This window comes from Microvirga terrae (assembly GCF_013307435.2).
GTDB classification, from domain to species: Bacteria; Pseudomonadota; Alphaproteobacteria; order Rhizobiales; family Beijerinckiaceae; genus Microvirga; species Microvirga terrae.
On sequence record NZ_CP102846.1, the window covers coordinates 340,372 to 455,714 of the forward strand.

Sequence of the window (115,343 nt, forward strand, 5' to 3'; positions counted from 1 at the left end):
GTCATTGATCGATCTGCCGCTGATGAGCGATCCCGCTTGCCAAGCCACCATGGAGGTGCTCGGGATGCTCGTAAGTCCAGCATCATTCACGGACGCGAATCTGTTTGCGCTCGTGGTCGGCCGCGCAACCAATCTCAGTTTGGAGCACGGCCACAGCGAGTTCTCGATTTTTGCGTATGGGACCTTTCCAACGATTCTTGGGCCGCGGTTTGGCAAGTTTCGAGAGGGTCTCCAGCTCGGTCAGCTTGCGTATGACTTGGTGGAGCAGCGGGGGCTCACCCGCTTCAAGGTCCGCGCCTACACGATCTATGGTTCACTTGTCACGCCCTGGACACAGCCTCTTCGGGAGACCATTGACGTTCAGCGGCGCGCCTTTGAGACAGCCCTAGAGATGGGTGACCCCGTGTACGCCTCATATACCCAAGACCATGGGCTGACAGTTCTACTCGCCAGCGGCGCGCCTCTGACCCAAGTACAGAAAGAGGCGGAGGATGCTGTAAGGTTCTCGCAACAAGTCGGTTTTAGCTACCTCGCCGACATACCCACTGGGCAACTGGTACGGGCGCTGCGTGGCCTGACACCGAGCCTAGGTTCCTTCAACGACACCGGTTTCGATGAGCGGGCGTTCGAGCGCGACCTGGAGGAACATCCGGTGCGCTCACGCCGGGCGTACCGTTACTGGATTTGCAAGCTCCAGGCCTGTTACCTGGCCGGGGAGATCGCCACCGCCCTGCAGGCTGCAGACAGAGCTTGGCCGTCAATCCCAGAGATGCATCGTCATTCCATAGAGACCGCTGACTATCATCTGTATGGCGCACTCACGCTGGTGGCACACTGCACCGCCCTGCCAGTTAACGCCCGATCTGAGCCGATGAACGCGCTTTTGGATCATCACCGCCAGCTGGCGTTTTGGGCGCAGGAGTGCCCGCAGAACTTTGCCGACCGAGCAGCACTTGCGGCGGCCGAGATTGCCCAGCTGGAAGGCCGAATGCTTGATGCCATGAACCTTTACGAGCAGGCCATCAGGTCAGCCCAGGCAAATGGCTTTGTGCAGAACGAGGCCCTTGCCTGTGAGCTTGCAGCGCGCTTCTACGCCAGCCACGGCTTCGAGAAGATCGCACAAACCTATCTTCGCGACGCCCGCGCGTGCTATCTGCACTGGGGTGCGGAGGGCAAGGTGCGGCACCTTGAGGCGATGTACCCGCACCTGAGAGCAGAAGAGCCTGCTCCTGCAACCACGATCGCCGCGCCTGTCGAACACCTGGATCTGTCCACCGTGATCAAGGTGTCGCAGGCAGTCTCGGGCGAGATCGTGCTCGACAAGCTGCTCGAGACGCTCGTGCGCACCGCCCTCGAGCAGGCCGGCGCCGAACGCGGCGTGCTGATCCTGACGCACGGGGCCGAGCAGCACGTGGCCGCCGAGGCCATAACCCGCGGCGACCAGGTCAGCGTGTGCCTGCGCGACGAGCCCGTGTCCCCCGACCGGCTGCCGGGGGCAGTGCTGCACTATGCCCTGCGCACCCGCGAGAGCGTCGTTCTCGACGATGCGGCGCAGTCCTCGTTCGCCGCCGATGCCTACATCCGCCAGCACCAGGTCCGCTCCGTGCTCTGCCTGCCGCTGCTCAACCAGGCCAAGGTCATCGGCCTGCTGTATCTCGAGAACAACCTGACCCCCCGGGTGTTCGCCCCGGCCCGCATTCCCGTGCTCAAGCTGCTCGCCTCCCAGGCAGCGGTCTCGCTCGAGAATACTCGCCTGTACAAGGACCTGGCGGAGCGCGAGGCCCGGATCCGGCGCCTGGTGGACGCCGACGTGATCGGGATCGTGATCTGGGACCTGGACGGGCGTCTGCTCGATGCCAACGATGCCTTCCTGCGCATGGTCCAGTACACCCGCGAGGATGTGGCCGCGGGCATGCGCTGGTTCGACATGACGCCGCCGGAATGGCAGGAGGCGCATGTGCTTGAGGAGGCGGAGGAACTGAAGACGACCGGCATGATGAAAGCGCGCGAGAAGGAGTTCTTCCGCCGGGACGGCAGCCGGGTGCCGGTGCTGATCGGGGCGGCCTGCTTCGATGAGCCGCCAGACCAGGGGGTGGCCTACATTCTCGATCTGAGCGAGCGCAAGCGGGCGGAAGCGGAAGCCCGCGAGAGCGAGCGGCGCTACCGTGAGGTGCAGCTGGAGCTGGCGCATGCCAACCGGGTCACCACCATGGGCCAGCTGACCGGCTCGATTGCCCACGAGGTCAACCAGCCGATCGCCGCCACGGTGATCAGCGCGCAGGCGGCGCTGCGCTGGCTGGGGCGTCAGCCGCCGGATCTGGACGAGGTGCGCCAGCTGCTGGCCCAGATTGTGAGCAACGGGGCGCGCGCTGGCGAGGTCATTCACCGGATCCGGGCTCTGATCAAGAAGGCGCCGGCCCAGCAGGATGTGCTGGCGATCAACGGCCCGATCCGGGAGGTGATCGAGCTGACCCGCACCGAGGCGATGAAGAGCCGCGTCTCAGTCACGGCCGAGCTGGCCGAGAACCTGCCGCTCATCTGCGGCGACCGGGTGCAGCTGCAGCAGGTGATGCTCAACCTGATCGTGAACGCGATCGAGGCGCTGAGCGGGATGCACGAGGGGGCGCGGGAGGTGGTGATCCGGACGGAGCAGGATGAGGCGGGTGATGTGCTTGTCAGCGTACGGGATACCGGCCCGGGGCTGGACGCGCAGGGGATCGAGCAGGTGTTCGAGGCGTTTTACACGACCAAGGCCAGCGGCATGGGCATGGGGCTGTCGATCTGCCGCTCGATCATCGAGGCGCATGGCGGGCGCCTGTGGGCGAGCCCGAACGAGCCTCGCGGCGCCAGGCTCCAGTTCACCCTGCCGCCATGGCAGGAGGATGTTGCCGCTGAGAATATCCAGTCACCTCACAGTCCGTGACGGGGAGAGTTCAGGCAGCAAGACAAATCCGCTCTCGGTAAATTGGTGGCGTGTTGCATCATGAGGTCGAGCAATCGATATGGAATAGAAGCAACCCATCCAATGATGCCAGTATCAATTATGGTCGCTGTCCTCGACTAAAAGTTCAACGCCATTCCTTCAAATCCGCGATAAAGTACTAGCTTTTGAACCTAAGCCTGCGAGAACTGACAGTCTGCCAGATATAACAGGAGCAGCTATCGTGCCCAGGGACTATCTCCATGTGAGCGATTAATCGCAAACAGGAGAAGTGACATGCGACATGTTCTTACTATTGGGCTGAGCGCCCTATTGATCGGCAACGCTGCTGCTATAGCCGAGCCCTCGAGACCCTTCAATCCGCCTCCGAATGCAGGCAATGTAGAAGTAAGCAACCACTCCAAAGGATATGGTGGACAAGGGCCGGCCGAGTATTTCTTGGAGCATCCTGATGAATTGTCGCATGATCGACCCGGACCTTACACTGACGGATCGCGCCGACGCCTCCCTCCCGTGCCAAATGCCAGTGGATCTCAGGTGACTAATCCGGATACGTATAGATAGACAGCGCAAGCACCTCTTTGGTGCGGCCGGAGCAGGCTCAACTTGCCCTTGCCCCAGTCGCAATTTAGAGGGTGGGACGCCAACCCCAGAAACGACTGGCTCATCGGATCGCGAGACATATTGCAAAGTGGTCCTCGCGATAATCTCCTGCTTGAGATCACGGTTGAAGATGCGTTGCGATCGTCGTCCCGGCGGATCAACGCCGCATCACATAGTGTCATTTCACAGCACCGTTGACCTCCAACCCGACACAGGTGGCCTGTGATGGTGCCTCCAGAGCGAAACTCTCCGTTGTGGACGTGATGTTCGGATTAATTGGCCATACATCTCATCATGCTGGATAGCCTTGACAATGCCAAAAGCAGCAGGGTTCTGGCGTGCGAAGGACGATCCCTATCCATGATGACTTGAGCAACGAACAACGGGGTCCGTAAAGTACGATAACAGATCAAGGCACCTATGGCTTGCGACGCCGCCGCGGCTCATTCAACTCTGTTGGCGCTTTTCCGGGTTCGGACATGAAGCAGGGAAACGTGATTCCGAACCGAATGTTTCGAGCGCCATGCAAAAACCTGTAGCGAGTACTCGGGTCCCGATAGAAAGAGATCATCAATGGCGGCATAGCAAGATCTATGACCACACGTCACCAACTGCGTCGGGTACCCTGTCCCAATGTCTGATGTGGCTGGTCGTGAAGTTTGAGACGATCAACTTCGGATTGTATCTCGTTGTTGTGCAAGGTTTGCTGGTTCTCCTCCTGAGTTTGGTGCAACTCGCGTTGAATGGCACGATTCGTTTGCTGAACCCTTTGCTCCGCAGGCGACTGTAAGGGGAGCACCTCAGTTTGGGCTAGCGCCGGAAGCGCTCCTGAGCTCAATGCGAAGAGCAGAGTAAGAACGGATAGCTTCATGTCGATCTCCAGAGAGTGGGCTCTCGATGATCCGGTCGCAGGTCATAGAAGGACTGTAAAAAGGAACTCCGCGGACGTCTTGATCACTGCCTCAAACTCGCCAGCCGATGCATCTCAGTCACCCGGCAACACCCGCACTGTCTATCTCTAAGCGTTTTGCGAAGCTCCAAGAGCGTATGCTGCAGAAAGATCCTGTCGCACATTGCATATACCGCCAGACGACCCGCGTCGGCTCGACTGATCAAGATCGTGCGGACTTCGACGAACCAGCCGAGTATGGAATAGGCATGGTCCCGGAAGGACCAGCACTCGACGGATAGTTCAGATCGCTGTTCACAGAACGTAGTCGGTCAGGCCGATATCGTAGATCAATCAGAGGGCGGAGCTCCACTGCCGCCAAGTCAAGTACTGTAGCATCCCGCCAGCGCTGTTTGCGGGGGCGAGTCAGTGCGACCAGACCTAACAGGGATTGCACCTCATCCTCAACTTGGAGAACCAGCCGACCGGAAATCGACTTTCGAAAATTGAAGCGACCTGTCAAAGTCATCGTCTATTCCTGACTTGCATTTACGATTACCTTCTGCCGGACATACGATCGACCCATGTAGAATGTCTGGGTTCTGCCGCATTTGTAATAATGCCCGCAGGGAAGTGCCACAGATCACCTACCCCGACGTCGTCGATGAAACTTTGTCCCGCGGCGTCAATGGCGGTAATGCGGGCACTGCCATATAGCATGTAGGCCCACTCGGCGGCCTTGTGCCAATGTAGCTCACGTAAGCTCCCAGCGTTCATCCTTTAGAAGGTTGCGCGGACCGGGATCTATTCCGCCATTATCAAGTCACTGAGTCTCAAGCGTGGAGAGTGCCATGGTCGCTCCCGATGCGTGCGCACTTATTAGGAGCCCTCCCACGCTGCTTGCAGCTAAGACCTTCGGGCGTGAGATGCGCTTCATGATAAACTCCGTTAAGATTATGGCTGCACTCCACAATGCTCCTGGCTGTATCCTAGGCCAATTGTTCGCCTGTTTAATTCGATTGCACATTCGTATGAGGTATAGGGACACTTCGACGTCGTGCGCCGAGTCGTCGCCTAACATGAACGCGGTCTCCCGTGGATGCACTAGGTGACGTTTAACGTGAGAATACTATCAGGTTGGCGAAGGATCAGGTTCGTGACAGTGTCGCTGATAGTAGTACGATGCCCGATCTGCTCCAAGGCCTCTTCCCCGCCGCGGCCGTCAAGTGATCTCTTAGACAGACGGTGGGGCTCTACCTGCCAATGGCTGTCGGGCATTTTACGAAGGAGGCACGCAACGGAGGCTCGAATGACCCATGTGACGAAGCTTGTAAGCGCATTCACATTTTCAGAAACAGTTCAGAGACTGCGTTCCACACTGGAGGGCAATGGCTTCACAATCTTCGCAGCGATTGACCAGCGCGAAGCAGCCAAATCTGTCGGTCTTGACATGCCTCCGACAACGCTGATCATCTATGGCAATCCGAGAGGCGGCACACCCCTGATGCTCGCCGCACCCGACTTCTCGATCGAGTTGCCGCTAAAAGTTCTTGTTCGAGAGGACACTGACGGCCGAGTTTTCGTGGTTTACAATCCGGCGCGCGCACTTGAAGGCAAGCATGGATTGCCAGCCGGCCTCGCCGGAAGGCTTGCCGGTGCCGAGCCCATCATCGCAGTCGCGACTGGGGCGGAGCCAAGCTAGTCTGGTCGATCTGCCAAGCCTCGGCCAGTGGACCTGGGCGTATCCTGCATCAAGACGAACAGCGCACTGCTACGGGGTGTCGGGGTGGCAGAGAACGCTGTTGTCTGGAGGAAAGTGGCCGACAGACTAATTCCACGACTGGATCCTTGCTGTGCCGCGTCGCGCCGCTGGCATCATTGTTTCAGACCACCCTAATTGTAGATCTTCTCAGGCATAGCTAGTAGAAAGAGCAATGATGTCTGTGAATTCATTGCGATCGCTCGCCCTTCTTCTTCACTCATATCACTTTCTCGGCAATGAGACGTCTCAAACTTGGGTCGATGACAATAATCACATAGAGTGGCTGCTTGGACGGTCGTGGTGAGATGTTCTTCGATGATGCTCGGGACCAAATGATTGCCCCTGAAGCAGATCCACCCGGTCTCACGACCGATAGGCAAGCAGAAAGCTAGTGGGCGTCTTCAGTGGAGTGGCGCTATGGGGCGCGGGTGCCTCCGCGTAGCATGACGAGCGTCAAATAATAAATACGCAAGTCAACACCCTGCGGAGGATAGCGGAGATAAACGCTGGAAGCCGAAGCTCTACGTCCGGAGCAGGCTCACTGTGACCGTCTGAAGCGCGCCTGAACGGCCACTTCACCATTGCCACTTACAGGATTGATCTGCGAACTCGCAGCCAATGCCAGTAACCGGATAGGGGCCGATGTTATCAGCCCTCACTGGTGCGGTAAAGGCGGCTCGCTCAAGACCGTGCCGCAATTCTATCGCCTATTCCTAAGGTTATTCGCACTCCGAGCCCACCGGCCGCCCCTTCGTGCCTTGCAAGAAAGCAAACTGAGGCAATTCTATTCTGGCGCTTCCCGCACAAGAAGAACGCTGATCACCAAGAACTGACATGCCTGAATGCACGAGTGCCGCTGGAGCGAATAGGATATGGCTCGGCAAGTAATTTCCAAAGCTTGGGCTCACATGGTGAGAAGCCTTGTATAGCCCCTATTGACAATCTGGGATACAGATCGTCTTCGCTCCATAATACGAAACGAGTGTGAGGTCACCCCTTCTTCGTTCCAGCCAACACCAATCGCCAAGCTTGGCTCGAAAGATGCGAGAGTCCGCGTGAGCTCGATCAGCACCCTATTATCAGCACCCTATTCAGGAGATCGGGAAGCGCGGGGGCGGTGCACCAGCCAACCCCAGCTTCGCGTCGACCGAGTATCTGCCTGAACCTGTGACATACAGCAGAAGAAAGCCGCCGATGATGCTAATGTTTTTGTAGAAGTTTATCATGTTTGCATAGCGGTCGACCCCATCCATGCTCCAATAGGAATGACCGATGAATGCGGTGACAAGGGTATAGAGTGCGAGCACCACCGCGAACGGTTGGCCTGCCCCATGTGGGTGATCCGTATGTGATGTTAATTCAGCGTCGGTCTGGGCGCCAGCTTGGAAGCCGAGACCAAGACCTCAGGTGCAGGTGGCCGGTAGCCCAGGGATGAGTGCGGGCGCACCGTGTTGTAATGCCGGCGCCAACTCTCGATGATCACCTTTGCCTCTTCCAGAGTGTAGAAGATCTCTCCTTTCAGCAACTCGTCCCGCAGCTTCGAGTTGAAGCTCTCGCAATAGCCGTTCTCCCAGGGACTGCCCGGCTCGATGTAAGCCGTCCTGGCGCCCACAGCCGCGATCCACTCGCGCACCGCTTTGGCCACGAACTCGCTGCCGTTGTCGGAACGAATATGGCCTGGAATACCACGCAGGATGAACAGGTCCGAGAGCACGTCGATCACATCGACGGCTTTCAGCTTCCGGTTCACCCGGATCGCAAGGCACTCGCGCGTGAACTCGTCGATGACGTTGAGCATGCGGAACTTGCGCCCGTCATGGGTGCGATCTTCGACGAAGTCATACGACCAGACATGGTTGGGGTACTCCGGCCGCAGCCGGATGCAGGATCCGTCGTTGAGCCAGAGCCGGCCTCTCTTGGGTTGCTTTTGTGGCACTTTGAGCCCCTCCCGCCGCCAAATCCGCTCGACCCGCTTCTTGTTCACGAGCCAGCCAGCGTCTCGCAGCAGGGCTGTGATGCGCCGGTAGCCATAGCGGCCGTACTGAGTGGCCAGAGCGATGATGTCGGCCGTCAAAGCCGCTTCATCCACCGGCTGTTGGGGGACCTTGCGCTGGGTAGAGCGATGCTGGCCCAGAACCCGACAGGCCAACCGTTCCGAGACACCATATTTGGCGATCACATGCTCTACACAGGCGCGACGGCGGGCGGGGCCTACCAGTTTCCCGACGCAGCTTCCTTGAGGATGAGCTTCTCCAGGGTGAGATCCGAGACCGCCCGGCGCAGCCGGGCGTTCTCCAGCTCGAGCTCCTTCATCCGTTTGACTTGATCGGATTTGAGTCCGCCGTACTCATTGCGCCACCGGTAGTACGTGACCTCCGTCACACCGATCTGGCGGATGGCCTCGGCCATCGTCCGGCCTTGTGCCGTCAGCACGTCTACCTGTCGTAACTTGGAAACGATTTCTTCGGCCGTGTGCCTCTTCTTGCCCATCTTCAGTCCTCCTTCGGCTCAAAAGCCATACTTCAGGGAGGATCACTTTTCAGGGGGCAGACCACGGTCGCGTCCAGACCCCGAGAATAACCGCGATGGACACTAGGAACTCGACGATTATCGCCACGAGAGTAGCAATCATTGGCAAGGGAACGCCGCTCTGCGTCACGTAAGCAACGGTTCCTGTGTAGTCTGTAAGCTTACCCCAGCCGAATGTTAGAAACAGGAGGGCAAGCAGGATACGAGCGATCAGTATGCCCCCGTCTCTGATCCTTCCAGCGCCGAAGTCGTTCATGAGCCGGCTCCATATTTATTGACGACTTGCAATTTTTGCAAGGCGGGAGAGCGCGACGTGACGGCAGCAAACAGTCAGTGCACCCACGATCCCCGTGTTCCAAGCAAGGATATGTGTTCCTGTAAACATGAGTGCGACGCAGGCCAAGTCTGCGCCAAGCGTAACGTCTGCGCCGAACGCCAAATTCTTCAACTCCAACCCCTTCCTCGATCCTTTGCTTCTCACTTTCGTCTCCTTTCTGACCTTTGTTTCTGTCACCTCTCCATTGGACTGAATCCACCGAGTTAAGGAGAATGCTCCAGTCTGGCGCCTCAACCAATTCTACGCAGGTATCTGTCGGCTTATGCTAAGGTTTGGGGGCTGGGCACGATGAATGAGGGAGCTTTGTCAGCGGCGCGATATGCTACTGGCAGCCTCGCGTTAATCTTCTCACTCGTTTTCTGCCGCATAAGCACCACTGACACCCCAGTCATCCGCTCGTTTTGGCAGGCCAATCGAGCTCCCCAACAAGGAGGGCAGCCTTTCGCAATGGCCGTTGCTAAACTCGAGTTGATATCTCATACCGAGCCTCGCGGATCACCATTGAGGCGCCCGTTCCCGCAAGGCGATCGACATGATGGTCTATGGCTGAACCGTGAGCTAGGTCCATACTGCGCAGCAGAGATCGAGAACTCCATTGTAGAACGTGAACACCCATTTCAAGATCCAGTTCTCTCTGATGAACTGCCAGCTGTTCTCGACAGGGTTAACTCAGGTGATTTTGTAGGCAGCGGCAACAGGGTGATGTTGGCCAGCACCGTCAGCTTCCGCGAGACGTGCCATCCAGCCTATTTGAGCAGCACCGCATACGTATCCAACGTGAGATTCACTTTGGGAGTATGACTGTTGACAATGCGGCCATGGCCGTACTGGTCGCGCGAGTGACAGAGCTCGCATCACGGTCCTGGGTGCATTGTACCTGTGGATCATCCGTCGATACTTTGATGTAATTGCCGTCGTTCATCGTGGTCGCATACACTCTTCAGTGCAGGATAGTGCTCGATTCGCTTTCCTGAGGCCCTTCTCGGGCGCGTTTCCTCCCTGAACTTGGGCTGCCGGCAGTAGCAGCCCATTTCTTTTGGCCTCGACTGTTGTGGCGGTCAGTAACTCTGCCGACGCGTGTGGCAGTTTACGATCGTGGATGCCTCAGTCAGGCTATCCTGCTGGCCTTATTGGATCACGCCATCCAGGAAACGCGGGCCGCTGTCCGGGCGGCACGATTGGCCGCCGCGCCGGTTCGCTCGCATGGTCTGACAAATGACAGAAGCGCGAAAAGCCGTGACTGATCACCTGAGTGGCGCCGACTTGAATACTGATTATCGGCTAACGGGCATGCTTCCATGTCGACCGCCAACGGCTCTGGTAAGAAGATTGTTCTTCTCGACAAGGATCGGGCATTCTCGAAAGACCACACGAAGCTTCGGTAGCATACTGCCGAAGTGGTAATCGCATAGCATCAATCCGCACACGAGAGGCCGCTCCTAGCGACCTCCCCTCGGGTCGTAAGCGAAGAAGCCGTGAAACCGATATTCTCTCAACTCAGGAGCGACGGATAGGTTCTTGAGTGCACCCTCAGTACGTCGGGAGCATCGTCATGGTATATCGGGCTAGTGCCCTCGCTCTTGGGGCCATGCAGCCATACGAATCGCCCAGCAAGGAACTTGTTCGGGTTTACTACGAGTAAGTCTTCAAAGCAGCTTAGGAGGCAGATGTGATCCCTCCCACCCATAACCGCTTGACACGTCGCGGTTTCTGTCTCTGCTGTACCGGCGCCACGATATTCGCCGCCACCGGTGGATGGCTGACGCCGAGAGAGGCTTATGCTCAGGCAAAAGGTATCGTAGGTGTGATCCGCGCCGCTGCTGAAAGAGATCCCATCAAGTTGCATCATCTGCGGGGCAATGTCAGTGTCCTTGAGGGATCTGGCGGCAACGTTGCTGTTCTCCCCGGATCTGACGGTAAGGTTCTGATTGATGCGGGCATCTCGGCATCACGATCTCGCATAGTCGAGGCCATGAGCACGCTCGGTCCAGAACCTATACGGCATTTGATCAACACTCACTGGCATTTCGACCACACTGACGGCAATGAGTGGCTGAAAATGGAAGGTGCAAATATTCTAGCTCATGAGAATACGATCAAGCACCTCAGGTCGGCACAACGAGTCGAAGACTGGGATTTCAACTTCCCACCATCACCACCGGCGGCACTTCCCACCGAGTCCATGTCTGCTGAGAAGTCGCTTCGGTTGAACAATTCGACACTGCTTCTGAAGCATCAACGTGATGCACATACGGACGGCGACATTACAGTCGCATTTGCCGAAGCCGACATCTTCCATACAGGCGACATATACTGGAACGGCATTTATCCGTTCATCGATTACTCGACCGGCGGAAGCATCGACGGAACGATCCGAGCCGTCGATGCTATCCTTGAAACCATAAGCGCTGAGACGATTGTCGTTCCTGGGCATGGGCAGCCCGTGAGCAACAAAACAGAACTAAAAGACTATCGAGAGATGCTGGCCTCGATCCGCAGCAATGTAGCCGAACTAAAGAAGCAGGGTAGATCACTGGATGAAGCGATTGCTGCAAGACCAACCGCCACGTTCGATGCTAAGTGGGGACAGTTCGTTATCGATCCTGCCTTCTTCGCAAAGCTCGTTTACGAAGGTGTCTGAATGTAAGGATCTGGCCTCACACCGCATTATGAAGTTCTCTCACCATCGTTCCTCCAGTCGTCCAGAGCGAGACGCATTTTATGTTAGATGCTAAAGGTGGGGCGACCTTATGGTATTGTATTCACACGTGCCAGAACATCACCTGATATGTCGGCGTAGGTCCTATCGTCTCAACATCGCGCGCTCTTGAATTAATCGGTACAGATCGAACGCCTGAAAAGCCGATACAGATCGCAATATCGTCGCGAGGCATGTTCGTATGCTTCTTGTATGACATCAGCTCATCTACTGATACAAATAAGGATACCATTATGGCTAGCATGAAGGGTGTTAAACCATTCAACCGTTCCCGAGCCTGTCCCTGCTCTGATCTTTCCAAATTTGACACCAAGGCCGGAGCATTTGTTTATTTGCCCCCCGCCCGTTGCAACCTCTTGGATCCAACAGTTGAATACTCAGAGCATCGACGCAGAGCGCAGCCCTCATGCCAGAACTCAGCGAGGCTGTAGATTACCGATAAAGGTAGATCTACGAATGACGCACCATCCCCGTCCCGAGCCTCGCACACCAGTGGGATTGCTCTGGCGATGAATCATCTTCACGAGGGTTCAGACAAAGTCCGACCTGCTCATAGGGCTATTTGATACGTCTATGGCCCAGTCATGACGCTTATATGCTGCCTGCGGGCCTTTGCTGCTCCCATTGCTAGGATGCTTCCCGCACCACCGATGTCGAGCGCAAGAACCAGAACTGTTAAGACAGCCATCACTCGTCTCGACCCCCAGTAACTCCAATCACCCATTCTGCGTCTCCTGTGACCTGCTATGCAGGATTGCGATGCGGTGCATGCGATCGTCAAACATGGCTAGTAGGGAATCGTAGGTGGAGCCCTCAAGGTGCGTGGAAAAACGTAGTGCGCCTGGCTATGTCTCGAGGGTTCGCTCGCCATGTGGACATCAGCCACCACGGCGATGCCATTGTTGTCGCCCATAGAAGCGAGGTATTAGCAGCCGCTACGATCAGAGCCGGGAGATCGGCTAAGGGGCTTTACACCCACTTTGCCCATCCTAGGAACAACGATACCGAAATAGTCATCTTTGTCCTCAGCTTAGTGGTGCAGAACACAACTTAGGCCAACGTTTTCAGACCAGCCAAGGCCTCTCTTTCCCATGTACACCGGTGGGCTCTCAGACAACACAGCTCATGTGGTCAATCAGCTAGAGCCATTTCCGCTTACTCCGGTTCATATCCAGCGGCCCTGAAGTAGTTAGCGCATTCCTCGGGCGAGAACTCGTCTAACAGTTCACCGATGGTCTGCCAGAGCGCGTCCTTGGTGCGGGCAGCCGCCTTGCGCAGCAGTGCCTTAAGCTTGGCGAAGGCATTTTCAATTGGGTTGAAGTCAGGGGAATACGGCGGCAGGCGCCTCAACGTCGCCCCTGTTGCCGCGACAAGCTCCCGCACCGTCGCGCTCTTGTGCGGCGGCAGGTTGTCCAGGATCACCACGTCGCCCGGCCGGAGGGTCGGCACCAGGATCTGCTCGACATAAGCCGCAAACCACGGGCCGGTCATCGGCCCATCCAGCACCATCGGCGCGGTAAACCCGCTCAAGCGTAGACCGGCCACAAAGGTGGTGGTCTTCCAATGTCCGTGCGGCAGTCCGACCCGCAAGCGTTGGCCTCGCGCGCAGCGTCCATACAGGCGTGCCATCTTGGTCGAGGCGCTGGTCTCGTCGATGAACACCAATCGTTCCGGGTCGAGATCCAACTGCCCGTCAAACCAAGCCTCGCGCGCGGCTCTGACATCGGGCCGGTCGCGCTCGCAGGCGTGGGCGGTTTTTTTTGACGGTGATCGCCCGCGCGTGGAAGAAGCGCCAGAGCGTGCCGATGCCAGCCGAGACGCCGCGCTCCTGCTTCAGCCTCGCCTGCATCTCGTGAAGAATGATATGCGAGGAGGCTTCAATCAGCTCCAGCAGAAAAGCCGCATGCGCGTCGAGCTTGGAGTGCCTGGGTTGACCCTGCCGGCGGGCAGCCACCTCGCCGGATCGAGCGCGGCGCACCCACAGAACGGCGGTTGAGATGCCGACCCCATAGCGGGCGGCGGCCTGCCGCACTGAGGCGCCACCCAGGGCTGTCTTGATCACCCGGTCCCGCAGATCCTGACTGTAAGCGCGTGCCATGCCGTGCCTCCATGTCTGGACGCCAGCAGGCCACATCAGATCTCAAAGCGGAATCCCTCCGACTCGGAATAGTCGGAAAAGGCTCTAGTCTCACAAGGCTCCATATTACGAGGCCCCACAGAATACCTGAGCATCCAATTAGCGCATCATACCTCTCGATCAGTTCAGATAGACTGAAACCAGTTGAATTGAAGCGATCATCTTCAGGAGATTCATTTTTATGGCAAACCAAGGAATTCCGGCCTCTCTTAGCTTTGAGATGCAGGTTATCCTCGTTGCCGAGCATCTGGCGACTGGCAATACTCACAGTGCGACCTCGTCATAGATGCGGTCCATATCAGTCAAGATGATCTCTTGCGGAGATGTCACGATAAGGTTTTGGAAGTGGCATGTGGCCCAAGAGTTTGCGCACGATCAAGACCGTCAGATACAAGCATCACTCCTCCCCGCCTCAGATCATCATCTGTGTGGTCTGGTTGTCTTTCCGCTTCCTCTGAGCTATCCGCTGGCTGCGGAGAGGCTGCTCAATCCGGCGTGCTCCTCTCCTATGGCAGATGCGGAAGTTGGCCCCGATTGATGCTCGCTGCCTCACTTGAAGCTTGGATACGCGTTTGGCAGATGCACGTTCGGATCTGATTAGAAACGGCAGATTCGGGAGACGTCCGGAGGATAGGGGTTGCGATCATCCCAGTAATTGACATGAATGAAGGAGTGCCGAAAGCAGCCTGCTTATCGAGAGCAATCGGAACCCGATTTTGGCATTCCCCGCGCCGCCGAGCAGATAGACGCCGATGCCCTTGAGCGGCGGCTCGGTTCCTGAATTAAAGGAGCTATTTATGAATCTCTGAAACAAAATGGATGCGGTGGATCCCTAGAAAGTCCACCTTGACGGATGTAGCGCTTGAAGCATCCGGAACGCCGAAACCATTAATACGTTGCGATCATGCGGATGCCGGCCACTGCTTCATCCCGGAGAGCTCTGACGGGATTGGTCTTCGGATCTGGTACATGACCTCCCGGATGGAAGATGTACTGGAAGTCGGGCTGAAGGAACCATCCGTTCGCCAGTTGAAGTTGATACGTCATTTCCAGGACGGCCTCGTAGTCCCTGATCACGGTAGGCGCTCGGGAAAAGAAAGCCGTGTCGCGGTCGAAGCCGCGAGCCCTGGACGAGATTGATCCATATCCGAATGCGATGCCGAACACATCGTCCTTCCGGGTTGGCACGAGGCCCTTGAAGCTCAAGCCTGCATCTGCGTAGAAATTGATTAGGCTCCTGTCCGCTGGGCTGAACGACAGCCTCGTGAACATGCCGACTTCCGGGCCCGAGTATTCACCGCTGGACCCCCCGCTCCGGTCACGCCACAGGGTCTGGTCGAGTACGCCGTAAACACCTTGATTGCCGCGATGGCGGGCAGGTTGGCCCAAGCTTTCGGGATCCGCCAGGGGAAAACCACCGGCGTCGAACCGGAGATCATTGAATTGGGCTGTATGATACCAGGTGCCAACCTTCAAGGTTCCCGGAAGGCTTCGTGCCCCATTATCTGAATTGTAGGTGTATTGCGCTTCGCCGATGTAAAGTGGCGGGTCATCTAGCCTAAAGTTCGTCCCTCTGCGGTTGAGGCGCTGGGGATCCGCATCACCGGGCCCAGCCGGATCGCCATTGAATACTGCAAGGAGCAGCGTCAGTGGGGTGTCCGGAGATTTGACCTTGATTCGCGCTCCCGGAGCGGAAAGCGGATAGGCTGGCCCTCCACTGGGCAGGGCGGCTGCGGTGATGGCAGGCCATCCGAACGTGGCATTCACGAACAGCCCTGCGTAGCTGCTTGTCAGGAATTCCGAGTCGACGGCCATCTGCCCGATGCGGATTGATGCCCATGTCCCGATTTCCTGTTCGAGCCAGACCTCCTGCAGCCGTGTCGAGGGAAGGGCCTCAATGCCACTGACGGTCAGGAGATTGCTGAGATAGTAGCGAGACAGTCCCCGCCCGTGGATCTGGAGGAAGTTTGCGTGGATCGTCGCCCCGGGCCACCCTACGAGGGTATGCAAGTCGGCATGCACGATGCCTTCCAGCTTTCCTTCATAGATCGGGCCAGTCCGGACGCCGCCCTTCAGGTTTGCCAGAGCCTCGGCGGTGTAATTGACGCAGAGTTGGAGCCCAGTGGTGTCCAGGTCCTTGGGAAAGCCTTGTATCGTCCAGGTGCTTGCCAGTGTCTCGGATGCGCTACATGGCTCCGGAGGTCTAAGGGGCCGTGCGTTGTCCTGAGCAGCCGCACCACATGCGACCAGCGAAGTCGTTACTCCATAAGCAAGCAGCGCTGATACAGACCTGAAGCTCCAGACGTCGCCGCGCGCGGTGCTATACATGGAACGTCACCCCACCAAGGAAACTCACAATTGGAGAATGGCCGCGTCAACCGACATCGTCAAATTAACGGGCTGAGGGCAAAGCGCACGATCGGGTCGCCGGGTCACAGGGGTTCACTTTAATGCTTGCCAGCTCGGCCCGCATCGGAAAAGCTTGGGCACCAGGTCTGACTATGATCCGGCAGCGGTGATGTTGGCATGGCGGCGGAAGAGGTTTGTAACCTGATCGTGAGCTGAGAGAAAGCGCAGGGCCTGCCCGGCTGACTTGCACCGCGTCATGATGCGCTCACGTCGGCAGAGTGGCTTGTGACCGCCCTCAGACTAGAATGTCTCGCACGAGCCGTGCCGTGGCCAGTCACGCCGCCCAACGTCGATAACACGTCGCCAGTCTGCGAGCGAAGAAGCCTGGAACGATGCATCCTTCGGCATACCGGAATTCGGCACCAGAACTTCACGGCGGCCAAGTCACTCGGCTGAAGGAGCGATCATTGCCTTGATGTCTCGTTCGTCTTAGACATCCGCCTCAATGGCGAAAGTCTCGCCACCGCGTGACGGGATGTTTGACGTGATCCTTCCCGCAGCCTCAAGTCCGGTATGATCGTTGATTGCAATCTCGGCTCCCGCTGCCGCGAGCGCCAGCCCAACCTCGGCATCGATGCCAGAAGAGACGCCCAATACCAGAACGGATTGACCTTTCAAAAGCACGAGCCTCCTGTATAACTCTCAAGCATGCCACTCAGCAGCCTGTGACACGGCCTCCGGCTTCATTTCGAGATCAGCGGCACCATTACCGGACCACCAGGATCGGGCTGCCGTCGAAAGACAGTCGAGATAGAGATAGATCACCGGCGCGGTGAAAACGTGAGCGCTTGGCTGACAATCAGGCAACCCGCCATGGCGTAGCCCAAGGGCGGCGGATTTCGGCTCCCGTTCCATGATCTAGCATGAGCGGCATACCGCCGAGCAGGGCCGCCATGGCGGCTATCATAATCGGCGGGACGCTGAGGAGGGCGGCCTTGCGTATGGCCTCCTGGGTTGAGATCCCCTCCTCCCGATCCACCGTGATGGTAGGGTCCACCCCGGCCCTCGGGCAAGGCTGCTCCTCGAGCAACGACTTTGTCGGAAGATACGAATGAAGATGCGGCAGCGATACTGAGCAGTGCATGGCGACGGTTAAGCTGTCCCATGGCTTGCTCCCGTCCAAGAGGCCAGCCCATCCCCATAATTATGCACCCGATCCGGTTCTGGGGCCGCGAAATTTCAAGAACGGAAGGGAAAATCCTATTGCTAGATGAGGGTTCGCCCTATGCTAGTAGCCAAGACTGCTGGGGGATAACCATACGGGATCAAGCTGAGCCATTTAGCTTGGCCCTGTGAGGGTTCGCTTCGCCGCACGACAGCGGATCCTCAGCCCCCTTTGGCTCCGTCGAAACCCCGACATCCGCAGGTCGGCAGGCAAGACGAGCAGAGACCGCGCACGCTTGAACCGGCCTTACCCTGATCCACATGGCTCCCATCAAGTGGAGACCAAAACATGCTTGCAATGGTAATCACACGGTTCGGCGATCCAGACGTGTTCGAGCTTCAGGACATCGAAAGGCCAGCGCCTGGTCCAGGCGAAGTTCTCGTGCGGGTGGTCGTTTCCGGTACTAATCCAGTGGATGCAAAGATCCGTCAGGCGGGAACCTGGGCACAGATCCCGCTTCCTGCCGTGCTCGGCTATGACGTGTCTGGGGTCATCGAGGGGCTCGGACCGGGTGTGGCCGAGTTCCAAGTGGGTGATGAGGTGTTCTACACACCTGAGATCTTCGGCAATCGACACGGGAGCTATGCGGAATACACAATCGCCCCAGGAAGCATCGTTGCGCCCAAGCCGGCGAATCTCAGCCATGTCGAGGCGGCCGGTATTCCCCTGGCTGGTGGCACGGCCTGGGAGGCGATCGTCCGTCGCCTGAATGTCCGTCCGGGTGAGACGGTGCTGATCCACGGGGGTGCCGGCGGTGTTGGCTCCTTTGCCATCCAGTTTGCCAAAGCCGCGGGTGCGCGGGTCATCGCAACGGCCAGCGAGGTCAACCACTCAGCCGTGCAGGAGCTGGGAGCGGACATGGCGGTGGATTACCGTGATGCCGACGTGGCTGAACGGATCCTAGGAGCCACGGGCGGAGACGGGGTCGATGCGTCGTTCGATACGGCAGGCGGCAATGTCTCTCTCAGCACGCTGGTGACGCGGCCCTTTGGCCGGATCGCCGCCATTCTCCCACCCGATGGTGACCTGAGCGCGCTCTATACCAGAAACCAGACCTTGTTCGGAACCTTCCTGACCCGGGAAAGCGCGCGGCTGCGTGAAATGACTCCGGTCTTCGAGCGCGGTCAGGCCAAGGTCGTGATCGATACCGTGCTCCCGCTCGCGGAGGTCGGCAAGGCTCACGCACGGCTCGACTCCGGCCATGGCCGGGGCAAGATCATCCTTCAGGTGGAGCAATAATCGAGGCTGGTTCGGCGGTTCGTCTCAGAAGACGAGCCATTGATGACTGAGGTGAGACAGCCCGATCCAGAGCGTACCACACCTGGCTCTGCGGACTCCACAAACCGGCCGGGCTGATAAGGCCCGCACTTCGCTAGATTGCTGCGTGGCGCGGTCAATTGCGTCCGCGACAGCGTCCTGACGGTGCCTTAGAGCTCGGAACGTGGGCGCGATCCTGTAGTCGGCGTCCATCTGTGCGCCGTACTCATCATCCCTGAACCGATCGCCGGCACCGCCGTAGCGGGGATTGCTGGCCTGCAGTGTGGCGAAAGGTCCCGACTCGGGCTTGCCATCGTGCTCACGCCAAGCGTCGCTTGTCAGCATCACGTAAAGTGCCTCGGCGTCATGGGCCGACCTGAGGCATTCGGCCACTTCGAGGTCCCGCAAGCGCCGAACCACACAGGCCAACGCGCGCAAATGCATTGAGTCATCACCGTCTGGGCTCAGGAGAAGAAACGCTAGATCCGAAGGCAGACCATCGGCCGCGCCAAAGTTCTGGGCTGGCCATAGGCGGGCGAAAATGCCCAGAGGCCTCTCGAGGCCGGAAAGGGGAGCGTGCGGGACCTCGACCCCTCGCACGAAGCCGAACGTTGAGCGCTCCCCACGAGCGACAACCGTCTGCAGAACCGCAAGGGGCGAAGGAAGCCTTCTCGGCCGCAATATCGACCATCTGCGCGATCGCGTGCTTGAGATCACAGGATCGTAAGCTTGGAATAATGCATTCCGGCGTGATCAGACACGCCATCGTGCTAGATGCCATCGTCAATGCCGACCATATTAGCTCAGGCCGCCTCATATCTTCGGGAGAACAGGATTCAGATGCTATGACCCGGACGGCTCCTGGAATTCGTCAGGGGCTTTAATGCCCATTGGAAGGATGCCTACCGGGTAGAGAAGTCGCTGCAAGATGGTTCGCGCGTTCATGACATGATACTGATGCGGAGTTGGACGGTAAGTTCAAACTGGTGCCGGCAGCTATCCTTAAGAGGCTCTGAAGAGACGGTTCAAGGTTGCGATCGGCTGCCTTCTTGAATTACACCAAGCCCACAGCGAAGCTGGTTTTGCAAAGGCGAGTGCCTGAACCGGGATTAAATCAAACGCTGACAGCGTAAACATCAGGTCATGCTTTCACGGCAGTGGTCCTTCAAGCTCCAAGGCAGAGGGGAGGCTGCGTTCAACGTAGCGTATGACAAGGTTTGGTGCGGACACTCCTGCACCCAGTCAGTTACGGACCTGAGGAGACAAAGAGCATGGCCAGCTTTGATGATCGCGGAGATGCTTTCGAAAGAAAGTTCGCTCACGATGAGGAACTTCGCTTCAAAGTGGTTGCTCGCCGCAACAAGCTCTTTGGGCTTTGGGCCGCTCAGCAACTTGGCAAGATCGGTTCGGACGCCGAAGCCTATGCGCAGACTGTCATCCTGGCCGATTTCCAGGAAGCCGGGGACGCCGACGTCATCCGCAAGGTGCGCCAGGATTTCGAGGCTGTGGGCAAGACCGCGAGCGATACTGAACTGGCTGGCATGCTAGCAGGCTTCATGAATGAAGCCGTTGAAAGGATGAAGGCAGGGCAGTGACACGTCTTGTCCAGTACTGGTGCGCCGCGGCGGCATCCTCATAAGCTTTAGAACTGGACCTATCATACCTCCGAGAAGAGCGAGAGCGACGATCGAGCACGAGGGGTCGATGGAAATTTCTGCCCTGCCTCCTGACGTCAGCTTTGACCCCATTCCTTAGACGGCCGAGGCGAGAGACCTCGCATTTGAGGTCAAGCGGGCGGCCACCGACCCTCCCATTATGGTGCGGTGGAGAGGGGATGAGGCGTTCCAACGGATCTTCCACCAGCAGCGGTTCCGAGACACACCACTCTCCCCTGTTATGGTCATGGGTCAGGCGGTTGGCACCGTCGCCTTCACGGCTCTTGCCGATCATGTGCGCCTCGATGAGTTCTACCTGCTCCCCGTTCATCAGGGACAGGTTTTAGGAGCGAGGATCCTGAACCAATGTCTTGCCATCACCGACGCTCGCGGAAAGCCGACCCGGCTTCGGTATCTCAATTGGAATCCGGTGGGATCGCTGTACCGATGCCATGAGTTCGCCGTGATCGACGAGGCCGAAACCCACTTCATCCGTGAGCGGCAACCTAGCGGAGCCTCACCCGCTTCATGAGGACAAAATTTCGGTAGGGCCTTATACCTCAAGCGTCTTGAACTCGATCCGAATGCCCCGAAAGCCGTGCGGCGCGTTAGCCGCGACCTCAACGGCGTGCAGTCGCTGCGGTGGCAGGGGTAGCGTCCGCGGCAGTACGGGACTGGCAGGAACTCCGCCCGACGGACGGATCTCGTTGTCGTTTGCGTCGAAGTTCCGGTAGTTCGAAAGGGCCAGCACGATCATGAGACTGAGCCACCGATGGGGATGCAGTTTCCCGCGCTCACCCGACTCGATAATGACTACCCGCACAGCGCCGTCTTCGAAGAGGAGGCGATGGTTGGCCGGGCGGCGACCAACGTATCCACGTGGGACGGCCATTCTGCATCGTCGGGCTCAGGCATGTGGCTCCCCATGAAGAGGCACACCCATGATCTCATCAGGACGGTGCGAAACGTATGTCACCCCAGAGCCAAGGTCGGCTCAGTGTTAGCCAAGGTCCTTGAGCTCAGTGGAAACGGGCTCAGGGCATAGAGGATCCCCTCTCAACGGTTGTTGTCCCAAAATGATGGGGTGTTGTCTTGATAGGCAGGATACGCCGGGTTGCTAGCCTAACTCTTGAGAGCCATAAATGGCACTAGAGCAGCATTGTCACGCCAGTTCAGGCGGACGATAGGCATGGATCTGAAGTCCGTAGAAACATGGTAGCACCAGAGCAAGTCGATCAGGCAGTGGTTGCCGGGCAAGCCGTCTACACGCCGCGGACACTCGATCTTTACGATCTGGTGGTGCTCGGTCTTTCCAACGCACTGATCTGGAAGTGCCCGACCGGCCGGCTTCTCGAGCAATATAACCGGCACGTCGCCGCGCGACACCTGGACGTCGGGGTTGGCACCGGCTGGTTTCTGGACCACTGCCGCTTCCCGAACCGGCAGCCGCAGATCACGCTACTTGATCTCAACCAAGCCTGCCTGGCGCGGGCGGCAGCCCGGATCAGCCGCTACCAGCCCAAGGTCGTACAGGCCAATGTGCTCGAACCGATTGGAGCCGCGATGGACCCCTTCGCTTCCATCGGCCTCAATTACGTCCTCCATTGCCTGCCCGGCCCCCTGGTGCAGAAAGCTGTAGTTTTCGACCACCTAAAGCCATTCCTGGCTCCCGGTGGCGTCGTGTTTGGATCCACACTTCTGTCGGAAGGTGTGGAGCGCTCGCGTTCAGCTCAGGTGTTGATGCGCTTCTATAACAAGAGGGGTATTTTCTCGAACCAGAGCGATGGACTTGAGGATCTCCGTCGCGAACTCGCTGTCCGGTTTGACGATGTGAGGGTTCGGGTGATCGGGTGCGCCGCCCTTTTTGTCGCTCGGTGATGGAACGTCGCCAGCCACAGACCCGTGGCTCATCCAACCCTGAAAGACGGTCAGATGCCCAACTCCACGAGCAAAAATCTTGTTGCCCATTTCGTCAATCCGCTCGATGCCGAAACCCTCGACGTGATGGGGCCGCAAATCCAGCTCCTTGTTGAACCGGGAGCCGACCATGCCCCTTCTGTCATGCGAGGCACGATCCCCCCGGGAACCGTCGTCCCGCTGCATAGCCATGATGATCCCGAGACATTCATTGGACTCTCCGGAGAAGCTGAGGGCCTCATCCACTCCGCCGATGAATTCCGGTGGGTCCGGATCCAGGCCGGGGACATTTTCCACGTGCCAGGTGGTGCAAAGCACGCTTTTCGCAACCGGAATGATACGCCCTATGTCGCGCTTGTGGTGAGTACGTCACGAATGGCTGAGTTTTTCCGCGTGGTTGGCACGCCTCTAACGCTAGGTGAACGGGCTGCTGCCATCTCAGAGGTGCAGGTTCAGGAATTCTTTGAGGCTGCGGCACGGTTTGGCTACTGGACTGGTGGCCAGGGGGACAATGCTGCAATAGGCTTGGATCTTCGTCAGAAATAAAGCTTCGCATAGACCCCAAAGAACTAACGGTCTACGTCACTTGCTCTTAAGCAAAGTCGACAGCCACTGCGAACAATGGGCGCCGCTCCATAGTGTTCCAGGAGAAGCTTACTATGCGCGACTATGACGAATCTACAATCACTCGGGCAGTTGTCGACAGCTTTCGGATAACGCCCGATCCGCGCCTAAGGCAGATCATGATAAGCTTGACTGAGCACCTGCACGATTTCGTGCGCGACGTTGAGCTGACGTTCGCCGAGTGGCAGTACGCCATCGAATTCCTAACGCGCACCGGGCAGACCTGCACAGCAACCCGTCAAGAATTCATCCTCTTGTCCGACACGCTGGGGGTGTCGATGCTGGTTGATGCGATCAATCATGGTGCGCCTGAGGAGGTGACTGAGACTACCGTGCTCGGCCCGTTTTATGTTCAGAATCCCCCTGAGCTGCCCCACGGGGCGGACGTCTCACACGGACAGTCGGGCGAACCCCTCTACGTAGAAGGCACCGTACGGTCGGCCGATGGCCAGATGCTGGATGGCGCTGTTATCGATATCTGGCACTCGGATCCCGACGGGTTCTATGACGTGCAGCGTAGCGACCTCGAGGAGCCGACGTTCCGTGCACGGTTCCGTACGGATGTACAAGGCCAATTCCACTTCTGGTCAATTATGCCAAAGTTCTATCCAATCCCAGATGACGGGCCAGTGGGAGAGATGCTCAAGGCGACTGAACGGCACCCCTATCGCCCAGCACACGTGCATTTCATGATCGGTGCTCCTGGACACGAAACCTTGATCACCCATGTCTATGCCGCCGATAGCCCATACCTCGACAGCGACGCGGTCTTTGGGGTCAAGCGTTCCCTCGTTGCAGCTATTATCCACGAGGCGCCTGGGATCGCCCCGGATGGTCGGGTGATGGACAAACCCTGGCGGAGACTTTCCTATGACTTCAGCCTCAAGCCAGCCGAGCAGGTTCCCCTGCCCTTTAGAGCTCGCTCCGATCCTGCTGAATGACCAAATGTAGGGATCTGCAGGAGTTCGCCAGCGAGATGCCATGTTCACCGAGCGGGTAAAGATTGATTCAAAAGTGACCAATTGGAGACGGCACTCTACGCTTTGGAAGGATCTGCCCACAATGTCAGGCGTTAACTGGCCTATGCGCAAGTCTGTGCTCAGCATTCCAACCTGATGCCACTGTCATTGACGTTCCAACTGTACGTCTCAAGTCTCCTGCTCGTTCCTCTGCAATACTGCCGCAACGCACGCCGGGAAGCGCTCCATTTTTGCGCCGCGTAAGAGGCAATGCAGCACGGCACTTGGCGTCAGAACCAGCGGAGCTTGAACAGTAGACCCGTGAGTTGCCAAAAGCCGAATGAAGAGCGGACGGACTATGTGGCACTTGAACTTGGCCACATGCGAGAAGACTTGTTCTCAATCTATAACTAGCATGTCAGCTGAAACGCTGTCCGGTCCAAAAGCAGAACTTTCCGGAAAATAACCCTGAACAGCGAGAGTTGGATGACCCGCGAACTGAGACGGACCGACGAGATAGATAAGAGAGTTCTAAGGATCCTGCAGAACAATTGCGCATTGTCGGTAGCGGAAGTGGCCGACGCAGCAGGAATTTCACCTACTGCCTGCTGGCGCCGTATTCAGAGGCTGGAACGCGATGGCGTCATTCTTCGTCGGGTCGCTGTTCTCGATCGCAAAAAGCTGAACGTGGGCGTGACAGTGTTTGTCGCCATAAAGACTCGCGAGCATAGCGCGAGTTGGACAGATCAGTTTCGCAAAGCTCTGAAAGACATCCCAGAGATCGTCGATGTTTATCGTATGAGTGGTGATGTCGACTATCTCATTAAAGCATATGTGCCGGATATCGAAACTTATGACGCTTTGTACAACAAAGTGATAGCTCGGGTGGAACTTTCCGATGTCACATCGATGTTCGCGATGGAGGAAATGAAAGCCACGACCCAGGTGCCGCTGAATTATGCGTAGTTCACTCGCGTGGTTGCATCCATCTATGCGATGCCATTTCAGTCCCATGCGCCAAGGCTGGGTACGAGACGCGCTGAACGCTCACCTGTAATATGGCGCAACCATCTTGTCGGTAGATCGGTGAGTTCCGCGGCTCGCTAAGCAGTGCTTCAAAGCGGTCTACCTCAAGCTCGCGAATGATGCCGTCCTGAAAATCCAATGCGCGTGCAAAATTATTGCATGTCGTGGGGTAATCTGACGCATAATCGGAAACAAATTCCCCCAGAAAGATGTAGCCTATTCACGTGCTTCAAAGCCCTGGAATGAGCCATCTATGATGAACACTTTCGCAAGTCACGATATGCCTTCATTATTTGAGCAGTTAAGTAAGGTCGGTCAAACTTCCTCAGAAGCGTATTTGGAGAATGCCCATGGTGTATTGCAGCGGATCGTTTCAATGCCTGACCTGATTGACGGGATTTCTATAGAGCCGAAGACAGGCGCCTATACCAGAACGCTCTTATTTGGAGACAGGCATATAAGCGTTTGGGCTATGCGCTGGGGACCGGGAAGCAGAACGGCGATCCATGACCATCACTGCTCCTGCTGTTTCGGGATGGTTTCGGGAACCCTTGTCGAACGACGCTACTCTGCCATTGACGAGCGACGCGCTACTTTGTCACAAGAATTGGTTCGGCCCTCAGGGTTTGTGGCGTGCTTTCTACCCTCAGGGCCAAACGTTCATCAAATGAGCAATGATTATTCAGATGAGGCGATCTCGTTACACATTTATGGCTTTGATCATCGGATGCATGCGTCTTCTGTCCATCGTGAATACGAGGCCGTCGAACTTAGCGTTTAACAAGAACTTCCTGGCCACGACTATTCACAACTCTATCCCCCGACCTGCGCTCGCCCATCCTGCATGCTCCCGCACTACGAAGGAGTGTCGAAGCAGGTGAGCGATTGTGTAAGCGCGTCCCTTCAATGCACCCGACGCAAGTTGTTATCAAAAGATCCTTTCTCGTGCGGAGGTTCACATCTGGCGTCCGAGACCCTACAAAGGTGGTGTACGCCGTCCACAAAACAATCCAGCGACACTACGGCCGCGAACATTCAGGCACCTTGTTATTCTGGAGAGGCCATGATTGATCCTGCAAGTCTGATTAAAACCCTGCAACTGCAGCCCCATCCAGAAGGCGGGTGGTATCGAGAGACGTGGCGAGCAGAGGCCCGCGAAGGGACGCGGGGATCGGCCTCCGCTATCTACTTTCTCCTGGAGAAGGGGCAATCGTCGCACTGGCATCGAGTCGACGCGCAGGAGATGTGGCTTTGGCATGCGGGTCATGCCATTTCCCTCAGTACGGCGCCTGCAGATACCGGGCCAGTCTCCAGTATCAGGCTTGGTCCCGGTTTGCTCGACGGGCAAATGCTACAGTACCTTATTCAGGCAGGTGACTGGCAGGCAGCGCAAGCAGATACTGGGTGGGCGCTCATGACCTGCGTTGTGTCCCCCGCCTTCACGTTTGAAGGCTTCTCACTTGCTCCCGAAGGGTGGGCGCCTGCATCGAACAATCACTGCCAGATCCTCAGTACGGGCTCACTATAGCCGATCGTACTCAAATGCTTAAGGCAACATTGGTTGAGGAGCTTCCGTGAGCAGGACATGCAATGCTGTCCTGGACAGGTCCGTGCTTTTCGTCATGGCGACAGTTCAGGAATACGGTCCAGCGTTGCGGAGACGCATTGCGCCCTTGATCACAGGGGTCGGCCCTGTTGAGGCTGCTATCGGGATGACGCAGGAGCTCGCTGCGCTCGACGCACGATCCAACCTGCCGCGGCTTGTGGTTTCACTCGGCTCTGCAGGCTCGGCCAAACTTGGGCATACGGTCCTGTACCAGGCTCACAGCGTCTCGTACCGTGATCTCGACGCCTCTCCACTTGGATTTGAGAAGGGGTGCACACCATTCCTTGACCACCCAGCCGTTATCCCAATCCCGACGCGTCTTCCAGGCATCGAAGAGGCGAGCCTGTCAACCGGAGGCAATGTAGTATCAGGAGCGGTCTACGACCTCATCGACGCGGACATGGTCGACATGGAGACGTTCGCGTTGCTGTGTGAGTCAATGCTACGGCGTTCCACTCCTTGCCATTCGCGGTATCTCTGATGGGCGGAGCGATGTTACGTAACTCTCTGATTAGTCAGAGTACTTAGGCATCATCGATGAAAAGCTGGCGGCTGCCATCGACGAAGTCTTTCGAACATTGGACGACGGCAGCATGCAAATCTAGTCTTGTCACGGACGTCAGGGGTGACAGAGCCGCACTCGCAACTCTCCAATAAGTGCCGATCGCCTAGGCTCCTACTCCGAGGCCGGACGGTTCCTAAGATCGGAACGAGTTATGACTCAACATGCACGAATTTGTTCAGCAGATCGCGCTGGGCATACCAGGTTCTGATCGTCTCTCGCATTTCGTTCAGCGTTTCTTTGGCAGCCCTTGAGTCTTGCGCCTCCCAAGTCAGTTCCTGAATATGGCTGATTTGGTTTGCGATGCGCTGCTTGAGGACTTCTATATCAGCATTGAGCCTGGATAGTTCGTCGCTGGTTTCAAATCGAATGTCGTCCGGCCCGAGAGCGGAATCAAAAACGCCTTCATTGAACCTAAACATCCCTCCGCCATAACGCTTAAACAATTTATTGCCAAGGGTCTGCGGCCCAACTCGGCGACCAGATTGCGATCTGCTCCGAAAAGAGTCTCGTGCGGCAGGCGCTTTCCAATTTTCATACCCATATACATTTCTTCCGCCTCGATCTTACGTGCAATTTCCCGCCGGATGACCAAAGCACAGAAATTAATCTATGCGACGGCCCCCCGAGTTTCGTGGAAATGCGAGTCGCCACTCGGGGTGGCATAGATGCGTAGACACTTCATTGCGGGTGATTCCTTCTGGATCGCGCTTCAAGGAACAATACCGTTCCGTAGAGAGTCTTTTCGGAACACCTCGTCCTCACGGGTCGAGCGTAGGTCCGGCAGGCTGCCGCTCCATGATGAAGTGATTCTCAGTCCCGTCGATCACCTAGAAACCGTGACGTCGGTAAAGCGTACCTACCAGGCTCCACTTAAGGTGCTATAGGCGTATCGGCATTCCATGTGCCTCTGCGCTCCCAAGACAGTGATTACTGATCCGGCTTGGGTGAACTTGAACTACGCGGCATAGCGGAATGACGGATGCCCAAAGTAGCTGCGGATTCGGCCGGGCAACTTGGCGAGCCGACGCATGTGGCTGATGACGGCGCGCTTGAGGGCGGGCTTGCTGCGGGCGGGTGGTTTCCGCGTCACGGCGTGCTTCAGGTCAGCGTTCAGGCCCTCGTCCGGGTTCAGCTCCGGGCTATAGGAGGGCAAGTGGAAGACCCCGATCTGCTCTTGGTGCTCGGTCAACCAGTCCTGCACCGCCCGGGCCCGATGGACCGGCAGGTTGTCCCAGATCAGAAACACCTTGCCGCGGGCCTCCTGAATGAGCCGCCCGAGAAAGCGGATCAGGGTCGGGGCCTTGAGCGCGCCCTCGAGCACCATCCAGCGCAGCTCGCCCTTGTTGGTCACAGCCGAGATCAGGCCCAGCCCCGCGCGCTTGTGGCTGGGGCGCACGACCGGTGTCCGGCCGCGTGGAGCGAAGCAGCGGCCACGCACATCATCGGAGCGCAAGCCGGTCTCACCCCCCAGAAGATCGTGCCCTTCTCTCCTCTGGCTTGCGCCACAATGGCCGGATAGTCCTGCCGCAGCAAGCGCCGTACGGCTTTTGGCGACTGCTCATAGGCGCGGCGGAGTGGCTTCTGGGCCGTGAAGTCCCAGCGTGCCAGGTAGGTGCTCATCGTACGCACCGCCAGCCGGACCCCGCAGTGCTGCTCGATGAGCGCCCGCACCGCTGCCCGGCTCCATAGGGCGAACGGAAGACCGAGTTCGTCAGGCGTGTGCCGGCGGATCAGCGCGCGGACTTGCGCTTCCTGCTCGGCCTGGAGAAACCGCCCTGTGCCAGGGGCCGGGCCGCGCGGTCCGCTGGCCAAGCCGGCCTGACCCTTCTCGGCAAAGCGGCGGCAAATGTCGAAGACGCCGGTGCGGGTCAGACCCACCTGCGCGGCAATGGCCTCATAGGTCAGCCCGCTCTGGCGCAGGCCGATCACTTGCCGCCGGCGCTCTTCTTGCGCGGCTGCGGGCAGCTTGCGCATGTCTATATGCTTCATCCCGCCGACTTGGGCCGAGGAACGCGGATTTCAAGAGCACCCAAGCCGGATCAATAAGGATCCACGCTCCTACCCCCGGCCTTGGTGGTGCAGGTGGCAAAGAAGTCGTTGATCCCCTTGCGTGGGTCCGCCCGCTTGGTGAAGTGCCGGCTGGCATCGAGCCAGCGGAAGGGATTGTCCACCAGGGTCTCATTGTAGCACGCGTAGTATGTGCCGGGGTTGATCGTCTGGACCTTGATGCCGGACGGTGGGAGTTCCTGCCTTGCGTGAAGATCATTAGTCGCTGACTTGGCGAAAGCCCATGAAGTCTATGACTGCACTTGCTAGTTCAGACATACTGTCAGTTGTCACAGGCTGCTATCCCAAGAGGAAAGTCTTACCGTAAACCCATAGGAGTGGCGTCGGGCCGCTGGGCGAAAGGGCGAACCTGTTCAGTACTGGCATCGACGTTTGGATTGCTGCCATTGTCCAGCCTTTTGGGTGATAGCACCAGATGAAGCACCGTGGCACAGCCCGTTTCTTACCTGATGTGCAGACTAGCATCGGAGGGGCGGGTAAATGTTCTTGGAGGCAAGAATATCGCCGTATTCTCTAGATCTATCCCGCGGCGGATAGTGGCGAGGGGTGCTCATCCAGATGAAGCTCGTTGCTGAGACTAAAGGGAGCGTCTATGAAGATTGTGGTCGCCGTGCTGAGTTGTACTGTCGTGACTGTGCTCGTAGCTATAGCTTTCATTTACTCAGGTCTGTACGACGTTGCAGCAATCAGCCCTGACAATCGCATAGTAGCATGGGCGCTCCATCAGACGTTTTCAAGCTCAGTAACCCGCCGTATGAGCGGAGTGCAGGTCCCGCCAAACCTTGAGACCGCCGAGGCCATTCAGTCAGGAGCTCGCTTCTATAGCGAGAACTGTGTGATCTGCCATGGCGCGCCCGGACAACAGATCACGGCGATAGCGTCCGGCATGAACCCAGCGCCGCCCGATATCCTCGCGGCACGGCGCCGCAACGACCCTGCAGGTGTGTTCTGGATCGTCAAGAACGGGGTAAAGATGACCGGGATGCCTGCATTCGGTAAGACTCAGTCTGATACTCAGATTTGGGAAATTGCAGCTTTCCTTCGCAAGGCACGGGGGATCACAGCCGACGAATACCAGAACCTCACAGGCACCCGATGCCTATCCGTGGCACCCCCGTCGCCCAGGGTTGGACCGAGTGGTTCCGGCGTCTTTCAACCTCCGTCCACTCAATCGGCCAAGTTTGTGAATTGTGAGGGACGACGAGGGCCTTGAAGGCGTCGTCTGGACAAAGCCAGCCCTCACAGTGCAAACGTTGAATGGTGGGGACCATTGAGGAGTTGTCGACCGCGTAGGAGTGGCAACATGACGACAGTAACCTCAGAACTCTCGAGACAGTACATCGACAGCCAAAAGTTCGTCGCGCCGGTGTGCACCAGATCGAAATACACAATTTCCGAGGTCGTTTGGATTCCATGGAATGCAAGGCACCTGTCACTTCAGGCGATAGATTGTGTCCTGGATAATAGCTGCGATCTGGGTTGCTTCCGGAAAGCAACGGTGAGCATATGGCCGGAGACGCTTGATCTAACCCTTGCAGATTCGCCGTCTGGCCTTGTTCAAGAAGCCGTCGAGTATTGCGGGACATTATCATTGGGGCCTGAAGACCAGCAAGCCGACCCATCTGCGCTTCTCTTTTGCAAGACTTGTCGTGTGGAGGATCGATCAGCCAGATTGCTCGCCGCTTCGTCGTCCCGACCTGCAATAGTCGAGGTGATGTGTCATGTCACTCGATAATGGAAAGCGCACGGTTATTGCGCAGTCCAACTCCAGTCAAACTCCAGTAGAGCTGTCGTCACGCCGCACGGGGATGTCGTTCCAGCGCACACGCATCAGTGCCGACCGTACCTTGATGTCGGTAATCCGTACCTCACTGTCGCTGATTAGCTTCGGCTTCACGTTCTACCAAGTCTTCGGGAAGCTGCGGGAATCGGGAACAACTACTCATGCCGCCTCCGGCAACTTCGGCATCGCCCTAGTGCTGCTCGGCATCGCGATGATCATCCTGGGCATCCTCTATCACATCCAGTTCATGATGGGTTTGCGCCACGAGCGCCAAGCTATGAAGAACACTGGCCTCGTACATGGCGAGAGCCTGTTTCCAGTCTCGCTCACGCTGCTCACAGCTTTGGTCCTTCTCGCCATCGGCGTGGTGGCGATCGTGAGCATGGTGTTTCAGGTTGGGCCGTTCAGTTGAAAGGACGAGCCGGTGCGGCTCCTGGCGCATGCGCGGCTGGCGCTTGGTGCGCCAGTGCTCCCGGGCTTGGCTTACCTCGGGGCGTCCTTGTTCGCTGGCCTGCACCGGTTTTTTCCAGGACGGCAAAGCTAGCTGGCCGGCCTGCTGTTCGAGAGCCGCCAAGTAGGTGGCGGGATCGTGCCGAGAGCGGGTGCGCAGAGCTCGCGCGATGGCGCTTCTCCAAACGCTGACGCAAGCTCGTCCAGTGCTCCCGGTTCGCGGCGCCCAGATCTCGCGCTGTGGGAGCCTGCACGCGAGTCGCGGTGGCAGCGAGCAGCCGGACCGAACCGCGCAGAACCGCACCGGGCACCGCGGCCTTGCGGCCTGTCGCACGCCGCTCGTGATGGCGCTGGGAGCCGAACAGCTGTTCGAGACCGTTGTTGGTGCGCGGCAGGTCCGGCATCCATAAGTGTGGAACAAGCCAGGCCGATAGCTGCGCGTCACCTTCTGGAAATGATCGAAGGCCCCGGCCAGCGTCCCGGCCTTGGCCCGATGCCGCTGCATCGCACCCACCACCCCATTCACCCGCCGCCGCACCATCGCGGCGCTCTCCTCGTGCGGGTTGCCAAGCCAATGCGCCACGGCGTGCACGAACCGGTAGGCGTATTCCACATCTGGCCATAGCGAGGCGGTGCGCTCCAGCGCGCTAACGATCATCTGGTGCAGCCGCGTGAGCGCCGGTGCGAGCCCCCTTTTGCGGCACCCGATCCAGGCTGCCGGCCACCGTCTCGAGCCGTTGCTTCAGTTTGAGACCCGAGGCGGCGAGCGGCGCCCGCCCGTTATCGGTGATCGCGCTGCGCACGGCCGCGCAACAGCCTTGCACGATGGCGGCTTCGGGATCATCCCGCTCCTCCACGGCCCGTTCGATCCCGCGGATGCCGCGCACCTGCTTCTTGAGCTCCTTCTTGGAATGCCGGTCGGCCTCAAAGATCGGATGCGCCGCCTCGCGCAGGAAGTGGAACTGACACAGCTGATGCGGCACGCCCGGCAGTACCTGGGCGACCGCCTGGCGAAGGGAGGTCTGACCGTCGCTGATCACGCCCACGGCCGGCACGCCCACCGCGTCCACGGCCTCGCGCAGCAGCCCCGCCAGATCCTGGGCCCGGCCGGAGAGCAGGCTGCGGGCCAGCACGATGATGCCGGACAGACACTCGCGGATCACCCACAGCACCTCATGGCCGACATCCGGCTGCACGCCGTCCAGGGCCAGAATGACCCGCCCCTGCTGGGCCAGGAGCCTCTGCAAGGGGCGCCGCTCCATCAGCCGGGTGGCGAGCAGCTCATCATAGCGGTCGAGCAGGTTGGTGACGCTGCGCTCGGCAATGGCGACGCCGCGGGCGGTGAGCCCCGCATGGATCTCGGGCACGCTGCGATGCTCGCGGTGGCGCAAGGCCCCGACGAGGGCGATGATGTCCAGGCCGAACTCGTGCTGGGGCAAGGCCAGCGCACCCTGGGCCTCGCGCCGGTACGGCTTGTGGAAGCGGGGGCAGCCAATGATCTCGCACCAGCGGATCTTGAGACGCAGTCGGATCGAGCCGGTCAGCGTCACAAGGGTGCGGTGGTTCTCGTAACGGATGCGCATTGGGGCTGGGCAGAGCCGACAGGCAGGCCGCAGCACCCGCTTGCGCTCCGGCGGCTGGCGCCCTGAGAGTCTGGTCATCCCGCACCTCCCGTCAGGTACAGAAGACCCCCACCAAACTCTACCAGACAGTCAGGTTTGCCGTCCTAGTCTTTTTGAAGCTGTAGCCCTGGCGGATGAACCACTAGGAGATCGAAGCGGGCGTGACCTTGGTGCCCAAGGCCAGCAGTTCTGCCGCCAGTTGGGCATGGTGATGTCGCCCTTGTCAGCCACACGCTGGAGCAGGAACTCGCGATGCGGGTCGAGCTTGGAGGAGCGCCAGCCGCCCTCCGGCTTGGGCGCCAGGCTGCCGGTGGCCCGGTACGTCGCCATGAGCCGAACCACGAAGGCGACGGACACCTCAAATGCCAGGCTGCCCAATGACAGGAATGCCCGGCCCTGACAAAGCGCGCCACCCGGCGGCGCAGGTCCAGTGATCAGGACTTGGTCATTGCTCATCGCCTTCAAAGAGGAGAGAGACAAGTGAATCACGAAGCCGCCACGCCGGATCGACTACGATTCAGTCAGAACCGACGTAGCTTTAGATCTTTTCCGGCAAGGAGATGTCATTATGACCAAGAAGGTCATTCTCGTCACCGGTGTGTCGAGTGACTTCGACCGGCTGACTGCAGAAGCACTCGCATGTTCAGGCCACACAGTGTACGCTTCGATGCGCGACACTGAAGAACGAAATGCCCCACAGGTGTAAGCGACCGCTCGCTTCACTAATTTCGCCTCCCGGCCGGAGCGTTCGCGGCCGACGCTTAGCCACAGTATAGGGCCGCGCTTTTTGGACCTATGATCCAGCACGGCATTTCTCGGCGCAGCGACGGTCAGGTGGTGTTCGCCTGATCCCCTGTCCGGCTTCGCCAAAGTCGGACTGCAATCGTGCCAGAACGGCCGCGAATCGATGCCTCAAATTTGCCGCTCAACAGGCCGGACTCGAGGGCTGAGCAACCTGCTCTGGCCGCACGGAGAAGATCCTCGCTCAAAGCAACCTCTGCACGATGGGTAGCTGCGACTTCCATCAGGCGGCTCGCCACATTGACCGTGTCACCTATCGCTGTAATGTGTTGATGATGATCAGTTCCCAAGCGAGACGCAATGATCGTGCCGTAATGAGCTCCAATCTTGAAGCCGAGGCGCGATCGAATAGGTGCCGGCAATGAGCTGAGCCAAGTCTGTGTACGCGAGCTGAGGCCGACGCAAGTCACTATCGCATGACAGGCATCGTCGGAGCTTGGTTCCGGAATCCCGAAGATGACCATTGCGCCGTCGCCCATGAAGTTACCGACTACCCCGTGACGTTGAGCAGCCTCATCACCAACAAGCGTGTGAAAGCCTCTGATGATCTCCCGCGTCTGATCTGGACCGATTATTTCGCTTAATCCTGTAAAGCCTGATAAGTCAATGAAGATCAGGGCAGCCCCTTGTCGAACGGGCTGGGCAAGAAAAGTCGGATCACGCCTCAGTTTCTCAACCAGACTTGGGGACTGAAAGTTTCGTAACGTGCTGCTCTCCTCGGCAAGCTCCTCCGCCCGCTTGCGATCGAGCCAGAGCCGCGTTCCACCGAACAGGATTACTGGTGGTGTGGCGGCGGCCAGTGGCAGCGCTGCACTGAGCCAGATACCGTATGCAAAGGTCACTGCCGTCAGTCCGACCCAAAGCAGGGCGGCACCTGTGATGGCGACAAAGCCCCAGATGCTGCGATGCCATGACAAGAGAAGCACCAGAAGCACAGGCAAAGCAACTGCCACACCACCATCGACGAGCCGCACGCGCCAATCGCGGATCAGTTCGTCTCCTTCAATCAAATGTGCGATCGCGGTTGCCATGACTTCGACTCCGGGCAGCACGGAATCGAATGGTGTTGGGAAAAAGTCTCCGCCTCCAGTGACCGTCGCGCCGATGACGACCACCTTGTTGCGAATGGCAGTTGCGTTAAGTCTCCCCTTGATAATCTCACTCGCACTAAATGTGCGGATAGAGCCCCGCGGCCCATAGAAGCGAAGAGGTAGCGAGTACCCCAGATCGGCACTGATGGTCTGAGGACCGACATCAATTTGGCTCCGGCCGATGATAGGATCGTGGCGTGCCACAATAGCAGCTGCCCGGAGAGGGAATGATGGAACAAGCCGGTCACCGGACCGAATCAAGAGAGGAACGTGACGTGGGACGCCCGATGGATCCGTGGAGAGGTTGACAGCACCTATAGCCGCAGCCTCTCTGAGAGATTTGATAGGTAGCAATATACTGCGCGCGGATGGTACCCTATCAAGTTCACTGCCGGAGCTTCCAAGTAAGGTTTGAGCCGAGCCATCGAAAGTGGCTGCCGCGGCAAGGACGCTTGGTATTTTGCTGACCGCTGTTGCCAAGGCTTGATCCGCCTTCGCTTGTCCAGGGTCGAGGAAGAGAAGATCGAGCGCGACCATCTTCGCCCCCATCCTGCCTACGGCGTCAATCAGCCGAGCAACCTTAATGCGTGAGAGCGGGTAGGAGCCGGCTGTCTGCACCGTCTCATCATCAATGGCGATGATCGCAATCGAGTCCGGAGCCGGCCGTGGGCCTTGCAGTAGAAAGCGTAGGTCCGTGAGTGGTGCTTCAATACGATCAAGAAGGCCGATGCCGCCGCGCCAATGAGACCAGGCGAGGCTAGCACCCCAGAGACCTGCAAGCAGGACGGCAATCACAGTTATACGAGGCCGACTGCGACGCTTCACTGCAGTTGCCGCCCGAAGCGGGCGAGCAGAGCGTTCGCCCGCGCAGTAGGCCACCGCCGAACCGTCAGCGGCGCCGTTCCAGGTTCGACATCGACGCCTTCCCCCGGCATCAGGGTCACACCCCTTTGGGTGTTCGATCTGTGGACACCAACACGACCGCGCAGCACGAAGACCGATGTCTTACTCCCTACAACCTCGACAGCCCACTGGGTACCGCGCACGGCAGCGATCGCTTGCGGAGTCCGGACCTGGAAGTGGCGTGCGCTGGAGCGGGGCTCTACGTTAACCAGGACCGCACGGGTCTGAAGATTCACTACATCCGGCTCCCCATCTCGGTCGCTGTCCTCAAGCGTGTAATCGGCACCATTCTCAGCCTCAAGGCTAAGGCCGTTCCGACAGAGAAGCACCTGCCTGGATGGGGCGCTGGCAGGATGTAAGATACATCCTGCTCCCTGGGCCAAAGCTGCGTCTGCCGTGAAAAGTCCGGCGAGCGCCGCCACGAGGATCGGAACAACTAACCTGACATGGCGGCAATCCTGCCAATCAGACCATCGGCAAATCATGACCAGTGCTCCCTACCCTTTGCAGGCAATTGCATCATAGCGGTCCACGATGACAAGCTATATGGGTCTGTGGGAAAGGACGTATAGCCGTCGCCAGCGCGGATTGATCCGAGACATGTTTGTGGCGACCGTCGGAAGCAAGCCCATCGAGAGCACTCATGCCGAGCAGTTTGACCGAAACCGATTTCCATCGTCTGTCCCTGAAAAAGAGGCAAAGACTATCCGCCTGCTCAGGAGGAGTGATGTGCGTGCGAGCACACGAGAAAATCCGAGGAGGAGAGTAGGGCTTCGCGAGGGACGTGCGACCAGAATCCGCGCTTAGAATGGCGCGGATTCCCAACTATTTGACCTGCCAGCCGGGCGTTACCAAGCAGGCAGGCCGCGTTGTGGCGCCTGGCAGGATTTGTCACACATTGGCGTGTTGTTGTCCTGATCCGGCGGTCCGTAAACATTGCTAGTGCAAGCCGCAATGACCATAAAGAGCACCAAGGACGCGACCGCGTTCCGCTCCTCGGTCGGAGTGTGCCTGCTGATGGGCCTCAGGATGGCCGTACCAGATAAGCTCACTCAGGTGACTGGTGCTGGACAACCTGTCCACACGTCACGGATGCCTGACCTCCGCAATCCTGTGGTGCCCGGTCTGTCCAACCCACTGCTGTGGAAGTGTCTGACACGCCGTCTCCTGGCCCGCTGCAATCAATACCTCTCCTCGCCTCATCTCGAATTCGGCGTCAGGGTCGGCTGTTTCCTCCACGACTGCAGATCACCAGAATATCGAAAGTTCCTCAGACCGCGACGCCCATGAAAGATGCACCGCTCCCAAAGCGCTAACATGGAGGCATCAACGCTCGGGTTTCGTGACAGCAGGATCAGCTTCACCAAGTTCACCAAGATGCCGCGAGAGGCGATGACTGCCACCGCCATTGCGGAAGGGAAAGCCCTTGTTACCAGAACCGGCTCGGGACCCGCACGTTAGCTCGGCATCTCCGTTGCGCGTTTGTGTGGCGGGACTCGGCGCCACTGAGTGCCGGCCGTGAGATGCGCTCGCGTACGTCCGAGCATCGCATCGCCGCGAATGAGGTTTCAAATCGAGCCAGCCGCGGCATGATCGTACCCGGTGGCCGAGGAGCAAACGACAAGAGGTCCATGAGCATCGCATTCATCCATTCCAGGGGGGCGGAGCCGCCGATCAGGATCCCGGCAATCGGGCTCGATCTCTACGTCCGCATGCCCGGCTCGGCGAGCGGTGACGCCTTCACCATCATCGAGACGACCAATGCGCCCGGAGCTGGCCCGCCGCGGCATCGGCATCGCGAAGCGGAGATCTTCCGCGTCCTCGAAGGGCGCTACCTCTACGAGGTCGAGGGCCGCCGCTTCTATGCCGAGGAAGGCGATGTGGTGAGCATCCCGGGCGGCGCCGAGCATGGCTTTGTCAACGTGACCGATAAGCCCGCCCGCCAATACATCCTGATCACGCCGGCCCTGGATGCTGCTGCCTTCTTCACCGAGCTTGCCGGCGTCATGAAGGAGGGTGTGCCGGACCGCTTGGTCCTCAACGCCTTCGGCGCCCGGTGGCAGGTGGAGTTCCTCGGACCGCCGGTGAGCCGCACCGAAACCCCGACGGGCTGAGGCGCAGCACGCCATCGGCAACAGAACCTGCACTGACCAGAACGGCTCCTGGCCGAGCAACCGAGACCGCAATGACAGATGCAATGCACCATCTGCCTGAAGGATCCCTGCCTATCCATGGCCAGAAGCCACACCGGATGCCCCATTGGTGCTGGGTGGTCGTGAGCGGGATCAGTATCCCGGCGCATTTTGGGAACAGCAACGGATCCTCTCTGGCGAGGGCAAAGCAATGCGCATTCTAGTGGCTGAAGATGACCCGCTTGTTCTCCTGAGTGCCGCAGAGCATCTGCGCGACGAAGGCTTTGAGGTCATAGAAGCGCCCACTGGTGAGCAGGCACTGGCATTGTTCCCCCGCAACCTTCCCATTCATGTGCTCCTCACAGACATCAGGATGCCTGGAAGAGTCGATGGATGGGAATTGGCGAGGCGCATTCGGGACCAAGATCCAGATGTGGCCGTGATCTACGTGACCGGCTACTCGGATCTTCCGGCCTCGCCGGTGAGTGGGAGTTTGTTCTTCAACAAGCCCTATCGGATGGAGCGAATTGTAGAGGCTATCCACGCTCTGCATGAACATCCCAAGATAAGTGCGGGATCACCGAGAGGCGCGGATTAGCCTGCGGGAGCGTGACAGTCGCTGCCCGGAGGCGAGAGACTGCCGATGCGCTGTTTCGTCCATCTTGTGAATGGCGCCGAGATTATCCCCAATGACCCGGGGCTCGAAGCGTCGGACGTAGTCACGTCCGAGGAAATGGCCCTGCAGGCTATCGAGGATATCCGGAACGAGGGGCTTGAACTCGGCGGATCGTGGCGCGGGTGGCGGCTCGATATCGTGGATGCCTCCGGTCATATTCTCCTGTCGACTGTGAGATTCATCACAGCCGGCCAATGAACTTTGGGTAAACGGAAAAATTACAGTCCCCGCACAGACGGAGATATGACCTACTCCCGCGAAACCACCGCCATCTCAGGGCTTGTCAGGGTATGTATGGTCGCCTGTCTCAGGGACATTGTGCGTTCGGGCTGTAGTGCCTGATGATATCCTGAGAAATGCAATGAGCGTGCTTTTGCATTCCAACAAGACCCTGGACAATCTTCTGCTTCAGAGGTTCTGCGGTCTCTGAAGCAATGACACAATGTGCAATATCAGTGAGCTCGCAAACGAGGTCATTGAGCCGTTGGGTCGCTGCAAGCACATAGGTGTCATCGTGCGTGACCCGCAATACGCGATGCGCTGACAATTGTACCAGGTTCGACATTCACCGCTCCAGGATCTTGGCATCAGCCAAAAGGATGCTCGCCGGAGTATAGGAAATAACTCCAGTGGCTTGCTCAAGGCTGTTGTTCTACCTGTCCTGAGTGTCACGGTCCCGAACTTGCCGACCAAGCCCGTCAGCACCTGGTCTGCGGCACAGCACCAGATTTCTAAAGCGATAGTGTCCGTTTACCCCTCAGTAGAATTGCCTTCGCAGCGCCATGAAGGAATATCTGGGCATACAGGGGGTAGCTCAACGCCAGAGCGCCGGGAGGCCGTTCCCAGAGATGCAGCGTCCAAATCCTGCCTCCCTGCCCACAGACCTCAACCCTCACTTCACCTGAACTGCACCAGGGTTCCGCGTCCTTTCGCAAGGAGGAGCTTGCGTGGTGGCGCCCGAGAGCATTGAGATGCTGCTCCAATTCCCGCTCCAGCTGTCTCTCCGCCTCGGCCTCGCCTCTTCTCTCTGGAATGGCTCCCTGGAACCGTCTGGCGACGCAGGTGGGCGTCCGATTGGCCACAGGTCCCAGAAGTTATCGGCAAGGTCGTTGTTTACGATGGCCTCAAGCAAGGAGGACTGGGCGCTTCAGGCACGTCCAAACGTTCCGCATAGGTGGGTCGTCGGAGGCGATCGTTACTGCCAGGCCTAGATCATGGTACTTGAGGCGTATCCGCACCAATCCAATCCCATGGCGGCAGGGTGAACTGGAGCCTGGCGCCCTGAGGCTCGTTTGGGCTCGCCCACAGGCGCCCGCCATGCGCCTCGATGATCGAGCGGCAGATCGACAGCCCCATGCCCATGCATGTCCCGCCGTAAGGATCGGGCACGGCTAGACGCTCTGTCTTTGGCTGTCACAGCTCCGGCCTGGATCTTGGTTGTGCAAAACGCTAGCTGGCCGTTCGCTGAATTAACTTTGTGTCTCGCAAGTTCCCGGAGACCGGAGGCTCGTCAGAGTCCGACGAAAAATGAACAAGTATTTTGTCGTGACTGGATCCGGGTGCGCTTTGATACAATTAAGGTCAGCCCAGAAGAACACAGGGCTGTGTCACACGTCCGCTCTACCCAGTTCTATGGTCGATCATGTCAGGTGACGATCCAACTTGGATTATCAGTGCCGTAAACTTGAGGCGGCTCCGTGAAGGAGTTTGCGAGGATGACTTCGGCGGGCGCTTACCGTGTCGATCACTTGCCCTGAACGGTTCATCATCTGCCACGCTGTTGCTATATGGGCTTGGGTATATCATCTAGATCTTTGAGAGCCCAGCGCTGCTGAATGTCCCGCGTCTACCTCGACTGAAAGCTTAGTAATGACCCATCATAGGGTTCCGAAAGGAGTACCTCGTTGGAGCTAAGGCAGTGAATTCCTAAATAGGATAACCTGCCTCTTAAACATAGGGAGACTTGCATGACACAAGAGCAAGTCGAGCGCGTAGCGCGAGCGTTCTACGAGGTCGAGTTTTCTGCCTCCTGGGATGACGCCGGAGAAGCAATCCAAGATCATTTCAGAGGCCTTGCTCGTACCGCAATCGCCACTCTCAACCGTCAGATCTGCTGGTATCATCGTTCAGTCATGCGACCAGCCGCATGATAGGCTGCCGAACCTTAATCCACCCTTTGAGGGCTGCCCTCTGTTCCCAGGTTCAACTTAAAAATAGGATCAGAGAGTATTTGTTGGACCATGCTAGACATGCCTCACCGCGACCGGGGCAGTGATGGTTTCCAGACACGATGAAAGGGATATGGAGTTGGATTATAAGCGGCATCAGTTGGCAGACCGTCTGGCTCGGGAAACCCGAGTTGGCTTGCCCACTCTGGCTGCCATTCTCATCCTCATCATTGTCGGCACAGCGATAGTCGCTTGTCTCTTAGTCGATACGGCCGGCAGTCCCTGACAGTCCTCAGCAGGCAAAGCCGTCAGCACCCGGTCTGACGGCAAGCACGCAAACGAGAGTGTGTGATGCCAATCCGCAACAATCCCACAAGCCAATTGTTGGATTGGTAGAAGATGCTCGCTCGACAGCTTGGCCCTGCTAGAGACTAATCCATACAGGAGGACAATCGGTGAGGATCCATTAAGCTGCCATCATCGTGGTGCCCAGTTGCTCCCCAAGAGTGACTGAAGCCGAGACATGCCGTTGCGCTGATCCCGCGCAGGAAGAGGAGAAGCCTATCATGTCGAGACTGGTAGTCGTATTTGCGTTGACACTGGCCGCAACCACCGCCACTGCTCAAGATGCTTCGTCCAGACAATCGCAGGCTCCGGCTGCTACGAGCACGAATGGAACACAGGCGTTCCTATTCGATGGACGGATGAAAGGTGATGGCGTCCAGCAGCGAGAGCAGGTGGAGAAGCGTCACCCCAACGCTGGTGCCATCGTGCCATCGAAAGAGAGCCAGCCTGAGCGTAAATGATGAGCCTGAGTATCATCAAAGCCGGGGTGATCTCGTCGGCGCGAAATGACGCCAGTGCGCCCCACAAGTTCCCGTTCGGCGAATTATCCACGAGTATAGTGGCCGATACCTTGTCATCAGTTTAGCATCTGAATGTATCCGTTCTCAGCAAATCTGGCCCACAGTAGGATGGTTTGATTTGTCGCGCGTTAATGCGTCTGAGACGTTCGACTTTTTTCGTGACCAAGATGCGCAGGGATGACAGCAAGATGCCGACCGCAGATGATGGGCAGGTCGTGCGCCTGCAGGTTGCTAATGCAAGGCCGGACGACTCTGGTCGAGGTATGGCTCGCCTAAGCCGCAAGACGCTCGGTGAACTCGGGGTGTCCGAAGGCCACGCCATTGAGATCGTCGGGAAGCGCCATACGACGGCCATCGCCGTGGCGCCTTATCCGGAGGACGAGGGCCTCAACATCGTCCGACTCGACGGTCTGCAGCGGGTGAATGCCGGTGTGGGCAGCGGGGATCACGTGGAAGTGAAGCGCGCCGAGGTCCGTCCTGCAGCGCGCGTCGTGCTCGCCCCGGCCCAGAAGGGGCTGCGCCTGCAGGGCTCGGGCGATGCCTTGAAGCGCACTTTCTACCAGCGTCCGCTGACCGCCGGGGATGTGATCTCCACGTCGGTCTATTCGCAGCGTTCGGCAGACCCGCGCATGCCCGAGGAGATGCGCGGGCTTCTCAACATTCCGGCGTACGGCCTGCAGGAGATCCGCCTCGTCGTGGTGTCGACCCAGCCACGCGGTATCGTGCATGTGACGGCCGAGACCGAGATCGAGCTGCGCCCGCAATTCGAGGAGCCGCGCGAGGCCCGCCGGGCCGACGTGACCTATGACGATATCGGCGGTCTCGGCAGCACGGTCGATCAGGTGCGTGAGATGGTGGAGCTGCCTCTCCGCCATCCCGAACTCTTCCAGCGGCTCGGGATCGATCCGCCGAAAGGCGTCCTGCTCTACGGCCCTCCCGGCACCGGCAAGACCCGGCTGGCCCGAGCGGTTGCCAACGAGACGGAGGCACAGTTCTTCCACATCGCAGGGCCCGAGATCATGGGACGCCACTACGGCGAATCCGAACAGCGTCTGCGGCAGGTATTCCAGGAGGCGCAGCAGAATGCGCCGGCGATCATCTTCATCGACGAGATCGACAGTATCGCGCCCAAGCGCGAGGAGGTGACGGGTGAGGTCGAGCGGCGCATCGTGGCCCAGCTGCTCACCCTGATGGACGGCCTCGAGCCCCGCCAGAACATCGTGGTGATCGGCGCAACGAATCGGCGCGAAGCCATCGACGAGGCCCTCCGCCGGCCCGGCCGCTTCGACCGAGAGATCGTCATCGGCGTTCCGGACGAGCCGGGCCGACGGGAGATCCTCGGGATCCACACGCGCGGCATGCCCCTGGCCCCTGACGTCAATCTCGACGAGGTCGCCCGCACCACCTACGGCTTCGTCGGCGCCGATCTCGCGGCCCTCTCCCGCGAGGCGGCCATGGATTCCCTGCGACGCATCCTGCCCGGCATCAATCTCCGGGACGGCATCCCGTCAAATGTGCTGGAGAGCCTGCAGGTGACCCGGCAGGATTTCATGAACGCCATGAAGCGGGTCCAGCCCTCCGCCCTGCGCGAGATCATGATCCAGGTGCCCAACGTGACGTGGGACGACATCGGCGGTGTCGAGGAGGCCCGTACCCGTCTGCGGGAGGGCGTGGAACTGCCGCTCAAGAGCCCGGAATCCTTCCGGCGCCTGGGCATCCGCCCGGCCAAGGGATTCCTGCTGTTCGGGCCTCCCGGCACCGGCAAGACGCTCCTGGCGAAAGCGGTCGCCCGCGAGGCCCAGGCGAATTTCGTGGCGACGAAATCGTCCGATCTCCTGTCGAAATGGTACGGCGAATCCGAGCAGCAGGTCTCCCGCTTGTTCGCCCGCGCCCGGCAGGTCGCCCCGACGGTGATCTTCATCGACGAGATCGATTCCCTCGCCCCGGTGCGCGGCGGCGGCCTCGGCGAACCTGCGGTCACGGAGCGGGTGGTGAACACGATCCTGGCCGAGATGGACGGCCTGGAGGAACTGCAGGGCGTCGTCGTCATGGCGGCCACGAACAGGCCGAACCTGATCGACCCTGCCCTGCTCCGGCCGGGACGCTTCGACGAGCTGATCTACGTGCCGGTTCCCGACGCTCAGGGCCGCCGGCACATCCTCGGGATCCACACCAAGGACATGCCCCTCGGCCCCGATGTGGACCTCGACATCATCGCCGAGCGGACCGCCCGGTTCACCGGCGCCGATCTCGAGGATCTCACCCGCCGGGCCGGTCTCCTCGCCCTCAGGGAATCGCTTCAGGCCGAGCACGTGACCATGGCGCAGTTCGAGCAGGCTCTGCGCGAAACCCGCCCCTCCGTCACGCCCGAGATGGAGCGGGAATATGAGGACATGATGCGGACCCTCAAGCAGGCAAGTCCCCAGCGTCAGCCCATCGGCTTCCTATCCTAGCAAAAGTGCGCCGGAAGCCCTCTTCGCTTCAGGAACAGGGTCGAAAGGCGATGCAGCGGATGCCGCATTATCTCTTGAACATTGGTCGTTGTCACCAGATTTTGGGATCAATGCCTGAAACATAACGACGCCCGCTCCCGGTCCAGGATACCTTCCCCTACAATTCTTTCCGTCTGCCCAGACCATGGCGAACTGCTTAGCATTTGCCTGACAGATGGTGAGGCTAGCGATAGCCCGCAGATTGAGAAGCAGCCCGATCTTAGTCCGGACATCACGATCCTGATGGTATCTGTCCACACCACTCGTCAGCGCCGGACACCCCTCTTAACAATTTGACGGCGACCCGTGACGCCATCCAACTCCGGCAACCCTGCGTGGAACGATGGAAGCGGAACACCATAGCCATGGCACGCACGCTTCGTTCCCCTTCGAATTGCTGATGAAAGGGAGCTCTACTGGGGATCAGCGAGCCCTGTTAATCGTGCGTAGCTGCCAACGATGTCAGCGATTTCTTCAGATGTGATCACGTCCTCCAGGCGGTCGAAACCTTTCGGTGCTCTCTGGGCTACCAGATTCAGCACGCGCTCGGGCCCGCCTCTCCGATTGTTGAGCACAACCTCGGAAGTCTTTTGCAGCCTCTCGGCCTCATAGGCGTTGAATGCCGCCTCAGGTGCTAGTTCGGACAAGAGCCTCGCCAGGCATCTCGCATCGAGAATAGCCTGGGCTGAGCCATTCGAGCCGGTGGGATACATGGGATGTGCCGCATCGCCCAGCAGTGTCACACGCCCTTGAGACCACCAGGGAAGCGGATCGCGATCGCACTCCGGGTACTCAAAAAACTTAGGTGTGGCCCGGATCAGCGCCTCAACATCGAGGAAAGGTAGCTGAAGACGCTTTGCGAACGGGAGCACCTCCTCAAGGTTGCCGAGGCGAGACCAGCTTTCACGTGTGGGCGGCGGTGACGCCGCACTTGCGACTTTCCCATTCATCACCCAATTGGTTAGCCGCGTTCCAGCGGATCTGCCCTCAGCGATCGGATAGACAGTCAGCTTGGCCATCGAGTCAGCAGCAATCACCATGACATTGCCACCCTCGAAAATAGGCCAATCCACTGCTCCACGCCACAGCTGATTGCCTTGCCAGCGAATCCCCCCGTCTCTGGGATGTAGCAGGGCTCGTACCACTGAGTGGATGCCGTCAGCGCCTACCAGTACATCGCCACGCTCCTCTGCTTCGGCTCCGTCGGCCAGCGTGAAGCGCGCTGTAACGCCCTCGCTGTCTTGGGCGAAGCCCTGCAGACGGTAACCGTTGCGCAACCCGCCTGCCGGCAACCGCGCCTGCGCCGCTCGCCAGAGAATGCCGTGGAATCTACCACGATGGATTGAGAGTTGGGGTGTGTCGTACCCGCCCCAGAGGCCGCGAAGGCCACTCCAGATCTGTTTCCCAAGGTGGTTCACATATCGCAGTTCGCGCGTACGGATTGCGGCGTCGTCGAGCTCGCCTAAAAGGCCGAGCGACTTAAGCGTACGGGCGCTGTGCGGGAGAATATTGATGCCGACGCCGAGTTCTCGGACTTCCGTGGCAGCCTCGAAGACAGTGCAAGGAACGCCCAGCTGATGCAATGACAATGCCAGTACCAGTCCGCCAATTCCTCCTCCCGCAATAAGAACACGGCGGCTGAGAGCGTCATCTTGGCCCTGGCAATGCGGACTGCTGGTGGAAGACAACTTATGGTTCTTGTCCATCGTTATCGTCTTTCATTACAGGGTTTGCTAAGCCATCGTGTCGCGGTAGAGTCCAATATTCGCATACCAAAGGCATGTCCTTGCTTGAGGTCAGGTTTATCCTCGTGGCGCAAAGCATTGAGATCAGCTACGAGATTATCCGTAAGTGGAGTCTGCGCTGCGCGCTGACCTATACCTGTAGTCTTAAGCGGCGGCAGCCGCAGCCCGGATACGGATGACCTCAAGCACATCACTTCGTCTTTGCTGCATAGAGCGTCTTCACCTTAAAGGAGATACTGCGGCGAGAACCTTGTGTACAGTTTCGCTGAGCGACGGATCCGGTCGAATGTGCGCTGGATCGGGTCAAGGTCTTCGCCGGGTCGTCATGGTTGTGTTGCTCTGGAGCGGTACTCGGCCGGCGTCACGCCGAGCCGCTGCTGGAAGCCGAGCCGCATCCGGGTGGCAGTGCCGAAGTTGCAGTCATGCGCCACCGCCTTGAGCGGGCGGTCACTGCCCTCAAGCTGCATCCGGGCGGCATCGATCCGGGCGCGCTCGACGAATTCGTGGGGCGTAACTCCAGTTTCCTGCACATAGTGACGGGCCAGGATGCAGGCGCTCATCCCGACAACAGCCGCCAGGGACGCAAGCGAGTGACGGCTGCCATGTGCGTCATCACATAATCCTGGATCCGCGCGATCGGCGACTATTGGCTCACGGGCACATGAAACCAATTAGTCCCACCCAAGGTTTCACTGCTGTTATCGGCGGATGCATGCACCCCCGACACTGAACAGCCCCGGACTGACAGGCGAACTCTGAACCAGATCAGCGTCATGATCCTGAAGGTCATGGCCGTGCTCACGGCATGGGGGTATCTCTGCTCCTCAGCACGTTCTTGGCCTGGGCGATCACCTATTTCTTCATTGATAGCTCCGAACCCGAGAACCCCGGCACCGATCTGGGCGCCGGTCTCGCCTTTGTGGTCCTTGCCTTCATTCTTGCTTTCAGCTCAGACTGGGCGGGATCCTGACCGCCAGCCGCGCTTTCGGCCGAAAAAGCATCCGTTAAAGGCGTCTATAGCAAATTACGCCCATGCTCTTTGAGAGTGGTGCATACCCCATGTGCTACGCACCTGCGCCGTTTGACATCACCACCCGAGGTTCATAGTTGAACCATGGTCATGTTCATCGATGGCGTTGGAACTGCCTCCCATGTTTTGGTTGCGGTGATCGCATTCGCGGCATCGTTGCTCGGAGGTATTACAGTGACCCTCAGGACGTTTCGCCAAACCCAGCAGACCGCTTGACAACCAATTATTATAAGCTTCAACTATCGTAATAACGATAAGACATCCGGCGGGGCCGTTCGCAATTCGTGCATGCAACCATGTCTGTCTGGGGTCCGGATCCCGGCGCCTTGGGACGGTATGAGGGCAGCATGGAGTCTGGAGGATCCTTCATGCCCTTCCCAACCAAGATCCGCTGCCATGAGGTATCGCCTCAACCCAATCGCCGCGCCGTACTGGCGGGCATTGCCGGCCTGATCGCACTTATCCCCGTCACCTCCGCGTCCGCCCAGGGCGAGGTGCCTTTGGCCGATCTTGTTGGACCTGAGGGACAGGCTTCAGATCTGGCCCGCTCCATGATGGGTCGCACTGTTCGGGTCCGCGGATATCTCGCGCCGAGCCTCGACGGGCGCGAATTCGCTCCATCCGAGTCGTCGCCTGGTGTCTGCCAGCTCTGCGGCGTGATCCACGACCCCGGGGCGACGATCAAAATCAACTCTGCCGCCAGCGAAAGTGCTCCCCCAATCCTTGAACCTGTCCTCGTCGAGGGACAGCTCGCGGTGACCGGCCCAGCCTCTACGGTCGCCTTGTTGGACGCGACGACGCGCATCCTTTGAGTCTGCCGCCTCTTTCATGACACAGGAAACATCCGTGATGACTACTACCCGTGCGCGCAAGCTATTGGGTGCCTGCGTCCTCCTCACCAGCTCGCTCGCAACCGCGACAGCCTGGTCCCAACCGGCCGATCTCATCCTTCACAACGGCAAGATCACGACGGTCGACCGAAACTTCGCGACGACGGAGGCTCTTGCCATCCGCGGCGACCGCTTCATCGCTGTGGGCGACAATGCCACCGTTCTTAAGGAGGCCGGACCAGGTACTCAGATCATCGACTTGGGCGGTCGCGCGGTTGTCCCCGGCCTCATCGACACCCACCTTCACATGTCGATGGCAGCCCTTAATGCGCCCGCCGTGAAGCTGTTGGATGCCCGCTCGGTCGATGACGTGAAGAAGCTGATCGCTGAGCGTGTTGCTCAGACACCTCCGGGGCAGTGGGTGATCGCATCATCGGGGTGGCATGAGAGTCTTCTCAAGGAAGGACGCCTTCCAACCCGGCAGGAGCTTGATGAGGTCTCGCCCAACAACCCGGTGTTCATCCCACGCGGGGGACATGTTGTCACCGTCAACAGCAAGGCTCTCGACCTTGCCGGAATCAAAAAGGAAACGCCCGATCCCAAAGGTGGAGTGATCGTGCGGGATCCGGCCACGGGCGAGGCGACTGGCGTCCTGCTTGAGACAGCAGCCTACTTCGCCCGTCGCGTGCTTCCGCCACCTCCTGCACCTGCCGAGCATGCCCGTCTGCTCAGCGAAGCCATGCGCGACCTCAACAGCTACGGCCTTGTTTCCGTCGTGGAGCCGGGCGTCGATGAGCGCACTATCCAAGTCTACGCCCAGCTACGCGATACCGGCGCGATGACGATCCGCACCGATCTTCTCTACCGCGCACTGACTAAGGAGCAGGTCCAGAAGGGCTTGGCACAAGCTTCGCTCCGCGCCGACGACATGCTCCGGTTCGCCGGGATCAAGTATCCGCTCGATGGCGGTGTGGAAGGCGCTCGTCTTTATCAACCCTACCAGATCGTGCCGGGAGAGCAGCCGGATCCGAACTACCGCGGCGTTCTTCTCCTGCCTCCAGGAGGAGAGGACGAGTATGTCGAAGGGCTCAAGCTGGCTGCGGCAGCGAAGGTGCAGGTTCAGACCCATGCCGTCGGCGACGAGACGATCGACGTCATCGTGCGATCCTACGAGCGCGTCAACGCGGAGACCCCGATCAAGGATCTGCGTTGGACCATCATGCATCTGTTCCTTCCGTCCGAAGCCGCGCTCAAGAAGATGCGCGAGATCGGCATCATGGCCACCGCGCAGGATCATGCCGTTCTGCTGGGACACAACCAGCGACGCTGGTGGGGGGACAAGCGAGCAGGCTATGCCATCCCGATCCGGGCCATGCTCGATGCAGGAGTGCATGTCGGCGGCGGCACCGACGGCCCGGTTGTTCCGGTGGACCCGTTCCTGTCGATGTGGTGGATGACGACCCGTAGCACACTCAACGGCTACCAACTTGGCCCAGAGCAGGCGATCACACCGCGTGAGGCGCTCCAACTTTACACGATCAACAACGCTATCACGATGGGTGTCGAGAAGGATCGGGGCTCCATCGAAGTCGGTAAGCTTGCCGATCTCGCTGTCCTGTCCCAGGACATCCTCAGCGTGCCGCCGCAGGCGATCCGGGACACCAAGGCCCTGATGACCATTGTGGGTGGAGACATCGTCTATAGGTCGGGGATCTAGGACCGGACGAGTTTTAGCCCCCGTAGCGCCTCTTCTTCATCCTCACCTGCGCTGATCGAGACAGCGCGGAGATACCCCAGCACTCGCGCCACGATCGAAAGGGCCAGCAGCAGACAGGCGCCACCAGTGGGCGGATCGATCATGGTCCGAAGCAGGATCATGGATTCATGTATGGCCGCAGCTACGAGGATCCCGACGGTCACATCTTCGAGGTGATGTGGATGGATGTAGAGGCAGCCACGCAGGCCATGGGCGAGTCGACCGCTACATGATCTTCTAAGTTCAACGGCAAAGGCACGCAGGTCAGTGTGACCTCAACCAATCAAGGAGACAACAATGCGTGTGATGGTTCTGGTGAAGGCGACGAAGGACAGCGAAGCGGGGATCATGCCCCCGACCGAACTCCTAGAAGCCATGGGCAAGTACAATGAGGAACTCGTCAAAGCCGGCATTCTGCTGTCCGGCGAGGGGCTGAAGCCGTCCTCGCAGGGCAAGCGGGTGGCCTTCGAGGGGCCGAGCCGCACCGTGATGGACGGCCCCTTTGCGGAAACCCGCGAACTGGTCGCTGGTTTCTGGCTGTGGCAGGTCAAGGACATGGCCGAGGCGCTCGAATGGGTGAAGCGCTGCCCCAACCCGATGCCCGGCTCGAGCGAGATCGAGATCCGCCCGGTTTTCGAGATGGCCGACTTCGCCGCAGCCTTTGCACCGGAATCCTGACGGTGCCCAGGAGATCAGGCTCAGAGCAACGGCGGCATCGGAACTGATCATCTGCCCCAAGCACGTCCGCCAGATCTATGGAACCGGTGCAGGGAGTGTCAGCTCCCTGCGCTTTTTTAGCTATACAGCGAGATCGACTCAGGATAACTTTCTTGTTATCTCGCATTTAAGCCTAAGCTTAGCGTCGTGAGCGGGATCAGTATCCCGGCGCATTTTGGGAACAGCAACGGATCCTCTCTGGCGAGGGCAAAGCAATGCGCATTCTAGTGGCTGAAGATGACCCGCTTGTTCTCCTGAGTGCCGCAGAGCATCTGCGCGACGAAGGCTTTGAGGTCATAGAAGCGCCCACTGGTGAGCAGGCACTGGCATTGTTCCCCCGCAACCTTCCCATTCATGTGCTCCTCACAGACATCAGGATGCCTGGAAGAGTCGATGGATGGGAATTGGCGAGGCGCATTCGGGACCAAGATCCAGATGTGGCCGTGATCTACGTGACCGGCTACTCGGATCTTCCGGCCTCGCCGGTGAGTGGGAGTTTGTTCTTCAACAAGCCCTATCGGATGGAGCGAATTGTAGAGGCTATCCACGCTCTGCATGAACATCCCAAGATAAGTGCGGGATCACCGAGACACCGACGTTGACCCAGCAACGTCGCCCTGAAATGACTCGTTCCGAGTTCTCCACAGGACTCTCTGGTGCGGTTAACGCCCTCCTGAAGCCACCCTCCATTGTGGCGCATTTTGGACTCGTAGTTGTTTTGTAGGGAGCAACCGAATGTCGGATGACAAAGCCAATCGTGGTGGTGCGGACCGGGGCCGGGTCGCTGGCGCAGAAGGGTATGGTCTGCCCCCTGAAAAGTGATCCTCCCTGAAGTATGGCTTTTGAGCCGAAGGAGGACTGAAGATGGGCAAGAAGAGGCACACGGCCGAAGAAATCGTTTCCAAGTTACGACAGGTAGACGTGCTGACGGCACAAGGCCGGACGATGGCCGAGGCCATCCGCCAGATCGGTGTGACGGAGGTCACGTACTACCGGTGGCGCAATGAGTACGGCGGACTCAAATCCGATCAAGTCAAACGGATGAAGGAGCTCGAGCTGGAGAACGCCCGGCTGCGCCGGGCGGTCTCGGATCTCACCCTGGAGAAGCTCATCCTCAAGGAAGCTGCGTCGGGAAACTGGTAGGCCCCGCCCGCCGTCGCGCCTGTGTAGAGCATGTGATCGCCAAATATGGTGTCTCGGAACGGTTGGCCTGTCGGGTTCTGGGCCAGCATCGCTCTACCCAGCGCAAGGTCCCCCAACAGCCGGTGGATGAAGCGGCTTTGACGGCCGACATCATCGCTCTGGCCACTCAGTACGGCCGCTATGGCTACCGGCGCATCACAGCCCTGCTGCGAGACGCTGGCTGGCTCGTGAACAAGAAGCGGGTCGAGCGGATTTGGCGGCGGGAGGGGCTCAAAGTGCCACAAAAGCAACCCAAGAGAGGCCGGCTCTGGCTCAACGACGGATCCTGCATCCGGCTGCGGCCGGAGTACCCCAACCATGTCTGGTCGTATGACTTCGTCGAAGATCGCACCCATGACGGGCGCAAGTTCCGCATGCTCAACGTCATCGACGAGTTCACGCGCGAGTGCCTTGCGATCCGGGTGAACCGGAAGCTGAAAGCCGTCGATGTGATCGACGTGCTCTCGGACCTGTTCATCCTGCGTGGTATTCCAGGCCATATTCGTTCCGACAACGGCAGCGAGTTCGTGGCCAAAGCGGTGCGCGAGTGGATCGCGGCTGTGGGCGCCAGGACGGCTTACATCGAGCCGGGCAGTCCCTGGGAGAACGGCTATTGCGAGAGCTTCAACTCGAAGCTGCGGGACGAGTTGCTGAAAGGAGAGATCTTCTACACTCTGGAAGAGGCAAAGGTGATCATCGAGAGTTGGCGCCGGCATTACAACACGGTGCGCCCGCACTCATCCCTGGGCTACCGGCCACCTGCACCTGAGGTCTTGGTCTCGGCTTCCAAGCTGGCGCCCAGACCGACGCTGAATTAACATCACATACGGATCACCCACATGGGGCAGGCCAACCACCAACGTGCTCAACAAAGTGCCGAAATCCGTGCAGCCCGGCATGAAGGTGGCGCTGCGGGAGATTTATCTCGCGCCGACCCGAGCCCAAGCCGAGATCGCCATCGACCTGTTCGCCGAAGCCTATCAGGCGCGCTATCCAAAAGCCGTGGAGTGCGTGCGCAAGGACCAGCGGGCGCTGCTGGCCTTCTACGACTGGCCGGCTGAGCACTGGATCCATTTGCGGACGACAAATCCCATCGAAAGTGTGTTCGCGACGGTGCGGCACCGGACCGTGCGCACCAAGGGCGCGCTGTCGCCGACAACGGCGCGACTGATGGTGTTCAAGCTCATCATGGCAGCTTCGAAAAGCTGGCGGAGGTTGATGGGTGAAAACCAGTTGCCGAAGGTGATCGCCGGTGTCAGGTTTAAGGACGGCAGCGAGGTCATTCCGGTGCCGACAAACAGCGCCGCCTGATCGGCCCCGTCACCTAAATTCCGTCATAGCTCACATCTGCACACCCGTCGGCGTCACCCGATAGGGCGCGGGTCGACAGTCGCCCTCGTGGCAGCAACTGTGCCCTAACCTGTCCCTGAGAGGCGAGTAGATGTCGTGAGCCTCAGTGGGCGGCGCGGAACCAAGCAGGGCCATCGCCGTGAAGAGATCAAGCCTGAGAGACATCAGCCGCTCTCCCGAATGATAGGCTGGCGGCGCTCATCGGAGCGTCGGGAAACGCTACTCCGGGCATTGTACTCCCGAACGAGGATCCTGTCGCTCAAGGCCCGGAGGAAGCGGGTTGGCGAATGGTGCCTTTGGAGAAGCGCCGCTTGCGGCGGGATAGCCCACGGACGCCGGCCATCCCCTGCGACCGCTATGTCCTGGTCACCTGGCTGTCGGCTGGTGTCTCCGCCGCTCGCCAGCCAAGCAGTTCGTCGATGCGTCAGCTTGGGCAGGCTGGAGCAGCGAGCGAGGCTGCCACTGGTCCGTGATCTCCCGGATGATCTTGGCCGTGATAGCCTTGATGAAGTGCGCCTTCTCCCGCACCGGAATCAGAAAAGCCTCCGGTCCTCCGATGACGCAGTCGCGGAAGTAGAGGTCGAGGTTGTCGATATCCCAGATGCCGTCGGGCCGCTTCAGCATGATCGGCAGGCCGTTGATGGTGATGCCCTGGGTCAAGACACCATCGCGTGCAGGGGTCACGGTTCGGCCCGTGTTGTTGGCTCCATCGCCCGAGATGTCGATCACCTGCCGATCCGCCTGCACGCCGCTCTGACGAAGCTGCCGGACACCGAAGTCGATGCCCCCCGAAATCGAGGTGTAGCCCATGCGGTGGACCGGACTCCGCGAAAGCCGTTCGGCAAAGGCCACGCCATCGGCGGGCTGCTCGATGATGGTCCAGGGGACGACGATCTGCTGATCGAACGCCCCGGACCACTCGAGGTAAACCACAGCGATGCGCCCCAGCATGCCCTGACGGATCGCCCGATGAACCTCGGGGGACTGGAGTGCCTCGGCAAAGCCGTGTCGCTGGAGGTCTGGCTCATCCGGCTCCATGGAAAAGGAGACATCGACCGCCAGCACCAGCGCGAGATCGACCCGGGTTTCGGCCGGAGCCGCGCCGTTCGCGAGCAGCATCCCGCCTGCCAGCATCAGGGTGGGTCATGAGGCGCGGTCCGCTCAGCATCCCAAGCTCCCGTTCCGCCGGCGCTTCGCCCACGGTGGTTTCGTACCGATTGAACTTGAGCAGCGGGCTGACGGGACAATCCCGGCTGTCGTGTCGATGCCCGAAATGAGTACTGTCCCGCTGAGTTGCTGCGCATGGCCCCAGGGATGATTCGCCGGCACGCGGCTGGAGAAATCAGTCCGAATAGCCGCAGGCACCCTGAAACAGGCCGAGAACCTGGAGCAGGAACGCCTCCTCCCGCAGGCCCCGGGTGCGGAGATAGAGGGCCTGGAGGCCATAAGCGTCCGCCTCCAGCGCCCCTGGGCATGAGGCGCGCTCGTGCGCCCGGCTCGCGAACTGCTGCGCATGCACCAGTTCGTGCACGAGATAGCTGCGCGCGAGCGGGGTGTCGGGATCGAGATCGTCGGCGAGCAGGATCTCCCGCGTGGTCGGAACGTAGACGGCAGCCACAGCCTCGCTGTGAGACTCACCGAGGGTCATCGGGAACACGAGCCCGTCCAGACGCTCCTTCGGCGCCAGGCGAACGCAAATCTCGGGGGCTTGGATGCCCGTCTCCCCGATGACGAAGGCTCGTGCCTCGGCGATCCATTCGCTCTCAAGGCATTCGTCGGATCCGGCCGAACGGGCCAGAGCAGGGCCAATGGCGGCCAACGCCAACGCGAGGCCACAAGCGACCAGAGCGATCATACGGGCGAGACGAAGGGCGTCCCAAAGGCTGCCGATCGTGTCGTCGTGGCCTTGGAGCGAGCAAGCTTTCCTCATGGATCGATCCTCCCGCGTGCGGTGCTTGCGGGAGTTGAGCCGACGGAGCGTTAGACAGGCGTGAGGCGAGGCCTCCGGGCGTTTCGCGGATCCTGACGCGGTGCTAGACTGGTCCTGCTGCGACAGCGTCCGAGGCCTCCATGACGGAACTCGAGATCGCACTGCTCGGCGGGCTTCGCCTGCGGCATCCCGACCGCGGACCCATCAAACTCGCGGGCGAGAAGGGGCCCCAGCTCCTCGCGCGCTTGGCATTTCACCCCGGCACGAAGCATCGGCGCGACACCCTCCAGGCGTTGCTGTGGCCGGACTCCGACCCGCCGCATGCCCAGGGCAACCTGCGCTTCGTCCTGCACCAGCTCAGAACGATCCTTGGCGGAAACGAAGGGCCGCTCCATAGCGACAGCCGCTCGCTCTGGCTTGACCCGGATCGCGTGGCCGTCGATGTCGTGCGCTTCGAGGCGCTCGCGGCGGAAGGGACACTCGAAGCCCTCACCGCAGCCTGCGATCTGTACTGCGGCGATCTCCTGTCGGATGCGGGCGATCTCAGCTCCGAATACGAGGATTGGCTACTGCCCGAACGGGAGCGCCTGCGCGAGGTGGCGCGCTCGGCCTTCTGGAATCTGTTCTCGCTCCGGCTGTGGCGCGGCGAGGTGACGGAGGCCAAGGCCTGCGCCCAGCGTTATCTCGTGATCGACCCCTACTGCGAGCGCACGCATGCAGCACTGATGCGGCTGCATCTGACTCAGGGCGAACGTGCGCTCGCGGCCGGGCGCTATGGCCAACTTCGCGTCCGCCTTGAGCGTGACCTCCAGATCCGGCCGGGAGCCGAGGTCGAGCAACTCGCCCGGGCCGTGAGCCAGACCAGTGGGCGCTCTGCCCCGGAGCCGTTCAATGCCGCCTGGGTTCTGGGCCGCAGCGACCTGCCCGCGGACGGCAAGCCCCTCGTGGCCGTGTTGCCCTTCCGGGACCTATCCGAGGACCAGGCGCTGGTCAGCCTGCCGGCGGCCCTGACCGAGGACGTGATCGCCGATCTGGCGCGCTTCCGCCGGCTCGGTGTCCTGGCCCGGCACACGTCCTTCGCACTCGGTCGCGACCCTAATCCCGAGGCCCGGTTGCGCCAGCTCGGCGCCCGCTACACGATCGAGGGTAGTGTTCGGCGCACTGGCAACCGCTTGAGCGTGACCGTCCAGCTCGTCGACAACGCCTCGCAGCGTCAACTCTGGGCGGAGCGCTACCAGGGCGACTGGGAGGAGCTGCCACAGTTCCAAGAGACTGCGGCCAAAGCTATCGTCGCGAGCATCCCAGTTCACGTCGAACAGGCAGAGCTGGAGCGGATCCGTCACCGCGAGATCCATTCGCTGAGCGCCTACGAGCACTGCTTGCGTGGCCGGGAGTACCAACGCTCGACCTTGCATGCGGCTCAAATCCAAGCGCTCCAGTTCTTCAGCCGTGCGCTCGAGCAGGACCCGAATTCTGCCATGGCGCATGCCGGGCTGGCTTGCGCGATCATGCACGCCGGGGGCATCAGTCCCTTGCAGGAGGAGGAGCGACGGGAGAGAGCGATCATCCACGCACAGCAAGCGATCGCCCTCGACCCTCTCGATCCTCAGGGCCACTGGATGATGGGACTGCTCCTGCAGTACAGGCGCGACTTCGCAGGTGCCCACGTGCACCTCGACCGCGCTGTCACCCTCAGTCCGGGTGACGTCGAGACCCTGGGCTATACGGGCCTGGAGTATGCCTATGCGGGAGAAGCCGAGCGCGGCATCATGCAGGCAGAGCAGTCGATCCGGTTCAACCCATACTTCCCGGCGGTCTCAGTTGAACAGATGGGCAAATCCTGCTTCGTCGGCCGCCGCTATGAGGATGCGCTGTTCTGGATGCGGCAGTCGCCGGATCGGATTACCACGAACCGGGGCTGGCTGGCCGCTGCGGCAGCCTATGCTGGACGCACGGACGAAGCAGCCATGCATGCTAATCGGATGCGGGAAGCGCTGCGTCAGCGCCTGGGCGAGGAGGAGCTGCGGGCGGTGGGCGGCGCGATCGGGTGGCTTCGCTTGCCGGCCCGGTTTCAGCATGCGGCTGACCTGGAGCACTACGAGCGCGGTTTGGAGCTGGCAGGGCTTGGATAGCCGGGCCGACGTGCCGCCGTCGGAAGTTCCCAGCGCGGCCGACCAGTGAGCGGAGGGAGGCAAGATCATGAGGAGGATTTCGATATCGGCGGCCCTCGCGATCACCATGGCGGTGCTCGCCGCCACGGGAGCCTCGGCCCAGGCGACGCTGGCCAGCGTGAAGCAGAAGGGCGTCCTGACCTGCGGCTCGAACCGGGGCGCCCCCGGCTTCGGCGCGCCGGATGCGCAGGGCAACTGGTCCGGTCTCGACGTCGATCTCTGCCGCGCCCTCGCGGCCGCCATCTTCGACGACCCGACCAAGGTGCAGTTCGTCCCGCTCTCGGCCCAGGACCGCTTCACGGCCCTCAAGTCCGGACAGGTCGACGTGCTTGCCCGCAACTCGACAGCGACCATGGCGCGTGACACCCAGGTCGGCGTCGAGTTTCCGGCCATCAACTACTTCGACGGCCAGGGCTTTATGGTCCGCAAGACTTTCGGACTTGCCTCAGCCAAGGAGTTGAACGGCAAGTCGGTCTGCACTGACCAGGGCACCACGACCGAGCTCAACCTCGCTGACTACTTTCGCGCCAATGGCCTGACGTATCAGCCGGTGAGCTTCGTGAATGCGACGGAGGCGAAGGCGGCTTATGAGGCCGGCCGCTGCGATGCGATGACAACCGATATCTCTGGCCTCTATGCCGCGCGGCTGACCCTCTCGAACCCGGACGATCACGTGATCCTGCCGGAGGTCATCTCGAAGGAGCCGCTCGGGCCGGCCGTGCGCCAGGGTGACAACCAGTGGGCCGACATCGTGCGCTGGACCTTCAATGCCATGCTCGATGCCGAGGAGCTCGGCGTGACCAAGGCCAATATCGAGCAGATGAAGACCTCGGCCAATCCAGAGATCAAGCGCCTGCTCGGCACCGAGGGCAAGTTCGGCGAGGCCATCGGCCTGACCAACGACTGGGCCGTGCGCATCATCAGGCACGTGGGCAACTACGGCGAGAGCTTCGAGCGCAACGTCGGCGAGGGTTCGCCGCTCAAGATCAAGCGCGGCCAGAACGCGCTCTGGACCAAGGGCGGCCTCCAGTACGGCCTGCCTGTTCGGTAGGAATTGATCCGGATTCAGACCGGAGATCGTCAGGATGTATTCGACGGATGAATGAGCGGAGGTGGCGGCCATGCCATTGCTGCGATGAACCAGCCCCGATCCTTTCTCGGTCCCGTGCTCCTGGCGGCGGGGGTGCTTGCCGCATCAGGATCGGGCGCATGCGCCGAACTCGCCGTTGATCTCTCGCTGGTGCTGGCCGTCGATGTGTCGGCCTCCATGGAGCCGGTGGAACAGGAGTTGCAGCGGGCCGGCTTCATCGAGGCCTTCCGCTCCCCTGCCCTGTATGATGCCGTCCGCCGCGGTGTACTGGGCCGTATTGCCGTCACATACATCGAATGGGCCGGAGAGACAGAGCAGTCCGTCGTCATTCCCTGGACCGTCATCAAACAGCCAACAGACGCGATCATATTCGCGGATCTCCTGTCCCAGGCGCCACTGCATAGTGGAGGCTTCACCTCGCTTTCCGGAGTAATTGAGTTCGGCATGCGGCTGCTGGAGGACAGTCACATGGAAGCTACCCGGCAGGCGATCGACATCTCGGGTGACGGACCGAACAACAAGGGGCGTCCGGTGACGTGGGCGCGGGACGACGCTTTGGCACGGGGGATCGTCATCAACGGTCTGCCGATCATGATCCATCGGCCGTCCGTCTTCCCCGAGATGGAGAACCTCGACGGCTACTTCCGCGAGTGTGTGATCGGCGGACCCGGATCCTTTATGATCCCGGTGCAGGATCCGGCCCAGTTCATGGAGGCGATCCGGGCCAAGCTCATCCGGGAAATCGCCGGGCGGCCAGAATTGCAATCACTGACCATTCCTGCTCAGGCCAGAGATGAAACGCTATGCCTTGCTGGAGAGATCCGGCTGAAACAGCAGCTGCGGCATTGAGCCGGACATCTGGCTCCGTCCAGGGTAGCCGGAACGGCTCAAGAGGTGGGATCGACCGTGTTGGTTGTGCTTGCGGAGGAAAGCATGAGGCCACCTGGGGTGGCGGTCCGCAGGTTTCGATCTGCAGGGGGCAAGCACCCGTCCCAACCAAGCTCTGTTTATTGTGAAGCACCTTCCATCAGGTCGTCGGGCAGATCCGCCCACACATGGTCATGCTCCCCTGGATCTCATCGACCCTCTCGCATCAGCGCTTATTCAGGGGGACCACCTTGGGTTCAGCTGTGTTGGCACCCTTGGCTGGCTTGATCCTGCTGAGGAGTGTGGGCGAGACATTCCACGTCTGCCCGGTGTCGGTGATCACTGTCACGGTCTTTTTGTTGTAGCGTGTCAGCATGCCCTCAAGTGGCCCTTGGCCCGGCGGCTGGAAGGTGACCCGGTCGCCAATCCTGAACTCCAGCATCTCCACATGGGATGTGTCGCAAACATTTTGTTTCAGAGTTTCAGCTATAGCCTCCTCGGCTTCAGGGAAGAGGGTGGCATGTTCAAGGGCAGGCATTTTGATCGCTCGGTGATCCTGCTCTGTGTGCGGTGGTATCTCGCCTACAATCTCAGCCTCCGCAATTTGGAAGAGATGATGGCCGAGCGGGGCATCTCGGTCGACCATGCCACGGTGCATCGCTGGGTCGTTCGTTACTCTCCCGAGCTGCTGCAGCGGTTCAATCGACACAAACGGCCCGTCAGCGGGAAATGGCACATTGATGAAACTTACATCAAGGTCCGTGGGCGCTGGACGTACCTGTACCGTGCCATCGATAGCCATGGCGACATGGTCGAGTTCTGGTTCAGCGAACGGCGCAATCTGGCGGCGGCCAAGCGGTTCCTGCGCAAGGCTCTGAAGCGGCATGGCCGTCCGGAGCGGATCGTCATCGACGGCAGCCAGACCAACCGAGAGGCCATTCTGAGCTGCGACACGGAAAGCCGGCTCCAGGATCGGTCAAGACGCCAGTTGAAGCCGATCCGGATCCGGCAGAGTCAATATCTCAACAACCGCATTGAACAGGATCATCGCGCTATCAAACGGCGGGTTCGGCCGATGCTCGGGTTCAAGTCGATGGCGTCCGCTCGGACGATCTTGAGCGGCATCGAGATGGTTCACATGATGCGGAAAGGACAGGCGAAGTACGCCTGCAATCCACAGCCCTCACTCGCGGAGCAATTCGATCTGCTCGCCGCGTGAGCTCTCCACAAGCACCTGATCCTTTCTCGTCTCTGATCCGGATTTGCGACAGAACCATCCGTCCTGGTCGACAGCCCGCCAGAGTCAGTGTTTCTTACCCGCGATGCTGATCACAACCTCATCGAGATGCCAGACATAATGAGGACTCCGCTGCTTGCGACAGAGGCGCCGGGCATACTCTGGACCGAATTTCCTGCCCCACCGACGGATCGTTTCGTAGGACACGATGATGCCGCGCTCGAGCAGCATCTCCTCCACGAGCCGCAGGCTCAGGGGAAACCGGAAATACAGCCAGACCGCATGGGCGATGATCTCGCACGGAAACTGGTGGCGCTTGTAGCTGATGGGATTGGTCATGCTGCGGCTCTTAAGCCACAAGCCGCTCACCAAACGTTACCGTGACATCACCGGCGCGCCATACTCCGCCCACTTCGCGACCCAGTACTGCTGCTTGGGAATGCGGTGGCGGCAAGCGGCACGGATCTTGAACGGCACGGTCGAATACGAGATCTGGAAGGCGCCATTCTTCTATGTGTTCCAGTCTCGGAAGACAAATCGCCTACCCGTGCAACAATGCAACTAGGGTTCCCCTCTACCTTCTGGGTGCCGATTCTAATTTGCGACAGATCCGCCAAGCTTGCATCCGCAGCACTATTGAATTAATATTTGCTTTTACTTCTACCATTGGGGAAATCCCGATGCGTATATGGTCAATTGCTGCAGCAGCAATAATTGGGTTGATGAGCTTGCCGGCTGCCGGCCAGGATCGCATCACTTATAGCGAGGGCTCGCGCCCACGAGTTCTCATTAACTGGCGATCGTTCGAAGCGAACGGATTCCCGGCAGCATGGAAAGATCCTTTCACCAATGTAGTGATCAACGCCTATACGCGCCTCAATCATGTTCTCGGCGTTGACGTTCGTCCGCAGTTCTTCGGCTATACTGATAACGTTGACGCAGGATCGGGCGAGATCGTTATCTCGGCCAACGAAAAGCATGTCTGCGCAGACAATCGCTTGGCATCGACATTCGGCTCTTTTCCGGACCGGCTAATTATCATCGTCCACGCCAAGAATGCCTGCGATCTCACCCCGTGGAACTTCACGCCATTCTGGCCCAACTCAGGGGAAATAAGCCTGCATGCCGTGATGATGCACGAATTACAGCATACAATCGGCCTTGATCACAGTAGCAGCACCAAGAATATCATGGGAGGCTATACTTGGACATCGCATTATGGCCCATGGTCCGGTGACGTTTCGGATATTCGTGCCATCTATCGCCTGCGCACAGATGATCGTTTGCGCCAACTCGCGACTTATAACAGCGGAGCGAGTTGGTCGACGCTGGGCAACGACATTACGGGCTTCGGCAGTACCTTCGCTCGCACGACCAACAAAATTGCGGCTGCGGGTAACAGCAGCACAGGCGACTATGTCATCGGCTGGACCACGCCTAGCAATAATCTCACCTGGATCCGTGGCGACGGCGTCACTTTTGATCCCGCGAATTGGTTTCTCTATAGCGTGCATCCGCGACCGCGCTATGGCACTGCTATGGAGTCGGATCACCATGATACATGGATGTGGGCTGTAGTCGACGGTCGCAACGATGACAACCGCGTGCGCATCATACGGTCACGCGACAACGCAGCAAGCTGGGCCTATACCAACTTCCCCACGGCTACAACCGCCGCAACCCCCGGCATCGCTACCGCTGTCGTTGGAGGAAGGCGTGCGTGGATAGTACTCTGGGTAAACTACGACGAATCCAGTCAGAACGATACCGGCTACATCTACGCCAGCGTCTCGTTTGATAATGGTGACTCGTGGTCGACTCCCCACCGTGTCGATGACTTCTACCGTGTGCATGATGGTGTCGCAATCGAGGCCAATGATGCAGGCCAGTGCTGGTATAGTTTCGTTTGGGCTGGTGAGAAGGGCATTTGGGAATATGGACAGAACAAGCTGCGCACGCGCACATGCACAATCTCGCCCGCTGGCATCGTGAGTGCCGGCACTGTGTGCATCCAAGGACAACACAGCCGGGTCACACCGGATTTGGCCTGGCACGCTGATACCCGCATATTTGTTCAGGGATTCCGCGAGCAGGATTTTGCCACTTCCCTCGACTCTATGCAGATTACTGCGGGAGGTTGTCCCGCCGGCTTCCTGCATATCACCGGAAGTACTAGTCATGTTGGTCCTGGCATGGCTGTAAACTCTGGCTGGTCGACGCCAACCGGTACGGAAATTGTGACGTGGTTTGCTCGGGAGTAGTGCGCTGGAGGGAAAGCCTATGACATTTAGCGCTTATTTCGACCGCATTGTACTAGTGCTCCCCTTCGCGCTTTTTGGATCATTATTTCCTGACCTACAGGCGCAGGCTCATTACCCGGCTCCGTCAGAGCCTCCTAGCTTTGACGTCCTACTAAGAGCCGAGCCGATCATCGTACTTGCCAGGGTCGGCAACCTGGTGGGCACGAGCAAGAAGGCATTCGAAGCAATCCCGGGGGACATCGACCACGCACCAGCCTACAGTGAAGAATACCACCACTATCGACTGCATACAGAAAGACTGCTCAAGGGTGTGCTGCCTGACACGTTTGACGTGCGCGTGCTCAGTGGTAGCCGGAACCATGTCTTGATTGATCGTGCACAGGGACAAGAAATGCTGCTGGTACTCGCGCCGGATTCAGGCCTTGACCTGCAAGGTCGGCCGCGGGACACGTTTCTGATTTCGCATGGCACGGCCTATATTGTCCGTAATGGGCGGTTCCAGGTTACCGGCGCTCGTGGGTCGGAGACATGGTCAGTCGACCGCACAGCTGATTTTGTCGGCCAAATTGAGCGCGAGCGCAATCAGCAACGCGCGGAAGCTCCAGAACCCCGGGATGCCGCAGTGGCAGTGTTCTCTGGAGAAGATCAGCTTGGCCGTCCTGAACCACCCCCTCCGGAAGCTCCAAAGTTGCGGAAAGGCGAACCTTTACCAGCAGATATACTGGCGAAGGCAGCCCCCAAAGCAATAGAGAGCGCTGGGGGTGAGGTAAGGTCGGATCGAATACCTCCTACGCGAATTCATATGCGTGAAATACAATTGGACAGATCCTTGGAGTTTCGGCCACGGCGGGTGCCCAGTGGCAACATCGAGAGCAATGCCTGTCTGAGAGGAAGTTACTCTCACAGCTACGAGACAAGCGGTATCGCGGGTCGTGAAGTATGGCTGTGCTGCATCCCGGTGGATGAAGTTCTCAGGGACACTTTTCAATGCTCAGGCGGCACTCTTCCACGGCCCTTTGGCAGCCCCGACTACATAAAAATCCGCTACTGCAGCCTATTACATCCAACCGAATCGGAACCCACATACGTCCCGATTTGTATTCCCGCACCGCTGCAGGCGCCTGAGTTGGATACGAAGCGCTAAGAAGGGGAACATAAGCGTGTTGTCGTATGTAGACGCTCCCTGCTTGTAAGGGTTTTGTTGAACGTATCTGCAAAATGGTCGGGTGCGGTCATATGTACGGCCTGCTGATGCGGTTCATGCGACCGCGGCCCCTGATGGAAGTCCGCCAATCAGGTCTCAATCACATTATCGAGCTCGAGGCTCTGACAACGTCGCGGGTTTTCCTGATTTCGGCTCGACGGGTTTGCACTACGTCATTCATCACCCTTCCCAAACTGAGAACCTCAACCAGCGATGGCGCTCAGACGCCAGCTGGTGCCGGAGATCCGCCTTTTGCATAGATGAGCGATTTGGTAACCGCAGCTGGGTAGCGTAAGGCCTATTCGGCTTCTGACCAGAGATTTCGACTGTGCCCTTCAAAGCTGATGCCACTCGCCGTCACCACATTCCGAAGCAGCACCGGGTGACGAACTGGGCAGAGTACGATGCAGCCGTGCGCCAGCGGGGCAGTCTCAGGGTCCGGTTCACCGAGGAAGCCATTGCCGCCTGGCGGGCTGAGCCCCGCACCTCACGCAGTGCACAGCCGCATTACTCAGCCCTGGCGATCAGGACAGCCCTGACGCTCCGGGCGGCGTTCCGGCTGGCGCTGCGTCAGACCGATGGCTTGATTGGCGTGATCCTGAGGCTCCTCGGTCTTGAACTGGCCGTGTGGGATCATTGCACCCTCAGCCGTCGCGCCGAGACCCTCGAGGTGGCAAAACCAATCCCACGCACTGGGCCGGTGCATCTGTTGGTCGACCGCACTGGGCTGCAGCTGTGTGGAGCTGGCGAGTGGCTGGTCGAGAAACATGGTACCCGCAGACGACGATCCTGGCGCAAGCTGCACATCGGTGTCGATGCTAAGACCGGGCAGATCCTCGCCTCACTCATTGGCGATGGTGCCTACGATCAGGTCGGCGTCTACGATACTGTTGCCAAGCGCCATCCGGATGCCGACGTGATCGTCTCACCCCAATCAATGGCAGTGCTGAGTGATGCGGCAGAGAGTACTCCCACCCAGCGCGATCGGCATCTCCATAGTATCGCTGAGCATGGGCGCAGGGGCTGGCAGAAGCGGTCCGGGTACACGCAAAGAGCCTTGGTGGAGAGCGCCACAAGCCGCATCAAGCGAGTGATTGGCACGAGCTTACGCTCGCGGACGGAACCCCGGCGCGCTATCGAGATTGCCGTCGAAATTCATGCTTTGAACCGCATGCTCGAGGGTGGACACCCGAAGTCTGCCCGCATCGCTTGATTGCAGGTCATGGGTGCATTCAATCTGTGCAACAAGGTCATGATAGACACCTTCGGCTCTGATTACGTAGCATCGCGGCTGGTATGAGTGAGTTCATGGACTAAGGGTACGTGTGGTGTTATGCTTGGATGCTTGTAAGCGCCTATACTTGGCCCCTGAGCGTTCTGTTGCTTAAAACGCTGAGTTTCAGACTTAACCATAGGGGGAAAACGTGTTCACGCTTCTGAAGTCATCAAAACTTATCGATCTAGCTGTCATCCAGGCTCCCGCGTTCTTGATCTCAATTCTGATCGCTGAGCTCTTCTACAAATTTCATAGTTTCCTGCTTGAATGCCTCGCCTTCCTAGTGACGTGGTTTGTCTTGGATTGGGTTGCACAGCAAACGCGATCCCTTTGGACGAGAAACGAGTCCGCACCTCGTTGACGATCAGTTCAGCATGAAGGATTTCTACTTCATAATGACGCTGCGAGCCAGCGCTCTGCAAAACACTAGAGCAACGGGCCCCGCATCAGATAATGATTCGTGACGGGAATCGCTTCTGGAACAAAGAGATAGCGTTGGTGCGCTGGCTCTGTCAGAACCGCGACTGCTCTAGCTAGCAGCAATTGCGGACCTCGCCCGTGCAGCACACTCGATGGAGGGGTCACATGGTTAAGAAGCAGCAGCCTGTAGGGCGGGCAGCGAAATCAAGAAAAGGCCGAGAGTTGCGCGATCGGGACGAGGCAGTCCGTCCGATACGAATAGAGCCAGGAGTCGTGGGCCGCACTCGATGGTTCACTGAGCGTACCGGATACAAAGCAGACTCTAGTTCATTGCGCCGGCTTCGCGCCGGCTTGGATGTTGTCGAAAGAATGAATGAACGCGGAGTGGTCGAACCCCATTTGCGCGACCGCGCCCTCGAGTTCCTCGCCAAGGCCCGGTTACCGGCGGACCAGATCAATGCGCCGCTGCTAGTCACGGGCAACGGAAAGCCACGCGAGTTGCGAATCCGCAGAGCTGAAAAGATTGAGGGTCTCAGTGCACTTACCCCACCCATCGAGATCCCTGAGACGAAAGATAAGTCAGCATTCATTGTGATCCCTGTACCGGCGGAAGTGGCAGAGTATCTTGACCTCAGTGAGGTGATTGGAGCCGACGTTCAAATCCGCCGGGCGCCAAGATTGCTGGGGCCTTTCGAGTTTCTACCGAACGAAGGGATCTTAGTTGGTCAGGTTCCGGGCGAACGTGCGCTTATTCAAGCGTTTGCATTCCCTAAGCACCCGTGGCTCCGGCTAGCTTATGACCTCCTATGCTCGCACTGGAAGTATGTTTTGTTGGACTCAACGGCTCGAAGCAACATGACGAGCTCAGAGGAAGTCAGGATCGGCACAGTCGACCGCATATGTCAGCTGATCCTGTGTGCACCTGATTTTGCCACCATCCAGGATCCACAGATCTTCAGCCGTGCGGGATTGTCCTTTCCACCAGGGTACGGTGGTGACATCTCGAGCCTAGAGGGAGGCTTAGGTCTGCCACCTGGAATCGAGCCAGGTGATCCTCGAAGCATATGCAACCGATGCCTGAACAGGTTTCTTGGAGAGATCGACGTTGTGGACGGCATACCTATCATGCCGCCCCTCATCAAGTGGTGCTGGATCCATCGCCGTCGGTGTTCACTTTGGAGATCGATTGGGCCTACTCCAGCAGCTGGATTCAGCGGGATTGGTCGGGTCACACAGTTGGCCGTACACCCGACGAAGGGCAACATCTTGATCGCCGGTGCGGCTGGGGGTGGAGTGTGGCGGTCCGACAACTCGGGGATAACGTGGCGACCTCTTATGGAGTTACAGCCGACGCTCACTATCGGCGCGGTTGCGTTCGCACCATCGAACCCTAACATCATCTATGCGGCATCCGGTGAGGACGCTGACGGCTGGAATCCAGCATGGGGAGGCATCGGCCTTTATCGCTCAACCGATGGCGGCACCCATTGGAGCATCGCGACCAAGGTTTCAAGCACTCGGTTCTCTGCTATTGTCGTCCATCCAACCGATCCAGACATACTTTACCTCGCTGGCGATCAGGGCTTGCACCGCTCAGACGATGGTGGTCTCAGTTGGATTGCCAATCCGGGCCAAGACTCTCTCTTCGACGCAACCGTAACAGATATCGTGATTGCCCATGACGATCCGGACCGGCTATACGTAGGGGTTCATCTCGACGGCGTCTATGAAACGGTCACGGGCGGGATACAGGTTGGAATGTCGCCCGCGTTCACTCGCCTCGATGCCGCCGGCCAATTGCCTTCAGGTGGAGGTGCAGGGTGGATAAAGCTTTCAATCGGTCGCAGCGGAGCGAATGGATCTAACTGTATTTTAGCGAAACTGGGCCCCAATGGCAGCCGCATTTTCCGAACACAAGACGGCGGAGCAACTTGGCCTGAGCTTGCGGCCAATGTTGCGTCCGTATCCTTCGACGAGTGGTGTTCGGTGGTCGCCGTTGATCCCACAGACGAGAACGTGATCTACGCGGGAAACAATATCGGTCTCCAACGAACGACAAACGGAGGAGCAGCCTCTGCAGATTGGGCTTCCGCGTCCGCGGGTGTTCACGCCGACCAGCAAGATCTAGCGTTCGATCCAAACAGTGCAGCCGTGCTCTATCTTGCGAATGACGGAGGAGTGTACCGATCAATTGATCGAGGAGCCACTTGGGAATTCAGATCAGGAGCTCTCGCGATCACGCAAATGTATGACATAGACATTGCGGAGCGGGACCGAGATATTGCCGCAGGTGGAGCCCAGGATAATGGCGTCTATTATCGCAACGCCGCTGGTGTCTGGCGGCACATTCCCTGGGGCGATGGAACTCAGGTCGCAATTGACCAGACCGATCCAAAAATCTTCTATTTCTCTTCGCAGAACGGACTTCCTACTAACATTCGAAAGTCCACCGATGGAGGAGTCACTCATCAGCAGATCGGACAGAACGGGCTCTCCGGAGGATCGCCGTGGATAACCATCATCAAGCTGGATCCAACGGACCCAATTGTAAATCCGTCGACAAGCCGGACGCTTTTTGTCTGCGGAGCCACGGAGCTCTTCCGTTCGACCGACGGCGGTCAAAATTGGCAGCGCGTCAACGACGGGAGTGGAAACCCTTTCAGCGCTTTCGGTACAATCACTGCACTCGAGTTTGCGCCGAGTGATCCAACTATTCTTTATCTAGGCACCGAAAACGGCGCACTGTATCGGGGCGTAAACGGTGGCAGTACGGCTGCCGACTGGTCGCGGATTGATCTCGCAGGGACGTCCGCGGATATGTTGTTCCCCAATGCGCAGATTCAATCACTCGCAGTGAACCCGCACGAACCGGATGATGTCTGGGCTGTCTTCGGTGGATCTGGCGTAAATTTTACTAATCGGCCCAACATGATTCTGAACCCTCTCGGTATTAGTCATCTTTTCCGCTCTATAGATGCCGGAACGACATGGCTCGATGCGAGCGGACAGATCGCTCCAACCATCCTTCCAGATGTACCGACTAGCGCAGTTGCCGTTTCGGACTTTGACTCCGAGGTGGCCTACGCGGGCAATGACGTCGGGGTTTTTCGAACAGTGGACGGTGGCCAGACCTGGACGGCTTTCCAGGATGGACTACCACGAAGCCCAGTTACAGAACTCAGATTGAACCGTCGCTTTGATCGGCTTGTCGCTGCCACAATGGGAAGGGGGGCGTACGTGCGCGACATCTGAGCGGGACCGCTTTATGCAACCCACGTGGCCGGGAACTGTTGCATTTGAGCGCGCCATGATCCGCCTCAAGGATGTTATTCAAATATTTCGAGGTGCGGTGTACCACATCGTTCGGCAGAAGTCCTTCGTTCTGCAGGCGCAGGAGGGCCTTGGGATACGACGCCAGTTTGTCGGTCGGGATCGAGGACGGCGGATAGGTGCTCATCGCCTTGATGGGCTTACGCAGGAGCCGATAAGCGGCGTTGGTATTCCGACGATCGGACAGCATGAAAGCGATCAACCGACCGTGCTTGTCGACCGCGCGAAGCAGGTACCTCCAGCGTCCGCCAACCCGCACATAGGTCTCGTCCACTCTCTAGGAGCCTGAACGATGTCCCTGGTAGAGACGCACCCGCTTCTCAATTTCCGGGGCATAGCGTTGGACCCATCGAAAGATCGTGCTTGGATTGACGCTGATACCGCGCTCGGACATCATCTCAGCCAGATCACGGTAGCTGATGCCGTATTTGCAGTACCAGCGCACGCACAGCAGGATGATCTCAGCTGGAAAGCGACGGCGCTTGAACAGAGACACGGGAGCGGATCCTTGATGAACCGCTCCTCCCTATAAGGCCGAGTTTAATGCAACGGTGCCCTGGCTTAAGCTCCTACCACCGCGGGAGCATTGCCCGCCCTCATGCAAGTCTATTCCTGCCCTCTTGCGGCCGAGCGGAGCGTGCCTGCGCCTCAGTCAAGGCAAATCGTCGGGACTGGTGTTAGCGGTGAGGCACGGAGGATGCGGACTTGGCCCAGGTCACGGGACAGTGGGTCACCGAAAGGCGAACCTTCCTCCGGGAGCAGCTCGACCGCGATCACGCTGAGCGGCGCGTCATGAGGGAGTGCCAGCATCTCCAGCCAAGTTCCGATATCATCATGATCCCAGAAGCCGAACCCATGTGGCTCGCTGCCTGAGCGGCCTCGACGCTGATCATCTGTGATCCGCATGGGACATCGACCGAGTAGTACGTTCCGCCAAACCTTTCCATCTGCCTGTCGGACCTGGACATACAGCAAGCCCCACAACTCCGTGTTGGGCGGGTCAGCGCGCATGATCTGACCATCGGAAACCGGGGTCGCGTATGGTGCGCTGATCCGTATCCCGGTCACGAAACGGGAGACGCTACAGGTTAGGACTGGCGCGGGATGTTGCACGCCAGTGACCCTCAGGGGTGGGCCGAAACGAGCCTGCGCGGTCGACCAGCCATCGTAATGGCCGATCCTGATCTCGTAGACAAAAAAGCCGAAGAGCTCCGGCGAGGCGTCGTTGAGGCCATCGGGCAGTGGCACAAGGTAGTGTCGCTTCAGCCCGGCGGAGTCCGTGGCGGTCAGGAGCTGCATTGCGTCGAGCCCCGAAGCGTCGGCCGGTTGACCAGGGATGATGACCCGCGTGAGCTCGGGATCAATGGCAAGGGGCGGCTCCAGAGGTCCAGGCGGCTCTGCCGGTACCGCCGCGATCAGCATCGGATCTGGCGCGTATGCCAGCACCCGCGCGAAGAGCGCATCCCCCGGTGCGAGCACCGGTTCCGCGAACTCCAGCCATAAGCGCCTTAGTCTCGGCTCGGTGGAGGCGTACGACTCATCGTGCAGATAAGGAGAGAGAGCCAGCCCGGCCGAGACGAGTCGTGGCGTCTGCGTTGGTGGGGCGGCAATCGGGAGACGCAGGACGATCTCGAACGGATCGTCGTCAGATACCGATGCTGCCTTAAACCGTGGTATAATCCGGTAACTGGCTTTTATCTCCGCCGGAGGCCGCCCTGGAAGGGGCTTGGGGTCTATGCCGTCCAGGAACAAAAGATCGGTTGACGCCCGATCCATCTGCCCCGGCCGGATGGCGTGCCCGCTCAGAGTACGTCGAAGATCTATCGTGCCGACGACCTCTTCCGGACCGCTGTCGAGGCTGCGGCGTACTTCGAAACTGCTGTCCTGCAGGGCGTCCCAGGTCCAGTCGCGATCGAGCCGCAGCGGAATCGCCACGATCCATTGGCCGGTGAGCTCCGCCAGACTGGCGAAGGCTACTGAGGCGTGCTCTGGTGAAAGGACATGGCGCAGGGCAGCCGAACAGCCGATCGCCAACCGGCGCCCAGCAGGGCCGAGAAACCTGTTATCGCGAAGATCAAGCCGCAGCTGCCGGGCGAAGCGTTGGGCGAGACTTTCCGGCGCCTCGGTCTGCCGGCCCGCTGCCGCCTGGATGCGCGCCAAGTAGGTGCCCTCGGCTGGATCGGGCCGCAGGAGCAGTGCCTGCACTAGACGTTCCGGCGATTCGGTGAGGAGCCCGGTCTCATCCGCCGAGTCTCGGCGCACATGGAAGGTCACTGAGCCACCCAAGCGCGCTGCTTGATTGCCGAAGTATTCGAGCTTGGCATCGTTCCGGCTCAAGAGCGCCCAGTCCTGAACCTCGGCCAACAGCGGATCCGGCAGCATGGGTGCCGCAAAGGCGGGATCTCGCCGGCAGAGGGGGGTGGTGGTGATGAAGACGTCGCGCGCCGTAGGAATCAGCAGATCACCATCATCTTCCGGCAAAGGGAACAGGCTGATGTCCGCGGCATCCTCGAACCTGACCCGCAGCTGTAGAGATTCGTCGAGATCGTCCGGGAACGACCGCATGGTCGAGTACAGGCGCCACCGCGCTCCACCACCAGGTTCGTTTTCAGGGTCGAACTCCAAGCTGCTGACGGCCACGTCAATCCGGAGCATAGCGACATCGGGATCCGGCACCGTCGCCTGCCGTTCCTGGCCTGCCGCGGTGGCGTCCTGCAGGAGCAGCGCTTCAGCATTGGGGAGCTCTGTGTAGAGCGCCGACGGATACCCGATCCTGGGCCGCGGGATCTCGAATTCCAGCAGGTTATCAGCTAACTCTGCGGGCGGAGCAAAGTGTACGCGGTTAGGCGGGACGTAGCGTCGGAAACGGCATAGGCCTGTGACAGTCCGCGGCGATCTTGGAGTCTCGGCGTCCGGAGAGGGGCCGCCGCCCGTCAAGTCCGCGAGGCGGACGCGGAAATCATAGTTGCCACCGTACTTGAGAGGCGTGAGGCCGAGCCCCTTAGGAGCCAGCATGGTCGGGCTTGAGGGTAGGCCTGCGAGTTGGTGGGCGAGTTCATGCCGACCGATGAGGGAGAAGCCGTTCCACTGGGCGAAGTACGGCGGCAGCCAGTACTCGCCCTCGCGCTGGCCCTGAAGTTGGCTCGGCGCCAGTTCGACTGTCATCTCATCATCGAAATGGCCGATGTCGGTGTCACCGACCTTGAGGTCGCCTTCAAACCGGACGAGGGATGTCCAAGGGCCTGGACCTTTAGCGTCGCGCACGTCAACCCGGAAGCCTCGGATGCCAAGGGGGGTATCCCGCGCTGTCAGCGGGTTGTTGCGGGGATCGTCTGTGAGTTGGCGGTTAAGCCAGATCACAATCTGCTCATCGTCCCAACCGAGCCTGACGCCGCTGTCCCGATCAAGCTTAATGCCATCGTCGCCCTGACCCGCCCGGTTAAGCATATCCGTGCGGGGGGCCTGATAGGTATGCACGATCCGGGCGAAGCCATCGTCGTATAGCTCCGACTCCAGCAGCATCTCGTCGTATTCGCCACCACCGGGGGCCGAGCGCACCGGAAAGAGCAGCGCCGCGAAGACGGCGCGAGCTGCCGCGTCGCGAAGTGGCGGGATGCGGGCTGCATAGGAGCGAACGAGGTCAGGAGTTCCCGCAAGCGCCGTCGCATAGTCGCTGTCGTGTGCCAGAGAAATATAGAGCCATCCGCCCTGATCGAAGAACCCTTGAGCCGGATCAAGCGATGACCGGTACATGAACCCGAGCTTCTCAGCCAACAGCGGCTGGCGGATAGCCTGGGCCAGAATCGGCTCCCAAGTGGGTGGCTGGGGGGGCTGTGGCGGCTTCAGCTTTGGTGGTGCTCCATTCACCAGGGCGCAGACGTAGCTGTCATCCGTAACTGCGAACTCGGTCCTAGCCCGCCGGAACCCAGTCGCCTCCATATAGCTTGGCATTAGCAGCTTTTTAATGCAGGTCTTCGCCGTCACGGGTGCGTAGGGCTTTGCGTTGCCACTTATGGAGAAGCGGGTCGCAAGCGTTTGGAATAGCTCCTTCTTGTCCGCTGGGTCTGCCACTACTAGCGCCGGCTCCGCCGTCACGTCGGCTGGTGTTGGCAACCTGTCGAGACTCGGAATAAGCTTAGCGACGAACTTAATCTGTGCATCGGCGAAGGCAGGCTCACCCGGGATAAGTGGCTGCAGCGGATGGCCAAAAGCGCCAACCAGCACGTTGAGGAACAACCGACCGCCGTCCCAATGCTGCGGGAAGGGCAGGACCACAAGGCGTGTGTCGGCGATTGCCATCAGAAGCCCCTTGCCATAGGGAGAACCGTCGTCGCAATGAAGAAGGCTGCTGCGAGCTTTTCGTCGACCTCGAACTCGACCTCAAAGGTCTTGTTGAAGATCCAGCCGTAGGTGACGTCAAAGGCCAAGGTCGTAGACCCTTTGAGGCCGAAGTCATCGTTGTGTCGCTCCGCGATCAGCAGCATCTCGAAGCTAAGCTTCACGGCGGCGAGGCCTTCCAGCAGCTCGCCCTCGACCTCGCGCTCCTCCGAGACGCCAAGTCCAATCTTGTTCACGCCAATGGAAAAGCGGCTGACGATGCTCAACGATCGCGAGCCGGCGATCTTGATAAACAAGGGGAGCTCGGCTTCGATGGTCCCAATGGCGCTCCAATAGATGCTGACCTCAGTCTCTCCCTCGCTCTTGCCAGCGATCTGAATCTTCGAGCCTCCCCCGAGAAACACCGGGAACGGTGGCAAGATCCTCTGCTGCACTTTGGAGGCCAGCTCCAAGTAGAAATGCCATGTACCGCTGTCGCTGAGGGCGCCATCATAGGCCGCGCCGGGCTTATCCGCTTCCTTTCCAAAGCCGGTTTTCAATTCCACCTCGACCATCAGACCCGGGCCCGCCTTGATCGCAGCGTCCACGAGCTCGTCAACAATCTTGCCAAGCGGAAAGCTGAAATCGGCCCCGCTCTTGAACGCGAATGTGTTGTTGGTGAGGGACACTCCGAACGGGAATGGCAGGCCAAAGGTAGTCAGCAGGTCGATAACGAATTGGACCGGCGACAGAACACCACCGAACTCCATCTGCGGCTCGGCGAGCTGCGGGGCCTCGTTGGAGCTGCTGACAATGGTGCCCACCACCTGCATCAATTCGGGCAAGAGGTCGAAATCTCCAAGGATGCCGACCGGTCCCACGCGGCAGGACCAGTCGGGCTTCAGGTCCGAGTCGATCTTGTATTCCACCACTGCGCCTGGCCTGAACCGCGACCTCACCTGGAGAGCGCTCGCCTTTGAGAGAGTGCGTTCGGGCAGACTGATCGGGAACTGTCCTGGGCTGAGCCCAGGCTGAGGCGGAATCTCGAGGCGGACCTTGCGCCGTCCCGTCAGCCGCAGCATCGTGTTGGCTGGCATAGTATGGCAGAGATCGCTGCGCGGGAAATAAGCCACCCCGCCAGCGAGAGAGTACATATCCGCGAAAAGGAAGGTAGAGCCACCGTACACTGTGGTGTCGTTTGGCAGCACATGCGGCCGCGGCACTAACATACGTTGGGCGCCGGTCGACTGGAGCAAATAGTACTCGGTCTCCGGATTCGCCGGCTGATGAAGGTCCGAGGGCTCTGAGAACCGGTAGGGGCCCCCAATCCTATCCCGGATGAGCGGGACAGCTCTCCCAGGAGCCAAGTGGTGAGGCTCATTCTCCCCGGCTCCACGATAGGCGACGCTCCACTGGCCGACGTTCGGCAGTTCCACCGCACCTCGGGCCACGGCTACGAAATGGGGATTGTTCGCGGCGCTCACCGTGCGATCGACCTCGACCCGAGTCAGGCGCATATGCAGACCGGATCGCCCAACGTCGAGCTCACAATCGATCGGGCCGCCAACGGGTCCAACAGCCCTGATCAGATCTGCGATCTGCTCCTGGCTCAGCGGCCCATCGTCCGGTCTGATCTGAACATAGCCGATCACGTCCCGCATGGTGACGAGCCCGTCTCTATCTGCGCCGAGGGTGGCGTTCTCAATCAAGGCCTCGGCGTCAAACAGCACTTGCGTCAGCAGGACGCGGATTGGTTCGGCGGCATTGTTCGGATTTGGATAGCTCCGCTCATGGGTGACGCTGGTGTCGCGGATACGGCGCACATGGACGAGCTTCAGCACGACGCCAGGATGCACGATCACACCGGGGCCCATGTCGTACTTGCCGTCGCTTGCCGCCTGCCAACCGCTGTCACGCCGGAACACGCCGGCGCTTCCTGTGCGCTGCATCGTGATGGTGCGCACGACGGTGACGCCCCATGGGTACATGAGCGATTTCGCTTGCACGACCTCGTGCAGCGTGCGACCGAGGATGGCATCAAACCGCGCTTGGGCGATGCCGGGAACTGGGACCTCTGGGTAGCGCCAGTCGCTGAAGAGGCTGGCCCCGTATCCCGACAGGTCGATCCGCACCACTGGTACCCGCGGCGCAGTGGCGTTCGGACCGAAATCGCCGTTGAAGATCATCTTCACCGGGGCAAGTACGCTGGTCAGGGCGCCTGGGTTAAAGTTATGGCGCTCATGGCCGTTGTCGAGCTGCAGCGCTGCTCCCGGCAGGGAGGGGGGTGGGCCACCTGGGAGGTCGAGGGGCGCCCGCAGGCTAACTTGGAGCCCCCCGGTGAGACCTGCCGCCTGGAAGTCCGGCCGGACCTCTGTGAAGTCTGGTGCCTGCAGCCCAACAAGCTCGTGCGGGATCCGACGCCAGCCGAGCTCGGAGAGGGCGATGATACCGAAAGGCAAGGTGAAGCGGGCGCTCAGCGTCAGCTGGTCGGTTTCCCGCTGCATATCCTTGAGGAACACTGAGAGGGCAGGTTGCGGCGCGACCGGCACGAGACTTGCCGTCGGCACGGCAAGGCGTGTCGGCCCCCCGTCCGTGTCAGAGAAGAGACTCGGAGGAAATACTTCGTTGATCTCAGAATTAGGCAGGTTGTAAACGGGCTCCCAATGGAACGCGGGCAGCGTGAACACCGTAAGGTTCCAGGCCGCAGTGACAAGATCGACGCCACTGAGCCCCAGGACTGGGCCTTCTGCTCCCTCCCGCCGGTGCATCGCCAGGCCGAAGCCAACGCCGAATTGGTCGGCGTGACTGGACATATCGAGGAGAACGAAGCGTTCCACGGGCCGGCCAACAGCTCTCGCAAATTTCTCCTCAAGAGCACTAAGGTCTCGTCGATCGCGTTCAGAAACTTGGCCATGGGTGCTGCCGATCCCATGTTCCTGTGGCTGCTGGGCTGGGACAATCGGCACCTCACGGTCGCTCCAATCCTTATCGCGGCTGCGCAGATTGAAGTTGAGCCAAGGCTCGACAGCCGGCTGCCAACTAACGGTGGGCACGACGATCAACCCAGCACGGCCCTGGTCGAGCTCTCGATGACGTCGGGGCAGCGTCAGGTTCGAGGCGTAGGGATCAGGCAACGTCGGCAGCAGCACAAGGAGGGGGAAGGCCAGCGAGAGGCTGCCGGACTCGATGGCGCCCGCGGCCGAGAGGACACCACTCACGCGTAAGAAAGCTGCTGACGCCACACGCAACAGGGTGTTGCTCAAAGCGAAGGATGCCTCTGGCTGTGGCTGTGGCTGCCCGGTGACAGGGTCCACCGGCTGGCCTGCCTGCGCGGTGAGCCCGAACGCAAGACCCAGTGCATCCAGGGACAGGGTCACTGCCCCGTCCTCCGACATGAAGGGCACCCGCCCACCGTCAGCCAAGACTGGACGGTCAAGATTTGCTGCGCAGCGAAGGCCGCTAAGCCGAACCACTTCGCCACCCATCTCTTCGGCGCTAGCGTAATAGCTGACTTCGATCGCCTTCCGGGCGGTGAGCTCGATCAGCGATCGCCGCAGGCTTGGCTTTTCCGGCCATAGGAGCAACGCCTCCTGCGCTGCGCTACGCGCCCCTTGCGCAGCAAGTGTGATTCGCCCAGACTCGATAGCTAGCTGGCTCGGCCCTAGCCTGATCTCTCCCGCCTCTGCAAAAGGCCACTCTGCCTGGAGACCCTCCCCGAGAGCCATGACCATCGCCCCAGCGCCGTCAACGGAACCAAGATTTGCGGGATCACCACCGGTCGGAATCGCCAGGACGGGAGCCCATCCGCCGTCCTCGATCCGGGTTTGGCCCGAGAGGGGGAACAGATCCGAATAGACCACCGAAACGTCAAACCGGTGCGGGTTGCTCTCGAAAGGAAAGAGCAGGCGGCCGAGGCCCGGCAGGAACCGTGGCGCTGCGCCCGGCATCGCGCGAAAAGACACGGCCTCACCGTATGCCTCTGCTGTGGCATCGGTTGCGGCCATCAGCGAGCCCCCGCCCCCGACCACAAGCGCAAGCCGGATTTCGCTTGGAAGATCAGCTCTGGCGCCTCGGGCATCGCCGCCTTCGGACACGGATACTGGATTAACAGGTGAATCGATGTTGAGTTCGAGCGTGATCGCCGTACCAGGCGCAATTCGCGCCACAGCGCCCGAAACCAGAGGCAGCGCGCTCAGATGCAAGTTCCCTCCTCGCACCCGGACTCCGAAGAACGACCCTGGTGGGCAGGCCGGATCAAACGCCGCCGCATCTAACCAGACAGACCCCTGCTGGAGGTTGATGACCAGAGCGGCGGGCACGGGGAGTTCGTGGGGAATGAGGCCGATTATCTGCCCGGTAAGGGCATTGACTAAGGAGACCTGCCGGCGCCGGTAACGGATGTCGATCCAGAACCGGCGCCCGTCCTCCGACAGGAAGGGGCCGATCGCCTTTTCCGGCAGCCACCCCGCAGCCCAGCCCGGAACGGAATCGGATACATGATCGATCCGGACCGGTAGCTCACGGCGAACAACCCGCAGCCCCGGCTCGCCGCCTGCAGCGAGAGTGTCCTCAGCAATGCGGCGGATTTCTTCCAAGACATCTTCAGGAAGGCTTTCGGTCCCCGGCGACGACGGATCCACTCCACTGTCGAGAAAGCTCGCCTCAGTCTGCCCGCCGACTAGCGCCGCAGCGAGCGCGCGCCGCGCCTCGACAAGATGCCCAGCATCGGTCCTCGGGCCGGGATTCAGGGCGCCAGTGGCGCGGGACAACAGAGAGACCAGTTCACCCGCGTCCATCGGAGCACCTTTCGGTACAGCTTCCGTCCAATCTTTATACCAGAGGCCATCAGGAGCTGAAAGCTCATAGCCCCAGCTGAATAGGCATTTCGCAATGCTGTGCCTACTGCTCCATTAGAAGGCGTCACTTTTCGAACAGGTCTGACCGACGGTAAGCGGCCTCAACTCTGTTCTCCAGCACGTGTGCAAGGGCTGCCTCAGCCACTTCACGAGGCGCACTTATCTGCTCGGCGGCCCAATCCCGGAAGGCGCTGCGGAAGCCGTGGACTGTTGCATTAATCTTCATGCGCCGGAGCACCATTTCCAGAGCCATAGTCGAGAGAGGTCGATCCACTTTCGTCCCTGGAAAGACGAGCGAACCCGCTCTACTCCGACCCAGTTCATCAAGCCAGTTCATCAAGGATGATCTTTGCGCGTGCTGGCAGAGGCACCCGATGCTCCCGTCCGGCCTTCATTCGAGCGGGTGGAACAGTCCAGATCCCACGCTCCAGCTCAAGTTCGTCCCAACGGGCATCCACCGCCTCCCCGCTCCTTGCGGCTGTCAAGATTGTGAACTCAAGGCACAAGGCACTGATGGAGCCAGTCCTGCGGAGCCTCTGGACCAGTGCCGGCACCTGATCGTAAGGGGGGGCCTTGTGGTGACCGCGGGTGAGCTTCTGACGGGCTGAAAGCAGGTGATCCAGGTGCCCCTCCACCGAGCTGGGTTCTCACCCCAACGGTGTCCTCTCGCTTTGGCAGCATCCAGCATCTTCTCGATCCGGCCCCATAAGCGTGAGGCAGTTTCAGGCACTTTAGACCAGAATGGCTTCAGGACGCTGAGGACGTGGTCGGTCGTGACCTGATCGACGGGCACCCCTCGCATCGGGTCGCAGTAAGTTTGGAGCGTCGTGCGCCACTGGTCCCGGTGCTTCGGGTTACGCCAGCCACTCTCAAGCGATGCAATAACCTCATCAGCCATTTCCCCCGAACGTTGGAACTCGTCGATCGAAGTTCCTTTTTGCGAGTGGACTACGGCCGCAGCGGATTTATGGGATGAGCTACACGCTCGTGGGAGGCGGGCCCGTCTTGGTTCCCGAAGACCTACTGTCCAGAGTTAAATCAAGATTTGAACCAGCTTCACGATTGAACCTGTATTCCGCAGGTCGCCTCCTGTACGGCTTGGGTTTTGATGTCCTTCCCACAGAGGAGCGATCCTCATGAGGTCCTATGTTCTCCTTTCGGCAATCGGCTCAACGTCAGCCGATCCAAAGCTTTCTTGGCATGGGCTTCGGGGAGCCGGAAAGCAGGGTGGTGCGGCAACAGGACCGGCAGTACATCCGTGCCTGTCCTTGTCCGTGAGCCGAGCGGCCACGACATCAAGTTGAGGGGCTCTCCATGACACGAGCCTGTATGACAGGGTTGTCAGCTTCATTCTAAAAATTGGCCTGAATTTGTTTGAGCAATGCGGTTTGCAACGCAGCCTCCGAGTTGGCGCACCCAGTGCCTGGCGGATGACCTGCGCCACAGTCCGTGTGTTTACGGCGTGTCATTGGCAGGCACAAGGCGAAGCGTGGTGGGCTGGTCGAGGGGCTGGATCACGCGCACGCTGTAGCGAAATTGCCCTTGCTCGTCGAACACCGCATTTGCTGTGACGGCAAACCGTGTCACGGAACCATCCTGTCGAACATAACTCTGCTCGAGCGCATAGGCCTTCCGTTCACCGGCCACATGCTGCTGATACAAAGCCTGCTCATCTGTCGAATTTTCCGGAGCGGTCAGATCGAAGATGCTCCGGGTCAGCAACTCGCTGCGCGAGTAGCCGGTCAGCGTACAGAACCTGGCATTGACCATGACAAGCCGCCCGGTCAGGTCTGTCTCGCCGATGCCAACGCCGGCATGCTCCTGCGTGGCCAGGAGCCGTTCCTTGGCATTCCGCATAGCGTGGACCTGGGCAGCGCTTTCAAGCGCGACGGACGCAATCTGACCTAGCTGAGTGAGCAGGGCCTCATCGTCGGGTGTAAACTCTCCGCTGACTTTGCCGGACAGCATGACCGCTCCCATCCTGCCGCCGCCCTGAGGCCCGACGAGCGGCACGGCCAGCATACCCACGAGCGGCCCAGGCAATGCTGGAGGCTCCTGCCCACCATGTGGGTCTGGATCTGGTGGCCATGCCCAGGTTGCAAGCCGCACCGGTACGCCGGACCGAATGACTTGCGTGGCGATGGCGGCTGCGGCCATGCTGATCGCCAAAGCGGACCCTTGGAGGCACTCTTCGGAGAGCGACAGGGCCGCCGAGGTATGAGGCCACAGGCCATAGGAGACGGTCTGAACGGCAGCCCAATGCGCTCCGATGATCCCACGAGCCTGATCCACGATCTCCTGCAAGGTCGCCTCAGGCGTGCCGACCGCCGCAATCCGAGCCGACGCTGCCGTCAGGGCCTTGAGCTGCTCCTGGTGCCACTGAGCTCTCGCCTCGGCCAAGACCTTGAGTTGCTCCTGGAGCCACTGGGCCTTGGCGAGATAGGCCTGCTTTTCCTGCTCAATCAGGATCCGTTCCGTGATGTCATGGTGGATCACAACTGCATAGTTGGCTCCCATATGCTTCAGGCGGGACACCCGAAGCTGGAACCACCTCTGCTCATCGGGGGAGTGGCACGGGTACTCCAGGACGAAAGTACTGTCGCCGGACAGGGCCGATCGGATGCCAACCGCCGCCGCTTTCGCGCAGGGAGCGTCGCCTCCCGTCGCACGCGCGCACACCTCGAGGTAGTTGATGCCGATATGCGAGCTGTCACCGGCCTGATTGGCTTGGCCGAAGTCCTGCCACGCCCGGTTGGTGGCGACAATCGTTCCACTCTGGTCGAGAACCGCGATAGGGGCAGCCAGAGCATCGAGAATGCCCTGAGCTGAGGGAATGGCTGGGATCCCGTTCTGCTCTGACTTGGGAGGCATGGCTGTGCCCTCCAAGAGCGTGGCTTGGATGCAGGACAACGGGCACAGGCCCGGTTCCGTTCACCGAGGCCCGCAACTTGTTCCCTCCGTTCATGGGGGAAGCATGCCTTCCGAAGGATCTCAACGCCGAGCTTGCTATGGAACCCCTGGGCCAACCGTCGCTGGCACCAGCGCATTCCGCCCTGCCAGGCACGGGAAGGTGGCGGTTGCTCTCCCTCCGACGTTCTGCTCTTCCCCTGCCCTCATCCTGCCTATGAAGGCCGCTGTCACTTTGCCTTTAACTTTGAGATTCGTTGCGGTGGGTATCGAAAAGCGACATTCTTTGCCCTTAAAGGCGAGATGCCGAGTAGGTTTGTTCGCTGCTCTTTGATCCCTGCGTGTGAACGCGGTGCTGTCTCTGGCACGCGATACGATCGACGGTGGCGAGCAAACGGGCTTCCTTGTGATCGGTTCGGAGCAAGGCGAGCTTGGCGAACTCTGTCAGGTCCCGTTCCATCTCCATCGCAGCCAGCCACACCCCTGTAAACGCTGTCTCACTTTTAGGGGGAAAATCTCGATTTCAAAGGCAAAATCTCACATTTAGCGGCGAAGGATCGCCATTGATTCTGTTGAGTTCCTCATCTCGCCTTTAGGGGCAAAGCGACACCAGGCTTGAAAGGATCACTGGGTCGCCAAGAGGGCGCAGAACACCGCCCCCGCAGACATTCCCGTTATCAGTGAGGAGTTACAGACGCTATCGCCGCAATCGGCATTACCGGATGCGTAAGAGCTTTGCTGGCATGCGCCAGCAAGGAGCTTCTAAGGTGCAAGAACCGGCTCACGAGAGTCTAAGCTAGCTGGAAACCAAGATCTTTCTAAGGTCTCCTCTAGGTCAAAGATTCACATTCCGGGCGCTCAATGAACATCAGCTCTGACCAACCAAAGCTGACCAAGGCCTTGCGTCGCAGTAGTGCCACGAGCAGAGTTCCCCCGAGGCGGCTTTCCCAACCCGCACTATTCGCTTATGCCAGAAAGCAATGCGTCGAGCTGCTCCAACTGCTCCGGCAATGCTGCCGCCGAGCCCTGTAGTGCTTCCTCGAGTGCCTCCTTGGATGGATAGACTTCGTGGAAAGTCAGCAACGTCTTCCCGCCGTGGTCCTCGAAGGTCACGGTCGTGACCGCGCCCTCTTCGTCCTCGTCGTTGGTCCAGACGATGCGCTCGTTCGGTACCACCTCGAGATACTTGCCGTAGAAGGCCATGGTGTCCGAACCGCCGGTGCCGAATTCCAGCCGATACTTGCCGCCGGTACGAACGTCCATCGTGCATGATAGAAGCGAAACGCCGGATACCGACTTTGGCATCCACCAGCGCTGGAACAGCTCCGGCTGGCTCCACGTCCTGTAAACCGTGATCGGCGGCGCATCGAATATCCGCGTGATGACGAGTTCGCGATCCCATCGGCGCTCGACTGACGTGCGGTTTTGGGCACCACCTACGCTGCTAGCTTGCCGGTTCACCGCTTCCCTCCTGTTTCAGTTCGCTGATGATGTCGTCCAATGCTTCGAAGCGGGCCTCAAAGAGCTTGCGGTGCGCCTCGATCCACTCGGCCTCCGCCTTGAGGCCGTTTGTCCCGAGCTTGCAGGTTCTCACCCGTCCGACCTTCTGCGTGACGACGAGCCCCGCCCGCTCGAGAACCTGGACGTGTTTCTTCATGCCGGTCAGCGTCATCTGGAACGTTTCCGCCAGACTGGTGATCGACGCGTCCGCTCGCCCAAGCTGATCGATGATCCCGCGGCGTGTCGCATCGGACAGCGCCGCAAACGAGAGATCGAGATGTGGATTGAGATACTGAACCATATCGTTCAGTTTCTAACCTGCTTGCGCAGAAAGCGCAAGCGTCCCGAACTTTCCCTGCCGTAGACCGGTCATTCGAGGTCATGCACCGCGACGGCGGCAAAGAAAATCGTCTGCTGCGGGTCAACCTCTGCCGATTCCTCGGTCTCCAGGGAAATCCGGTGTTCCTGGAGAGAGCAGAATTTGGGTCTGCATCCGAGTAGTGCCATTATACCCGGTCAGGGAATTTCTGACGCAATGAGGTACGGGTAGGCCGTCAGGCTTGTGAGACGGCCTGTCTCGTTGAGGAGCCGGTTCCAGGCCCGGCAGACGGCCTCCAGCACCGCGTCATAGTCGTCGAGCACGCGGTGCGAGAGATAGCGCTCGCGCGGGTAGAGCCAGACGCGTTCCACAGGGTTCAGCTGGGGTGATGCTGGCGGCAGCGGCAAAAGGGTGATGGTGTCCGGCACATGCAAGGCCCGGGCGTCGTGCCAACCGGCCTGATCGAGCACGAGCACCGCGTGCACACCGGGCTCGAGCTGCTGCGCGAAGTGCTCCAGAAAGATCGTCATCGCGTCGGCATTCACCCGCGGCAGAGCCAGCGCGAAGGTCTCGTCGGTGCCGGGCCGACAGGCGGCAAACAGATACAAGCTCTCGAAGCGCTGATCGACCACACCGGGCGGACGCACGCCACGCTCATACCAGACGCGCGTGGTCCGGCCCTTCTGGCCAAAGCGCGCCTCGTCCTGGCACCAGAGCTGAAGACGCGCCTCAGGGTGCATCGCTGCGAGGACCTGCAGCCGTGACGGGAGTTCCTTTTTTGAACGCCGCTTGTGCGGCCGGACTGCCCTTCGGGTGCGAGGGCCGGGTCTTCTGCCGCGACAGGTTCAGCCGCTTGAGCAGGCACGAGAGCCCCCACTGGCTGTAGCGGACCCCATAGGTTTGTTCGACATGCTCGCACAGGTCGACCAGACGCCAAGCGCTGACCCCATCGCGCTCGGGCTCCGGTCCGTGCAGGATGTGGGCCTTGAGGGCGGCCTGCTGCCCAGGGCTGAGTTGCTCCGGGCGCCCGGAGCGGGGCCGGTCCTGCAGACCGTCCGGTCCCTCGGCATTGAAGCGCTGGATGGCATCGTGCAGGGCCTGGCGCTCCATGCCGGCCAGCCGGGCGGCCTCCGTTCGGGTCATGCCCTCGAGCGCATTGGCGATCGCCAACAGCCGCAGGCTGGCCCGGGTGTCCTTCTCGCGAGCGGCGCGCTGGCGCAAATCCGATGGAGGGTAGTCCTGACGGATCGGGAGCCCGGCCATGGTGGTCTCCTGCAATTGCGCCCCCTGCCATCAGGGAATCATGCCAGCCACATCAATGCAAATCCGGGTCAGCAATTCTCTGGATGGGTATTAGGCGACGTTTGATCTGTGACTTTAGAAGGCTCAAGGGCGCAGCGAAGGCTGGGTCACTTGGGGGATCTGTCTCAGGTGCCATTTCTTAATCTGGAAAAGCGAAGCAAGGGAAGAACAAACGGTTAGTGGCAGCTCCGGGCCTCCCACATATTTCCGAGGGAGCGCAAAGGTTAGGCGGCGAAGTAACAAGATGTTCATCTTGAATTTGGTAAGATCTCGACTTTCAGTAGTGCTCCGTTAGACTTCCCCCAGGCTCTTCCCTGAATGAGAACGAGCTCTGGGGTGCCTTCCGATCTATGCCAATTCTGCCGTCTTTTTCTTTCGAGGGATCCCTGGTGTCCGCGCCGGAGGAGGCATACTGGATATGGCGCAACATTGTCTCGCCCCTGTTTGACGTAGCGGTCGCAGATACACAAGCCGTCGCATCGTTCCAGGTCAAAATCGACAGTTACCACTTTGGTCCGCTGCTCCTTGGAAGCGTGGCAGCGAGTGGGCAAGAGTTCCGCCGCTCCCCGGTGACGATCGCGCGCAGCGGTGTCGATCATTACCTCGTGCAGCTTTATCCCGTAGGCGGCTACGCGGGAGATGCAGAGGGCCGAACGGTCCATGTCCATCCTGGCGACCTCAGCATCCTTGATCTGTCCCGGACAATGCATACCCGGGCGGAGACCTTTCAGAACCTCAGTCTCGTGGTCCCGCGATCGGTATTGGAGCCTCTGGTGAGGAATCCCGACGGACTGCATGGCCTTGTGCTCTCAGGTCAGTCCTCTCTCGGCCACCTGCTCGCCACCTATCTGAGCACCGTCTATCAGGCGGCAGGCTCTCTCAGTTCAGAGGATGGAGCTCGTATCTCTAATGCGACGGCTAGCCTTGTCGCTGCCTGTTTCGGCCCTGCGGCCGACGCTCATGAGACAACAACGATCGCCAAACGCGCTGCACTGATCCTGACGATCAAGCGCTATATCGACAACAATCTGGCAGATCCATTGCTGACGGTGGACAGCATCGGCCGCGAGTTCCGCCTGTCAAGGGCCACACTCGGCCGAATGTTCGAGCCATTGGGTGGATTGGCGGCGTTCATCCGGGCACGGCGGATGCTCCGCTGCTTCAGCGAGATCACGTCATCAGCCCATGCTCATCGCTCCATTGCGGATATCGCCTACTCGTGGGGCTTCAACAACGAAACCGCCTTCAGCCGGACGTTCCGCGGAATGTTCGATATGTCGCCCCGGGAGGCGCGGGCTGAGGGCGCCTCGGCTCATCGGACAATCAAGCATCTTCGGCCTGGCTCGAATGGATCTGGCCAGCCAATTCTGGCCGAGTGGATCCAATATCTTCGGGTCTGATGGGTCCTACCTCCTTTGATCCTGCGCGTGAGATAAACGGCGCAAAGCTTGAGGCAAACTGCAAAGTATTTCCCCGCCCGATCCGCTAAACAGCTTGCAGGGTTAATCCGTTGCAAGGGGGCAGCCGCGATGACCGCAAAGATCATTCGGCGCCGGAGGGAACCATCCGGCAGCATCATCGAAGCCGTGTACAGTCCATCCCGGTTCTCCCAGCCGGAGGCGGCGAACGAGAACCGACGCCCTGCCTCCCCAGGCATGTCGCCGAGGGAAACCGAGATCATCACGCATCTGGCGACCGGCCAAAACCCGTCTGCCGTTGCGGATCTGTTGAAGATCGACGAGGCTGCCGTCAAGGAGCACATCAAGTCCGTTCTGCGCAAGTTGAAGACGAGAACAGCCCGGTCGCCATCAGATCGGCCCGTGAGCAAGTAAGTTGATCGAGACGCAACTGAGATACACCGCAGGACGACACTTCAATGATTTCGCTTCGCGGCCTGCTGACCAACGATCAAACATTATGAATGCCTGCAACGGGTCGATTTGGGTCTTTAAGCGCGACCGTGTGAAGGTCGGCTCGCGGTCGCGTTGCAGACGTTCTTCCCTGCCTGAGCCCAAGCGATCCAAAGGCGGCTGTTCCTCAGCGCACATGCCCGACCAAGGATCTTTCCCGGGCTCTGCCTCATTGGGAGACAAGACAGAGGAACAAAGCGAACGCCATGAGCGGCATGGGCACGGCGAAACCCTGGTTGAGGGCACTTACCCGAATCTCGGGCCTCATCGCTCGGCCTGTGCGTGAGGCGCAAGGCGAGAGCGGGGTGGTCCTCCAGCCCTACCGTGGGTATGGTTCCCCCACTGAGGTGTTCCTGATCGGCCGGGTGTTCCGCCAGTCGAAACCTTCCTCAGAGACCCGACGAGCCCCCCTCCTCGCTGATCTGCGCGATATCGGCCGACGCATCGCCCGCCGCGCCGTTCCCAATGCCGCCGGGACAGCCCGGTTCTACGGCGCGGAGGTACCCTTCACCACCGACCAGGATGGCTATTTTCGGGTTCATCTCTCCCCTGCCCTGTCGCTACCAGATGATCGTTTGTGGCACACGATGGATCTAGCTCTGGAGCAGCCCCAGACAGTTCAGGCGCAAGCGCAGATCTTCATCCCGCCGGCCAGCTGCCGGTACGTGGTCATCAGTGACATCGATGACACCGTCATGTACACCGGGGTCGCCAACAAGCTCAGGATGCTCTGGCGCCTGTTCGTCGAAGATGCCAAGAGCCGAGTGGCTTTTCCTGGGGTCGGCGCCTTGTACCGGGCCCTGCACGCCGGCACCTCAGGCCATCAGCAGAACCCCATGCTCTATGTCTCACGGGCGCCTTGGGGCATCTATGAGGTATTGGAGGAATTCTTTGACCGGCATGGAATTCCCGTTGGCCCAATCCTGTTCCTGCGCGAATGGGGTGTCTCGTGGACCAGCCCGCTGCCCCGCAAGGCCGAGGACCACAAGCGTGAGCTGATCCACAACATGCTGGCGCTCTACCGTGATCTGCCTTTCGTGCTGATCGGCGACAGCGGGCAGCATGATCCTGAGATCTACCGCCAGATCGTTGACGAGCATCCCGGCCGGGTGCTGGCGGTCTACATCCGCAATGTCTCCCGGGATCCCAAGAGGATCAGGGAGATCGAGGATCTCGCCAAGGTGGTAGCGGGGGCAGGCAGCAGCCTCGTCCTGGCGGCCGACAGCCTGGCGATGGCCGAGCACGCGGTTGGCCTTGGCCTGATTGCTCCAACGGCGCTCTCCGAGGTCCAGGATGAGAAAGCGGCCACCGCCGATACGGTGCGGCCGCCGGTGACCTATGGGATTCAGCGCCGCACTCCAGCCGCAACCGCTGATGCCGTGTCGCGGGGTGACCTGCAGCGTCTGGTCGAGACGGGATCGGAGGCCGTGCCGCCCAGCGTCGTCGTCGAGCCGGAGACGCGCCGGCCCCTCGACAAGGCTTGACGTGGCAGGGACCTTCCAGAACCAGGTGCATCGGGAACGGTCGACGGTGGAGGGTTCCGCCGCAAATCCGGAGCAGGGGCGGGAGAGAAGCAGGTCTTCATGACACGCTCATGCGGCGAGCATGTCAAACTGCTCTGAGAGTGATAGCTGCCGATTGTAGGCATACTTCGCCTGCTGCTTGCGCATCATGTGCACCGTCTCGATGCCGCCAAGGATCACACGGGCCGTGGCCGCGGATTGGAACCCGAGCATGGGTCGGACCCGGCGCTTGATTGCGCGATGATCCTGCTCAATCCGGTTATTCAAGTAGCGGCTCTGCCGGATGCGGATCGGGTTGAGCCGGCGCCTTGAGCAATCCTGCAGGCGGCTCTCTGCATCACACAACAGGATCGCTTCTTTGTTGGTCGGGCTGCCATCGATGACGATCCGCTCGGGTCGGCCATGCCGCTTCAGCGCCTTGCGCAGGAACCGCTTGGCGGCTGTGGGGTTTCGCCGTTCGCTGAACCAGAACTCCACCGTGTCCTCGTTGCTGTCGATGGCCCGGTACAAGTACATCCACCGTCCTCGGACCTTGATATAGGTTTCATCGATGTGCCACCTCCCCGTGACGGCGCGCTTCCGCTGGTTGAAGCGCTCCAGCAGCAGTGGCGCGTAATGCACGGTCCAGCGATGGATGGTCGCGTGATCGACAGTGATGCCACGCTCGGCCATCATCTCTTCCAAGTTTCGAAGGCTGAGATTGTAGGCCAGATACCACCGGACGCAGAGCAGGATCACTGAGCGATCGAAATGACGGCCTTTGAACATCTAAACCTCCGGAGCTTGCCGGAGGGATAGACAGAACCGAGTTACTGAACGGTTTGCGACGGAGCCTCTGAGCCGATGATCCCGCTCTGCAGGAAGTCTCCAGTGTGTCCGAGGCAGCCTTCAAGCGTGGGTTTGTAAAGGTCCGCTCACTGCGCACTCTTAGACCTTCAGCAGGCTGCTCGGTAGGCATAGCCTAACTGCTGGCTCTGCATGTTGTCGCTTTACCCGCTCGGGTCAGAGTGGCCCCCTTCCCTTTGATCCAGAACTCGACCTCGCCCTGCATATACCGGCCTCCGTCCGCAGACAGAGCCTGCGGGAGCGTCGTCTCAGCTGAGGATCCGGCATAGACGAGCTTCACTGATCCCGGTGCGGTGCTTGGGGGAGAGAACATGGCCTGAAGCTTTGTGCCATCGGCACAGGTGTAATGAACAGGTTTATGACCTTGGGCCACCGCTCCATGGGCGGTGCCTACCAAAAACAGCGCGGTCGATAGAGCCCAGCCGACGAGAGGGATCGAACGATTCATAAAACTTTCCCTTCTTTACCACCCGCCATCAGCAACGCCACATTGATGCAGTTTTACCATGCCGAACTGCCCTGTTGAAAGCATTCGAGTACATCCTGTTCCTGTCAGCCTTGTCCATTTAGGTGGCAATAGCGCAAGGATGACGGTTGGCTTTCATCCCATGCCTGTGCCAGCATTACCCATGTGAACGTCCATCTGAAAGTGGCGGAACCTTCATGAGGCTAATCGTATCACTTGTTTCAATGTCAATGTTCCTGATGCCTACTATTGCCCTGTCGGGGCAAGGCTTCGATGTGATTGTTCTCGGCGCTTTGGGCGGCATTCAAGACGGCAATCTCAGTTCCTACCTCATTCGGCCACACGGGGACCGCAACGCCATCGCCTGTGATGCCGGCAGTCTGATCAACGGGTTGAAGGTCGCTCAGGACAAGGGCGTCTTCAGAGACGTCAAAGTGCCTGACGGTTCGAGCGACAGCGTCATCGGGCACGTGTTGAAAAGCGAGATCAAAGGCTACCTGATCAGCCATGCTCACCTCGACCACGTGCAGGGGCTGGTGATCGCTTCACCCGATGACAGCAACAAGACCATCTATGGCCTGCCATCGGTGAGTGCGGAGATTGAACAGACCTACTTTAACTGGAAGGCTTGGCCCAACATGCTCGACCGTGGCCAGCCGCCGCAGCTGAAGAAGTATCGCCTCGAGGATCTAAAGCCTGGGGAGGCCAAAGAGCTGACCGGAACCAGGATGACCGTCACGGCCTTCCCGCTCAACCATGGGGGAGCCGAATCCACTGCCTTCCTCATCGAAAGTGGAGACGACGCCGTCCTGTGCTTTGGCGATACAGGCCCTGACGAGGTCCAGAAGGCTTCCAACATGCAGGAGATCTGGACGGCGACCGCCGACAAGGTCAGGCAGCGGATACTGAAGGCCATCATTCTGGAAGCGTCGTACACCAGCGACCGGCCCGACAATCTCCTGTTCGGACATCTGACGCCGAAATGGGTCCACAAGACGCTTCGGGCTCTGGATCAGAAGGCGGGGGGCAATGCCCTGAAAGGACTGCCGGTTGTCGTGAGCCACATCAAATACTCATTGACCATTGAGCAGCCTCAGGAGGCGATCCGCCAAGAGCTGGAGGCTGGCAACGATCTCGGTGTTCAGTTCATGATCCCGGAACAGGGTACGCTTTACCACTTCCAGTAAGGTGATGAACTTGCATCGCCTCAGCGCCACGCAGGGGCAGACCATCGCTTCACCCGTGCGTGCCCGCCGGGATCATCGTGTGCAGTCCCGTTCAAGCCGAATATCGGAGAAGGTCCTTGAGCGCCGGTTCCAAATCCGTGATCGGCTGGATTCGTGGCGGGAACTCCAGTGTCAGATCCTCCGGCCAAGCGATAATGTGGGTTCCAGCCTTAAGGGCGGCCTGGGCTCCGGTCGGACTGTCTTCGATGGCAATACACTGCTGCGGCTTAAGCCCGAGAAGCGTCGCCGCCCGCTCATAAGGCTCAGGGTCGGGCTTGCCGCGCACCACGTCATTGATCGATACCGAAACGAACCCGGGCGTTTCCAAGCCGAGTACCCGGATATTAGCGTTCACCACGATCCGGTCGGAATTCGACACAAGGGCCTGTCGGAGCCCCGCCTGCTCGAACAACCGCCAGGCCTCCGGTGCGCCGGGACGCGCTGCGATCTCTGCTGCATGGGCGGTGTAGTAGCTGTATTTGAGCCGGCGCCACTGATCGAAGCTCATCGACAAGCCGAAGGTCTGCCGGCACTTCTCGTAGACGACCTTCGCGGCCTGGCCGACGATCTCATGATGAAACTCATCGGGCACCTCCACCCCCTCGGTTGCCAGGGCATGGCGAAGGGCACGAAAGTGCATGTCCTCGCTCAGGAGCAGGGTGCCATCGATATCCCACAGCACGGCACGAAACGGATGCTGTCCTGGCCTGGTCCCGTGTGGGTGATCGTTCGTCATAGGATCAGCTCCATCGTAGCCCTGGATTGAGGAAGACGCATGGGCCGTCTCGTGGCTGGACCCAAACAGCTCCAAGCGTCAGGTCAAGAGGTATGGGCGCTCACCTATTCGTTTCAATGATCCCGTCGCGTCTTCAGGCCACATTTTAGTCCTCCTGAGGGCCAACCATCCCGACGCGGCTGCAGTTTAGGCCTGGCGTGGAGGGTCTGATGCTGGATCTGGTGATTGGCGCAAGGCGCAAGGATCTCGGCGGCTTCGAGGTTGGTCGGGTGCTGCCGTTCATGCGGCGGCGCATGGTCGGGGCCGGTTATCTTCTTCGACCATATGGGCCCCGTAGATCTGCCGCCCCATGTACCTCGGACGACCGACATGCGCCCGCGCCCCCACATCGGCCTCTCAACCGTCACCTACCTGTTCAATGGCGAGATCATGCACTGGGACAGCACGGGGGCGCAGCAGGCCATCCGGCCCGGCGCCGTGAACTGGATGACGGCCGGCAGCGGCATCAGCCACTCCGAGCGGTTCGACGGCCCCATCCGGCAGAGCGGCGGGCGGGTGCACGGCATCCAAGCCTGGGTGGCTCTGCCGGATGCCCAGAAGGAAATGGAGCCGGACTTCATCCATCATGGCGCGGAGGACCTCCGGGTATTCGGTGAGCCTGGTGTCACGGCTCGGCTGATTGCCGGACGGGCCTTTGGACTGACCAACCCGGTCAGGGCACTACATCCTGTGGCTTGACAGGTCAGCGCGACAGAGCCCGGTAGATTCTATCGTCATTCCGGCACTCCAGCCTTTTTCAAACCTTCAATAAACAGCTCGCAGTGAGCATAAGCCCCCAGATTCGCGCGGAGGCGACTTACGGTGATTGGGGGGCCAATCTGGTTACGTTGCTGGATATGTGCCTGTGCCTCCTCGACAAGGCCTAGATGCCCACAGCAGCTGATCAGCGCGTTGTGATGTCCCGGGAATTCCGGGAAAGCCACGACCGAACGGCGCAGGAAAGACAGAGCTTCCGAGAAGCGGCGGTCTCCGAGCAGGGTCAGGCCATGGAATGCCACGTAGATCCCGGCAAACGTATCCAACGGACTCATCCGTACGGCCTTTCCTGTCTCGTTGACTGCCTCGGCAAAGGAGCCAGCCCTGAGAAGGGCCACGCCATACATGGTTCGTCCAAGCGCCCAGCTCGGATTGATCTCGAGAGCCCCCTTCATCTGCTCCAAAGCGCGATCGTGGTGACCCATCGTGCTCAAGCTGAAGCCATAGCTCATCATGGCCCAAGGCTCGCTCGGATCAATGGCTAAAGCACGCTTGGCAAGATCGGTCATCTCCCGAAAGCCTTCCTCCCTTGGACGCCAGTAGCAGAAGGTTTCCCACCATACTGCCCAACTGAGAATAGCGTAAGCTCTCGCATAACTCGGCTCACGAGTGATGGCGCGTCGAAGAAGGATCTGCGCCTCTTCGTTCGATTTGCTTTGAGCCTTGTTGATCAAGGTGAGGGCTGACACGACCAGGCCCCAGGTATTGACACTTTCAGGCGGCTTGTTCTGGGCTCTGTAACCCTCCTCGGCATAGAGATGAGGTTCGATTGCAGCTACAACATTCCCGGTGATCTCATCCTGGACGGCGAAGACATCTTCCAGCAGCCTGTCGTAGCGCTCTGCCCAAATATGCTTTCCGTTTGCGGCATCGATGAGCTGCCCTGTGATGCGAATGCGACTGCCAGACGCTCTTACACTGCCTTCAAGGATATATCGGACACCAAGCTCGCGGGCGACCTGACGGACGTCGATTGCCTTGCCCTTGTAGACGAAGGTGGAGTTGCGCGAGATAACGAGCAGCCAGCGCAGACGCGAAAGTGCGGTAATGATGTCCTCGGCCATCCCATCCGCGAAGAATTCCTGCTGTGGATCGCCGCTCATGTTGTTGAAGGGCAATACCGCGATGGATGGCTGGTCTGGCAGTGTGAGCGGCCGGCCTGAGATCGCTCCAGGCAATGGCGCCATCTTAGTCACGTTAGTCACGGCCGAGAGCCTGAAGATCCTCACAGCTCGTGCTATGTTCTTGACCTGTTGCTCACCCTGATCCTCAAAAGAGTACGGCAGTTTATCTCTGACCTCGTCGTAGACTTTGCCAGAGACGCAAAGGCCCCCGGGCTCAGCCAGATGCTCCAGGCGTGCTGCCACATTCACTCCATCACCGTAGATATCGCCATCGCTTTCGATGATGATGTCTCCGAGATTGATGCCGATGCGGAGTTGAAGGGCCGGAGCACCACCATCGGCGGCCTCAGAAGCGAGAGCCGCCTGAACTTCCACAGCACAACGAACCGCCTCCACAGGACTTGAGAACTCAACCAGGAAGCCGTCGCCGGTTGTTTTTACCACGCGCCCCTGATGATCCCTCACCGTCGGCTCAATGACCTTCTGACGAAGTTTCTTGATCCTGGCGAGGGTGCCTTCCTCATCTTGGCCCATGAGAGCGGAGAAGCCTGCTATGTCAGCCGCGAGAATTGCTGCGAGGCGCCTCTGCACCTTCTGACCGCTTGGACTGGTCATCTCACCCCCGGGATACAGCTGTCGAGGAGCAATGGTGCTTCGGTCAGCACGCTTCGTCCAGAGGCATTATTGCGGCAACGCTTCAGGTATGAAAGCCAAGCTTCTGGATGTGCCACGATCCACCGCCACTGCTCTCAAAGTTCGTTGCGGGAACGCAACAATGCAGAAGCTGCGCGGCTGGGTCATGCTGGAAGAGACGTTCGCAATTCAGCGAGCATAAGGATGATCCTTGGGGCAGCCAGTGAGAGATTCTCCTTCGCTGGGCTATGATCAAGTCCATCAACGACAGGGCAATGAGACCCAGGTCACGCGCAACATTATTGCTCTGATTTTCTTATATTCCCTGGAGCATCACAGCACGTCGCCCAATCCGATGTGGTAACCTCCATTCATCGGGTGCAGGAGGATGGCCCATGTCATTTGCGACCCGCCGGCTCGGCACGCTTCCGGATGCGCTCGCTCCCGATGGGTCCGAGGTGCGGGTCCTGTGCAGCACGAGCCGGGGCAGCCTGGCGCATTTCACGCTGCCGCTGCAGGCGGTCTCGAAAGCCATGACACACCGGAGCGTCGAGGAGGTCTGGTACTTCGTCTCCGGCTAGGGGCAGATGTGGCGCCGCTGGCATGACCGGGAAGAGATCGTCGATGTCGAGCTTGGGGTCGCCATCACGGTCCCGGTTGGAGCCCACTTCCAGTTTCGCTCGCTTTCGCCCGAACCCCTGGAGGCGGTGGGAACCACCATGCCGCCGTGGCCGGGTGACGAGGAGGCAGTTGCCGTCGACGGGGTTTGGGACCCGACCGTGTGATGGGCTGTGGATTGATCACAAGCCGGCCCGCGGCTCCTCGTGTGCCCCTACTTCCGCCCGATGGCCGCCGAGTAGGGGCCCTGCAGTGGCTGGATCCGCACGTCCTGGAAGCCGGCCTCCTCCATCCAGGTGCGACAGTCCGCACCGGTGTAGTCGAAGCCGGCCGGGGTCTCGATCAGCATGTTCAGGCTCATCAGCAGGCCGAACGCATTCTCGCGCCGTGCGTCGTCGATCATGGCGTCGTAAACGATGAGCGCCCCGTCGCTGCGCAGTGCCTCGTGGGCTTTCCGGAGAAGGAGCTTCTTTTCCTCGAGGCTCCAGTCGTGGAGGATGTGGCCCATCACCAGCACATCGACACCCGGAAGCGGATCTTTGAAGAAGTCGCCAGTCTGGAAGGTTAAGCGTCCATCGAGACCCTGCTGGGCCACATACCGCTCAAACACCGGCTGCACAGCAGCCAGATCGAAGCCGATGCCCCTCAAGTGAGGGTGAGCGCGGGCAATCTCCACGGTCAGGCCGCCTTGAGCGCAGCCAATGTCGGCAAAGGTGCGAACTTCGCTCCAGGGGAAAGCGCCTGCGATCGCACGGGCGGTTGGCAGGCTTAAGCCGGTCATCGCACCCAGGAAGAGCTCCAAGCGGGCGGGCTCCGCATAGACCGCGGCGAACAGGTCGGGCTCCCCGTGCCGGGTTTCGTTCTGCGGCAGTCCGGTTCTGAGCGCCTCGGTGAGATTGCCCCAGAACCGGTAGAGCCGCCCGTTCATCATCTCGAGAATGCCGCCGACATACGAGGGTTTGTGGCGGTCGAGGTAGAGGTCAGTTTCGGGTGTGTTCGTGTAGCGTCCGTCTGGGCCCCGCTGGAGCAGGCCCAGCGCCACCAGCGCGTCCAGAAAGTCGCGGGTGCTGCGCTCGTGCAAACCCAAGGCGTCTTGGACCTCTGCCACATCCATCGGTCCATTCTCGGCGAGCTTCGTGAAAAGCCCTAGCTCCACAGCACTGAGCAGCGTCTTGGAGGCCCAGAAGGCGCTGCCAAGCTGGAGGATCGTCTCGGGAGAGAGAGCGATTGTTTGTGTCATGGCATGGTTCCTCCGCTAGAGGCGTTTGCGGTGAGTGACGAACAAGGCTTCCTCCGGAAGCGACCTGGATTTCCCGGGAGGCGGAGAGCGGATCGACACCGCACCTGAGCACCACGATGATGCAGCAGCGCCAGCAGGATACGACTGCAATCAGGTGTTACCTCGCTGGCGGACGCATCAAGCCGGGATGTCGGCCATGGTGGCCCGCAGGCGCCGATCGTAGGCACTGGCCAGATCGTGCAACGCCGCAATGTTATCTCCGACATACGAAGAACCGTGCATCAGGGCCAGGGTGCGTGGGGCCAGATCCGCCAGTCGGCGAACCGTCGGCGCAATGCTCGGGCCAAGGCTCGTGTCGTAGAAGATGTCTTCCGCCGCGAGTGCCGGACCCACGATGTCGCTCTTGGTGACTGCGGGACCGTTGCCGAGATGCGTGAAGAGATCACCACAGAACAGCGTTCTGGTTGTCTCCTCGTAGATTACTCCGGCATCCCAGCCGTGCGGCACATGGGGTGTGTCAATGTAGCGGATCTGCTTGCCACCGATGTCGATCACCTCGCCATTCGACAGCACCCGCGGCGGCCGATCGGCCATGTCGTTCAACGACACGAGGCAGCCTGTCATTCCGTGTGCGACCTGAGAGTTGGGGGCGACAGCCAGCCATTCGTTCATGGCGCCGCACTCGTCGGCCTCGTAGTGGCCGAAGGTGATCCAGCGCAGACCCTCCACCGGCATGAGCCGGGACACCGCTTCCGACACCAGCGGGAACATGCGCCGGAAGCCGGCGTGGAAGAGCATCGGCTCGTCGCCGAGGATGAGGAACTGATTGAAGGTGAAGCCGGCTGGCGGCACGATGTCGGGCACGTAGGTCGAGAGGCGGTAGATGCGGTCACCGATCTCATCAATGCGGGTTTCCATCGGACTGCTCCCAGGTCTGCCCTCAGCGCCAGCAGGGATTAGATCCGGCATTCCGTCCGGAAATGCGGCAATTCCTATCGGTTCCAGGCACCTTTCGGCTCGGCCAGTTTCGGGTCGTGGCATCGGCCGCAACAGGGTATGATCCGGCTGACACGTCACCTTGCGCTATTCCATCGGGAGGAGAAGATGTCCCGTCGCAAGCACCAACGTCGTCTGGAAGAGCATTTCCGTAATCGGCTTGCCCCATGGCTGGCTGGATCCGCGGGCGTGTGCGTCCTGCTGATGCTGGCCATCTACGTCGCCACCATGCCCTTGTAAGCCCGTACAGCTTGAGCAGGCCCAAGCCCTATGTTTGGGGTTCACCGAAGCCGCGCCTGCCAGTCGCGATTATTGCATCGCTGGCCTGATGGCATCGCTCAGGCCCGGCATGTTCCCGCCTCGCGCTATGCCCTGCCGGCTGGGGCACTGGCCCAGGATGGCGATCTCAAATACGCAGATCGCTGGGTGGCTGGCTCATCCGATCAGGCTTTCATTCGCGGAATCCGCGCCAGCCAGGTCACTGAGGCGAAGGCGCCAATCCAGGAGCCAAGGGCTGCGAAGGCGACGTAGACCGCCTGCTCAGTATAGCTGATCACCGCGAACGCCGAGAGCAGGTACCAGATGGCGCTCCAGTTCGCTGCTCTGACTCGATGCCGGGCTATCACGGCTGCGTTGAAGAACACGTAGGCCGCATCGGTCGTCGCGGTCGCCAGGACAACACCCAGGGCAATCAGCGGATCAATCTGGAAAGTCATGGCCAATCCTCCTGGCCGGGATCATGTTGGATCCTGCCAATGCAATCGACAGGCCCGCTCGCACCACCGAAGAGGAGTCCTTGGGATCTCGTCCGAGAACGGCCGTCTGGTGCAGGATCCGACCGTCAGTTCAAGCGCTTGATCCGGTCCAGAGGAACTGGCGCAATTGGGTACTGTCAAGTTGGCAAGATCCGGGGCCTATGGCAGGGTCTCGGACATGAGCACAACGTCCAGTCCTTACCGCGGCTACCGCTTCCCGGCCGAGATCATCAATCAGGCCGTCTGGTTGTATCACTGCTTCAGCCTGAGTTTGCGGGAGGTTGAGCTGATCCTCGCGGCGCGAGGGGTCGTGGTCAGCTACGAGACGATCCGCGAGTGGAGCCTGCGCTTCGGGCGGACCTACGCCAACAGTCTCAAGCGGCGCCGACCGAAGCCCGACGACAAATGGTTCTTGGATGAGGTGTTCGTGCGCATCCGCGGCAAGCTGCACTACCTCTGGCGAGCCGTTGATCAGCACGGCAATGTGCTCGACGTGCTGGTCCAGAGCCGCCGCAACAAGAAGGCGGCCATGCGGTTCTTCCGCAAGCTGCTGAAGGGCTTGTGCTACGTGCCACGAGTGATCGTGACGGATAAACTCGGATCCTATGGGGCAGCAAAACGTGAGATCCTGCCGGGCGTCGAACACCGTCGGAGCCGATACCTGAACAACCGCTGTGAGGTCTCGCACCAATCCACCCGACGGCCGGAGCGCCACATGCGGCGGTTCAAGTCAGTCCGGCAGGCTCAGCAGTTTCTCGCCACCCACACCCCGATCCACAATCATTTCCAGCTCCGCCGTCACCGTCTTTCCGCCAGTGAGTACCGGACTGCGCGGGATCGCGCCTTCACTACGTGGCGCGATGCGACTGGTACTGCCCTCGTCGGCTGATTTGGGCTGACATGATGGCTATGTCGGCGCCAGCTGCGCCGACTTCGCGCCAAGTTGACAGTACCGTTCCGACAAGGCAACGCCGATCTGTTGTACCAATTCCGCGATGAAGCCGGTGCTCTCCCAGGCATAGATGGAAACCATGATCGGGGCCTCTTCGCCGAATTGCGCATAAGGCCTGACGTGGCGCCCGAGCGTCGCGGCAACCGGGAGAAGCGTTATGCCAAGGCCGCCCTCGACGGCGACGAGCACGTTGTTGAGGCTGCTGCCAGAAAAGGCGATGTACCAATGGCGGCGCTCACGCTCGATGCGGTCGAACATGGTCTCACGGTACAGGCCACCAAGAGGGAAGGTTACGAGGGGGACAGGGTCCGGCCAAGCATCAGGAGCATCCTTGCTCTCGAACCAGCCTGTGGCTTCGGGGAAGCTTGCCCGGCAATCGTTGCTGGGTGCCGGCTCCTTGACGACAACGATGTCGAACTCGCCGCCACGGTAGCGCCGGGTCAAGTCGCGGCTCAGCCCGGCGCTGACGTCGAGACGGATCTCTTGGTGGCGCTTGGAGAACTCGCCGAAAAGTCGGGCCATGGGACGGCTGAAGACATCTTCCGGAAGCCCGATATGAATGGGCGTTGTGCCGGCCGGATTGCCCAGTGCCGCCGTCGCCTCGCTCTGGAGCGCCATGATCCGACGGGCATATCCAAGGAGGCGTTCGCCTGCGGCGGAGGGGCGAATGGGGCGTGCGTCCCGATCCACCAAGGTCTGCCCAACGGCTTCCTCGAGCCGGGCGAGCTGCTGACTTAAGGTCGACTGGGTCATGTGCAGGCGCTCAGCTGCCCGGGTAAAGCCTCCGGCTTCGGTGATTGCGATAAAGGTCCGCAGCAGGCGTGGGTCGAGCATCAGCGACTCGCTGGATCACTGCAATCACTATTCAATAAACCAATAATCTCCATCTGAACATTTAATTTCCAGATGGAGTAAGCTGGCACTATTCTCCCGACATTGCAGTAAGGAGTGCTTGGCGGTGTGAGCGGATCTCCTCGTGGGCGGTGCGACGATCGACAGCCTTATAACGGCCAAGCCGAAACCGGCAGCTGACATAGGCCCAAGTGCCGCCCATTACACCTCAGCGATAGGCACACAGGAGCGACCCGTGCAAAGTGCAAATCACCAAAGCCGTAGAGCCTTCCTTCGTCATTCCGGCGGGCTGGCAACCGCGTCCGCAATACTAGGCTTGAGCGGCACGCAGAGCGGGGCCGCCGATGCTACCGCCAGTACGGATCAGTCCCGTCAGCACATCACCGCTGTTACCGACAGTCACTACTATTTGAGTGACGTGCGCCTCGAGGAAGGCTTCGAGCACGAGGGTGAGGTGGTGGTCGGCACCCGGACCGGAATTCATACGCTGGAAATCCAGGATGGTCGCATCAAAGCGGTGCACGATGCGGGTGCCGCACTGGACGCAGCCCTGCCGCGCTACAAGGCGCAGGGTAAGCTGCTTCTGCCTGCGTTCCGCGACATGCACATCCACCTGGACAAGACCTTCTATGGCGGCCCGTGGCAGGCTCCCCTTCCCCGTCAAGGCAAGACCATCATGGACATGATTGCGCGGGAGGAAGTGCTTCTTCCGAAGCTGCTGCCGACCTCGCAGACGCGTGCGGAAAAGCTGATTGACCTCCTCCTCTCGCAAGGCAGCTCGATAGCGCGCAGTCACTGCAACATCGATCCAGTGAGCGGATTGAAAAGCCTGGAGCATCTGCAGCTTGCGCTGGCGAATTATCGTGACAGCTTTGAATGCGAGATCGTCGCCTTCCCGCAGCACGGCCTGTTGCACTCCAAGGTGGATGGGCTGATGCGTGAAGCGATGAGCATGGGCGTGCACTACGTTGGCGGCTTGGATCCCACCAATGTCGACGGTGCCATGGAAGCATCACTGGATGCGATGTTCCAGATCGCGATCGACCACAATAAAGGCGTCGACATCCATATTCATGAAGCCAACCCAGCCGGTGTGGCGGCTCTTAACTACATGATCGCAACCATCGAGAAGACCCCGGCGCTGCGTAACAGGCTGACGCTCAGCCACGCCTTCGCTCTCTCCACTCTGCGCCCCGAGGAGCTGAACGAGATGGCTGGGCGCATGGCCACACAGGGCGTAACCGTGGTGTCGACAGTGCCGATTGGACAGAGGACAATGCCGCTGCCGCAGCTGCGTGCCAGGGGTGTCAAGATCATGACCGGCACGGACAGCGTGATCGATCATTGGTCACCGTTCGGTAGCGGTGACATGCTGGAGAAGGCCAACCTGTGCGCCCAGCTCTACGGTGGAAGCGACGAGTTCCGTCTGTCGCGCGCCCTTGCGATCGCCACCGGCGATGTGCTTCCGCTGAGCGATGATGGGAACGTAGCTTGGCCGAAAACAGGTGACACGGCTGAGTTCGTTCTGGTTGATGCTAGCTGTTCGGCCGAGGCCGTCGCACGGCGCGCACCGCGGCGGGCAACGTTCCACAAGGGACGTTTAGTCTACGGTGCTGTTGAGCGTGCCTGAGGTAACAACCTTCGGCCGAGACGCTCACTGCTCCTGCAAGGAGTTCGGATTATGCGAAGAAGTCTCGCCATCTCGATACTTGCGGCACTCGGCATAATGGGCCATTCGATGACAGCCGTTGGACAATTAACGAGCGGGAAAGACGTATTGGACGCTGTCACAGACAACGATGTCGATGCGGCACAGATTCGAACCCTTCTGTCCCGCGGCGCCGACATCGATGCGAGAGATGAAGCCGGACGCACGGCGTTGCTCATCGCAACCCACGGCAACAGGATCGAGGTTGCGAGGGTGCTGATTGAGGCCGGTGCCAATGTCAATGCAAAGGATCGGATCAATGACAGCCCCTATCTCGATGCCGCGGCGCGGGGTTATCTCGAGATCCTGAAGATGACACTCGCGCACGGCGCGGATCTCAAGAGCACCAATCGCTATGGCGGCACTGCTCTCATCCCAGTCGCGGAGCGTGGCCATGTCGACACTGTCCGCACTTTGATCGAGGCGGGCGTCGATCTGGACCACGTCAACAATCTCGGGTGGACGGCTTTGCTGGAGGCCATCATTCTGGGTGACGGGGGCGAATGTCATCAGCAGATCGTCGACCTTTTGGTGAAGGCAGGTGCCGACATCAACTTGGCGGATCGAGATGGCATAAAGCCGCTGCAGCACGTGCGCAGTCGCGGCGGCTACAGGGAGATCGAAGCGATCCTTGTCGCGGCGGGAGCGATGTGAGCCACCCTCGCCGGCTGATCGAATTGAAATATTAGTGGACTGTCTATGATTGATAAGGTCCGTTGACGTTATGGAGACCTCATCAGCCAGCGGATTAGTCTTCTATTAACCATGCTCGGTCAACGATAGCTAAAGCCAAAAGGGAGGTGGGAAGAGCGTCGATGGACCGCCTCCCGCCTTTTTGTCACGTCTGCCCCCAAGGAGCCCAGTGTGAACGCGATCCTCAAAGAGCGCATCGGAGAACGGGTTTCTGCGCTCAAGATCTCATGGCGTCGCGCCTCTCTCGAAGCGGGTCTGGAGGCGGGATTCATTCAGGACATCATTACCGGTCGCTCCCAACATCCAGGTGAGGATGCGGTGGCGAGCTTGGCTACCGTGCTCAAGTGTAGCCCGTCGTATCTGACGGGCCAGAGCGACGATCTTGCCAACCCTGCAGGGGCCTACGGCGCGACTGCACTCCTTTCGGACGCGGCCCAGCGGCCCGATGCTGTCATGGCGCTCAGAATTGTCGACGAACTGCTGGCCGCCGGTCACGTTGAGGCAGCCCGTGTCGCTGTCAGGCGGGCTCTCAAGGTGATCGCTGTCGAATAAAGTCAAACGAGCTTTTACATCGTACAAAACGTAACTGCATCAGTTGACCCGTTGCGTTCCCGATGAAGATGAGCAGCGAGCATGGATCGCCGTGATCGTTGTTCTGAGAGTAGTCCGAGCTGCCGCTTAGCAACAACTCGCCATAAAGTGTCCGCTGCAGCTGGGATGGATGGAAGACTCATAGCATTTGGTATGATACTTCATATCTACGGGTTGGGATATTTTGACTCTGCGGCTACAAACAAATTGCGCTGAACAAAGATCATGGAACCTTCGCCGGTCCTCCAAAGCACTCAGAGGCCCTCTGACAGTTTCGCCCGTACCCCTCGGTAGTCACACGCTTCAGCTTAACGCACAATTCCCAGTCGCATCAGGCTGGATGCTACCTTTCTGTACAGTGAGCCGGATTAAACTACTGAGTTGCTTCGTATACCAGACGTGAAACTAATCGAAAGCCGCTCGGGCAGCGTTGCGTTGCAACGGGGACAATCATGCGAATAGTCGACGCGTCGCACTCCAACAGGGCTGGCATAGGCTGGGCATGGAGCACGATGCTCCGATTTGCCGTGTTGATTACGGCTGCGCTGGCTCTTCTCGCCATCACGCTCGTTGGATTGTTTGTTGTCCTGCCTCTGATGATCGCCGGCGGCATCGCATTGTCCTTTTTCCTCTGCCGCAGGCTGCGCCAAGCGCAGCAGCGGTCGAAGGGTAGTGTCATCGATGCCGATTACACGGTCATAGGCCTCCGCGAATGATAATCTATCCCAGGCTCCAAGGCTGGTAGCCCGAACTTGAATCCAGGGCTTTCCACCCCCACGTTATCTTTACCGGGGTCCGGGCCCCTCTGGCAGTCTTCGTCAGGCTGCGATGTCGGACTCTCTCACCTGAGGAGCATTAGAACGGCTCCGCATCTGGGAGAAGACTGTGACGTCTTACTCATATACCTCCCCTTTCACCGACACATCGCTCCGTGTGGCCGAAACCCGCGCACGCCTCGACGCGCTCGCGCGGCTCCTCGACAGCGCGGTTCGCGTGCCAGGAACCAACATCCGCTTCGGCGCCGATGCGCTGCTGAACCTGATCCCGGGCGTCGGCACACTCACATCGAAAGGCATGTCGGCTTATCTGATCTGGGAAGCGCGCCGCCTGGGGGTGCCCATGTCGACGCTCCTGCGCATGGTGGGCAATGTCGGTGTCGACTTCGTGATCAGTGCCATCCCGCTCGTGGGTTGGGTCGGCGACGTGTTCTACCGTTCGAACCTGCGGAACATGGATCTGCTACGCTATCACTTGGACAAGGCGCATCCAGTACCAAACCGCTAACAGCGATGACACGCACACCTGACGGGTGCGCATCAACCTGCCTCACTATCGTTCAGAAAGCATTGCAATGAACAACCCGAATGCTGCGCCAAACTTCCGCAATCTTGCGATAGTGGCTGCGGCTGTGACCTTGCTGTCGCTTTTCTACTTCCAGAACACGTCGGCACCTCAGTCTGAACAATTGCCCTACTCCGCCTTTGTTACGGCCGTCGACCAGGGCGAGATCCGCTCGGCCACCATCCAGGGGCAGGAAGTCATTGCCGAACGCTCGACAGGCAGCCGTGTCACGACCTATGTCCCGCAAGGCGCCGGTCTGATCGCGCAACTCCAGCAGAAGGGTGTCGTCATCAAGGCCGAGCCGCCGCCGCAGCCGAGCCTGCTCGGCGGCCTGCTGCTGTCACTGCTGCCTTTTGCCCTGATGATCGGTCTCGTGCTCTGGATGTCCCGTAACGCCATGAACAAGCAGGGCGGTGGCGGGCTGATGTCCATCGGCAAGTCCAAGGCGAAGCTCCTGACCGAGGCGCATGGCCGCGTCACCTTCGACGACGTGGCGGGCATCGACGAGGCCAAGGAAGACCTGCAGGAGGTGGTGGAGTTCCTGCGCGACCCGCAGAAGTTCCAGCGCCTGGGCGGCCGGATCCCCCGCGGCGTGCTGCTCGTCGGCCCTCCCGGCACCGGTAAGACCCTGACCGCCCGGGCGGTCGCGGGCGAGGCCAACGTGCCGTTCTTCACCATCTCGGGCTCCGACTTCGTCGAGATGTTCGTGGGCGTCGGCGCCTCCCGTGTCCGCGACATGTTCGAGCAGGCGAAGAAGAACGCCCCCTGCATCATCTTCATCGACGAGATCGACGCGGTCGGCCGCCATCGCGGCGCCGGCCTCGGCGGCGGCAACGACGAGCGCGAGCAGACCCTCAACCAGCTCCTGGTGGAGATGGACGGATTCGAGGCCAACGAGGGCGTGATCATCATCGCGGCCACCAACCGCCCCGACGTGCTCGACCCGGCGCTTCTGCGCCCGGGCCGCTTCGACCGCCAGATCGTCGTCCCGAACCCGGACGTGGTCGGCCGCGAGAAGATCCTGCGCGTCCATGTCCGCAAGGTGCCGCTGGCGCCCGACGTGGACCTGAAGATCATCGCCCGCGGCACCCCCGGCTTCTCGGGCGCCGATCTCATGAACCTCGTCAACGAGGCGGCCCTGCTGGCCGCCCGCCGCGGCAAGCGCATCGTCACCATGCGCGAGTTCGAGGACGCCAAGGACAAGGTGATGATGGGCGCCGAGCGCCGCACCCTCGTCATGACCGACGACGAGAAGCGCCTGACCGCCTATCACGAGGCCGGCCATGCCGTCGTGGCGCTGAACGTGCCGGCCACCGACCCGGTGCACAAGGCCACCATCATCCCGCGCGGCCGTGCGCTCGGCATGGTCATGCAGCTCCCCGAGCGGGACAAGCTGTCCATGTCCTACGAGCAGATGACCTCGCGTCTCGCCATCATGATGGGCGGCCGCATCGCCGAGGAGATGATCTTCGGCAAGGACAAGGTCACGTCCGGCGCCCAGTCCGACATCGAGCAGGCAACCCGCCTCGCCCGCATGATGGTGACCCGCTGGGGCTTCTCGCCCGAACTTGGGACGGTTGCCTACGGCGAGAACCAGGACGAGGTCTTCCTCGGCATGCAGATGGGACGCCAGCAGAACGTGTCCGAGGCAACGGCTCAGAAGATCGACTCGGAGGTCCGCCGCCTGGTCGAAGACGGGCTCAACGACGCCCGGCGCATCCTGACCGAGAAGGCGCACGAACTCGAAGCCCTGGCCCGCGGCCTGCTCGAGTACGAGACCCTGACCGGCGAAGAGATCCGCAATCTGCTCGACGGGCAGCCGTCGGTGCGGGACGATGGGGGCACAAGTGCCGCGAAGCACAGGACCTCGCGTCCGGCCGTACCGCCGGCCGGAGCAGCGGGCGTACCGAAACCAGCATAATGCGGGAGAGCGATACCCAATCGTGACAACCAACGCGTGCCGGCTCCTGCTGGCACGCGTCGTTGCACCTTGACCAGTCCTTGAACGGGAGAGTCCATGGACCTCGACACCCTCACGACGATGCTGCTCGACTTCGTTCGGGCGCACCAAGGCTGGGCTCCGTTCATTGTTGGGGCTCTGGGCTTCGCCGAGTCGCTCGCTGTTGTCTCACTGCTCGTCCCCTCGACCGTGCTGCTTCTTGGGATCGGTGCCTTGGTCGGAGCAAGCGGTCTGGAGTTCTGGCCGATCTGGCTTGGAGCGGCCGTCGGCGCCATCCTCGGTGATTGGCTATCCTATGCCGTCGGCTTTGGGTTCAAGCATGCCGTGTATCGTGTCTGGCCTCTCTCATCCCACCAGCATCTCCGTGATCGCGGCGAAAAGTTCTTTGCCCGATGGGGTGCGTGGGGCGTCTTCCTGGGGCGCTTCATTGGCCCGCTGCGCGCTGTGGTGCCCCTGACAGCCGGTATCTTCGCCATGCCTATGCTGCTGTTCCAGACGGCGACCATCGCCTCAGCGTTTGTTTGGGCTTTCATCGTGCTCGCGCCGGGCGCGGGTCTGACCGTATGGGCCCAGTGAGAAGCAGGCAAATTTCTTGCCGGCGACAGGATTAAGGCCGAGGCCAGCTTCGTATACCACGCATGGACCATTCCAGAAGACGTGCGGAGATCATCACCTGCCAGCAAGGGCGGGTTCGACGCGCCGGCGACGGGAGGGTCCATCGGCAAGCCAATGCCGTTTCAGCGCTGTCCTTTCGCCCCAATCAAGAGGGCTTGGAGGGACAGCGAGAAGAGAAGAGTAGCGCAGCCCATCCGACGCGGATCTCAGGAAAGAACATCTGATGCAACAGTCTCCGACCGAATGGGGAACCGGTCAGCCCAGACGCAGAGCGGCAAGCCCGTTACGCCGCGGGCGCTTCGCGTTCACCCTGGCGGGTGCGCTCGTCGTTGCCATGACTGGCATGGCGGAGGCTAGGAGCAAAGGCAGCATGGGCTCACGCGGCTCACGCACCTTCGATGCCCCTCCGGCCACCCAAACAGCTCCCTCAGCCGCGCAATCGCTCCAACGCTCGCAGGCGACTCCAAGTCAGGTTCAGCCTCGTCCGGCCACTCCGTCGGCCCTGGCGGCCCAACCCGCGCGGAGCCGCTTCGGTGGTGGGTTCTTCGCTGGCCTGCTCGGGGCAGGTCTGCTGGGCGCGCTGTTCGGCGCAGGCCTGTTCGGCGGCCTCGGGTCTCTGGCTTCTATCCTGGGCTTCCTGGCGCAGGTCGCGCTCATCGGCGGTCTTGCCTTCCTGGTGATCCGTTTCTTTCGCCGGCGACAGCAGCCAGCCTTGGCCGGTGCCGCTGCTGGCGCCCCGATGCAGCGATCGACACTCAGCGGCATAGTCCCGCCAGGTGGCGGAGCAGCCGCATGCATGCCGCCTGCGGCTGCAGCAGCCAGCACTGCCCCGCCTTCGCAGCCGCGCACTCAGGAGCTCGCTGTCAGGCCTGAGGACTTCGCTGCCTTTGAGCAAGCTCTCGGGGACATTCAAACGGCCTATGGCCACGAGGACGTTTCTGCCCTGTGGACGCTGGCCACGCCGGAGATGGCCGGATACTTCCAGGAGGAGCTGAATGAAAACGCCCGCAAGGGTGTGCGTGAGGCCATCTCGGGCGTGAAGCTCCTGCAGGGTGATCTCGCCGAGGCCTGGCGTGAGGGGCCGACTGACTATGCCACAGTTGCGATGCGCTATTCCATCACCGAGCAAACGATTGACCGTGCGAGCGGCAAGGCTGTTGCCGGCGAGCCGGAGAAGACCGAGGAGGTCACGGAGATCTGGACCTTCCGTCGTGACAATGGCGCATTCTGGAAGCTCTCGGCGATCCAGCAGGCCACCTAATCCCATTATGGTCAACCGCGTCGGACAAGCCCGTGCGGTTGACCATTTTGCATGTGGGTGCGACACCAGATGGTGCCTCCTCCTCTGCAAATTAACTTTGCGCCTACACTGCGCCTACAAGGCAATTTCGTTGAGCAGTTATTTTGACAAGAAGTCTGTTGCTGGCGCGGAGGACGGCGGCACAGAACGGGCTCTCATGATATGACAGCCCGCCTTCAGTCCAGGATATACCTTTGACCAAGATTGCGTTGATCTCCGATCTTCACCTTGAGGAACGCAAGGACCCATCCCCGTTGGGGACGCCGCCTAAACCTGCCCTAGGCTTCTGAAGAATTCCTCAGAATATGAAGCGTTTCATCCCATGCGGCCCGACCGAGCAGAGGCCCCCGGCTCTTCGAATGAGCAGGGGGCCATCCATGTTTGATCGTCAGATGATGACGAAGTCGCTCACAGTCAGGAACAGGTGCTTGTCGATCCTGGCGAACTGCACCTGGGCCGCTCCGCCGGCACCGTCCTTGTCATAGTAAAGCGCGCCCGAGAACCAATCGTAGATGATCCGGTCGTCGGCATCCGCCGCATGGCTGCCGTAGTGGAACGCAGTCCAAGCGAGATCGCCCTTCGGACCGATCTTCGTGAACACGGCATTCTCAAGCCGGATCGTATCCTCCCAGGGATTGAAATCCCTGATCGTGTCGATCTTTCCGTCGCCGAGCTTGGTATCAAACACGAAGACGTCGCGTCCGGAGCCGCCGGTCAGGATGTCCTTGCCCTTGCCGCCGTAGATCACGTCATTGCCAGAGCCACCATTGATGGTGTCGTGGCCGTCATCGCCCTTGAGGATGTCGTTGCCACTGTCCCCGGCAAGGTAATCGCGTTCCGTGCCACCCTCGAGGCGGTCCTTGCCCGTGCCCCCGTAGAGGCGGTCGTTGCCGCCATTGCCGTACAGGCGATCATCGCCGCCGCTCCCATATAGGCGGTCGCGTGAGGCCCCGCCGGACAGGGTGTCGTTACCGCCCGAGCCATGCAGCAGACTACCGGCATCGGAGGCGTACATTTGGTTGGCAATGCCATTGCCATAACCATAGGCGGCATTGCCCGTGAGGACGAGGTTCTCGACGTTGGCGTTCTCAAGGATGTAGCTAACTGAGCTGCGAACGGTGTCGATGCCCTCGCTACGGTACTCGATCACCTGGTCGCTCGCCATGCCGACGATATAGGTGTCATTGCCCTCCCCGCCGTACATGATGTTGATGCCTGTGCCGCCGTCGAGGGTGTCGTTGCCGATGCCGCCCGAGACGGTGTCGTTGCCGTCATCGCCGTAGAGCCAGTCGTTGCCGCCATGTGAGCCGACATAATCATCGCCGCCACCGCCGTGCAGGGTATCGTCGTCGGCTCCCAGGATGAGCGTCTGCCGGGCGCTGTCGCCGAACACGACCTGCGAACCGGTCCCTCCCGTGACCGTCAGAGCACCGATAATTGCGGCAAACTCCACATTCTCCAGCTTGATGTGGCCGCCAGCGATGCCACGCCCATCGATGACCAGGGCCGTCTCAGGGGTGCCTGGAGCCGTGGGCGCGCCCGAGATCACCAACGGCTGACCCGGCAGCGTGCTGCTGCCCGGGGCCAGCATGGGCACAAGGCTCTGCACGATCAGCGGCGTGCTGGCAAACAGCCCTTGCAGGAAACCGGAGCCCCCACCGGTGAGCAGGTTCTGATCGGCCGAGCCACCATCAGTGTGTGCCTGGATCTCACGGATCAGATCGGCCAACGAGCTTCCGGCGGTCTTGGGCGCCGATGGGCCGGTCACCTGTAGGCCATAGCCCGTCGGCAGCTGCGCCAAGAGCACCGGGTGCCCGCCTGCGCTCACCAGCGGAAGATCGGTCGGGCCGCTGCCCGCCGTCATGATCGGGATGGTGAGGATCTGGCCCGTGCTGCCGTCTGGATAGACGATCGTTTCGGTCGTCACCTCTACGCCGCCTATCAGCGCGCCGTCGCCTTGCACCTGCACGCGCACGGTCTTCACGGTGCCATCGAGGGACTCGACCGTGAAGGTCTCGGTGACCGCCTCGCCGGAGCGCAGGGTCTTGGTCGTCTCGGCCTCGTTGTCGAGCACATAGGTCCACGTGCCCTGAGTGGCGTCGAACGAGAAGGTCCCGTAGGTACCCTGCACGTCGGCCTGAGCCTTGAAGCCGGCCTCGCCCGCGTCCTCGTCGGTCACCATCAGAACCCCGGTCGCGATCAGCATGCCGTCCTCTGCAACCGACCCGGCATCGGTGCCGCCGATGACCGCAACGTCATTCACGGCTGACACGTGGAGATCAAGGGCTCGCGTGTGGCTCAGCGCGCCGCCCGAACCTGTGTTGCCCGTATCGTCAATCGAGACCTTGAGGACCCGCGTTCCGTGGTCGTTCGCGGCAGGCGTATAGATCACGCCGCTCGCCGCGATGAAGGCGTTGATGTCGGCGACGCTGCCCGTTAGGGTCAGGGATGACGCCGTGTCTCCGACCGTGACGCCCGATTGGCTGGTGGCCGACAGGGAACCCGCCGAAACGCTCAGGGTCACGATCACTGGCGCCGAACCGGCATCGATGTCCGCGAAGCTGATGCCGGCGAGCGCGGTCGCCGTATCCTCGATCACCGCGATGCTGCCCGGTGGCGTGGCGACAGGAGCATCGTTTACCGGCCAGAGGTCGAGGTTCACTGTTTCCGTATCACTCCGCGGCCCGCCCGAGCCGGAATTGCCGCCATCGTCGATCGAAACGGTCAGCGCATACGTGCCGGTGCCATTGGCCGGAGGGGTATAAGTGACGTGGCTTCCCGCAATGAAGGCGTTGATGTCAGCGATGGTGCCCGTCAGGGTCAGGGATGACGCCCCTCCGCCGACCGTGACGCCCGCGCCATCGGCAGCCGACAGGGTGCCCGCCGGCACGGTCAGGGTGACGGTGACCGAAGCCGATCCTACATCGATGTCGGAAAAGGCGATGCCCGTCAGCGCCGTCGGCGTATCTTCCGTCACGGCGATGCTGGCTGGCACGGTCGCGACTGGAGCGTCGTTCACGGCGGCGATCTCGAGATCGACCGTTCGGGTATTGGTCTGCGCGCCGCCCGAACCCGTGTTGCCACCATCGTTGATCGAAACCGTCAGAACCCGCGTGCCCGCGTCGTTGAGGGACGGCGTGTAGGTAACGCCGCTTGCAGCAAGGAAGGCATTGATATCGGCGATCGACCCGACCAGCGTCAGGGACGAGGCCGTTCCGCCCACCGTGACGCCCGCGCCGGTCGTGGCTGACAGGGATCCCCCGGTGATGCTCAGGGTCACCGTGACATTGCCCGCCCCCGCATCGATGTCGGAGACGGTGATGCCCGTCAGCGCGGCTGGCGTATTCTCCGTCACCGCGATGCTGCCTGGCCCGGTGACAACGGGCGCATCGTTGACCGCCGCGATTGTTAGGGCGACCGTCCTGGTGTCGCTCAGGCTGCCGCCGCTGCCCCCATGTCCACCATCATCAATCGAGACGGTCAGCACGCGACTCCCCGTGCCGTTCGCATCGGACGTATAGGTGACGTGGCTTGCCGCGATGAAGGCGTTGATGTCGGCAAGGGTGCCGGTTAGGGTCAGGGCCGAAGTGGTCCCGCCGACCGTGACGCCGGCACCGCTGGTGGCAGCCAGCGTTCCCGCCGCGATGCTGAGGGTCACCGTCACGTTGGCTGAGCCGGCATCCACATCCCAGAAGCTGATGCCTGTCAAAGCGCTGGCCGCGTCTTCCATCACCGTGATGCTGCCCGGCACGGTGACGACCGGCGCGTCGTTCACGGCCGCGATGGTCAGGGCGACACTCTTCGTGTCGCTTAGGCTGCCGCCACTGCCCGCGTTGCCGTTGTCGTTGATGGAGACGGTCAGGGTCCTCGACGCGGTGTCGTCGTGAACAGGGATATAGGTGACATTGCCAGCGGCGATGAAGGCATTGATGCCAGTGATCGTGCCTGTCAGCGTCAAGGCGGACGCGGTGCCTCCGACAACGACCCCCGCGCCGCTGACCGCACCCAGTATTCCTACTGGCACGCTGAAGGTCACTGTCACGTTGCCGGGCCCCGCATCCTTGTCCGAGAAGCTGATCCCAGCCAGGGCCGTCCTTACGTCTTCCGTCACCGCGATGCTGCCCGGCATGGTGGCAACGGGTGCGTCATTGACGCTTGTGACGCTCAGGCCGACGGTGTCCGTCTGGGTGCTGAACGGAGAGGTTCCACCGGTGCCGACACCTCCAATATCGGCCACCCCCCCGTTGCTCCCTGCAGACAGATCCCAGGCGCGGATGGTAAGGCCCGCCGGAGCCGTGCCCTTATAGTCGGCGCTCGGCTCGAAGTAGAGCCGTGTCGCTCCATCGGCGGCAAGCAGCCTTGCGGCATTCTCCGAGGGTGTGCCGAGGAGCGACCAGGAAGCGCCCCCATTGATGGAGAACCACCATCTGCCGTTCGAGGCATCGGCTCCGACGATGGCGATGCCACGACCGGAGGTGGAGTCTACGTCCGAGATGCCAACAGCTAGATCGGAGACGAGAAGCCCCATCACCTGCCCTGCTGCCGGCGGACCCGCATCCTCCGCGACCGTCAGGGATAGATTCCGGTCGGCAAGGTGCGGTGCGTCATTGGTCGGGGTCACGTTGACCGTGATGGTGCCGTTCGTGGGCCCCGATCCGGCGGCATCGCGGATCTGCGTCGCGATCGAAACGGGCTTGTCCCAGTTGGGGGCAGGCGTGAATGTAACCGCCGCCAAGGCTGCATTCACGTCTGCAACCGATCCGCTCACCGTCCACACCCCGGTCAGGGCATTGTAGGTCGGCGTGGCCGAACCGGCGGGGGTCACCGACAGGGTGCCGGCCTGGGGTTGGCTCAGCGTCAGCGTCGCGGTGACCGTATCGCCCATGTCGGCATCCGCCACGACGATGTCGCCGAGCGCGACCGCACCGCTATCCTCGAGGGCAGCGATGGTCTGCGTCAGGTTCGAGGCCGTCGGCGCATCGTTGACGCCCTCGACCGTGATGGTCGTCGTGGCTGTATCGAAGCGCCCCGTCGAATCCGTCACCGTATACTGGAACGACGTGGTGCGGATTTGTCCCGCGGCCAGATCGGCGAAATCACCATCGTCGGAGAATTGTAGCGCGCCGTCGTCCCTCAGCAGAACGCGTCCGCCGCCGGTAAGATCGGTCCAGCGGCCAACATCGGCCGCCACTCCATTGAGGTGTGTGATGGTTTGAAGATCGACAGTGCCGAGCGGACCTCCGTTGTCGAGATCCTTGTCGTTCGCAAGGACGCTTGCGCCCGCCAAAGCATCGCCAGCCTTGGTGCGGAATGCGTCATTGATCGCATCCGGAGCATCTTCGAGAAGATTGTCGTAGAAAACTGTCTGATCGACCTTAGTCCCGGGCTGGAAGCCCATGAAGAACCAATTGTAGGTGAGCGTCTTCGTCGAAGCGTTGTAATTCGGGGCATAAACGGCGTTGACCCCGTTCATTGATCCCTGATCGGTAATGGTGCCAGGGGCGACACCTGTAGGGGCCAAGCCTTCAATCTTGATGGTAAACCCGGCGGGTTGCGCTGTTCCGTCGAACTGGGCAAAGACCTGATTGCCGGAAATGTCGACGGTCATCGTCCCGCGCAGAAGCCCGTTGTCGCCCTGCACCGGCTCCATGTCGCCATCGCCATCCGTATCGGACAGGATCCTGGCGGATAAGGGCACAACGAGTTCAGCCCCAGCCCCGACGACCACCGATGTGAACTCGTAGGGAGCCTCATAGACGAAGAACCCCTGCAAGGAGAACGTGATCTTGACCTGAATTCCTTCGAGACTGCCTGCCATGCCATGCCCCCTCGCCGGCCCAGTACCCGCGCCTGGACTTGGCGTGCCGTCCTGCGGCGCCACTGATTGTTATCGTGAAGAACCGTGGCACTTCTTAAAACAGGCCACCTAAAGGCGAGCACTACTAAGAATATTGCCCTAGATGTCGAGATCAATTACTGCAGAAGCAGATTTTATTAACCAATGTTACTCTTCGGCAACACGCCTGCCAAAGCCGGGCTCGGACGGCACTTGGCTCTCTAACGGCAAATCAAGACGGCGAAACAAGGCTTAACCAACTTATCGACGCTCCAGCGGTCGAAAGCTGCCACAGATGGCCGTCTACCTCCATCAGCGGACCGGCCCATCCTTGTGGGAATACCTGTGTTCGGCACTCAACGCCCATTATTTGACATGGCAGCCTTCGAGAGCCGATTGTGCCGGAACCATGCACCTGTCAGCCAAGCCAGCCCAGAGCTGAATCCGGCTTCCGGAGCCAGGTTTTGGCCACGCGGCAGATGACGGTGTAGGCCGGGTTGAACACGTTGCCGATGTCATAGCGCACCACCTGTCCCAGAAGATGGCTGGCAGAAGTGGGATCTAATCCGAAACTGCTCCCAAGCCAGTTCAACATCTCTGTTGTTGCATGCTGAAGCGCCTGGTCCAGCGGACGGGCATTGCCGACCGTGAAAATATCCGACTCTGTCTCACCACGCGGCCAGCCGTGATTGGCATTCTTCTTCAACCACACCGTGAACTCGATCTCGAACGACGTCTCGATCCCCGTGCCGACAATCTCGCCGTCCCCTTGGCAGGCATGCCCATCGCCCAAGAAGAACAGGGCACCGGGCTCGAACACCGGGAAACAGGCGACGGCTCCTGGGGCAAAGCCTCTGAAGTCCATGTTGCCGCCATGCCGGCCGCTCGTGGCCGTGGAGATCGCCTGCCCCATGCCAGGGGCCACTCCGAAGCACCCGATCATGGGGTCCAAAGGCAACACAAGATCCGCCACCGCGCTGGGCGGCTCCATCAAGCGCACAGTCCCAGCATTGCGATCAATGGCCCACTCAACCCGCTGCCGCTCAGGCAGTCGGGGCAGGATCTCTGGATCAACCACGTTCGGCGCCAGAAGGGAATAGGTCCAGCCTGTCTCCCGGGTCGGCGACATGCGTTGGATCTCCACGATCAGCGCGTCGCCGGGCTCTGCCCCTTCCACAAAGAAGGGGCCTGTCATGGGATTTGGCCTGGGAGCACGCTCCACACTCTCGTGGTCACGTCCAGCGGCATCAATCGTGGTGGTGGTGACCGTATCGCCATCAGTGATCCGCAGGACCGGATCTCGATCACCCAAAACATTGTGATAGCCTGTCGGACTGAACCGATGGTGGGCCACGTGCAATCTCCTCAAATTCACTGGCGTTGTACATCATGTGGGCTGTGCGAGCTACAAGGCTGCTCTGACCACCATTCGAGTCAACCGGCCTTACCTGTGAAATGTCCTGTGCCATGGCTCATGGCACATGCCGGGCGAGCAAGGGCGGTCTTCACTCTTTCGTGGACAAGAAGAACCGCAAGTTCAATACGCTGATCGCTTCAGCCTGCCCTGAGGGAGCTGCACAGCTTTATGTTGCGTTGACCCCGTTGAGCGGCATAGCCCGCCTGGTGAGATAGCCTACGAGCTCATGACGCCCCAGGCAATTCAGCACCCGGTGCGGAGGAATGCCTCCCTTGCGGGCCATCAACACACCCCAGGCGGTGAGATCGAGCTCGTCGACACTATGCGCGTCCGGGTTGATGCTGAACATGCACCCGAGTTCAAGGGCTCGCTGATGCCAGCGCCAGTCCAGATCCAGACGGGAAGGATGGGCGTTGATCTCAACTGCCACCCCGTGCCTTGCGCATGCCTCCAAGATCTTCTCGACGTCAATCTGATAGCCTTCCCGGCGGCGGAGCAGCCGACCCGTCATGTGGCCAAGAATGGTCGTGAAGGGGTTGGAGACCGCCCGAATTATCCGCTCGGTCTGGGTCTTGGCATCGAGCCTGAAGCGGCTGTGCACACTCGCGACCACAAAGTCGAAGCGAGCTAGGACCGCGTCCGGATAGTCGAGCGAGCCGTCTTCGAGGATGTCGGACTCGATGCCTTTTAGGATCTGGAAGCGACCTTGGTAGCGTCTGTTCAACTCGTCCGCGAGTTCGTGCTGGATAGCGACCCTCTCGACTGAGAGCCCACCGGCATAGCTGGCTGTCTTCGAGTGATCCGCAACACCGAAATACTCATAGCTTCTGGCCCGCGTTGCCTCGGCCATTTCCTCGAGCGTGTTGCTGCCGTCCGAGAAATCGGTGTGGCAGTGCAGAAGTCCCCGAATGTCCTGATCGGCCACGAGGTGAGGCAATCGTCGCGCCACGGCGAGGGCGATCTCTCCCCTGCCCTCCCGCAGTTCGGGCTCGATGAAGGGAAGGTTGAGAGCCGCATAGACGTCCTTCTCGTCCACGCAGTCAACGAGGTGCTGCCCGCGGTACAGCCCTTGTCTATTGAGGCGCAAGCCGCGGCGCTCGGCAAGAGATCGGAGTTCGTCGATGTGCTCGGACGAGCCTGTCGCTAGAACCAGGGCGACCCCATAGTGCGGCGGGTCCGCCAGCCACACTCTGGCCCCCTCAGAGAGATCGACAATCTCAATCCCTGAGCGAGCCGGGGTCTCGGCCACAAGAGCGAGGTCCGACACCAGCTCGGTGCCACGCCGGAAGTCGCCGGCGGGAACGATGCGGGTGAGTTCTGGATGCGACCGCCTGAGGTTTGCTTCCAGGGTGCTGAGGTGCTCGCCGGCGCGATGGATGAGCCGCTGCCCGGACGAACGCCGCATGAACTCGATGTTTGCGAGGACCTTGTCCTGAAAGGC

The 115,343-nt window shown here is 60.2% G+C and carries 84 protein-coding genes and 14 pseudogenes (2 of these 98 only partly in view); 54 read left to right on the forward strand and 44 right to left on the reverse strand.

Annotated features, from left to right (window positions below; genetic code table 11):
* Nucleotides 1-2,923, forward strand: the 3' portion of a protein-coding gene (locus HPT29_RS26225; protein WP_259060859.1) for a trifunctional serine/threonine-protein kinase/ATP-binding protein/sensor histidine kinase. The gene continues 2,627 nt to the left of window position 1, outside the view; only the last 2,923 of its 5,550 coding nucleotides appear in the window; its start codon lies off the left edge, out of view; the stop codon is at nt 2,921-2,923.
* A gap of 2,128 nt (nt 2,924-5,051) precedes the next feature.
* Here the strand turns inward: HPT29_RS26225 and HPT29_RS26230 are convergent.
* Nucleotides 5,052-5,210 (reverse strand): annotated as a pseudogene (locus HPT29_RS26230) (cupin domain-containing protein); the annotation flags it as partial.
* A 532-nt stretch (nt 5,211-5,742) separates the two neighbouring features.
* On the opposite strand from HPT29_RS26230, the gene HPT29_RS26235 reads away from it, so the two are divergent.
* Entirely contained in the window at nt 5,743-6,135 is a 393-nt protein-coding gene (locus HPT29_RS26235) for a DUF302 domain-containing protein (protein ID WP_173945035.1), read from the forward strand.
* Between the two features lie 1,151 nt (nt 6,136-7,286).
* Here the strand turns inward: HPT29_RS26235 and HPT29_RS26240 are convergent.
* From HPT29_RS26240 to HPT29_RS29040, 4 genes and pseudogenes are all read right to left on the reverse strand, one after another.
* Nucleotides 7,287-7,508 (reverse strand): annotated as a pseudogene (locus HPT29_RS26240) (DoxX family protein); the annotation flags it as partial.
* 41 nt (nt 7,509-7,549) lie between these two features.
* Nucleotides 7,550-8,685 (reverse strand): IS3 family transposase gene (locus tag HPT29_RS26245; RefSeq protein WP_173944985.1). Its coding sequence is split into 2 segments (ribosomal slippage): nt 7,550-8,421 and nt 8,421-8,685, totalling 1,137 coding nucleotides; the frame shifts between segments, so codons are not numbered across the junction.
* Nucleotides 8,686-8,734: 49 nt separating this feature from the next.
* Nucleotides 8,735-8,980, reverse strand: a complete 246-nt coding sequence (locus tag HPT29_RS26250; protein ID WP_173945031.1) for a DoxX family protein — start codon at nt 8,978-8,980, stop codon at nt 8,735-8,737.
* Nucleotides 8,981-9,625: 645 nt separating this feature from the next.
* A pseudogene (locus HPT29_RS29040) lies at nt 9,626-9,807 on the reverse strand (IS630 family transposase); the annotation flags it as partial.
* A 923-nt stretch (nt 9,808-10,730) separates the two neighbouring features.
* On the opposite strand from HPT29_RS29040, the gene HPT29_RS26255 reads away from it, so the two are divergent.
* Entirely contained in the window at nt 10,731-11,702 is a 972-nt protein-coding gene (locus tag HPT29_RS26255) for an MBL fold metallo-hydrolase (RefSeq protein WP_259060861.1), read from the forward strand.
* A gap of 1,233 nt (nt 11,703-12,935) precedes the next feature.
* On the opposite strand, the gene HPT29_RS26260 is transcribed toward HPT29_RS26255, so the two are convergent.
* From HPT29_RS26260 to HPT29_RS29045, 4 genes are all read right to left on the reverse strand, one after another.
* A protein-coding gene (locus HPT29_RS26260; protein ID WP_259060839.1) for an IS630 family transposase occupies nt 12,936-13,878 on the reverse strand; the annotation gives its coding sequence in 2 pieces (ribosomal slippage) (nt 12,936-13,545 and nt 13,544-13,878; 945 coding nt in all).
* A 927-nt stretch (nt 13,879-14,805) separates the two neighbouring features.
* Nucleotides 14,806-16,245 carry a carbohydrate porin gene (locus HPT29_RS26265; protein WP_173945608.1) on the reverse strand — a complete coding sequence of 480 codons (1,440 nt, stop codon included), beginning with the start codon at nt 16,243-16,245 and terminating at the stop codon, nt 14,806-14,808.
* 510 nt (nt 16,246-16,755) lie between these two features.
* Entirely contained in the window at nt 16,756-16,950 is a 195-nt protein-coding gene (locus HPT29_RS26275; protein WP_173945609.1) for a Rossmann-fold NAD(P)-binding domain-containing protein, read from the reverse strand.
* 175 nt (nt 16,951-17,125) lie between these two features.
* Nucleotides 17,126-17,410: an efflux RND transporter permease subunit gene (locus HPT29_RS29045; protein ID WP_432807341.1), complete on the reverse strand. Its 285-nt coding sequence runs from the start codon at nt 17,408-17,410 to the stop codon at nt 17,126-17,128.
* A gap of 369 nt (nt 17,411-17,779) precedes the next feature.
* Here HPT29_RS29045 and HPT29_RS26285 point away from each other — a divergent pair, with 369 nt between their 5' ends.
* Nucleotides 17,780-18,730 carry a zinc-dependent alcohol dehydrogenase family protein gene (locus HPT29_RS26285; RefSeq protein ID WP_173945610.1) on the forward strand — a complete coding sequence of 317 codons (951 nt, stop codon included), beginning with the start codon at nt 17,780-17,782 and terminating at the stop codon, nt 18,728-18,730.
* A gap of 24 nt (nt 18,731-18,754) precedes the next feature.
* On the opposite strand, the gene HPT29_RS29050 is transcribed toward HPT29_RS26285, so the two are convergent.
* Nucleotides 18,755-19,465, reverse strand: a complete 711-nt coding sequence (locus HPT29_RS29050) for a PTS sugar transporter subunit IIA (protein WP_432807315.1) — start codon at nt 19,463-19,465, stop codon at nt 18,755-18,757.
* A 554-nt stretch (nt 19,466-20,019) separates the two neighbouring features.
* Here HPT29_RS29050 and HPT29_RS26290 point away from each other — a divergent pair.
* The 9 genes and pseudogenes from HPT29_RS26290 (at nt 20,020) to HPT29_RS26325 (ending at nt 27,140) form a co-directional block, all read left to right on the forward strand.
* Nucleotides 20,020-20,343, forward strand: coding sequence for a DUF1476 domain-containing protein (locus HPT29_RS26290; protein WP_173945612.1), 324 nt, complete (start codon nt 20,020-20,022; stop codon nt 20,341-20,343).
* A 220-nt stretch (nt 20,344-20,563) separates the two neighbouring features.
* Entirely contained in the window at nt 20,564-20,935 is a 372-nt protein-coding gene (locus tag HPT29_RS29055; protein ID WP_432807316.1) for a GNAT family N-acetyltransferase, read from the forward strand.
* Nucleotides 20,936-21,615: 680 nt separating this feature from the next.
* Nucleotides 21,616-22,281: a class I SAM-dependent methyltransferase gene (locus HPT29_RS26295; RefSeq protein WP_173945614.1), complete on the forward strand. Its 666-nt coding sequence runs from the start codon at nt 21,616-21,618 to the stop codon at nt 22,279-22,281.
* A gap of 54 nt (nt 22,282-22,335) precedes the next feature.
* Entirely contained in the window at nt 22,336-22,866 is a 531-nt protein-coding gene (locus HPT29_RS26300) for a cupin domain-containing protein (RefSeq protein WP_173945615.1), read from the forward strand.
* Between the two features lie 113 nt (nt 22,867-22,979).
* Entirely contained in the window at nt 22,980-23,885 is a 906-nt protein-coding gene (locus tag HPT29_RS26305; RefSeq protein WP_173945616.1) for an intradiol ring-cleavage dioxygenase, read from the forward strand.
* 504 nt (nt 23,886-24,389) lie between these two features.
* Nucleotides 24,390-24,869, forward strand: a complete 480-nt coding sequence (locus HPT29_RS26310) for an Lrp/AsnC family transcriptional regulator (RefSeq protein WP_173945617.1) — start codon at nt 24,390-24,392, stop codon at nt 24,867-24,869.
* Nucleotides 24,870-25,182: 313 nt separating this feature from the next.
* Nucleotides 25,183-25,710, forward strand: a complete 528-nt coding sequence (locus tag HPT29_RS26315) for a cysteine dioxygenase (RefSeq protein WP_173945618.1) — start codon at nt 25,183-25,185, stop codon at nt 25,708-25,710.
* Between the two features lie 282 nt (nt 25,711-25,992).
* Nucleotides 25,993-26,457: a cupin domain-containing protein gene (locus tag HPT29_RS26320; protein WP_173945619.1), complete on the forward strand. Its 465-nt coding sequence runs from the start codon at nt 25,993-25,995 to the stop codon at nt 26,455-26,457.
* Between the two features lie 94 nt (nt 26,458-26,551).
* Nucleotides 26,552-27,140 (forward strand): annotated as a pseudogene (locus tag HPT29_RS26325) (5'-methylthioadenosine/S-adenosylhomocysteine nucleosidase).
* A gap of 109 nt (nt 27,141-27,249) precedes the next feature.
* On the opposite strand, the gene HPT29_RS26330 reads toward HPT29_RS26325, so the two are convergent.
* The 3 genes and pseudogenes from HPT29_RS26330 to HPT29_RS26340 form a co-directional block, all read right to left on the reverse strand.
* The gene (locus HPT29_RS26330) at nt 27,250-27,519 is read right to left on the reverse strand and encodes a hypothetical protein (RefSeq protein ID WP_173945620.1); all 270 of its coding nucleotides are present in this window, start codon (nt 27,517-27,519) and stop codon (nt 27,250-27,252) included.
* Nucleotides 27,520-28,055: 536 nt separating this feature from the next.
* A pseudogene (locus tag HPT29_RS26335) lies at nt 28,056-29,089 on the reverse strand (IS630 family transposase).
* Between the two features lie 92 nt (nt 29,090-29,181).
* Nucleotides 29,182-29,352 (reverse strand): annotated as a pseudogene (locus tag HPT29_RS26340) (SDR family oxidoreductase); the annotation flags it as partial.
* A gap of 569 nt (nt 29,353-29,921) precedes the next feature.
* Between HPT29_RS26340 and HPT29_RS29060 the strand changes: the two are divergent.
* Together HPT29_RS29060 and HPT29_RS26345 are read left to right on the forward strand one after the other, a co-directional pair.
* A complete protein-coding gene (locus HPT29_RS29060; RefSeq protein WP_432807342.1) occupies nt 29,922-30,380 on the forward strand; it encodes a c-type cytochrome in 459 nt (152 codons plus the stop codon).
* 508 nt (nt 30,381-30,888) lie between these two features.
* The gene (locus HPT29_RS26345) at nt 30,889-31,362 is read left to right on the forward strand and encodes a YidH family protein (protein WP_259060864.1); all 474 of its coding nucleotides are present in this window, start codon (nt 30,889-30,891) and stop codon (nt 31,360-31,362) included.
* Between the two features lie 117 nt (nt 31,363-31,479).
* Here the strand turns inward: HPT29_RS26345 and HPT29_RS26350 are convergent.
* Nucleotides 31,480-32,983 (reverse strand): annotated as a pseudogene (locus HPT29_RS26350) (transposase); the annotation flags it as partial.
* A gap of 607 nt (nt 32,984-33,590) precedes the next feature.
* On the opposite strand from HPT29_RS26350, the pseudogene HPT29_RS26355 reads away from it, so the two are divergent.
* A pseudogene (locus HPT29_RS26355) lies at nt 33,591-33,725 on the forward strand (oxidoreductase); the annotation flags it as partial.
* Nucleotides 33,726-33,852: 127 nt separating this feature from the next.
* Here the strand turns inward: HPT29_RS26355 and HPT29_RS26360 are convergent.
* Together HPT29_RS26360 and HPT29_RS26365 are read right to left on the reverse strand one after the other, a co-directional pair.
* A complete protein-coding gene (locus HPT29_RS26360; RefSeq protein WP_259060865.1) occupies nt 33,853-35,739 on the reverse strand; it encodes a CHASE2 domain-containing protein in 1,887 nt (628 codons plus the stop codon).
* Entirely contained in the window at nt 35,736-36,302 is a 567-nt protein-coding gene (locus HPT29_RS26365) for a FecR domain-containing protein (protein WP_173945622.1), read from the reverse strand. The genes HPT29_RS26360 and HPT29_RS26365 overlap by 4 nt, the downstream gene beginning before the upstream one ends.
* Before the next feature lie 1,146 nt (nt 36,303-37,448).
* On the opposite strand from HPT29_RS26365, the gene HPT29_RS26370 reads away from it, so the two are divergent.
* From HPT29_RS26370 to HPT29_RS26380, 3 genes are all read left to right on the forward strand, one after another.
* Nucleotides 37,449-37,931: a cupin domain-containing protein gene (locus tag HPT29_RS26370; protein ID WP_173945623.1), complete on the forward strand. Its 483-nt coding sequence runs from the start codon at nt 37,449-37,451 to the stop codon at nt 37,929-37,931.
* Between the two features lie 148 nt (nt 37,932-38,079).
* Nucleotides 38,080-38,547, forward strand: a complete 468-nt coding sequence (locus HPT29_RS26375; protein WP_259061073.1) for a response regulator — start codon at nt 38,080-38,082, stop codon at nt 38,545-38,547.
* A 45-nt stretch (nt 38,548-38,592) separates the two neighbouring features.
* Nucleotides 38,593-38,823, forward strand: a complete 231-nt coding sequence (locus tag HPT29_RS26380) for a DUF6894 family protein (RefSeq protein WP_173945130.1) — start codon at nt 38,593-38,595, stop codon at nt 38,821-38,823.
* Between the two features lie 1,014 nt (nt 38,824-39,837).
* Here HPT29_RS26380 and HPT29_RS26385 read toward each other — a convergent pair.
* Nucleotides 39,838-39,993: pseudogene (locus tag HPT29_RS26385) on the reverse strand (ATP-binding protein); the annotation flags it as partial.
* Between the two features lie 1,366 nt (nt 39,994-41,359).
* Here HPT29_RS26385 and HPT29_RS26390 point away from each other — a divergent pair.
* Together HPT29_RS26390 and HPT29_RS26395 are read left to right on the forward strand one after the other, a co-directional pair.
* Entirely contained in the window at nt 41,360-41,599 is a 240-nt protein-coding gene (locus tag HPT29_RS26390) for a hypothetical protein (protein ID WP_173945131.1), read from the forward strand.
* Nucleotides 41,600-41,847: 248 nt separating this feature from the next.
* Entirely contained in the window at nt 41,848-44,112 is a 2,265-nt protein-coding gene (locus HPT29_RS26395) for a CDC48 family AAA ATPase (RefSeq protein WP_173945132.1), read from the forward strand.
* A 452-nt stretch (nt 44,113-44,564) separates the two neighbouring features.
* Here the strand turns inward: HPT29_RS26395 and HPT29_RS26400 are convergent, their stop codons facing one another.
* Complete coding sequence (locus HPT29_RS26400) at nt 44,565-45,857, reverse strand: flavin-dependent oxidoreductase (protein WP_173945133.1); 1,293 nt, start codon at nt 45,855-45,857, stop codon at nt 44,565-44,567.
* 362 nt (nt 45,858-46,219) lie between these two features.
* A pseudogene (locus HPT29_RS26405) lies at nt 46,220-46,539 on the reverse strand (helix-turn-helix domain-containing protein); the annotation flags it as partial.
* A gap of 192 nt (nt 46,540-46,731) precedes the next feature.
* On the opposite strand from HPT29_RS26405, the gene HPT29_RS26410 reads away from it, so the two are divergent.
* The 8 genes and pseudogenes from HPT29_RS26410 to HPT29_RS26445 form a co-directional block, all read left to right on the forward strand.
* On the forward strand, nt 46,732-46,866 hold the full coding sequence (locus tag HPT29_RS26410; RefSeq protein WP_259060867.1) for a hypothetical protein: 135 nt from the start codon (nt 46,732-46,734) through the stop codon (nt 46,864-46,866).
* 428 nt (nt 46,867-47,294) lie between these two features.
* Nucleotides 47,295-47,738, forward strand: a complete 444-nt coding sequence (locus HPT29_RS26415; protein WP_173945134.1) for a hypothetical protein — start codon at nt 47,295-47,297, stop codon at nt 47,736-47,738.
* A gap of 37 nt (nt 47,739-47,775) precedes the next feature.
* On the forward strand, nt 47,776-49,473 hold the full coding sequence (locus tag HPT29_RS26420; RefSeq protein ID WP_173945135.1) for an amidohydrolase: 1,698 nt from the start codon (nt 47,776-47,778) through the stop codon (nt 49,471-49,473).
* A gap of 143 nt (nt 49,474-49,616) precedes the next feature.
* Nucleotides 49,617-49,745 (forward strand): annotated as a pseudogene (locus HPT29_RS26425) (VOC family protein); the annotation flags it as partial.
* Nucleotides 49,746-49,809: 64 nt separating this feature from the next.
* Nucleotides 49,810-50,190: a YciI family protein gene (locus HPT29_RS26430; RefSeq protein ID WP_173945136.1), complete on the forward strand. Its 381-nt coding sequence runs from the start codon at nt 49,810-49,812 to the stop codon at nt 50,188-50,190.
* Between the two features lie 254 nt (nt 50,191-50,444).
* Nucleotides 50,445-50,831, forward strand: a complete 387-nt coding sequence (locus tag HPT29_RS26435; RefSeq protein WP_259060868.1) for a response regulator — start codon at nt 50,445-50,447, stop codon at nt 50,829-50,831.
* A gap of 262 nt (nt 50,832-51,093) precedes the next feature.
* A protein-coding gene (locus HPT29_RS26440) for an IS3 family transposase (RefSeq protein WP_173944985.1) occupies nt 51,094-52,229 on the forward strand; the annotation gives its coding sequence in 2 pieces (ribosomal slippage) (nt 51,094-51,358 and nt 51,358-52,229; 1,137 coding nt in all).
* Between the two features lie 22 nt (nt 52,230-52,251).
* Nucleotides 52,252-52,722, forward strand: a pseudogene (locus tag HPT29_RS26445) (transposase); the annotation flags it as partial.
* Nucleotides 52,723-53,127: 405 nt separating this feature from the next.
* On the opposite strand, the gene HPT29_RS26450 reads toward HPT29_RS26445, so the two are convergent.
* Together HPT29_RS26450 and HPT29_RS26455 are read right to left on the reverse strand one after the other, a co-directional pair.
* Nucleotides 53,128-53,895, reverse strand: a complete 768-nt coding sequence (locus HPT29_RS26450) for a DUF1194 domain-containing protein (protein WP_173945869.1) — start codon at nt 53,893-53,895, stop codon at nt 53,128-53,130.
* Between the two features lie 208 nt (nt 53,896-54,103).
* Nucleotides 54,104-54,691: a DUF6647 family protein gene (locus HPT29_RS26455; RefSeq protein ID WP_173945868.1), complete on the reverse strand. Its 588-nt coding sequence runs from the start codon at nt 54,689-54,691 to the stop codon at nt 54,104-54,106.
* Between the two features lie 140 nt (nt 54,692-54,831).
* Here HPT29_RS26455 and HPT29_RS26460 point away from each other — a divergent pair, with 140 nt between their 5' ends.
* The 4 genes from HPT29_RS26460 to HPT29_RS26475 all read left to right on the forward strand — a co-directional run bounded on the left by HPT29_RS26460 (nt 54,832) and on the right by HPT29_RS26475 (nt 60,038).
* Nucleotides 54,832-56,823, forward strand: coding sequence for a BTAD domain-containing putative transcriptional regulator (locus HPT29_RS26460; RefSeq protein WP_173945867.1), 1,992 nt, complete (start codon nt 54,832-54,834; stop codon nt 56,821-56,823).
* A 67-nt stretch (nt 56,824-56,890) separates the two neighbouring features.
* Nucleotides 56,891-57,913, forward strand: a complete 1,023-nt coding sequence (locus HPT29_RS26465) for an amino acid ABC transporter substrate-binding protein (RefSeq protein ID WP_173945866.1) — start codon at nt 56,891-56,893, stop codon at nt 57,911-57,913.
* A 132-nt stretch (nt 57,914-58,045) separates the two neighbouring features.
* Entirely contained in the window at nt 58,046-58,801 is a 756-nt protein-coding gene (locus tag HPT29_RS26470; RefSeq protein WP_259060871.1) for a DUF1194 domain-containing protein, read from the forward strand.
* Between the two features lie 538 nt (nt 58,802-59,339).
* Nucleotides 59,340-60,038: an IS6 family transposase gene (locus HPT29_RS26475; RefSeq protein ID WP_173945864.1), complete on the forward strand. Its 699-nt coding sequence runs from the start codon at nt 59,340-59,342 to the stop codon at nt 60,036-60,038.
* Between the two features lie 87 nt (nt 60,039-60,125).
* Here HPT29_RS26475 and HPT29_RS26480 read toward each other — a convergent pair.
* Nucleotides 60,126-60,395 (reverse strand): annotated as a pseudogene (locus HPT29_RS26480) (IS6 family transposase); the annotation flags it as partial.
* Between the two features lie 341 nt (nt 60,396-60,736).
* On the opposite strand from HPT29_RS26480, the gene HPT29_RS26485 reads away from it, so the two are divergent.
* The 4 genes from HPT29_RS26485 (at nt 60,737) to HPT29_RS26500 (ending at nt 68,469) form a co-directional block, all read left to right on the forward strand.
* Entirely contained in the window at nt 60,737-62,317 is a 1,581-nt protein-coding gene (locus HPT29_RS26485) for a matrixin family metalloprotease (protein WP_173945863.1), read from the forward strand.
* Between the two features lie 19 nt (nt 62,318-62,336).
* Nucleotides 62,337-63,461: a hypothetical protein gene (locus HPT29_RS26490; RefSeq protein ID WP_173945862.1), complete on the forward strand. Its 1,125-nt coding sequence runs from the start codon at nt 62,337-62,339 to the stop codon at nt 63,459-63,461.
* A 388-nt stretch (nt 63,462-63,849) separates the two neighbouring features.
* Nucleotides 63,850-64,734 carry an IS5 family transposase gene (locus HPT29_RS26495; RefSeq protein ID WP_173945861.1) on the forward strand — a complete coding sequence of 295 codons (885 nt, stop codon included), beginning with the start codon at nt 63,850-63,852 and terminating at the stop codon, nt 64,732-64,734.
* Nucleotides 64,735-65,382: 648 nt separating this feature from the next.
* Nucleotides 65,383-68,469 (forward strand): WD40/YVTN/BNR-like repeat-containing protein, encoded by a 3,087-nt coding sequence (locus HPT29_RS26500; protein ID WP_173945860.1) that lies wholly within the window; start codon nt 65,383-65,385, stop codon nt 68,467-68,469.
* Here the strand turns inward: HPT29_RS26500 and HPT29_RS29065 are convergent.
* From HPT29_RS29065 to HPT29_RS26540, 11 genes are all read right to left on the reverse strand, one after another.
* Nucleotides 68,396-68,821 (reverse strand): DDE-type integrase/transposase/recombinase, encoded by a 426-nt coding sequence (locus HPT29_RS29065; RefSeq protein ID WP_173945859.1) that lies wholly within the window; start codon nt 68,819-68,821, stop codon nt 68,396-68,398. The genes HPT29_RS26500 and HPT29_RS29065 overlap by 74 nt on opposite strands.
* Before the next feature lie 3 nt (nt 68,822-68,824).
* A complete protein-coding gene (locus HPT29_RS26505; protein WP_173945858.1) occupies nt 68,825-69,043 on the reverse strand; it encodes a transposase in 219 nt (72 codons plus the stop codon).
* Nucleotides 69,044-69,195: 152 nt separating this feature from the next.
* Entirely contained in the window at nt 69,196-72,846 is a 3,651-nt protein-coding gene (locus tag HPT29_RS26510; RefSeq protein WP_173945857.1) for a hypothetical protein, read from the reverse strand.
* Nucleotides 72,846-77,660, reverse strand: a complete 4,815-nt coding sequence (locus HPT29_RS26515; RefSeq protein WP_173945856.1) for a hypothetical protein — start codon at nt 77,658-77,660, stop codon at nt 72,846-72,848. The genes HPT29_RS26510 and HPT29_RS26515 overlap by 1 nt, the downstream gene beginning before the upstream one ends.
* Before the next feature lie 383 nt (nt 77,661-78,043).
* Entirely contained in the window at nt 78,044-78,274 is a 231-nt protein-coding gene (locus HPT29_RS29070; protein ID WP_432807317.1) for a tyrosine-type recombinase/integrase, read from the reverse strand.
* Nucleotides 78,202-78,618: a phage integrase central domain-containing protein gene (locus HPT29_RS29075; protein ID WP_432807318.1), complete on the reverse strand. Its 417-nt coding sequence runs from the start codon at nt 78,616-78,618 to the stop codon at nt 78,202-78,204. Before HPT29_RS29075 ends, HPT29_RS29070 begins: the two co-directional genes overlap by 73 nt.
* A gap of 557 nt (nt 78,619-79,175) precedes the next feature.
* The gene (locus HPT29_RS26520) at nt 79,176-80,591 is read right to left on the reverse strand and encodes a PAS domain S-box protein (RefSeq protein WP_173945854.1); all 1,416 of its coding nucleotides are present in this window, start codon (nt 80,589-80,591) and stop codon (nt 79,176-79,178) included.
* A gap of 993 nt (nt 80,592-81,584) precedes the next feature.
* The gene (locus tag HPT29_RS26525) at nt 81,585-82,088 is read right to left on the reverse strand and encodes an SRPBCC family protein (protein WP_173945853.1); all 504 of its coding nucleotides are present in this window, start codon (nt 82,086-82,088) and stop codon (nt 81,585-81,587) included.
* Complete coding sequence (locus tag HPT29_RS26530) at nt 82,072-82,428, reverse strand: ArsR/SmtB family transcription factor (RefSeq protein WP_173945852.1); 357 nt, start codon at nt 82,426-82,428, stop codon at nt 82,072-82,074. The genes HPT29_RS26525 and HPT29_RS26530 overlap by 17 nt, the downstream gene beginning before the upstream one ends.
* A gap of 215 nt (nt 82,429-82,643) precedes the next feature.
* Nucleotides 82,644-83,186, reverse strand: a complete 543-nt coding sequence (locus HPT29_RS26535; RefSeq protein WP_259060874.1) for an IS630 family transposase — start codon at nt 83,184-83,186, stop codon at nt 82,644-82,646.
* A complete protein-coding gene (locus HPT29_RS26540) occupies nt 83,176-83,709 on the reverse strand; it encodes an IS630 family transposase (protein WP_259060875.1) in 534 nt (177 codons plus the stop codon). Before HPT29_RS26540 ends, HPT29_RS26535 begins: the two co-directional genes overlap by 11 nt.
* 389 nt (nt 83,710-84,098) lie before the next feature.
* Here HPT29_RS26540 and HPT29_RS26545 point away from each other — a divergent pair, with 389 nt between their 5' ends.
* The 3 genes from HPT29_RS26545 to HPT29_RS26555 all read left to right on the forward strand — a co-directional run bounded on the left by HPT29_RS26545 (nt 84,099) and on the right by HPT29_RS26555 (nt 87,142).
* On the forward strand, nt 84,099-85,148 hold the full coding sequence (locus HPT29_RS26545; protein WP_173945026.1) for a helix-turn-helix domain-containing protein: 1,050 nt from the start codon (nt 84,099-84,101) through the stop codon (nt 85,146-85,148).
* Nucleotides 85,149-85,277: 129 nt separating this feature from the next.
* Nucleotides 85,278-85,580: a LuxR C-terminal-related transcriptional regulator gene (locus HPT29_RS26550; protein ID WP_173945027.1), complete on the forward strand. Its 303-nt coding sequence runs from the start codon at nt 85,278-85,280 to the stop codon at nt 85,578-85,580.
* A 293-nt stretch (nt 85,581-85,873) separates the two neighbouring features.
* The gene (locus HPT29_RS26555; protein WP_173945029.1) at nt 85,874-87,142 is read left to right on the forward strand and encodes an App1 family protein phosphatidate phosphatase; all 1,269 of its coding nucleotides are present in this window, start codon (nt 85,874-85,876) and stop codon (nt 87,140-87,142) included.
* 108 nt (nt 87,143-87,250) lie between these two features.
* Here the strand turns inward: HPT29_RS26555 and HPT29_RS26560 are convergent, their stop codons facing one another.
* Together HPT29_RS26560 and HPT29_RS26565 are read right to left on the reverse strand one after the other, a co-directional pair.
* Complete coding sequence (locus HPT29_RS26560) at nt 87,251-87,949, reverse strand: IS6 family transposase (RefSeq protein ID WP_259060880.1); 699 nt, start codon at nt 87,947-87,949, stop codon at nt 87,251-87,253.
* 193 nt (nt 87,950-88,142) lie between these two features.
* Nucleotides 88,143-88,475, reverse strand: coding sequence for an MliC family protein (locus HPT29_RS26565; RefSeq protein ID WP_173945222.1), 333 nt, complete (start codon nt 88,473-88,475; stop codon nt 88,143-88,145).
* 215 nt (nt 88,476-88,690) lie between these two features.
* On the opposite strand from HPT29_RS26565, the gene HPT29_RS26570 reads away from it, so the two are divergent.
* Entirely contained in the window at nt 88,691-89,680 is a 990-nt protein-coding gene (locus HPT29_RS26570; protein ID WP_173945223.1) for an MBL fold metallo-hydrolase, read from the forward strand.
* Nucleotides 89,681-89,771: 91 nt separating this feature from the next.
* On the opposite strand, the gene HPT29_RS26575 is transcribed toward HPT29_RS26570, so the two are convergent.
* A complete protein-coding gene (locus HPT29_RS26575) occupies nt 89,772-90,455 on the reverse strand; it encodes an HAD family hydrolase (RefSeq protein ID WP_173945224.1) in 684 nt (227 codons plus the stop codon).
* A 209-nt stretch (nt 90,456-90,664) separates the two neighbouring features.
* On the opposite strand from HPT29_RS26575, the pseudogene HPT29_RS26580 reads away from it, so the two are divergent.
* A pseudogene (locus tag HPT29_RS26580) lies at nt 90,665-91,187 on the forward strand (pirin family protein); the annotation flags it as partial.
* 41 nt (nt 91,188-91,228) lie between these two features.
* Here HPT29_RS26580 and HPT29_RS26585 read toward each other — a convergent pair.
* Nucleotides 91,229-93,010, reverse strand: a complete 1,782-nt coding sequence (locus tag HPT29_RS26585; RefSeq protein WP_173945225.1) for an adenylate/guanylate cyclase domain-containing protein — start codon at nt 93,008-93,010, stop codon at nt 91,229-91,231.
* A gap of 413 nt (nt 93,011-93,423) precedes the next feature.
* Between HPT29_RS26585 and HPT29_RS26590 the strand changes: the two genes are divergently transcribed.
* Both HPT29_RS26590 and HPT29_RS26595 read left to right on the forward strand, forming a co-directional pair.
* Nucleotides 93,424-93,609, forward strand: a complete 186-nt coding sequence (locus HPT29_RS26590; RefSeq protein ID WP_210271887.1) for a cupin domain-containing protein — start codon at nt 93,424-93,426, stop codon at nt 93,607-93,609.
* A gap of 6 nt (nt 93,610-93,615) precedes the next feature.
* Nucleotides 93,616-93,813: a hypothetical protein gene (locus HPT29_RS26595; RefSeq protein ID WP_210271888.1), complete on the forward strand. Its 198-nt coding sequence runs from the start codon at nt 93,616-93,618 to the stop codon at nt 93,811-93,813.
* A gap of 47 nt (nt 93,814-93,860) precedes the next feature.
* Here HPT29_RS26595 and HPT29_RS26600 read toward each other — a convergent pair whose 3' ends face one another.
* Together HPT29_RS26600 and HPT29_RS26605 are read right to left on the reverse strand one after the other, a co-directional pair.
* Entirely contained in the window at nt 93,861-94,886 is a 1,026-nt protein-coding gene (locus tag HPT29_RS26600) for a methyltransferase (RefSeq protein ID WP_173945226.1), read from the reverse strand.
* A 177-nt stretch (nt 94,887-95,063) separates the two neighbouring features.
* Entirely contained in the window at nt 95,064-95,804 is a 741-nt protein-coding gene (locus tag HPT29_RS26605; RefSeq protein ID WP_173945227.1) for an oxygen-binding di-iron domain-containing protein, read from the reverse strand.
* 186 nt (nt 95,805-95,990) lie between these two features.
* Here HPT29_RS26605 and HPT29_RS26610 point away from each other — a divergent pair, with 186 nt between their 5' ends.
* Nucleotides 95,991-96,122 (forward strand): hypothetical protein, encoded by a 132-nt coding sequence (locus HPT29_RS26610; protein WP_259060886.1) that lies wholly within the window; start codon nt 95,991-95,993, stop codon nt 96,120-96,122.
* A 203-nt stretch (nt 96,123-96,325) separates the two neighbouring features.
* Here the strand turns inward: HPT29_RS26610 and HPT29_RS26615 are convergent, their stop codons facing one another.
* Nucleotides 96,326-96,598, reverse strand: coding sequence for a hypothetical protein (locus HPT29_RS26615; RefSeq protein WP_173945228.1), 273 nt, complete (start codon nt 96,596-96,598; stop codon nt 96,326-96,328).
* Between the two features lie 217 nt (nt 96,599-96,815).
* Between HPT29_RS26615 and HPT29_RS26620 the strand changes: the two genes are divergently transcribed.
* Nucleotides 96,816-97,526 (forward strand): IS6 family transposase, encoded by a 711-nt coding sequence (locus HPT29_RS26620; RefSeq protein WP_173945229.1) that lies wholly within the window; start codon nt 96,816-96,818, stop codon nt 97,524-97,526.
* Nucleotides 97,527-97,544: 18 nt separating this feature from the next.
* Here the strand turns inward: HPT29_RS26620 and HPT29_RS26625 are convergent, their stop codons facing one another.
* Nucleotides 97,545-98,423 carry a LysR family transcriptional regulator gene (locus tag HPT29_RS26625; protein ID WP_173945230.1) on the reverse strand — a complete coding sequence of 293 codons (879 nt, stop codon included), beginning with the start codon at nt 98,421-98,423 and terminating at the stop codon, nt 97,545-97,547.
* A 253-nt stretch (nt 98,424-98,676) separates the two neighbouring features.
* Between HPT29_RS26625 and HPT29_RS26630 the strand changes: the two genes are divergently transcribed.
* From HPT29_RS26630 to HPT29_RS26665, 8 genes are all read left to right on the forward strand, one after another.
* On the forward strand, nt 98,677-100,071 hold the full coding sequence (locus tag HPT29_RS26630) for an amidohydrolase family protein (protein ID WP_173945231.1): 1,395 nt from the start codon (nt 98,677-98,679) through the stop codon (nt 100,069-100,071).
* 51 nt (nt 100,072-100,122) lie between these two features.
* Nucleotides 100,123-100,803, forward strand: coding sequence for an ankyrin repeat domain-containing protein (locus HPT29_RS26635; protein ID WP_173945232.1), 681 nt, complete (start codon nt 100,123-100,125; stop codon nt 100,801-100,803).
* A gap of 210 nt (nt 100,804-101,013) precedes the next feature.
* A complete protein-coding gene (locus HPT29_RS26640) occupies nt 101,014-101,394 on the forward strand; it encodes a hypothetical protein (protein WP_173945233.1) in 381 nt (126 codons plus the stop codon).
* A 491-nt stretch (nt 101,395-101,885) separates the two neighbouring features.
* A complete protein-coding gene (locus HPT29_RS26645; RefSeq protein WP_259060889.1) occupies nt 101,886-102,149 on the forward strand; it encodes a hypothetical protein in 264 nt (87 codons plus the stop codon).
* A gap of 169 nt (nt 102,150-102,318) precedes the next feature.
* Nucleotides 102,319-102,717: a DUF4112 domain-containing protein gene (locus tag HPT29_RS26650; RefSeq protein ID WP_173945235.1), complete on the forward strand. Its 399-nt coding sequence runs from the start codon at nt 102,319-102,321 to the stop codon at nt 102,715-102,717.
* Nucleotides 102,718-102,784: 67 nt separating this feature from the next.
* Complete coding sequence (gene ftsH / locus HPT29_RS26655) at nt 102,785-104,695, forward strand: ATP-dependent zinc metalloprotease FtsH (protein WP_259060891.1); 1,911 nt, start codon at nt 102,785-102,787, stop codon at nt 104,693-104,695.
* 96 nt (nt 104,696-104,791) lie between these two features.
* Nucleotides 104,792-105,310 (forward strand): DedA family protein, encoded by a 519-nt coding sequence (locus HPT29_RS26660; protein ID WP_173945396.1) that lies wholly within the window; start codon nt 104,792-104,794, stop codon nt 105,308-105,310.
* A 262-nt stretch (nt 105,311-105,572) separates the two neighbouring features.
* Nucleotides 105,573-106,610 carry a TIM44-like domain-containing protein gene (locus HPT29_RS26665; RefSeq protein ID WP_173945397.1) on the forward strand — a complete coding sequence of 346 codons (1,038 nt, stop codon included), beginning with the start codon at nt 105,573-105,575 and terminating at the stop codon, nt 106,608-106,610.
* 427 nt (nt 106,611-107,037) lie between these two features.
* Here HPT29_RS26665 and HPT29_RS26675 read toward each other — a convergent pair whose 3' ends face one another.
* The 3 genes from HPT29_RS26675 to HPT29_RS26685 form a co-directional block, all read right to left on the reverse strand.
* On the reverse strand, nt 107,038-112,467 hold the full coding sequence (locus tag HPT29_RS26675) for a cadherin-like domain-containing protein (protein WP_173945398.1): 5,430 nt from the start codon (nt 112,465-112,467) through the stop codon (nt 107,038-107,040).
* A gap of 436 nt (nt 112,468-112,903) precedes the next feature.
* A complete protein-coding gene (locus HPT29_RS26680) occupies nt 112,904-113,839 on the reverse strand; it encodes an acetamidase/formamidase family protein (protein WP_173945399.1) in 936 nt (311 codons plus the stop codon).
* Between the two features lie 229 nt (nt 113,840-114,068).
* A protein-coding gene (locus HPT29_RS26685; protein ID WP_173945400.1) for a DNA polymerase/3'-5' exonuclease PolX crosses the window boundary here: on the reverse strand, nt 114,069-115,343 show its 3' portion. It continues 468 nt past the right edge of the window; 1,275 of the gene's 1,743 nt are visible here — the last part of the coding sequence; its start codon lies beyond the right edge, outside the window; it ends in the stop codon at nt 114,069-114,071.

What these genes read in the sequence shown, in the direction of transcription:
- HPT29_RS26560 (WP_259060880.1), bottom strand. Translation starts at nt 87,949, where the DNA reads ATGTTCAAAGGCCGTCATTTCGATCGCTCAGTGATCCTGCTCTGCGTC.
- HPT29_RS26535 (WP_259060874.1), bottom strand. Translation starts at nt 83,186, where the DNA reads ATGCACCCTGAGGCGCGTCTTCAGCTCTGGTGCCAGGACGAGGCGCGC.
- HPT29_RS26585 (WP_173945225.1), bottom strand. Translation starts at nt 93,010, where the DNA reads ATGACCAGTCCAAGCGGTCAGAAGGTGCAGAGGCGCCTCGCAGCAATT.
- HPT29_RS26430 (WP_173945136.1), top strand. Translation starts at nt 49,810, where the DNA reads ATGCGTGTGATGGTTCTGGTGAAGGCGACGAAGGACAGCGAAGCGGGG.
- HPT29_RS29060 (WP_432807342.1), top strand. Translation starts at nt 29,922, where the DNA reads ATGAGCGGAGTGCAGGTCCCGCCAAACCTTGAGACCGCCGAGGCCATT.
- HPT29_RS26435 (WP_259060868.1), top strand. Translation starts at nt 50,445, where the DNA reads ATGCGCATTCTAGTGGCTGAAGATGACCCGCTTGTTCTCCTGAGTGCC.
- HPT29_RS26615 (WP_173945228.1), bottom strand. Translation starts at nt 96,598, where the DNA reads ATGACTTTCCAGATTGATCCGCTGATTGCCCTGGGTGTTGTCCTGGCG.
- HPT29_RS26285 (WP_173945610.1), top strand. Translation starts at nt 17,780, where the DNA reads ATGCTTGCAATGGTAATCACACGGTTCGGCGATCCAGACGTGTTCGAG.
- HPT29_RS26645 (WP_259060889.1), top strand. Translation starts at nt 101,886, where the DNA reads ATGCGAATAGTCGACGCGTCGCACTCCAACAGGGCTGGCATAGGCTGG.
- HPT29_RS26265 (WP_173945608.1), bottom strand. Translation starts at nt 16,245, where the DNA reads ATGTATAGCACCGCGCGCGGCGACGTCTGGAGCTTCAGGTCTGTATCA.
- HPT29_RS26510 (WP_173945857.1), bottom strand. Translation starts at nt 72,846, where the DNA reads ATGGCAATCGCCGACACACGCCTTGTGGTCCTGCCCTTCCCGCAGCAT.
- HPT29_RS26550 (WP_173945027.1), top strand. Translation starts at nt 85,278, where the DNA reads ATGACCGCAAAGATCATTCGGCGCCGGAGGGAACCATCCGGCAGCATC.
- HPT29_RS26570 (WP_173945223.1), top strand. Translation starts at nt 88,691, where the DNA reads ATGAGGCTAATCGTATCACTTGTTTCAATGTCAATGTTCCTGATGCCT.
- HPT29_RS26300 (WP_173945615.1), top strand. Translation starts at nt 22,336, where the DNA reads ATGCCCAACTCCACGAGCAAAAATCTTGTTGCCCATTTCGTCAATCCG.
- HPT29_RS26475 (WP_173945864.1), top strand. Translation starts at nt 59,340, where the DNA reads ATGTTCAAGGGCAGGCATTTTGATCGCTCGGTGATCCTGCTCTGTGTG.
- ftsH (WP_259060891.1), top strand. Translation starts at nt 102,785, where the DNA reads ATGAACAACCCGAATGCTGCGCCAAACTTCCGCAATCTTGCGATAGTG.
- HPT29_RS26450 (WP_173945869.1), bottom strand. Translation starts at nt 53,895, where the DNA reads ATGCTGGCAGGCGGGATGCTGCTCGCGAACGGCGCGGCTCCGGCCGAA.
- HPT29_RS26390 (WP_173945131.1), top strand. Translation starts at nt 41,360, where the DNA reads ATGTCGAGACTGGTAGTCGTATTTGCGTTGACACTGGCCGCAACCACC.
- HPT29_RS26660 (WP_173945396.1), top strand. Translation starts at nt 104,792, where the DNA reads ATGGACCTCGACACCCTCACGACGATGCTGCTCGACTTCGTTCGGGCG.
- HPT29_RS26250 (WP_173945031.1), bottom strand. Translation starts at nt 8,980, where the DNA reads ATGAACGACTTCGGCGCTGGAAGGATCAGAGACGGGGGCATACTGATC.
- HPT29_RS26620 (WP_173945229.1), top strand. Translation starts at nt 96,816, where the DNA reads ATGAGCACAACGTCCAGTCCTTACCGCGGCTACCGCTTCCCGGCCGAG.
- HPT29_RS26315 (WP_173945618.1), top strand. Translation starts at nt 25,183, where the DNA reads ATGATGAACACTTTCGCAAGTCACGATATGCCTTCATTATTTGAGCAG.
- HPT29_RS26485 (WP_173945863.1), top strand. Translation starts at nt 60,737, where the DNA reads ATGCGTATATGGTCAATTGCTGCAGCAGCAATAATTGGGTTGATGAGC.
- HPT29_RS26320 (WP_173945619.1), top strand. Translation starts at nt 25,993, where the DNA reads ATGATTGATCCTGCAAGTCTGATTAAAACCCTGCAACTGCAGCCCCAT.
- HPT29_RS26540 (WP_259060875.1), bottom strand. Translation starts at nt 83,709, where the DNA reads ATGGCCGGGCTCCCGATCCGTCAGGACTACCCTCCATCGGATTTGCGC.
- HPT29_RS26675 (WP_173945398.1), bottom strand. Translation starts at nt 112,467, where the DNA reads ATGGCAGGCAGTCTCGAAGGAATTCAGGTCAAGATCACGTTCTCCTTG.
- HPT29_RS26400 (WP_173945133.1), bottom strand. Translation starts at nt 45,857, where the DNA reads ATGGACAAGAACCATAAGTTGTCTTCCACCAGCAGTCCGCATTGCCAG.
- HPT29_RS26555 (WP_173945029.1), top strand. Translation starts at nt 85,874, where the DNA reads ATGGGCACGGCGAAACCCTGGTTGAGGGCACTTACCCGAATCTCGGGC.
- HPT29_RS26365 (WP_173945622.1), bottom strand. Translation starts at nt 36,302, where the DNA reads ATGATTTGCCGATGGTCTGATTGGCAGGATTGCCGCCATGTCAGGTTA.
- HPT29_RS26565 (WP_173945222.1), bottom strand. Translation starts at nt 88,475, where the DNA reads ATGAATCGTTCGATCCCTCTCGTCGGCTGGGCTCTATCGACCGCGCTG.
- HPT29_RS26415 (WP_173945134.1), top strand. Translation starts at nt 47,295, where the DNA reads ATGCCCTTCCCAACCAAGATCCGCTGCCATGAGGTATCGCCTCAACCC.
- HPT29_RS26370 (WP_173945623.1), top strand. Translation starts at nt 37,449, where the DNA reads ATGAGCATCGCATTCATCCATTCCAGGGGGGCGGAGCCGCCGATCAGG.
- HPT29_RS26595 (WP_210271888.1), top strand. Translation starts at nt 93,616, where the DNA reads ATGTGGCGCCGCTGGCATGACCGGGAAGAGATCGTCGATGTCGAGCTT.
- HPT29_RS26460 (WP_173945867.1), top strand. Translation starts at nt 54,832, where the DNA reads ATGACGGAACTCGAGATCGCACTGCTCGGCGGGCTTCGCCTGCGGCAT.
- HPT29_RS26490 (WP_173945862.1), top strand. Translation starts at nt 62,337, where the DNA reads ATGACATTTAGCGCTTATTTCGACCGCATTGTACTAGTGCTCCCCTTC.
- HPT29_RS26345 (WP_259060864.1), top strand. Translation starts at nt 30,889, where the DNA reads ATGTCACTCGATAATGGAAAGCGCACGGTTATTGCGCAGTCCAACTCC.
- HPT29_RS26575 (WP_173945224.1), bottom strand. Translation starts at nt 90,455, where the DNA reads ATGACGAACGATCACCCACACGGGACCAGGCCAGGACAGCATCCGTTT.
- HPT29_RS26500 (WP_173945860.1), top strand. Translation starts at nt 65,383, where the DNA reads ATGGTTAAGAAGCAGCAGCCTGTAGGGCGGGCAGCGAAATCAAGAAAA.
- HPT29_RS26455 (WP_173945868.1), bottom strand. Translation starts at nt 54,691, where the DNA reads ATGAGGAAAGCTTGCTCGCTCCAAGGCCACGACGACACGATCGGCAGC.
- HPT29_RS26520 (WP_173945854.1), bottom strand. Translation starts at nt 80,591, where the DNA reads ATGCCTCCCAAGTCAGAGCAGAACGGGATCCCAGCCATTCCCTCAGCT.
- HPT29_RS26310 (WP_173945617.1), top strand. Translation starts at nt 24,390, where the DNA reads ATGACCCGCGAACTGAGACGGACCGACGAGATAGATAAGAGAGTTCTA.
- HPT29_RS26395 (WP_173945132.1), top strand. Translation starts at nt 41,848, where the DNA reads ATGCCGACCGCAGATGATGGGCAGGTCGTGCGCCTGCAGGTTGCTAAT.
- HPT29_RS26665 (WP_173945397.1), top strand. Translation starts at nt 105,573, where the DNA reads ATGCAACAGTCTCCGACCGAATGGGGAACCGGTCAGCCCAGACGCAGA.
- HPT29_RS26465 (WP_173945866.1), top strand. Translation starts at nt 56,891, where the DNA reads ATGAGGAGGATTTCGATATCGGCGGCCCTCGCGATCACCATGGCGGTG.
- HPT29_RS29045 (WP_432807341.1), bottom strand. Translation starts at nt 17,410, where the DNA reads ATGCACTGCTCAGTATCGCTGCCGCATCTTCATTCGTATCTTCCGACA.
- HPT29_RS26605 (WP_173945227.1), bottom strand. Translation starts at nt 95,804, where the DNA reads ATGGAAACCCGCATTGATGAGATCGGTGACCGCATCTACCGCCTCTCG.
- HPT29_RS29075 (WP_432807318.1), bottom strand. Translation starts at nt 78,618, where the DNA reads ATGGCTGATGAGGTTATTGCATCGCTTGAGAGTGGCTGGCGTAACCCG.
- HPT29_RS26420 (WP_173945135.1), top strand. Translation starts at nt 47,776, where the DNA reads ATGACTACTACCCGTGCGCGCAAGCTATTGGGTGCCTGCGTCCTCCTC.
- HPT29_RS29055 (WP_432807316.1), top strand. Translation starts at nt 20,564, where the DNA reads ATGGTGCGGTGGAGAGGGGATGAGGCGTTCCAACGGATCTTCCACCAG.
- HPT29_RS26610 (WP_259060886.1), top strand. Translation starts at nt 95,991, where the DNA reads ATGTCCCGTCGCAAGCACCAACGTCGTCTGGAAGAGCATTTCCGTAAT.
- HPT29_RS26235 (WP_173945035.1), top strand. Translation starts at nt 5,743, where the DNA reads ATGACCCATGTGACGAAGCTTGTAAGCGCATTCACATTTTCAGAAACA.
- HPT29_RS26545 (WP_173945026.1), top strand. Translation starts at nt 84,099, where the DNA reads ATGCCAATTCTGCCGTCTTTTTCTTTCGAGGGATCCCTGGTGTCCGCG.
- HPT29_RS26305 (WP_173945616.1), top strand. Translation starts at nt 22,980, where the DNA reads ATGCGCGACTATGACGAATCTACAATCACTCGGGCAGTTGTCGACAGC.
- HPT29_RS26635 (WP_173945232.1), top strand. Translation starts at nt 100,123, where the DNA reads ATGCGAAGAAGTCTCGCCATCTCGATACTTGCGGCACTCGGCATAATG.
- HPT29_RS26625 (WP_173945230.1), bottom strand. Translation starts at nt 98,423, where the DNA reads ATGCTCGACCCACGCCTGCTGCGGACCTTTATCGCAATCACCGAAGCC.
- HPT29_RS26290 (WP_173945612.1), top strand. Translation starts at nt 20,020, where the DNA reads ATGGCCAGCTTTGATGATCGCGGAGATGCTTTCGAAAGAAAGTTCGCT.
- HPT29_RS26330 (WP_173945620.1), bottom strand. Translation starts at nt 27,519, where the DNA reads ATGTTTAGGTTCAATGAAGGCGTTTTTGATTCCGCTCTCGGGCCGGAC.
- HPT29_RS26530 (WP_173945852.1), bottom strand. Translation starts at nt 82,428, where the DNA reads ATGGTTCAGTATCTCAATCCACATCTCGATCTCTCGTTTGCGGCGCTG.
- HPT29_RS26380 (WP_173945130.1), top strand. Translation starts at nt 38,593, where the DNA reads ATGCGCTGTTTCGTCCATCTTGTGAATGGCGCCGAGATTATCCCCAAT.
- HPT29_RS26600 (WP_173945226.1), bottom strand. Translation starts at nt 94,886, where the DNA reads ATGACACAAACAATCGCTCTCTCTCCCGAGACGATCCTCCAGCTTGGC.
- HPT29_RS26515 (WP_173945856.1), bottom strand. Translation starts at nt 77,660, where the DNA reads ATGGACGCGGGTGAACTGGTCTCTCTGTTGTCCCGCGCCACTGGCGCC.
- HPT29_RS26590 (WP_210271887.1), top strand. Translation starts at nt 93,424, where the DNA reads ATGTCATTTGCGACCCGCCGGCTCGGCACGCTTCCGGATGCGCTCGCT.
- HPT29_RS26295 (WP_173945614.1), top strand. Translation starts at nt 21,616, where the DNA reads ATGGTAGCACCAGAGCAAGTCGATCAGGCAGTGGTTGCCGGGCAAGCC.